74 protein-coding genes are annotated in these 82,036 nt (G+C 67.1%); 54 read left to right on the top strand and 20 right to left on the bottom strand.

Features of this window, described 5'->3' with window-relative positions; translation table 11 throughout:
- Positions 1–105: 105 nt before the first annotated feature.
- Positions 106–510 (bottom strand): hypothetical protein, encoded by a 405-nt coding sequence (locus N5J29_RS13670; RefSeq protein ID WP_053519825.1) that lies wholly within the window; start codon positions 508–510, stop codon positions 106–108.
- A 169-nt stretch (positions 511–679) separates the two neighbouring features.
- On the opposite strand from N5J29_RS13670, the gene N5J29_RS13665 reads away from it, so the two are divergent.
- Positions 680–2,710 (top strand): M3 family metallopeptidase, encoded by a 2,031-nt coding sequence (locus N5J29_RS13665; protein ID WP_164150646.1) that lies wholly within the window; start codon positions 680–682, stop codon positions 2,708–2,710.
- Positions 2,711–2,767: 57 nt separating this feature from the next.
- Here the strand turns inward: N5J29_RS13665 and N5J29_RS13660 are convergent, their stop codons facing one another.
- Together N5J29_RS13660 and N5J29_RS13655 are read right to left on the bottom strand one after the other, a co-directional pair.
- Positions 2,768–3,571, bottom strand: coding sequence for an SDR family oxidoreductase (locus tag N5J29_RS13660; RefSeq protein WP_164150647.1), 804 nt, complete (start codon positions 3,569–3,571; stop codon positions 2,768–2,770).
- Positions 3,568–4,134, bottom strand: a complete 567-nt coding sequence (locus N5J29_RS13655; RefSeq protein ID WP_164150708.1) for a DUF1415 domain-containing protein — start codon at positions 4,132–4,134, stop codon at positions 3,568–3,570. The genes N5J29_RS13660 and N5J29_RS13655 overlap by 4 nt, the downstream gene beginning before the upstream one ends.
- 193 nt (positions 4,135–4,327) lie before the next feature.
- On the opposite strand from N5J29_RS13655, the gene N5J29_RS13650 reads away from it, so the two are divergent.
- From N5J29_RS13650 to N5J29_RS13640, 3 genes are all read left to right on the top strand, one after another.
- Positions 4,328–5,794: a benzaldehyde dehydrogenase gene (locus N5J29_RS13650; protein WP_053519822.1), complete on the top strand. Its 1,467-nt coding sequence runs from the start codon at positions 4,328–4,330 to the stop codon at positions 5,792–5,794.
- A 17-nt stretch (positions 5,795–5,811) separates the two neighbouring features.
- Positions 5,812–6,939: an NAD(P)-dependent alcohol dehydrogenase gene (locus N5J29_RS13645; RefSeq protein ID WP_164150649.1), complete on the top strand. Its 1,128-nt coding sequence runs from the start codon at positions 5,812–5,814 to the stop codon at positions 6,937–6,939.
- Positions 6,940–7,055: 116 nt separating this feature from the next.
- On the top strand, positions 7,056–8,153 hold the full coding sequence (locus tag N5J29_RS13640; RefSeq protein ID WP_164150651.1) for a helix-turn-helix domain-containing protein: 1,098 nt from the start codon (positions 7,056–7,058) through the stop codon (positions 8,151–8,153).
- A 35-nt stretch (positions 8,154–8,188) separates the two neighbouring features.
- Here N5J29_RS13640 and N5J29_RS13635 read toward each other — a convergent pair whose 3' ends face one another.
- A complete protein-coding gene (locus N5J29_RS13635) occupies positions 8,189–8,671 on the bottom strand; it encodes a YajQ family cyclic di-GMP-binding protein (protein ID WP_164150653.1) in 483 nt (160 codons plus the stop codon).
- A gap of 119 nt (positions 8,672–8,790) precedes the next feature.
- Between N5J29_RS13635 and N5J29_RS13630 the strand changes: the two genes are divergently transcribed.
- From N5J29_RS13630 to N5J29_RS13620, 3 genes are all read left to right on the top strand, one after another.
- Positions 8,791–9,687 (top strand): DMT family transporter, encoded by an 897-nt coding sequence (locus N5J29_RS13630; RefSeq protein ID WP_065175182.1) that lies wholly within the window; start codon positions 8,791–8,793, stop codon positions 9,685–9,687.
- Between the two features lie 207 nt (positions 9,688–9,894).
- Positions 9,895–10,902: a methionine ABC transporter ATP-binding protein gene (locus N5J29_RS13625; RefSeq protein WP_053519817.1), complete on the top strand. Its 1,008-nt coding sequence runs from the start codon at positions 9,895–9,897 to the stop codon at positions 10,900–10,902.
- Positions 10,899–11,588, top strand: coding sequence for a methionine ABC transporter permease (locus N5J29_RS13620; RefSeq protein WP_053519816.1), 690 nt, complete (start codon positions 10,899–10,901; stop codon positions 11,586–11,588). The genes N5J29_RS13625 and N5J29_RS13620 overlap by 4 nt, the downstream gene beginning before the upstream one ends.
- 84 nt (positions 11,589–11,672) lie before the next feature.
- Here N5J29_RS13620 and N5J29_RS13615 read toward each other — a convergent pair whose 3' ends face one another.
- Positions 11,673–12,275, bottom strand: coding sequence for a lipocalin family protein (locus N5J29_RS13615; protein WP_053519815.1), 603 nt, complete (start codon positions 12,273–12,275; stop codon positions 11,673–11,675).
- A 128-nt stretch (positions 12,276–12,403) separates the two neighbouring features.
- On the opposite strand from N5J29_RS13615, the gene N5J29_RS13610 reads away from it, so the two are divergent.
- Together N5J29_RS13610 and N5J29_RS13605 are read left to right on the top strand one after the other, a co-directional pair.
- On the top strand, positions 12,404–12,724 hold the full coding sequence (locus N5J29_RS13610; RefSeq protein WP_164150655.1) for a hypothetical protein: 321 nt from the start codon (positions 12,404–12,406) through the stop codon (positions 12,722–12,724).
- Positions 12,725–12,793: 69 nt separating this feature from the next.
- Positions 12,794–14,890, top strand: a complete 2,097-nt coding sequence (locus N5J29_RS13605; RefSeq protein ID WP_164150656.1) for a prolyl oligopeptidase family serine peptidase — start codon at positions 12,794–12,796, stop codon at positions 14,888–14,890.
- A 74-nt stretch (positions 14,891–14,964) separates the two neighbouring features.
- Here the strand turns inward: N5J29_RS13605 and N5J29_RS13600 are convergent, their stop codons facing one another.
- A complete protein-coding gene (locus tag N5J29_RS13600) occupies positions 14,965–16,149 on the bottom strand; it encodes a pyridoxal phosphate-dependent aminotransferase (RefSeq protein ID WP_164150658.1) in 1,185 nt (394 codons plus the stop codon).
- Positions 16,150–16,301: 152 nt separating this feature from the next.
- Here N5J29_RS13600 and N5J29_RS13595 point away from each other — a divergent pair, with 152 nt between their 5' ends.
- From N5J29_RS13595 to hslU, 8 genes are all read left to right on the top strand, one after another.
- Positions 16,302–18,413: a S9 family peptidase gene (locus tag N5J29_RS13595; protein ID WP_065175180.1), complete on the top strand. Its 2,112-nt coding sequence runs from the start codon at positions 16,302–16,304 to the stop codon at positions 18,411–18,413.
- Between the two features lie 54 nt (positions 18,414–18,467).
- On the top strand, positions 18,468–18,890 hold the full coding sequence (locus N5J29_RS13590) for a YbaN family protein (protein WP_053520181.1): 423 nt from the start codon (positions 18,468–18,470) through the stop codon (positions 18,888–18,890).
- A gap of 84 nt (positions 18,891–18,974) precedes the next feature.
- Positions 18,975–19,220, top strand: coding sequence for a lipoprotein (locus N5J29_RS13585; protein ID WP_053520180.1), 246 nt, complete (start codon positions 18,975–18,977; stop codon positions 19,218–19,220).
- The gene (gene dapF, locus N5J29_RS13580; RefSeq protein WP_065175178.1) at positions 19,213–20,064 is read left to right on the top strand and encodes a diaminopimelate epimerase; all 852 of its coding nucleotides are present in this window, start codon (positions 19,213–19,215) and stop codon (positions 20,062–20,064) included. Before N5J29_RS13585 ends, dapF begins: the two co-directional genes overlap by 8 nt.
- Entirely contained in the window at positions 20,061–20,735 is a 675-nt protein-coding gene (locus N5J29_RS13575; protein ID WP_065175177.1) for a DUF484 family protein, read from the top strand. Before dapF ends, N5J29_RS13575 begins: the two co-directional genes overlap by 4 nt.
- Positions 20,736–20,751: 16 nt before the next feature.
- Entirely contained in the window at positions 20,752–21,624 is an 873-nt protein-coding gene (xerC, locus tag N5J29_RS13570; RefSeq protein WP_164150660.1) for a tyrosine recombinase XerC, read from the top strand.
- A 153-nt stretch (positions 21,625–21,777) separates the two neighbouring features.
- A complete protein-coding gene (hslV, locus tag N5J29_RS13565; RefSeq protein ID WP_164150661.1) occupies positions 21,778–22,329 on the top strand; it encodes an ATP-dependent protease subunit HslV in 552 nt (183 codons plus the stop codon).
- An 88-nt stretch (positions 22,330–22,417) separates the two neighbouring features.
- Positions 22,418–23,791 carry an ATP-dependent protease ATPase subunit HslU gene (hslU, locus tag N5J29_RS13560; RefSeq protein ID WP_164150663.1) on the top strand — a complete coding sequence of 458 codons (1,374 nt, stop codon included), beginning with the start codon at positions 22,418–22,420 and terminating at the stop codon, positions 23,789–23,791.
- A gap of 56 nt (positions 23,792–23,847) precedes the next feature.
- On the opposite strand, the gene N5J29_RS13555 is transcribed toward hslU, so the two are convergent.
- Positions 23,848–24,507 carry a TetR family transcriptional regulator gene (locus tag N5J29_RS13555; RefSeq protein ID WP_164150665.1) on the bottom strand — a complete coding sequence of 220 codons (660 nt, stop codon included), beginning with the start codon at positions 24,505–24,507 and terminating at the stop codon, positions 23,848–23,850.
- A 221-nt stretch (positions 24,508–24,728) separates the two neighbouring features.
- On the opposite strand from N5J29_RS13555, the gene smeD reads away from it, so the two are divergent.
- From smeD to smeF, 3 genes are all read left to right on the top strand, one after another.
- Positions 24,729–25,910 carry a multidrug efflux RND transporter periplasmic adaptor subunit SmeD gene (smeD, locus tag N5J29_RS13550; protein ID WP_164150667.1) on the top strand — a complete coding sequence of 394 codons (1,182 nt, stop codon included), beginning with the start codon at positions 24,729–24,731 and terminating at the stop codon, positions 25,908–25,910.
- 12 nt (positions 25,911–25,922) lie between these two features.
- Complete coding sequence (smeE, locus tag N5J29_RS13545) at positions 25,923–29,045, top strand: multidrug efflux RND transporter permease subunit SmeE (protein ID WP_053520172.1); 3,123 nt, start codon at positions 25,923–25,925, stop codon at positions 29,043–29,045.
- Between the two features lie 97 nt (positions 29,046–29,142).
- Entirely contained in the window at positions 29,143–30,528 is a 1,386-nt protein-coding gene (gene smeF / locus N5J29_RS13540) for a multidrug efflux RND transporter outer membrane subunit SmeF (RefSeq protein WP_164150669.1), read from the top strand.
- Positions 30,529–30,706: 178 nt separating this feature from the next.
- Here the strand turns inward: smeF and N5J29_RS13535 are convergent, their stop codons facing one another.
- The 4 genes from N5J29_RS13535 to N5J29_RS13520 form a co-directional block, all read right to left on the bottom strand.
- Positions 30,707–31,129: a low affinity iron permease family protein gene (locus tag N5J29_RS13535; RefSeq protein WP_053520445.1), complete on the bottom strand. Its 423-nt coding sequence runs from the start codon at positions 31,127–31,129 to the stop codon at positions 30,707–30,709.
- A gap of 69 nt (positions 31,130–31,198) precedes the next feature.
- A complete protein-coding gene (locus N5J29_RS13530) occupies positions 31,199–31,525 on the bottom strand; it encodes a hypothetical protein (protein ID WP_065175172.1) in 327 nt (108 codons plus the stop codon).
- A 74-nt stretch (positions 31,526–31,599) separates the two neighbouring features.
- Positions 31,600–31,860 (bottom strand): hypothetical protein, encoded by a 261-nt coding sequence (locus N5J29_RS13525; protein ID WP_164150671.1) that lies wholly within the window; start codon positions 31,858–31,860, stop codon positions 31,600–31,602.
- 197 nt (positions 31,861–32,057) lie between these two features.
- Positions 32,058–32,510: a nucleoside deaminase gene (locus N5J29_RS13520; protein ID WP_197571616.1), complete on the bottom strand. Its 453-nt coding sequence runs from the start codon at positions 32,508–32,510 to the stop codon at positions 32,058–32,060.
- Between the two features lie 80 nt (positions 32,511–32,590).
- On the opposite strand from N5J29_RS13520, the gene ubiE reads away from it, so the two are divergent.
- The 4 genes from ubiE to N5J29_RS13500 all read left to right on the top strand — a co-directional run bounded on the left by ubiE (position 32,591) and on the right by N5J29_RS13500 (position 36,972).
- Positions 32,591–33,352, top strand: a complete 762-nt coding sequence (gene ubiE / locus N5J29_RS13515; protein ID WP_053520441.1) for a bifunctional demethylmenaquinone methyltransferase/2-methoxy-6-polyprenyl-1,4-benzoquinol methylase UbiE — start codon at positions 32,591–32,593, stop codon at positions 33,350–33,352.
- Between the two features lie 247 nt (positions 33,353–33,599).
- Positions 33,600–35,528 carry a M1 family metallopeptidase gene (locus N5J29_RS13510; RefSeq protein ID WP_111186200.1) on the top strand — a complete coding sequence of 643 codons (1,929 nt, stop codon included), beginning with the start codon at positions 33,600–33,602 and terminating at the stop codon, positions 35,526–35,528.
- A gap of 92 nt (positions 35,529–35,620) precedes the next feature.
- Positions 35,621–36,352: a hypothetical protein gene (locus N5J29_RS13505; RefSeq protein WP_164150675.1), complete on the top strand. Its 732-nt coding sequence runs from the start codon at positions 35,621–35,623 to the stop codon at positions 36,350–36,352.
- Positions 36,352–36,972 carry an HAD family hydrolase gene (locus N5J29_RS13500; RefSeq protein ID WP_164150710.1) on the top strand — a complete coding sequence of 207 codons (621 nt, stop codon included), beginning with the start codon at positions 36,352–36,354 and terminating at the stop codon, positions 36,970–36,972. Before N5J29_RS13505 ends, N5J29_RS13500 begins: the two co-directional genes overlap by 1 nt.
- Positions 36,973–37,160: 188 nt before the next feature.
- Here N5J29_RS13500 and N5J29_RS13495 read toward each other — a convergent pair whose 3' ends face one another.
- Positions 37,161–38,099, bottom strand: coding sequence for a carbohydrate kinase family protein (locus N5J29_RS13495; protein ID WP_128989981.1), 939 nt, complete (start codon positions 38,097–38,099; stop codon positions 37,161–37,163).
- Between the two features lie 283 nt (positions 38,100–38,382).
- On the opposite strand from N5J29_RS13495, the gene N5J29_RS13490 reads away from it, so the two are divergent.
- The 9 genes from N5J29_RS13490 to N5J29_RS13450 all read left to right on the top strand — a co-directional run bounded on the left by N5J29_RS13490 (position 38,383) and on the right by N5J29_RS13450 (position 48,541).
- The gene (locus tag N5J29_RS13490) at positions 38,383–39,429 is read left to right on the top strand and encodes a rod shape-determining protein (protein ID WP_005411077.1); all 1,047 of its coding nucleotides are present in this window, start codon (positions 38,383–38,385) and stop codon (positions 39,427–39,429) included.
- A gap of 121 nt (positions 39,430–39,550) precedes the next feature.
- Positions 39,551–40,618, top strand: coding sequence for a rod shape-determining protein MreC (gene mreC, locus N5J29_RS13485; RefSeq protein ID WP_164150677.1), 1,068 nt, complete (start codon positions 39,551–39,553; stop codon positions 40,616–40,618).
- Positions 40,615–41,100, top strand: a complete 486-nt coding sequence (mreD, locus tag N5J29_RS13480) for a rod shape-determining protein MreD (RefSeq protein WP_053519639.1) — start codon at positions 40,615–40,617, stop codon at positions 41,098–41,100. Before mreC ends, mreD begins: the two co-directional genes overlap by 4 nt.
- Before the next feature lie 3 nt (positions 41,101–41,103).
- Positions 41,104–43,182, top strand: a complete 2,079-nt coding sequence (gene mrdA / locus N5J29_RS13475; RefSeq protein ID WP_164150679.1) for a penicillin-binding protein 2 — start codon at positions 41,104–41,106, stop codon at positions 43,180–43,182.
- On the top strand, positions 43,179–44,291 hold the full coding sequence (gene rodA / locus N5J29_RS13470; protein ID WP_279924446.1) for a rod shape-determining protein RodA: 1,113 nt from the start codon (positions 43,179–43,181) through the stop codon (positions 44,289–44,291). Before mrdA ends, rodA begins: the two co-directional genes overlap by 4 nt.
- Before the next feature lie 105 nt (positions 44,292–44,396).
- Complete coding sequence (locus N5J29_RS13465) at positions 44,397–44,585, top strand: hypothetical protein (RefSeq protein WP_154582383.1); 189 nt, start codon at positions 44,397–44,399, stop codon at positions 44,583–44,585.
- 235 nt (positions 44,586–44,820) lie between these two features.
- Positions 44,821–45,966 carry a lytic murein transglycosylase B gene (mltB, locus tag N5J29_RS13460; RefSeq protein WP_065175164.1) on the top strand — a complete coding sequence of 382 codons (1,146 nt, stop codon included), beginning with the start codon at positions 44,821–44,823 and terminating at the stop codon, positions 45,964–45,966.
- Positions 45,963–47,225 (top strand): septal ring lytic transglycosylase RlpA family protein, encoded by a 1,263-nt coding sequence (locus N5J29_RS13455; RefSeq protein ID WP_164150683.1) that lies wholly within the window; start codon positions 45,963–45,965, stop codon positions 47,223–47,225. Before mltB ends, N5J29_RS13455 begins: the two co-directional genes overlap by 4 nt.
- Positions 47,226–47,323: 98 nt before the next feature.
- Positions 47,324–48,541: a D-alanyl-D-alanine carboxypeptidase family protein gene (locus N5J29_RS13450; RefSeq protein WP_164150685.1), complete on the top strand. Its 1,218-nt coding sequence runs from the start codon at positions 47,324–47,326 to the stop codon at positions 48,539–48,541.
- Positions 48,542–48,636: 95 nt separating this feature from the next.
- On the opposite strand, the gene N5J29_RS13445 is transcribed toward N5J29_RS13450, so the two are convergent.
- Positions 48,637–49,695: a lipid A deacylase LpxR family protein gene (locus tag N5J29_RS13445; protein WP_181452106.1), complete on the bottom strand. Its 1,059-nt coding sequence runs from the start codon at positions 49,693–49,695 to the stop codon at positions 48,637–48,639.
- A 274-nt stretch (positions 49,696–49,969) separates the two neighbouring features.
- Between N5J29_RS13445 and N5J29_RS13440 the strand changes: the two genes are divergently transcribed.
- From N5J29_RS13440 to gnd, 7 genes are all read left to right on the top strand, one after another.
- Positions 49,970–50,248 carry a YbeD family protein gene (locus tag N5J29_RS13440; protein WP_053519645.1) on the top strand — a complete coding sequence of 93 codons (279 nt, stop codon included), beginning with the start codon at positions 49,970–49,972 and terminating at the stop codon, positions 50,246–50,248.
- The gene (gene lipB / locus N5J29_RS13435; RefSeq protein WP_053519632.1) at positions 50,236–50,946 is read left to right on the top strand and encodes a lipoyl(octanoyl) transferase LipB; all 711 of its coding nucleotides are present in this window, start codon (positions 50,236–50,238) and stop codon (positions 50,944–50,946) included. The genes N5J29_RS13440 and lipB overlap by 13 nt, the downstream gene beginning before the upstream one ends.
- Before the next feature lie 18 nt (positions 50,947–50,964).
- Positions 50,965–51,975 carry a lipoyl synthase gene (gene lipA, locus N5J29_RS13430; RefSeq protein WP_065175161.1) on the top strand — a complete coding sequence of 337 codons (1,011 nt, stop codon included), beginning with the start codon at positions 50,965–50,967 and terminating at the stop codon, positions 51,973–51,975.
- Positions 51,976–52,244: 269 nt separating this feature from the next.
- Entirely contained in the window at positions 52,245–54,422 is a 2,178-nt protein-coding gene (locus N5J29_RS13425; RefSeq protein WP_053519630.1) for a carboxy terminal-processing peptidase, read from the top strand.
- A gap of 194 nt (positions 54,423–54,616) precedes the next feature.
- Positions 54,617–55,219 (top strand): DUF2242 domain-containing protein, encoded by a 603-nt coding sequence (locus N5J29_RS13420; RefSeq protein WP_053519316.1) that lies wholly within the window; start codon positions 54,617–54,619, stop codon positions 55,217–55,219.
- Between the two features lie 17 nt (positions 55,220–55,236).
- On the top strand, positions 55,237–56,475 hold the full coding sequence (locus N5J29_RS13415; RefSeq protein WP_164150712.1) for a hypothetical protein: 1,239 nt from the start codon (positions 55,237–55,239) through the stop codon (positions 56,473–56,475).
- Positions 56,476–56,485: 10 nt separating this feature from the next.
- Positions 56,486–57,391 (top strand): phosphogluconate dehydrogenase (NAD(+)-dependent, decarboxylating), encoded by a 906-nt coding sequence (gnd, locus tag N5J29_RS13410; protein ID WP_053519312.1) that lies wholly within the window; start codon positions 56,486–56,488, stop codon positions 57,389–57,391.
- A 56-nt stretch (positions 57,392–57,447) separates the two neighbouring features.
- Here gnd and N5J29_RS13405 read toward each other — a convergent pair whose 3' ends face one another.
- Entirely contained in the window at positions 57,448–58,491 is a 1,044-nt protein-coding gene (locus N5J29_RS13405; protein ID WP_128989995.1) for an oxidoreductase, read from the bottom strand.
- 172 nt (positions 58,492–58,663) lie between these two features.
- Between N5J29_RS13405 and N5J29_RS13400 the strand changes: the two genes are divergently transcribed.
- The 4 genes from N5J29_RS13400 to N5J29_RS13385 all read left to right on the top strand — a co-directional run bounded on the left by N5J29_RS13400 (position 58,664) and on the right by N5J29_RS13385 (position 63,029).
- The gene (locus tag N5J29_RS13400; RefSeq protein WP_111186190.1) at positions 58,664–59,050 is read left to right on the top strand and encodes a BON domain-containing protein; all 387 of its coding nucleotides are present in this window, start codon (positions 58,664–58,666) and stop codon (positions 59,048–59,050) included.
- A 208-nt stretch (positions 59,051–59,258) separates the two neighbouring features.
- Entirely contained in the window at positions 59,259–61,076 is a 1,818-nt protein-coding gene (locus N5J29_RS13395) for an ATP-binding protein (protein WP_053519305.1), read from the top strand.
- Positions 61,073–61,513, top strand: coding sequence for a response regulator (locus N5J29_RS13390; protein ID WP_053519303.1), 441 nt, complete (start codon positions 61,073–61,075; stop codon positions 61,511–61,513). The genes N5J29_RS13395 and N5J29_RS13390 overlap by 4 nt, the downstream gene beginning before the upstream one ends.
- Before the next feature lie 4 nt (positions 61,514–61,517).
- The gene (locus tag N5J29_RS13385) at positions 61,518–63,029 is read left to right on the top strand and encodes an ATP-binding protein (RefSeq protein ID WP_164150687.1); all 1,512 of its coding nucleotides are present in this window, start codon (positions 61,518–61,520) and stop codon (positions 63,027–63,029) included.
- A gap of 32 nt (positions 63,030–63,061) precedes the next feature.
- Here the strand turns inward: N5J29_RS13385 and N5J29_RS13380 are convergent, their stop codons facing one another.
- Positions 63,062–63,811: a 20S proteasome subunit A/B gene (locus N5J29_RS13380; protein ID WP_053519299.1), complete on the bottom strand. Its 750-nt coding sequence runs from the start codon at positions 63,809–63,811 to the stop codon at positions 63,062–63,064.
- A 90-nt stretch (positions 63,812–63,901) separates the two neighbouring features.
- Here N5J29_RS13380 and folK point away from each other — a divergent pair, with 90 nt between their 5' ends.
- Positions 63,902–64,387 (top strand): 2-amino-4-hydroxy-6-hydroxymethyldihydropteridine diphosphokinase, encoded by a 486-nt coding sequence (gene folK, locus N5J29_RS13375; RefSeq protein ID WP_197571829.1) that lies wholly within the window; start codon positions 63,902–63,904, stop codon positions 64,385–64,387.
- Between the two features lie 55 nt (positions 64,388–64,442).
- Here folK and N5J29_RS13370 read toward each other — a convergent pair whose 3' ends face one another.
- Positions 64,443–65,180 carry a pteridine reductase gene (locus N5J29_RS13370; protein WP_164150690.1) on the bottom strand — a complete coding sequence of 246 codons (738 nt, stop codon included), beginning with the start codon at positions 65,178–65,180 and terminating at the stop codon, positions 64,443–64,445.
- 59 nt (positions 65,181–65,239) lie between these two features.
- Between N5J29_RS13370 and N5J29_RS13365 the strand changes: the two genes are divergently transcribed.
- Positions 65,240–66,424, top strand: coding sequence for an SAM-dependent methyltransferase (locus N5J29_RS13365; RefSeq protein ID WP_128990003.1), 1,185 nt, complete (start codon positions 65,240–65,242; stop codon positions 66,422–66,424).
- A gap of 14 nt (positions 66,425–66,438) precedes the next feature.
- Positions 66,439–66,813 (top strand): hypothetical protein, encoded by a 375-nt coding sequence (locus tag N5J29_RS13360; RefSeq protein ID WP_065175153.1) that lies wholly within the window; start codon positions 66,439–66,441, stop codon positions 66,811–66,813.
- A gap of 56 nt (positions 66,814–66,869) precedes the next feature.
- Here the strand turns inward: N5J29_RS13360 and N5J29_RS13355 are convergent, their stop codons facing one another.
- The 3 genes from N5J29_RS13355 to N5J29_RS13345 form a co-directional block, all read right to left on the bottom strand.
- A complete protein-coding gene (locus N5J29_RS13355; protein WP_164150692.1) occupies positions 66,870–69,227 on the bottom strand; it encodes a family 20 glycosylhydrolase in 2,358 nt (785 codons plus the stop codon).
- 111 nt (positions 69,228–69,338) lie between these two features.
- Positions 69,339–71,999 carry a TonB-dependent receptor gene (locus tag N5J29_RS13350; protein WP_164150694.1) on the bottom strand — a complete coding sequence of 887 codons (2,661 nt, stop codon included), beginning with the start codon at positions 71,997–71,999 and terminating at the stop codon, positions 69,339–69,341.
- A 143-nt stretch (positions 72,000–72,142) separates the two neighbouring features.
- Positions 72,143–73,159, bottom strand: a complete 1,017-nt coding sequence (locus N5J29_RS13345) for a glucokinase family protein (RefSeq protein ID WP_053519284.1) — start codon at positions 73,157–73,159, stop codon at positions 72,143–72,145.
- A gap of 375 nt (positions 73,160–73,534) precedes the next feature.
- Between N5J29_RS13345 and N5J29_RS13340 the strand changes: the two genes are divergently transcribed.
- Genes N5J29_RS13340 through N5J29_RS13320 form a run of 5 tightly spaced genes read left to right on the top strand, consistent with a single transcriptional unit; the run spans position 73,535 to position 79,179 of the window.
- Complete coding sequence (locus tag N5J29_RS13340; protein WP_164150696.1) at positions 73,535–74,821, top strand: sugar MFS transporter; 1,287 nt, start codon at positions 73,535–73,537, stop codon at positions 74,819–74,821.
- Positions 74,822–74,860: 39 nt separating this feature from the next.
- Positions 74,861–75,928, top strand: a complete 1,068-nt coding sequence (locus N5J29_RS13335) for a LacI family DNA-binding transcriptional regulator (RefSeq protein WP_049466708.1) — start codon at positions 74,861–74,863, stop codon at positions 75,926–75,928.
- 7 nt (positions 75,929–75,935) lie between these two features.
- Positions 75,936–76,964, top strand: coding sequence for an SIS domain-containing protein (locus N5J29_RS13330; protein ID WP_053519280.1), 1,029 nt, complete (start codon positions 75,936–75,938; stop codon positions 76,962–76,964).
- Entirely contained in the window at positions 76,964–78,112 is a 1,149-nt protein-coding gene (gene nagA / locus N5J29_RS13325) for an N-acetylglucosamine-6-phosphate deacetylase (RefSeq protein WP_164150697.1), read from the top strand. Before N5J29_RS13330 ends, nagA begins: the two co-directional genes overlap by 1 nt.
- The gene (locus N5J29_RS13320; protein ID WP_164150699.1) at positions 78,112–79,179 is read left to right on the top strand and encodes a heparan-alpha-glucosaminide N-acetyltransferase domain-containing protein; all 1,068 of its coding nucleotides are present in this window, start codon (positions 78,112–78,114) and stop codon (positions 79,177–79,179) included. Before nagA ends, N5J29_RS13320 begins: the two co-directional genes overlap by 1 nt.
- Positions 79,180–79,227: 48 nt before the next feature.
- On the opposite strand, the gene N5J29_RS13315 is transcribed toward N5J29_RS13320, so the two are convergent.
- Positions 79,228–79,665, bottom strand: a complete 438-nt coding sequence (locus N5J29_RS13315; RefSeq protein WP_197623379.1) for a hypothetical protein — start codon at positions 79,663–79,665, stop codon at positions 79,228–79,230.
- 448 nt (positions 79,666–80,113) lie between these two features.
- Here N5J29_RS13315 and N5J29_RS13310 point away from each other — a divergent pair, with 448 nt between their 5' ends.
- Together N5J29_RS13310 and N5J29_RS13305 are read left to right on the top strand one after the other, a co-directional pair.
- Positions 80,114–81,157 (top strand): S41 family peptidase, encoded by a 1,044-nt coding sequence (locus N5J29_RS13310; protein ID WP_164153039.1) that lies wholly within the window; start codon positions 80,114–80,116, stop codon positions 81,155–81,157.
- Positions 81,158–81,263: 106 nt separating this feature from the next.
- Positions 81,264–81,698: an SseB family protein gene (locus tag N5J29_RS13305; protein WP_005411035.1), complete on the top strand. Its 435-nt coding sequence runs from the start codon at positions 81,264–81,266 to the stop codon at positions 81,696–81,698.
- The last annotated feature ends 338 nt before the right edge of the window (positions 81,699–82,036 follow it).

Raw genomic sequence — 82,036 nt, 5'->3', positions numbered from 1 at the left:
ATCCCGGTAGCGCCGGGCCATGCCCGGCGAGCGCAGCGGCGTATCAGAGCCCGTCGATCCCGGTAGCGCCGGGCCACGCCCGGCGAGCGCAGCGGCGCATCCCGATCAGTACCCCGCCGCAGTGAACGCGTCGAGCACCACATCGCGCAGCGCATCAGGCAGCGCCTCGATGTCCATCGCGCGATCATCCAGGTGCAGCCGTGGGTCCAGGCTGCTGATGCGGTCCTGGGCCAGCGCCTGCAGCCACAGCAGCACGCAGATCACGAACTCGCGCTCGTGCCCCGGGTGCAGGTGGCGGGCACCGCGTTCGATCACCTCGAACGGGTACCACTCCTGCTCATCGTTGAGGATGCCGCCCTGCTGCATGAGCACCTGCAGCTCCTGCAGATGGCGCCGGGCATCATCGCCGGGATCGCACAATGTGGCGATCCAGGACAACTCCTCCGCGCTGGCAGACAGCGCCAGCGACCGGACCGGCAACGCGGTTGCAACCTGAGCCAGACCTTCCATGTGGGGCCTCTATCGGCATGTTCCGCTGCGGACTCCCCCGCAGCCAGAGCTTCCGCGCGACCCCGTAAGGCCGACGTGAATGATCGGCGCGCCCCCCTTGTCTGCGGCTCCGGCCAGCGCCATATCGACTGGGCTGCCCGCTCCTCGGGCCCGTAACTGGAGATCTGCCGTGACCGCTGCCAACCCCCTGCTCGATTTCTCCGGCCTGCCGCGCTTCGAGGCGATCCGCCCCGAGCACGTGGCGCCGGCGCTGGACGTGCTGCTGGCCGAGGCCGAGGCCGCCGTCAACGCAGCCGAGCAGGTGCAGCCGGTCCGCTGGGACACCTTCGTGGTCCCGCTGGACGATGCCACCGAGCGGCTGTGGCGCGCCTGGGGCCTGGTCGGCCACCTGCAGGGCGTGGTCAACACGCCGGAACTGCGCGAGGCCTACAACAGCAACCTGCCGCGGGTGACCCGCTTCGCCAGTGCGCTGGGCCAGAACCTGGCGCTGTACCGCCAGTACCAGGCATTGGCCACCGGCCCGGAGGCGGGGTCGTTCGATGAGGCCCGGCGCAAGGTGCTGGACAATACGCTGCGCGACTTCCGCCTGGGGGGCGCGGAGCTGGCGCCGGACGCCCAGCAGCGGTTCGCCGCGATCAAGGAAGAACTGTCGGCGCTGTCCGCGAAGTTCTCGCAGAATGTGCTGGACGCCACCGATGCGTGGTCGTTGATCGTGGAAGACGAAGCACGCCTTGCCGGCGTGCCGGACGACGTGAAGGCTGCCGCGCGTGCGGCAGCGGCGAACGATGGCAGGGACGGTTGGAAGTTGACGCTGCAGATGCCGTGTTACCTGCCGATACAGACCTGGGCCGAAGATCGTGACCTGCGCGAGATCCTGTACCGGGCCAGCGCGCAGCGCGCTTCCGAATTCGGCGATGACGCGTTGGACAACAGCGGCAACATCGACCGCATCCTGGCCCTGCGGGCTGAACTGGCCGCACTGCTCGGCTTTGATTCCTACGCCGACTACTCGGTGGCCACCAAGATGGCGCAGGACCCGGCCGAAGTGCTGGGCTTCCTGCGTGACCTGGCGTCGCGCGCCAAGCCGTTCGCGGCCAGGGACCGTGCCGAACTGGAGCAGTTCGCGCGTGACCACCTGGGCATCGACAGCCTGCAGGCCTGGGACCTGGCGTTCGCGGCCGACCGCCTGAAGCAGGCGCGCTACAGCTATTCCGAGCAGGAGGTGAAACAGTACTTCACCGAGCCGAAGGTGCTGGGTGGATTGTTCTCGGTGATCGAGCAGCTGTATGGACTGCGCGTGCAGGAGGACAGCGCGCCGGTCTGGCACGAGGACGTACGCTTCTTCCGCCTGGTCGATGCGCAGGACGCGCTGGTAGGCCAGTTCTACCTGGATCTGTACGCCCGTGAGGGCAAGCGCGGCGGTGCGTGGATGGACGATTGCCGCAACCGGCGCGAGCGTGCCGATGGCAGCGTGCAGACGCCGCTGGTGTACCTGGTGTGCAACTTCGGTCGCGGCGCCAACGGCAGGCCTGCTACGTTCAGCCACAATGAAGTGACCACGCTGTTCCATGAAATGGGCCATGGCCTGCACCAGCTGCTGACCCGGATTGGTGAGCTGGGCGTGGCCGGCATCAATGGCGTGGAATGGGATGCGGTGGAGCTCCCCAGCCAGTTCATGGAGAACTTCTGCTGGGAATGGGACCACCTGCAGCGCATGACTGCGCACCTGGAGACGGGTGAACCGCTGCCACGTGCGCTGTATGAGCGCATGCTGGCCGCGCGCAATTTCCACAGCGGCATGGCGACTGTCCGCCAGCTGGAGTTCGGTCTGTTCGACATGCTGCTGCACAGCCAGTTCGAGCCCACGCAGGACAGTGTGCTGGCACTGCTGGAGCGCGTGCGCGGCGAAGTGGCGGTGAATCATCCGCCAGCCTGGAACCGCTTCCCGCATCAGTTCAGCCACATCTTCGCCGGTGGCTATGCGGCCGGCTACTACAGTTACAAATGGGCCGAGGTGCTCAGTGCCGATGCCTATGCGGCGTTCGAGGAAGCACCGCAGGCGTTGGCCGCGACCGGTGCACGTTTCCGCGACGAGATCCTCTCGCGCGGGGGCAGCCGTCCAGCGGCCGAGAACTTCAAGGCCTTCCGTGGCCGTGCGCCGCAGATCGATGCGCTGCTGCGCCATTCGGGCATGGCCTGATCCCACGTCGGCTGTGAGGGGTGCCCCCCATGGCGGGCACCCCTCGACGGGCATCGGTCACTCGGCGTAGATCATCCTGCGGGTCATGCCGCCGTCGACGATGAAATCCTGGCCGGTGGTGAATCCGGACAGCGGCGACAACAGGTACACCGCCAGCGCGCCGATGTCTTCCGGGCGGCCGACGCGGCCGACCGGATGCTGTGCGTGGTCGATGGCCGAATACTCGGGCGCATGGCGCCGGGGGGGCGCCTGCCACTCGCTGGTGCCGATCCAGCCCGGACTGATGCTGTTCACCCGTACAGCCGGTCCGGCGCTGATTGCCAGCGCGTGGGTGAATGCCACCAGTCCGCCCTTGGCCGCGGCATAGGCTTCGCTATGGGCTTCGGACTGCCGGGCGCGGGTCGAGGCGATGTTGATGATGGCGCCGGCGCCACCGGATGACAGTGCCGGCAGGGCATGCCGGCTGCACAGGAAAGCGCCATGCAGCGATGACAGGCGGCGCTGCCATTCGTCCCACGCCATGTCCTGCAGTGGCGTACCGTGCGCACCGGCGATGCCGGCATTGTTGACCAGGCCATCGATGCCGCCAAACCGCTGCACCGCCGTGGCGATGAACGCGCGCACGCTGGCTTCGTCGGTGATGTCCAGGGGCTGGAACGCCGCATCGTCATCGCGATGCCATTCGGCCAGGCAGGCGTGGCCGGCTTCCGTATCCAGATCACCGATCAGCACGCGGCCGCCGGCACCGAGCACGGCCTGGGCGATGCCGCGGCCGATGCCATTGGCGCCACCGGTGACCAGCACCACCTTGCCCGCCAGCGGCGCGGCAGGCCAGGCAGCGATCGGCGGAACCGCGCTCATGACAGGTCTTCGCCACGCAGGCGGCGATGCCAGCCGTCCACGCCGATGCGGTCCAGCGTCTGGATGTTGCGCTCGACGATCACGTCCGGATCGGGGAAGGCGTCCACCGCGCGTGCCACGCTGTCCTCGCGCAGCAGGTGCAGCGTGGGATAGGGCGCGCGGTTGGTGTAATTGCTGGCGTCGTTGGCGGCCACGCCTTCGAACTGGTAGTCCGGATGGAAGCTGGCCACCTGCAGGATGCCCTGCAGATCGAGCGCCTCGATCGCCGCGTCGGCGTTGTCGAGGAAGTCGTTGTAGTCCAGGAAATCCGTCAGCACCTGCGGGTGCACGATCAGGGTGGTGTCGATCTGCTCGGCCGGCGTGTCCCGCAGCAGCACCAGTTCCTCGGCCAGCTGTTCGACCAGTGCTTCGGGGGTGGTGGCATCACTGAGCACGAAGCGGACCTGGTCCTTCACATATACGGCCTTGGCGAACGGACACAGGTTCAGGCCGATGACGATGCGCTCCAGCCACAGGCGGGTGGCGGCGATCGGGTCGTCGGTGGGCAGGGCGGTATCGGTCATGGCGGGCACATCGGCGGGCGAGGTCGCCATTGTAGGCAGTGTGCCGCCGCTGCGCTGTTCACTGTGCAGGAACTGGACAGTCGCCATGCTGCAAATCCCCGCCGATTCAAGCCTTTGCAGGCCACCGGCAGATGGCCGATTGCCTGCTGCGGGCGGTAGGCGTGGAATGGACGCACGACACAGGAGGACACCCATGACTGCATCTTCTCCGTGGCTGCCGGACGCCCTTTGGGCCGGCGCCCTCTTCGACGGCCGGTGGCAGGCGGCCGCGCAACGGCAGCCGGTGATCGAGCCGGCCACCGGTAACACGCTCGGCCAGATCGGCCTGGCCGACCCGGCGCAGGTGGCGCGCTCGGCGGCGGCCGCTGCGCAGGCGCAGCAGGCGTGGGCGGCGGCTCCGTACGAACAGCGCGCTGAAGTGCTGCGCAAAGCGGCACGCCTGGCCGAAGAACACATCGACACCCTGGTCGAATGGCTGGTACGCGAAAGCGGCTCCACCCGCCTGAAGGCAGGTTTTGAGGCCAAGGTGACCATCAAGGCACTGCACGAGGCTGCGGCGCTGCCGTCGCGCAGCACCGGCGAGATTCTGCCTTCCGAGCCGGGCCGACTGAATCTGGCGCGGCGCCGACCGCTGGGTGTGGTGGGGGTCATCTCGCCTTTCAACTTCCCGCTGTATCTGGCCATGCGCGCGGTGGCGCCGGCCATCGCGCTGGGCAACGCGGTGGTACTCAAACCTGACCCGCGCACAGCGGTGTGCGGCGGGGCGGTGATCGCACGCCTGTTCGAGCAGGCCGGCCTGCCGGCAGGCGTTCTGCACATGCTGCCCGGTGATGGCGCGGCCGGCGCTGCGCTGACCAGCGATCCGCACGTGGCGATGATCCAGTTCACCGGCTCCACCGCCGCCGGGCGCAAGGTCGGAGAAGCGGCGGGCAAGCATCTGAAGAAGGTCTCGTTGGAGCTGGGCGGCAAGAACTCGTTGATCATCCTCGATGATGCCGACCTCGACCTGGCGGTGGCCAACACCGCGTGGGGGGTCTACCTGCATCAGGGCCAGATCTGCATGGCGACCGGCCGCGTGCTGGTGCAGCGGAAGATCCACTCCGCGTTCCTGCAGAAGCTGGTGGCCAAGGCCAATTCATTGAAGGTGGGCGATCCGGCGCGCGAAGACGTGGCGATCGGTCCGCTGATCAATGCCGGCCAGCGCGACCACGCCACGCGCGTGGTCGAGCAGGCAGTGCAGGCCGGTGCCTCGCTGGAGGCCGGAGGTACCCATCGCGATCTGTTCTTCGCGCCGACCGTGCTTGGCAACGTCGCTGCTGACAATCCGGCGTTCAACGAAGAAATCTTCGCGCCGGTGGCGGTGGTGGTGCCGTTCGACGATGACGACGATGCAGTGCGCCTGGCCAACGACAGCGAGTACGGCCTGTCGATGGCCATCGTTTCCAGCAATGTCGGCCGCGCACTGAAGCTCGGTGAGCGCCTGCGCACCGGACTGCTGCACATAAACGATCAGACCGTGAACGACGAGGTGATCAATCCCTTTGGCGGTGTCGGAGCATCCGGCAATGGCACCAGTATCGGCGGCCCCGCCAACTGGGAGGAGTTCACGCAGTGGCAGTGGTTGACCGTCAAGGGCGAGGCGCCCGCTTATCCGATCTGATCGAAGGAGCCATCACGATGAACGACAATACGGCAACACGCGAGATCACCGCCGCAGTGGTCCGCGGCAAGGAACAACCCTTCGTCATCGAGCAGGCCCGGCTGCGCGGCCCGCAGGAGGATGAGGTCCTGGTGAAGGTGGTAGCCACCGGCCTGTGCCACACCGACCTGATCGTGCGCGATCAGTACTACCCGGTGCCGTTGCCCGCGGTGCTGGGTCACGAAGGCGCCGGCGTCGTGGAGGCGGTCGGCCCCAACGTAAAGGAACTGAAAGCAGGGGATCACGTGGTGCTGACCTATGGCGCCTGCGGCCACTGCAATCCGTGCCGGGGCGGTCATGGCGCCTACTGCAGGGATTTCTTCGCGCTGAACTTTGGTGGCGATGATGGCCACGGCCATACCGCCATCACCGATGCGCAGGGTCAGCCGTTGCACGACCATTTCTTCGCGCAGTCTTCGTTTGCCACCTATGCGCTGGCGCGCGAGATCAATGCGATCAAAGTGCCCGACGATGCGCCTCTGGAACTGCTGGGCCCGCTGGGCTGCGGCATCCAGACCGGTGCCGGCGCGGTACTCAATTCGCTGAAGGTACGCTCGGGCAGCAGTTTTGCCAGCTACGGTGCCGGCGCAGTCGGTCTGAGTGCGGTGATGGCGGCCAAGGTGGCCGGTGCCACGACCATCATCGCCATCGATGTGGTGCCGTCGCGGCTGGCACTCGCGCTGGAGCTGGGCGCCACCCACGTGGTCAACAGCCGCGAGACCGATGTGGTCGAGGCCGTGCGCGCCATCACCGGCGGTGGCGCCGATTTCGCGCTGGAATCGACCGGTCGCCCTGAAGTGCTCTCTGCCGGTATCGAGGCCTTGGCGGGCTTGGGCATGATGGGCGTGGTCGGTGCACCAAAGCTGGGCACGACCGCCAGTTTCGACGTGAACAACCTGCTGCTGGGTGGCCGCAGCATCCGTGGCATCGTGGAAGGCGACAGTGTGCCGCAGGTGTTCATTCCGCAGCTGGTCACGCTGTTCCAGCAGGGCCGCTTCCCGTTCGACAGGCTGGTGAAGTTCTACCCGCTGGAGCAGATCAACCAGGCGGCCGAGGACAGCACCCGGGGCATCACCCTGAAGCCGATCCTGCGCATCGCGGCGTGATCTGAGGGCAGGGCTGCAGGGCTTCGCCCTGCACCTGCCGGATGGGCGGCAACCGCAGGCAAACACCTCATCGGAGCGTAACGTGGCGTTGCCGCTGGCCGGTGTACGCTGCGCCCATGATCGCAACCTCCGTCGGGCAACAGCAGCTGGTAGCGGTACGCGCGGCCTTTGCCGAGGGCGATGCGCGCTCATTGAACGTGTTGCCGCAGCCGTTGCAGCAGTCGTGGATGCGCTCGCGCGCGGCTGGCCTGCAGCCCGGGCAGGAACCGGTCTACCTGCCGCTGCAGAGCGATGGCCGGCATCTGCCACAGCGCGACGACCGTCGCCTGGCACGCTGCGTGCAACCGGAGCTGGAACAGCTGTGGGCCGCTTTCGGCGGACGTGGCTGGACGATGTTCTGCGCCAACCGCGAGGGCATGGTGATCGCGCAGCAGGCGCATGGCCTGGAAGACTCGCCCCTGCTGCGGCCGATCCAGGTCGGGCGGCGGCTGGGCGAAAGCGAGATCGGCACCACCGCGCCGGCGGTCAGCCTGGCCGACGACCTGCCAGCGCTGGTGCGCGGCAATGAACATTACCTGCAGCGTTTCGCTCCGGTGTTCTGCCTCAGTGAACCCCTGCACGATCTCGACGGGCGGGTATGCGGAGTGATCGATATCACCGGGCTGGGTGAGCGCGATCCTTCGCTGCTGCAGGGCTATTTCCGGCAGGCCGCACTGGCCAGCGAGAATCGCCTGTTCCACACGCTTGCCGATGTGCACCTGCTGGCGCTGCAGCATGATCCGCGCTGGCTGGCGTCACCCTTGCAGGGGCTGCTGGCGGTGCAGGAGGATGGCCAGCTGCGCGCCGCCAACCGTGTAGCCCGGCGTCTGTTGGGCCTGCCGCGGCGCGGGCCACTGCCGTTGCTGGATATTGCAGCGGTGTTTGCCGACGCCAGTGCCGCACAGCGGCGGCGCCTGCTGCAGCCGGGGGCGCCGCATCGGGTCCGGTTGGGCGAGGGCAGTGCGGTCTACCTGCAGCATCTACAGGCGCCGCGCAAGGTCGCTGGCAACAGCGTGCGACGGTCTTCACCGGCGACGATGGCGGCGCCGGCGCTGCGCGATCAGCAGCGTGAAGCGGCGCGCCGGGCGGCGCAGGCGGCGGACGGCAATCTCAGTCTGGCCGCACGCCAGCTGGGCATCTCGCGCACCACGCTGTACAAGCTGCTGCGTGATTGATCGAGCGCGGTGCCGGGCCACGCCCGGCGGAGCCGTCAGTCGCGGAAATTGTTGAACTGCAGCGGCAGCTCGAACTTGCCGGCCTTCAGTACTGCGATCGCGTCCTGCAGATCGTCGCGCTTCTTGCCCTGCACGCGCAGCTTGTCGCCATTGATCTGGCTTTCCACCTTCAGCTTGGCGTCCTTCAGTGCGGCGGCGATCTTCTTGGCCAACTTCTGCTCGATGCCCTGCTTGACGGTGATCTTCTGCCGCGCCTGCGCCAGATTGGTCTCGATGTCGCCGAACTCCAGGCTCAGCACGTCGATGCCGCGCGCTGCCAGACGCGCACGCAGGATGTCGTTCATCTGCTTGAGCTGGAACTCGGTCGGCGCGAACTGGTTGATGACATCGCCATCACGCTCGAACTTGGCGTCCACGCCCTTGAAATCGAAGCGGGTGCTCAGTTCGCGGTTGGCCTGGTCGATGGCGTTGGTCAGCTCGTGGGTGTCGACTTCGGAGACGACGTCGAAGGAAGGCATGGGCGATGCTCCACAGAATTCAGTGCGGACATTCTATCGCGCCGGCCAGCCTGCCCGCTTTCCGTGGCGCTGGGCATCGCTGCAACGGCATCCCGCCGCCGGCTCGGCGATAATGGGCCATGAACGTGCAACGCTCCCCCTCGCGCGCGGTGGCCTGGATGGTCGCCGCGGTCGCCTGCTTCTCCCTGATGGACGCCGGCATGAAGCAGCTGGCGGCCAGCTATCCCACCCTGCAGGTGACCTTCCTGCGCGGCGCGGCGTCGTTGCCGTTCGTGCTGGTCTGGGTGCTGGTCAGCGCGGGCCCGCGTTCGCTGGTGCCACGTCGCTGGGGCCTGCATCTGCTGCGTGGCGCGCTGGGCATGGCGATGATCGGCTGCTTCGTGTTCGCGTTGCGCGATCTGCCACTGTCCACCGCCTACACCATCTACTTCGTCGCGCCGCTGCTGATCGCGGCCCTGTCGGTGCCGCTGCTGGGCGAACGGGTCGGACCGCGTCGCTGGGTGGCCATCGGCATCGGCCTGGTCGGCGTGCTGGTGGTGCTGCGGCCCGGCGTGGATGGGTTCATCTCGGTGCCGGGCCTGATGGTGCTGGCCGCGGCCACCGCCTACGCCGTTGCCGCGATCACGGTCAGCCTGCTGACCCGTACCGACACCTCGCAGTCGATGGTGGTCTGGTTCCTGGTCATCATGGCGATCGGCGCGGGCCTGCTGGCGATTCCCGGCTGGAGGCCGCTGCTGCTGGCGCACGCGCCGCTGATCGCGGGCATGGGGCTGGCCGGTGCGCTGGGTCAGATCGCCCTGACCAAGGCCTTCCAGCTGGGCGAGGCATCCATGATCGCGCCCCTGGAGTACAGCGGCCTGGTCTGGGTGATCGGATGGGATCTGGCTTTCTGGGGGCAGTTGCCGGACGGCTACACCTGGGTGGGGGCGGCGATCATCGTGGCGTCGGGCCTGTACCTGCTGCACCGCGAGCGGGTGAACCGCCAGCAGCCGCCGAAGCCGCTGGATCATCCCTGAACCGGTTTGGCCGGGGAGCGGGGTCAGAGCCCCTGCGGGGATCCGACCCCGGGGTCAGATCCCACAGGGGCTCTGACCCCGGAACCCGGCCGGAGTAGGTGTCTTAGAACCAAAAGGAATAACATTCTGGCCCATGGCGCAGGCGCGCGACCGCCGGCGCTGGTAGGCTGCACGCCCCCTTCTGTCGCCTGCCGGTGAGCCGCTCCCGTGATCGAGTTCCAGCGCCTGCACAAATCCTATGCCGTTGCCGGCCGCGCGGTCAGCGCGCTGCAACCGCTGGACCTGACCATCGAGGCCGGCGAGGTCTTCGGCATCATCGGTCATTCCGGTGCCGGCAAATCGACGCTGATCCGCATGATCAACCGCCTGGAAGAGCCTTCCGGTGGCCGATTGCTGATCGGAGGCGAGGACATCACCACGCTGGATGCCGACGGCCTGCGCTCGCTGCGCCGGCGAATCGGCATGATCTTCCAGCACTTCAACCTGCTGTCCTCGCGCACGGTGGCGGGCAACGTCGCCTTCCCGCTGGAGCTGGCCGGTACACCGAAGGCGGAGATCGACAGCCGGGTGGCCGAACTGCTGCAGACCGTCGGCCTGCAGGCACACGCACAGAAGTACCCGGCGCAGCTGTCCGGAGGCCAGAAGCAGCGCGTGGGCATCGCCCGTGCCCTGGCCACCCGCCCGCAGATCCTGCTGTGCGACGAGGCCACCAGTGCTCTCGACCCGCAGACCACCGCGTCGGTGCTGGCGCTGCTGTCGAAGATCAACCGCGAGCTGGGCCTGACCATCGTGCTGATCACCCACGAGATGGATGTGATCCGCCGCGTCTGCGACCGGGTGGCGGTGCTCGATGCCGGCCAGCTGGTGGAGACCGGTCCGGTCACCCAGGTGTTCCTGCATCCGCAGCATCCCACCACCCGCCGTTTCGTCAGCGAATCGGAGCATGTGGACGAAGGAACGCTGCACCGTGATTTCGACGCCGTGAGTGGGCGCATCGTGCGCTTGACCTTCCTCGGTGGCGATACCTACGAACCCCTGCTGGGCAGCATCGCGCGCCAGACCGGGGTCGATTACAACATCCTGTCCGGGCGTATCGACCGGATCAAGGACACACCGTATGGCCAACTGGTCGTGGCCCTGGTCGGTGGCGATCACGCCGCCGCGCAGGCCGCGTTCGTGGCCGCTGGCGTGCATGTCGAGGAACTGCGTCGATGATCATTGCTGCTGCGGACGGATTCTTCCGCCACCTGGACGCCGGCAAGTGGGCCGATATCGGCCAGGCCACCATCGACACCCTGCTGATGCTGGCCGGTTCGCTGCCCTTGACCCTGGCCATCGGGCTGCCGCTGGGCGTGCTGCTGTACCTGTTCGGTGCGCCGCAGATGAAGCGTCGTCCGTTCGCCTATGGCGTGCTGGCGCTGGTGGTCAACCTGCTGCGCTCGGTGCCCTTCATCATCCTGATGATCGTGCTGATTCCGGTGACGCTGTTCATGATGGGGACGTCGCTGGGTGTTCGCGGTGCGATCGTGCCCCTGGTGATCGGCGCCGCACCGTTCTATGCGCGGCTTGTGGAAACCGCGCTGCGCGAAGTGGACCGTGGGGTGATCGAGGCGACCCAGGCGATGGGCGCAACCACCTGGCAGCTGGTCACCCGTGTACTGCTGCCGGAAGCGCGGCCGGGCCTGATCGCAGGTGCCACGGTCACCACCGTTGCGCTGATCGGCTTCACCGCCATGGGCGGTGCGATCGGCTCGGGCGGCCTGGGCGATCTGGCGTTCCGTGATGGCTACCAGCGTTCGCACACCGACGTCGCCCTGGTGACCGTGGTGCTGCTGCTGGTGCTGGTGCAGCTGCTGCAGATGCTCGGCGACCGGTTGGTCGCACATTACACCCGCAGGTAACCGGCACGTCCGCCGGGCATGGCCCGGCGCTACCCTGCCACGCGGACGTTCCAGTAGCGCCGGGCCATGCCCGGCGGCGTCGTCTCACCGCGCGTTGGGCACTTCATAGCCCAGTTTGCCGACCTGGTCCGGGCGCTGCGGCACCCGCTTGAGCTTGTCGGTATTCACTCCGTACTCGTCGCGCAGGCGCTCGGCCAGCTCCTTGTACAGCGTCTTGTCCATGTCAGGCCGACGGGCAAAGATCCACGCCATCTCGCGGCCCGGATAGCCGATCAGTGCCCAGGAGTAATCCGGCGCCACTTCCAGAACGCGCGAATGGGTCGGCACCACGCGGTAGAACCAGGTCCGCCAGCCATGGTTGCCGCTGTCCGGGTCGACGCTGGCACGGGCGCGGATCTCCTGTTGCGGTTCGCTGAAGCCGTTGCGGTAGCGGTAGGTGATGGCAACCTTGTGATCGTCGCGCAGCGCGTACTCGTTGACGCTGGCAACGTGACCGCGCTCGACGAAGTTCGGCACGCGGCCGATCACGTACCAGGTGCCCATGAAACGTTGCAGGTCGATCGGCGCGTTCGGATCGGGGGCGCGGGGCGCCGCGGCACGCGGCGACGGCGGATCGCTGGCAGCCAGCGCCGGGCCCGCCAGGGACAGGGCCAGCAGCACGGCGCAGAGCGGGCGGATCGAAGTCATGCGGGAGCGGGCTCCAGTGGGCTTGCACGCGCATGGTCGACTGTGTGCACGCGGTCCGTCAATGGTGTCGCAGCGTATGAGAAGGCCCTTGCCCAAGCTGTGTTGCATTGTCCACCGGAGAAACCCGCATGAGCGCACGCCTCACACGCCGCCCCTCGACTGAACGCGTCAGCGAACGCGCCGATCCGCGCCTGCTGCGGGATGTACAGCACCTGGCACTGGCCGGCGTCGCACTGGTCCTGGTGTGGCCGGCCGCCCGTGGCAGCAGTGCCTGGCTGGGTTGGCTGCCCCTGTGGCTGATCGGCATGCCGCTGGTGGCCTGGTGGGCGTTGCTGCGCTGCCCATTGCCGTCGCTGCGGCGGCGGTCGTCGCGTCGTACCGGTGGACAGGCGCGCCGCAGCAGGGCAGCCGGCGCGCGCGTCCGGCGCGGCGCAACGGCGGCGGCCTGACCTTCGACACGGGGGGCGGTGTCCGGATCCGTGCTAGCGTTCCACGGCTTATGACTGCCTGGAGCTGCAATGTCACGACTCGCTTCCGCCTGCCTGCTGGCTGGCATGATGACCGCTGCCTCGGTGGGGACCGCCGTGGCTGCTGAAGATACCGACCGTTACGCCTGGCTGGAGGACGTCACCGGCGACAAGCCGCTGTCCTGGGTCAAGGAACAGAACGCCAAGGCCGAGGCGCGCCTGGCGCAGACTCCGGCCTTCAGGCAGATGGAGGCCAGCATCCGTGAGGTGCTCGATTCGGATGCCAAGATTCCCGGCGTGCAGAAGATCGGCGACTACTACTACAACTTCTGGAAGGACAAGCAGCACGAACGTGGCCTGTGGCGGCGCACCACCCTGGCCGAGTACCGCAAGGCCTCGCCGCAGTGGGAAACCGTGCTTGACCTGGACGCACTGAACAAGGCCGAGGGCGAGAACTGGGTCTGGCACGGCGCCGACTGCCTGCGCCCGGACTACAGCCGCTGCCTGATCGCGCTGTCACGCGGCGGCGCGGATGCCGATGTCACCCGCGAGTTCGATCTGTCGACGAAGCGCTGGATCGAGGATGGCTTCTTCCGTCCCGAGTCGAAGGGCGGCCTGAACTGGATCGATCGCGATACCGTGTTCGTCTACACCGATTTCGGTGCCGGCACCATGACCACCTCCGGCTACCCGCGCGTGGCCAAGCTGTGGAAGCGTGGGACGCCGATGTCGTCGGCCAGCGTGGTGTACGAAGGCAAGCCGGAGGACATGTACATCGCGGCGATGCACGATGACACCCCGGGCTTCGAGCGCAACCTGGTCAGCCGCACGCTGGCGTTCTACAACAATGAGGTCTACCTGCGCGGCGACGATGGCACGCTGACCAAGATCGATGCGCCGAACTCCGCCGAGAAGGGCCTGCACAAGCAGTGGCTGACCCTGGAGCTGCGCGACGCCTGGACCGTGGGCGGCAGGACCTACGCATCCGGCTCGCTGCTGGCGACCCGGCTCGATGACTTCCTGGCCGGCAAGCGTGACTTCGAGGTCCTGTTCACCCCGACCGCGACCACCTCGCTGGCCGGTGCGACCTGGACCAAGAACCACCTCGTCCTGAACGTGCTGGACGATGTGAAGAATCGCCTGTCCGTGCTGACCCCGGGCGCCAATGGCTGGCAGAAGAGCGCGTTTGTCGGCGCGCCGGCATTCGGCACTCTGGCCGTGGGCGCAGTGGACAGCGACGACAGCGATGCGGTCTGGCTGACCGCCACCGACTATCTGACGCCGACCACCCTGGCTTTGGCCGAGATCGGCAAGGCACCGGAAACGCTGAAGACCATGCCGGCCTTCTTCAATGCCGAGGGCAAGGTGATCGAGCAGCACTTCGCCACCAGCAAGGATGGCACCCGTGTGCCGTACTTCGTGGTGCATGCCAAGGACATGAAGCTGGACGGCTCCAATCCGACCCTGCTGTACGGCTACGGCGGTTTCGAGATTTCGCTGACACCCAGCTATTCCGGTGGCATGGGCCGCGCCTGGCTGGAGAAGGGCGGTGTGTACGTGGTCGCCAACATCCGTGGTGGCGGTGAGTACGGCCCACGCTGGCACCAGGCGGCGCTGAAGCAGAATCGTCACAAGGCCTACGAGGACATGGCCGCGGTGGCACAGGATCTGGTCAAGCGCAGGATCACCAGTGCCAGGCACCTGGGCGTGCAGGGCGGCAGCAACGGCGGCCTGCTGACCGGCAACATGCTGACGCAGTACCCGGAACTGTTCGGTGCGGTGGTGGTGCAGGTTCCGCTGCTGGACATGAAGCGCTACAGCCACCTGCTGGCCGGCGCGTCGTGGATGGCCGAGTACGGCAACCCCGATACCAGCGACTGGGAGTTCATCAAGACCTTCTCGCCGTACCACCTGTTCGACGCGAAGAAGAACTACCCGCCGGTGCTGTTCACCACCTCCACCCGCGATGACCGCGTGCACCCGGCCCATGCCCGCAAGATGGCGGCGAAGATGATCGATGCCGGCAAGGATGTGACCTACTACGAGAACATCGAAGGTGGTCATGGCGGCGCAGCCAACAACGCGCAGGCCGCGCACATGGCGGCCCTGGCCTACAGCTTCCTGTGGGAGCGCCTGGGCGGTAAATGACGAAATGAAAAACGCCGCCCCCGGGCGGCGTTTTTCATGGGCGGCGCTGCGCGCTCGCCGGGCATGGCCCGGCGCTAGCGGAAATGTTGCAGCCCGCGCGCGATGCGCTCCACCGCTTCCTGCAGCCGCGGTATTTCCTGGGTATAGGCCAGGCGCACATGCTGGTTGGCGCGGTGGAAGCCGAAATCCAGGCCCGGGGTGAAGGCCACATGCTCGGTTTCGAGGAAGTGCGCGCAGAACGCCTGGGCATCATCGGTGAACGCACTGACATCGGCATACAGATAAAACGCGCCCTGCGGCTCCACCTCGATGCGGAAGCCCAGCTCGCGCAGCGCCGGCAACAGGAAATCGCGACGCTGGCGGAAGGCCTCCCGTCGCTGTTCGAAGATCGCCATCGATTCATCGGTGAAACAGGCCAGGGCTGCATGCTGGGCGATGCTCGACGCACTGATGTACAGGTTCTGCGCCAGCTTCTCCAGTTCGGGCACCGCTGCGGGCGGCGCCACCAGCCAGCCCAGGCGCCAGCCGGTCATGCCGAAGTACTTCGAGAAACTGTTCAGCACGAACGCGCTGTCATCGACCTGCAATACGCTGGCGGCGTCCACGCCGTAGGTCAGGCCGTGATAGATCTCGTCCACCACCAGGTGCCCGCCGCGTGCGTGCAGTGCGCGTGACAGCGCCGCAAGTTCATCGGCCGACAGCACCGTGCCGGTGGGGTTGGCCGGCGAGGCGACGAGTGCGCCGACGCTGTCCGTGTTCCAGTGCTGTTGCACCAGCGAGGGTGTGAGCTGGTAGGCGGTCTGTGGACCGACCGGGACCAGCTGTGCGGCACCTTCCACCAGGCGCAGGAAATGCCGGTTGCAGGGATAGCCGGGATCGGCCAGCAGCCAGTGCCAGCCCGGGTCGACCAGCAGGCTGCTGGCCAGCAGCAGCGCGCCGGAGCCGCCAGGAGTGACCAGGATGCGTTCCGGATCCACATCCAGCCGGTAACGGCTGCGATAGAAACCGCTGATCGCCTGGCGCAGCGCAGGCAGGCCGCGTGCGGCGGTGTAGCGCGTGTGCCCGGCGGCCAGGGCCGCCTGGCCGGCACGCACCACCGGCCCGGCCGTGGTGAAGTCCGGTTCGCCGATCTCCAGGTGGATGACATCGTGGCCGGCCTGTTCCAGCGCCTGCGCGCGGGCCAGCAGGGACATCACGTGGAACGGAGCGATTTCATGGCTGCGCCGGCTGTAGACCGGCGGGTGGGGCAGGGTACTCATGCGCCCATGGTACGCCGACCGCTGCCGGCGGGTCCGCACCGTGACGACCTGCAGGGTTGTGGTGCCGACGGGATTGGGGTCAGATCGCTGTTCGGGGAAGGGAACCGATCCCGTCGAAGACCATTGCATTGAAGCGCCTGGAGCCTTATCTCATGAAGTCCACCCTCTGCCTGTTGCTCGCCAGCCTGATGACCAGCACCGCTACCGCCGCCCCCCTGCCTGTTCCGCCGGACGCCGCCCGGCATCCGCACGAGGTCAAGGCCCCGTTCGGCGCGACCCGCAACGACGACTATTACTGGCTGCGTGACGACAAGCGCGCGAACAAGGACATGCTGGCCTACCTGCAGGCCGAGAACGCCTATGCCGACCAGGTGCTGGCGCCATTGAAGCCGCTGGAAGACGCGCTGTACAAGGAAATCGTCGGCCGCATCAAGCAGGATGATTCCAGCGTGCCGGCGCGCGAGCGCGGCTACTGGTACTACAGCCGCTTCGAGACCGGGCAGGACTACCCGATCCACGCACGCCGCAAGGGCAGCATGGATGCCGCCGAAGAAGTGCTGCTGGATGTCAACGCAATGGCCGCCGGCAAGGGCTACTTCAATGTCGGCTCGATGGAAGTCAGCCAGGACAACCAGCTGCTGGCCTGGGCCGACGATGACGTGGGCCGTCGCCAGTACACGATCCGCTTCAAGGACCTGCGGACCGGGCAGGTGCTGCCCGACGTGATCACCGGCAGTTCCGGCGACCTGGTCTGGGCCGACGACAACCGCACCGTGCTGTACGTCGAGAACGATCCGGAAACGCTGCTGACCGTGCGCGTGAAGAAGCACGTGCTGGGCACCCCGGCCAGCGCCGACACCGTCGTCTACGAAGAGAAGGACGACAGCTTCTACATGGGCATCGGCCGCACCCGCGACGACCGCTTCATCACCATCGGCGTGCACAGTACCGTGTCGTCGGAAGAGCGCTACGCGCCGGCCAGCGACCCGACCACGTTCACCGTGCTGGCGCCACGCCAGCGCGACGTGGAGTACGACGCCGACCACTACGATGGCCGCTGGGTGATACGTACCAACGACAGTGCAAAGAACTTCAAACTGGTCACCGCACCGACCGATGCCACCTCGCGTGCGCAGTGGAAGGACTGGATCGCGCATGACGATGCGGTGTTCATCGAAGGCTTCGAGCTGTTTGATGGCTTCACCGCCATTGCCGAGCGTTCCGAAGGCCTGGAGCGCATCCGCCTGCTGTTCAAGGATGGCCGCAGCGACTACGTGAAGGCCGATGAGCCGGCGTACTCGATGGGCCTGGGCGACAACACCGAGGCCGATACGCCATGGCTGCGCTACGTCTACACCTCGATGACCACCCCGACCACCGTGTTCGAGCTGAACACCGCCACCGGCGAGCGCCGCCAGCTGAAGGTGCAGCCGGTGATCGGCTATGACGCATCGAAGTACGAAACCGAACGCGTCTGGATCACCGCGCGCGATGGCGTGAAGGTGCCGGTGTCGCTGGTCTACCGCAAGGGCTACCAGAAGGACGGCAAGGGCGCGCTGTTCCAGTACGCCTACGGCAGCTACGGCATGTCGATGGACCCGTACTTCAACCAGACGGCAGTGAGCCTGCTCGATCGCGGCGTGGTGTATGCCATCGCCCACATCCGCGGTGGCCAGGAGATGGGCCGCGACTGGTACGAGAACGGCAAGCTGCTGCACAAGCAGAACACCTTCAACGACTTCATCGACGTTACCCGTGGACTGGTGGCGCAGGGCTGGGCGGCGAAGGATCGCGTGGCCGCGTCCGGTGGCAGTGCCGGTGGCCTGCTGATGGGGGCGGTGGCCAACCAGGCGCCGCAGGACTACCGGGTGATGGTGGCGCAGGTGCCGTTCGTGGACGTGGTCACCACCATGCTGGATCCGACCATCCCGCTGACCACCAACGAGTACGACGAGTGGGGCAACCCGGAGCAGAAGCAGTACTACGACTACATGCTCTCGTACTCGCCCTACGACAATGTCAGGAAGCAGGATTATCCGGCGCTGTTCGTCGGTACCGGCCTGTGGGATTCGCAGGTGCAGTACTGGGAACCGGCCAAGTGGGTGGCCAGGCTGCGCGACGACAACACTGGCCATTACCCGATCCTGTTCCGCACCAACATGGAGGCCGGCCATGGCGGCAAGTCGGGTCGCTTCCAGCGTTACCGCGAGCTGTCCGAATCGTATGCCTTCGTGCTGCAGCAGTTGGGTATCGCAGCACCGTGATTGCGGCGGGGTGCCGGGCGTTGCCGGGCACCCCGAACCGTTATCCTTGCGAGCATGAGCCTGCCTGAACCGCCTGCCGCCCAGGACGCAGCCCCGACCCGCCGGCCGGTGCGTTTCCGCTGGGCATGGTGGCTGCTCGCCTATGTCAGTCTCGGCACCGGCATTGTCGGCATCTTCGTGCCGGGGCTGCCGACAACCGTATTCATCCTGATCTCGGCATGGGCCGCCTCGCGCGGCTCCGAGCGGCTGCATGCCTGGCTGCTGCAGCATCCGCGCTTCGGGCCGGCCATCAGCAACTGGCAGGCGCATGGCGCGGTCAGCCGCTACGGCAAATGGATGGCCACGATCACCATGGCGGTCTGCGCCGGGATCATGCTGTGGTGCGTGCCGATCGCCTGGGTGAAATGGTTTTCCATCGGCAGCATGACCGTGGTGGCGATCTGGCTGTGGACGCGGCCGCTGCCGCCGCAGGACTGACCCTTCCGCCGGGCATGGCCCGGCGCTGCCATGGGGGCCGTACCCTCCACCAACCGCTCAGCCGGCAGTGGCTATACTCGGGGCATGAAGATTCCCCATCGAAACGCCATCCTGATTCCGCTGGCAGCGGCCTCGCTGCTGTTCCTGTCCGCCTGCGGCAACAAGGGCCCGCTGGTGCTGCCGCAGAAGCCGGTGCCGGTGGAAGAGACCGTCGAGCCGGCCACCGATGCCGACGGCGAAGCCACCCCGCCTGCCACCCAGGACACGGGTGACGGCAGTCCGTCGGTGACCCCGGACCCGGTGAAGAAGGTGGACGACGGGAATGAGTAAGACCGGTTCCACCGCGCTGCGTTTCAGCAAGATGCACGGCGCGGGTAACGATTTCGTAGTGATCGACCTGCGCGACGGCACCGCGCCGCCCACGCCACAGCTGGCCGCGCGCCTGGCCGACCGCCACACCGGCGTGGGCTGCGACCAGATCCTGACCATCGAGGCCCCGCGCGTCGAAGGCTCGGTCGCCTCGTACCGGATCTGGAACGCCGATGGCTCCAATTCCGAGCAGTGCGGCAACGGCGCGCGCTGCATCGCGGCCTGGCTGGTGCGCGAGGGCAGTGCCCAGGGCGATGCATTCGTCATCGACAGCCCACTGGCCAGCCATGCGGTGCAGGTGCTGGGCCAGGGCCAGTATGCGGTGACCATGGGCGTACCCGCATTCGAACCTGCCAGCGTGCCGCTGGTCGGCTTTGCCCACCCGCGCGAGGAGTATCTGCTGCCGCTGCAGGGCGAGAGCGTGCGGTTTGCTGCGGTGTCGATGGGCAATCCGCATGCCGTGATCGAGGTGGGCCTGATCGATGCGGCGCCGGTCGAGCGCGTCGGCGCGCTGCTGCAGCAGCATGCCTCGTTCCCGAAGTCGGTGAACGTGGGTTTCACCCAGGTCATCGCGCCGGACCACGCGCGGTTGCGCGTGTTCGAGCGGGGCGTCGGCGAGACCCTCGCCTGCGGCAGCGGCGCCTGTGCAGCCGCAGTCACCCTCATGCAGCGCGGTCGCCTGCAGCGCGATGCACGCATCAGCCTGCCCGGCGGCGAACTGCGCATCCAGTGGCCGGGCGAGGGGCAGCCCGTGGTGATGGCCGGCCCCACCGCATTCGTCTTCGAAGGGGAGTGGATCGCATGACTGAGACCGTCGACAAGCTCGGGGCCCATGAAGTCGCTGCCTGGTTGCGGCGCCATCCGGCCTTCCTCAAGCAGTTTCCGGACCTGGCGCTGACCCTGGTGGTGCCGCGCGATGACGGCCCGACCGCATCGCTGGCCAGCTACCAGCTGGAGCTGCTGCGGGAAAAGAACCGCGAGCTGGCGCGACGGTTGGCCGATCTGGGCGCGACCGCCCAGGTCAACGAACGGCTGGCGGTGCGCACCCACCAGCTGACGCTGGCACTGATGAAGCAGGGCAGTGCCGCCGATACCCTGCGTGCGATGGCCGCCTCGCTGCAGGAGGATTTCGCGGGTGATCTGGTGCGGCTGGTCGTGCACGTGCCGGTGGCCGGGCTGGAACAGGCCGAATGGCTGCAGGTCATCGCGGCCGACGATCCACGCCTGGGTCCCTTCCGTGATTGCCTGAAGGACGGTGAGCCGATCTGCGGCCGCCTGCAGCCGGAAAAGAACGCGGTGCTGTATGGCGCGCGCAGTGAGGAGGTGCAGACCACCGCCCTGCTGCCGCTGCCGGGTGTCGGCCTGATCGCGGTCGGCAGCCATGACCCGAACCGCTTCTACCCGGGCATGGGCACGCTGTTCCTGCGCATGATGGGCGAGGCCCTGGCCACCGGCCTCAAGCGCTTCCAGGACTGAGCGGAGCGCGGCGGCGATGAGCGCGGTCATGGCGTTCCTGCAGCACCTGCAGGTGGAACGGCGGATGTCGGCGCATACGCTGGACGCCTACCGTCGCGACCTGGATGCGCTGGCGGCATGGGCCGAGCCGCGGGGCGTGCCGGTGGAGGCGCTGGATGCTGACGCCGTGCGACAGTTCGTCGCCGATGAACATCGCCGGGGCCTGTCGGCCAAGAGCCTGCAGCGGCGGCTGTCTGCCTGCCGCAGCTTTTATGCGTGGCTGCTCAGGCATGGCCGCATCGAGGTCAGTCCAGCGGCCACGCTGAAGGCACCGCGAGCGCCGCGCAGGCTGCCGCAGGTGCTCGACGCCGATGAAGCAGTGCAACTGGTCGAACTGGAACCGGAAGGCGAGCTGGGGCGACGCGACCGCGCGCTGCTGGAGCTGTTCTATTCCTCCGGCCTGCGCCTGAGCGAGGTCTGCGCATTGACCTGGCGTGACCTGGATTTTGCCAGCGGACTGGTCAACGTGAAGGGCAAAGGCAACCGCCAGCGCCGGGTACCGTTCGGCAAGCCGGCGCGCGAGGCACTGCTCGCCTGGCGCAGCGAAAGCGGCGGCGCCCCGGCCACCCCGGTGTTTCCGGGCCGCAACGGGCCGATCAGCCAGCGCGCGGTACAGATCCGCATCCGCCAGCTGGCGCAGCGGCAAGGGCTGTTCAAGCACGTGCATCCGCACATGCTGCGGCACAGCTTCGCCAGCCACATCCTCGAATCGTCCGGCGACCTGCGCGGCGTGCAGGAACTGCTGGGGCACGCCGACATCGCCACCACGCAGATCTACACCCATCTGGATTTCCAGCACCTGGCCAAGGTCTACGACGCTGCGCATCCGCGCGCCAAGCGCCGCCGGTAGCGCCAAGTCATGCCCTGATGCGGTGGTAGCGCCGGGCCATGCCCGGCGGATGCAGCGGCCGCTGGCGCCCGAGCCCTGAACGGCAGCCATCCGCGCAGGCTTGATCGGCCCCGGCGCTGTCCCCATGTCCCGGGAACAGCTATCGGAGGCCGCATGGACCCCAGTCAGAACCCCAACGTTTTCCACGCCACCACCATCGCCTGCGTGCGTCGCGGCGAGCATGTGGCCATTGCCGGCGACGGCCAGGTCACGCTCGGCCACACCGTGATGAAGGGCAATGCGCGCAAGGTGCGCCGGCTGGGTCGCGATGGCCAGGTGCTGGCCGGTTTCGCCGGCGCGGCCGCCGATGCCTTCACCCTGTTCGAGCTGTTCGAGGCCAAGCTGGAAAAGCACGGCCAGCTGCAGCGTGCCGCCGTCGAGCTGGCCAAGGACTGGCGCACCGAGCGTCGCCTGGGCAAGCTGGAAGCACTGTTGGCCGTGGCCGACAAGGAAACCTCGCTGATCATCAGCGGTACCGGCGACGTGATCGAGCCGGAAGACGGCATCATCGCCATCGGTTCCGGCGGTTCCTACGCGCTGTCGGCGGCCCGCGCGCTGATGGCGCACACGGCGCTGGATGCGCGCACCATCGCCAGTGAAGCGATCAACATCGCGGGCGACATCTGCATCTACACCAACCGCAACGTGGTGGTCGAGGAGCTGTGACGCTCCCTGATCCGCCGGGCATGGCCCGGCGCTACCGGCCGGGCCGTCTGGTTCCGGTGTCATCGACAACGCATTCGTGAGCCCATCCATGTCGAAGATCGAAGTTTCCTCCGCCACCATGACGCCGCGCGAGATCGTGCAGGAGCTGGACCGGCACATCGTTGGCCAGCATGACGCCAAGCGCGCCGTGGCCATCGCCCTGCGCAACCGCTGGCGCCGCATGCAGCTGCCGGCCGAGCTGCGCAACGAGGTCATGCCGAAGAACATCCTGATGATCGGCCCGACCGGCGTCGGCAAGACCGAGATCGCGCGTCGCCTGGCCACGCTGGCCAATGCGCCGTTCGTGAAGGTCGAAGCGACCCGTTTCACCGAGGTCGGCTACGTCGGCAAGGACGTCGAACAGATCATCCGCGATCTGGCCGATACCGCGGTCAAGCTGTACCGCGAGCAGGCCAAGGTGCGCGTGCGCACCCAGGCCGAAGAACGTGCCGAAGACCGCATTCTCGATGCGCTGCTGCCACGCCGCAGCGGCGGCATCGGTTTCGACCCGGAAGTGGCGCGCAACGAGCCGTCGGCACAGGACAACGAAACCCGCATCAAGTTCCGCAAGATGCTGCGCAATGGTGAGCTGAACGAGCGCGAGATTGAACTGGATCTGGCCGCCAACGTCAGCATGGACATCATGACGCCGCCGGGCATGGAGGAGATGGGCCAGCAGCTGAAGTCCATGTTCGCCAATCTCGGCGGTGGTGCCAAGGCGCACAAGCGCACCTTGACCATCAAGGCGGCACGCCCGCTGCTGCTGGAGGAAGAAGCCGGCAAGCTGGTCAACGAGGACGATATCCGCACCGCGGCGATCGAAGCCTGCGAGCAGCATGGCATCGTCTTCATCGACGAGATCGACAAGGTTGCCAAGCGCGGTGACAACGTGGGTGGTGGCGACGTCTCGCGTGAAGGCGTGCAGCGCGATCTGCTGCCGCTGGTGGAAGGCTCGAACGTGTCGACCAAGTACGGCACGATCAAGACCGACCATATCCTGTTCATCGCTTCCGGTGCCTTCCACCTGGCCAAGCCGAGCGATTTGATTCCGGAGCTGCAGGGTCGTTTCCCGATCCGCGTGGAACTGGGCGCGCTGAGCAAGGGTGATTTCGTGCGCATCCTGACCGAGCCGAAGGCGGCGCTGACCAAGCAGTACGAAGCGCTGCTGGCCACCGAAGGCGTCAAGGTCAGCTTCACTGCCGACGCCATCGACCGCCTGGCCGAGATCGCCTTCCAGGTGAACGAGCGCCAGGAGAACATCGGTGCCCGCCGCCTGCATACGGTACTGGAGCGCCTGCTGGATTCGCTCAGCTACGAAGCGCCTGACCGCGATGGCGAGACCCTGGCCATCGACAGCGCTTACGTCGATGCGCATCTGGGTGAACTGGTGCAGGATCCGGACCTGAGCCGCTACATCCTGTAACGCAGAAGGCCGCCGAAAGGCGGCCTTCTTGTTTGAGGGATCCGACCCCTGTGCGCTCAGGCCTCCGGCAACGGCGCAGGTACGGTGCCCGGCTCGAACACGCCTTCCTTCACGTAGGCGGCCAGGGTCATGTCCAGCGCGAGCATGCCGTCGCGCTGGAGATCCATCAGATCCGGCTCGACCATCGCGCCATGCAGCACCCCCAGCACGGTCGCGTGCAGCATGCGCGCGGCGATCTTCGGGTCGGCGCCTTCGCGCAGCTGGCCCAGCGCCTGCGCGCGTCGCAGCGCACGCTCCATCCGGTCCAGCGCGTCGCGGAAACCGGCCTGCTGGAGTTCGGTCAGCACCTTGGTGTCGGCCGAAGCATCGCTGCGCACCATGATCTCCATGGTCTTGCGCAGGCGCTCGTCTTCGGACAGCTCGATGAAGGAATGGATCATCACCGCGCGCAGATCATGCACCGGCGTATCGCGCTGCTCGGTGGAGGTGCGCTCCAGTTCCTGCATGAAAGGCAGGTGCACCCGTTCGATGATCGCGGCCAGCACCTCGCCCTTGTTCTTGAAGTGCCAGTACACGGCGCCGCGGGTATAGCCGGCGCGGGCACCGATCATCTCCAGCGTGGTACGGGCCACGCCATGTTCATGGAAGCAGGCTTCGGCGGCGTCAAGGATGCCTTCCCGGGTTGCCTGGGTGTCCTCTTTGGTCTTGCGGGCCATGGGTACGAGTACGGGTGAAACGTGGCTGAATTGTACCTGTTTACAAACAAACAAGCATGTATGTATATTTCACCTCCATCGTTCCCGTCGTGTGCGTGGCTGTCCTGTTCCGGCACCCATGCCTGCCCGGGTGGGCGTTGTACGTGAGGCCTCAACCCTTTCCCGGGAGGTGTCCGCCGTATCAGTGCCTGCTGAGATTCTTCCTTCCAAGAGCCTTCCCCATGTTGCTGAGCCGAATCCGACCCTTTGCGCTGTCGCTGGCCATCGCCACGACCGTGGCCGCCTGTGGCGGCGAACCCCAGGCCCCCGAACAGGGGCCCGGCCAGGTCAGCGTGGTCACGCTGAAGTCCGAGACCGTGGGCCTGACCCGCGAGTTGCCGGGCCGGACCAATGCCTTCCTGGTGGCCGAAATCCGTCCGCAGGTCAGCGGCATCGTGGCCAAGCGCCTGTTTACCGAGGGCGGCATGGTCAAGGCCGGCGAGCCGTTGTACCAGCTGGATGACGCCAGCTACCGCGCCCAGGCCAACAGTGCCCGCGCACAGCTGGCCCGCGCCGAAGCCACGGCCAACGCCGCGCGCCTGAGTGCCAAGCGCATCACCGAGCTGGCCAAGGTCGATGCGGTCAGCCAGCAGGATCTGGAAAACGCCGTAGCCGCGCAGAAGCAGGCCGAGGCCGATGTCGGCGCCGCCCGGGCTTCGCTGGATTCGGCCAACGTCACGCTGGGCTACGCCCGCATCACCGCGCCCATCAGCGGCCGCATCGGCAAGTCCAGCGTCACCCAGGGTGCGCTGGTGAACGCCGGCCAGGCCGACGCGCTGGCCACGGTGCAGCAGCTGGATCCGATCTATGTCGACCTCACCCAGTCCTCGGCCGAGCTGCTGCAGCTGCGCCGCGAGCTGGCCGCCGGCCGCCTGCAGGACAACCAGCAGACGCCGGTCAGCATCCTGCTGGAAGACGGCAGCGCTTTCGAGCACAAGGGCACGCTGGAGTTCTCCGAAGTCAGCGTCGATCCAGCCACCGGCAGCTTCGGCCTGCGGGTCAAGGTGGAAAACCCCGATGGCCTGCTGATGCCGGGCATGTACGTGCGCGCAGTGATCGGTGGCGGCGTGCGCAGCGACGCGGTGCTGGTGCCGATGCAGGGCATCGCCCGCGATGCCAAGGGTGACACCACGGCGATGGTGGTCGGCAAGGACAGCAAGGTCGAAGTCCGCCCGGTCAAGGTCAGCCGCACCATCGGCGACAAGTGGCTGGTCGAGGATGGGTTGAAGCCCGGCGACAAGGTCATCGTCGAAGGCCTGCAGAAGATCGGCCCCGGCATGCCGGTCAACGCCACCGAAAAGGGCGCCGCACCGGCCAAGCCGGCCGCTGCCCCGCCTGCGGCTCCGGCCGGCGACGCGAAGTAAGCGGAGAATTCCATGGCACGCTTTTTCATCGATCGACCCATCTTCGCGTGGGTCATCGCCATCATCATCATGCTCGCCGGCGGCCTGGCCCTGTTCAAGCTGCCGGTCTCGATGTATCCCAACGTCGCTCCGCCGGCGGTGGAAATCAGCGCCACCTACCCGGGTGCCTCGGCCAAAGTGGTCGAAGACTCGGTGACGCAGATCATCGAGCAGAACATGAAGGGGCTTGATGGCCTGATCTACTTCTCCTCCAACAGCTCGGCCAACGGCCAGGCGACCATCACCCTGACCTTCGAGAGCGGTACCAATCCGGACATCGCGCAGGTGCAGGTGCAGAACAAGCTGCAGCTGGCCATGCCGCTGCTGCCGCAGGAAGTGCAGCGGCAGGGCATCAACGTGGCCAAGTCCAGCTCGGGCTTCCTGAACGTGATCGCCTTCGTCTCCGAAGACGGCAGCATGGATGCCAACGACATCGCCGATTACGTCGGCTCCAATGTCGTCGATCGCCTGAGCCGAGTCCCGGGCGTGGGCAACATCCAGGTCTTCGGCGGCAAGTACGCCATGCGCATCTGGCTGGACCCGAACAAGCTGCATACCTATGGCCTGTCGGTGCCGGAAGTGACCGCAGCGATCCAGGCACAGAACGCACAGGTGGCGATCGGCCAGCTGGGCGGCGCGCCCTCGGTCAAGGGCCAGCAGCTCAACGCCACGATCAATGCGCAGTCGCGCCTGCAGACGCCGGAGCAGTTCCGCAACATCGTCGTGCGCGGCGCGCAGGACGGTGCCGAACTGCGCCTGGGTGATGTCGCCCGCGTCGAGCTGGGCGCGGAGTCCTACGACTTCGTCACCCGCTACAACGGCCAGCCGGCCAGCGGCCTGGCCGTCACCCTGGCCACCGGCGCCAATGCGCTCGACACCGCCGCCGGCGTGGATGCTGCGCTGGACGACCTGAAGAACTTCTTCCCGGCCGGCCTGAAGGCCGAGATTCCGTACGACACCACGCCGTTCGTACGCGTGTCGATCAAGGGCGTCGTGCAGACCCTGATCGAAGCGATCGTGCTGGTGTTCGTGGTGATGTACCTGTTCCTGCAGAACTTCCGCGCCACCCTGATCCCGACCATCGCCGTGCCGGTGGTGCTGCTGGGCACGTTCGGCGTACTGGCGATGCTCGGCTTCTCGGTGAACATGCTGACCATGTTCGCGATGGTGCTGGCGATCGGCCTGCTGGTGGACGACGCCATCGTGGTGGTGGAGAACGTCGAGCGCATCATGTCCGAGGAGGGCCTGTCGCCGCTGGAGGCCACCCGCAAGTCGATGGGCCAGATCACCGGTGCACTGGTCGGCATCGGCCTGGTGCTGTCGGCCGTCTTCGTGCCGATGGCCTTCATGAGTGGCTCCACTGGCGTGATCTACCGGCAGTTCTCGGCAACGATCGTTTCGGCGATGGCGCTGTCGGTGCTGGTCGCGATCGTACTGACCCCGGCGCTGTGCGCCACCCTGCTCAAGCCGCTGAAGAAGGGCGAGCATCATGTCGCCCACCGCGGCCTGGCCGGTCGCTTCTTCAACGGCTTCAACCGGGGTTTCGACCGCACCAGCGAAAGCTACCAGCGTGGTGTACGCGGCATCCTGAACCGTCCGTGGCGTTTCATGGGCATCGTCGCCGCGCTGTTCGTACTGATGGCGGTTCTGTTCGTGCGCCTGCCCAGCTCGTTCCTGCCCAATGAAGACCAGGGCGTGCTGATGGCGCTGGTGCAGGCCCCGGTCGGCGCCACCCAGGAACGTACCCTGGAATCGATCGCGGCACTGGAGAATCACTTCCTGGAGAACGAGAAGGCGGCGGTCGAGTCGGTGTTCTCGGTGCAGGGCTTCAGCTTCGCCGGCATGGGCCAGAACGCGGGCATGGCCTTCGTCAAGCTGAAGGACTGGAGCGAGCGTGACGCCGACAACGGCGTGATGCCGATCACCGGCCGCGCCATGGCTGCGCTGGGTGGGATCAAGGACGCCTTCATCTTCGCCTTCCCGCCGCCGGCGATCCCGGAGCTGGGTACCGCTTCGGGCTACACCTTCTTCCTGAAGGACAACAGCGGCCAGGGCCACGATGCACTGGTGGCCGCGCGTGACCAGCTGCTCGGCCTGGCGGCCGGCAGCAAGAAGCTGGCCAACGTCCGCCCGAACGGCCAGGAAGACACGCCGCAGTTCCGCATCGACATTGATGTGGCCAAGGCAACGTCGCTGGGGCTGTCGATCGCCCAGGTCAATACCACCCTGGCCACCGCATGGGGCAGCGCCTACATCGATGATTTCGTCGATCGTGGCCGCGTCAAGCGCGTGTTCGTGCAGGCCGACCAGCCGTTCCGCATGGTACCGGAGGACTTCGATCTCTGGTCGGTGAAGAACGACAAGGGCGAGATGGTTCCGTTCAGCGCCTTCGCCAGCAAGCACTGGGACTACGGCTCGCCGCGCCTGGAGCGCTACAACGGCGTGTCGGCAATGGAAATCCAGGGCGAACCGGCCCCGGGAGTCGCCTCCGGTGACGCCATGGCCGAGATCGAGCAGCTGGCCAAGCAGCTGCCGGCGGGCTTCGGCATCGAGTGGACCGCGATGTCCTACCAGGAACGCCAGGCCGGCTCGCAGACCCCGCTGCTGTACACGCTGTCGCTGATGATCGTGTTCCTGTGCCTGGCCGCGATGTACGAAAGCTGGAGTGTTCCGACCGCCGTGCTGCTGGCCGCCCCGCTGGGTATCCTCGGCGCGGTGCTGGCCAACACCTTCAAGGGCCTGGAGCGCGACATCTACTTCCAGGTGGCAATGCTGACCACGGTGGGCCTGACCAGCAAGAACGCGATCCTGATCGTCGAGTTCGCCAAGGAAAACCTGGAGAAGGGGGCCGGCCTGATCGAATCGATCATGCATGCCGTGCGCGATCGCCTGCGTCCCATCGTGATGACCTCGCTTGCGTTCGGCATGGGCGTGGTGCCGCTGGCGATCTCCACCGGTGCCGGTTCCGGCGCCAAGCAGGCCATCGGCATCGGCGTGCTGGGCGGCATGATCGTCGGCACCGCGCTGGGCGTGTTCTTCGTGCCGCTGTTCTTCGTGGTGGTGCAGCGCGTGTTCAAACGCAGGACCGCCGAGTGATGGAATCCGGCAGCGCCGGGCCATGCCCGGCGGATGCCTTACCGCGTAGCTGCCGGGAACGGCCCGGCGCTACCACCGTGACCCCCAAGGTGTCGCCATGAAATTCTCTTCTCTTGCTGTATCCCTGGCCGCCGTGCTCACGGTCGCCGGGTGCTCCACCCTCGCGCCGAAGGACACGGCCGTTGCCCCGGCGATTCCTGCGCAGTGGCCGGCAGAGGCCACGCAGGGCCAGGTTGCCGATGTGGCCACGCTGGGCTGGCGTGACTTCTTCACCGATCCACGCCTGCAGCAGGTGATCGGCCAGGCGCTGGACAACAACCGCGACCTGCGTGTGGCCGTGCTCAATGTCGAGCGCGCACGCGGCCAGTACCGGGTGCAGCGCGCCGACCGGGTGCCGGGTGTGGCCATCACCGGGCAGATGGAGCGCACAGGTACGGATGCGGGAGTCACCGAGCAGTTCACTGCCGGCGTCGGCGTGGCCGAATTCGAGCTGGACCTGTTCGGCCGCGTGCGCAACCTCAGCGAGGCAGCCCTGCAGCAGTACTTCGCCATCGCCGCCAACCGCCGTAATGCACAGCTGAGCCTGGTGGCCGAGACGGCAACGGCGTGGCTGACCTACGGCGCCGACAGCCAGCAGCTGAAGATCGCCGAAGCGACACTGAAGACCTATGAGGATTCGCTGCGCCTGGCAGAAGCACGCCATGAACGTGGCGGCAGTTCAGCACTTGAACTGACCCAGACCCGCACCCTGGTCGAAACCGCGCGCACCGATGCCGCACGCCTGCGCGGCCAGCTCGCGCAGGACCGCAATGCCCTGGCGCTGCTGGCCGGTGGCCAGGTCGACCCGGCTCTGCTGCCGGATGGCATCGAGCCGCAGTTGCTGGCACTGGCCCCACCACCGGCCGGCCTGCCCAGCGACGTGCTGCTGCTGCGCCCGGACATCATGGCGGCCGAACACCAGTTGCTGGCCGCCAACGCCAACATCGGCGCTGCCCGCGCAGCGTTCTTCCCGAGCATTTCGCTGACAGGCAGCATCGGCAGCGGATCGAATGAACTGTCGAACCTCTTCGACAGCGGCACGCGCGTGTGGAGCTTCCTGCCGAAGATCACCCTGCCGATCTTCCAGGGCGGCCGTTTGCGTGCCAATCTCGACATCGCCAATGCAGATCGTGATATCGCATTGGCGCAGTACGAGAAGGCGATCCAGAACGGCTTCCGCGAAGCGGCGGATGCGCTGGCGATGAACGTAAGCCTGGATGAGCAGGTCAGCGCCCAGCAGCGTCTGGTCGACGCGGCCGAGCAGGCCAACCGGCTGTCGCAGGCACGCTATGACGCCGGCCTGGACAGCTTCGTCAGCCTGCTCGACGCGCGTCGTACGGCCTACAGCGCGCAGCAGACGCGGCTGCAGGCGCAACTGGCCCAGCAGGCCAACCGCATCACCCTGTACAAGGTGCTGGGCGGCGGCTGGCACGAACGCAGCTGACGGGACGCGCCGGGCATGGCCCGGCGTGGATTCCGGTAGCGCCGGGTCATACCCGGCGGCTTTTCGGTCAGACATTCGCAAAGTCTGACGCAGGCCACACCTGTCGGTGAGATCCCGGTAGCGCCGGGTCATACCCGGCGGCGCTTCGATCAGGCGTTCGCAGGTCGTCGCGTCAGGGCTACACCGCTTCGTCATCACGGCGCACCGTGTGGCAGGCCCGCACACGGGCCAGGGCGTCGCCGGCTTCGCGTGCCATCCGCTCATACTCGGCGCGGATCTCTTCCAGCCGCTGTTCATCCAGTTCTTCCAGATCCAGCAGCTCGTTGTTGGCTTCCGCGGTGGCCCGGATCAGTTCGTCCAGCTTGATCTGCATCGCCGCCGTATCGGCGTTCTGCGTGTGCTGGATCAGGAAGACCATCAGGAAGGTGATGATGGTGGTGCCGGTGTTGATGACCAGCTGCCAGGTGTCGTTGAAACCGAACACCGGGCCGGAGATGCCCCACACCACCACGATGGCTACTGCACCCAGAAAGGTCCACGGAGAGCCGGTGGCGGCCGCGGCCTTCTTGGCGATGGTATTGAACAGGTTTCTTGCTTTCATCGTCGTCGTCCCGCTGGGGTGACGTGATGATCGGCGCGTGGCCGTGCAGCCCGCGTGCAGCAGGCCTGCTCAGGCGCGCAGCCGCGGTGCGTCCTGCAGGCGCACGCGGCTGGCCTGGTAGACGTGCTGCCAGCAGCGGTCGACGAACTCGCGGGCCTGTGCTTCGCTCAGCCGCGGCATGATCTGCAGCGCATACTGGGTCTGGAACATCTCGTCACGCTGCTCGTTGCTGGCGCGCGGCTGGGTGATCAGCGAATCGCAGGCGAACTTGATCCAGGGTACGTAGGAACCGAACGAATTATGAGGCAGCGCACCGTCGGCATGCTGGCGGCGCCAGTGCTCGAGTTCCGCATCGACGTCGATGACCGGGGGAATGGCAGGGACTTCAGTGTGCATGTCGATCCAATCGGTTGAGGTGGACGTGGAGTGGGGGGAATCGCAGTGTTGCCTGATCACCGGTGGAAGCGGTGTCATCGCAATGTGGAAACAGCGTTGCTATTGCCGATCAGTTGGGCGTGCTCGACCACGCCGAGGTCTTCAGCGATGTCCGCCATCGCGTTGCACAGGCGGACGTGGTCGCGTGGATGGTCGCGCACCAGTTCCAGCTGCATGCTCTGATAAGCGGTCCAGAACAGGGCACCGCGCCGATGCAACCGATATTGGCCCCGCAGGCGGGCGCGGATTCCGTCAAGGATCAGATTGGGCGTGGGGCTTGCAGCGTGCGCGCACATGGCTGGCTCCGCCGGGGTAGGGGGCCCCGGTAACCCCACCGTAGGCGTGCCGGAGCGGTGGGGTGTTACCGCGGCGTGTGCATGCGTGCCGACGGAGTGCGCAGCGCGTCACATCGAACGCCGCAGACGCTGACTGCACAAGGGCCTGCCGCGGATGAAGCATTCATTAAACGCGGGCTGGGGTCAGTCCACGGCACTCATTCGCCGATGTCTTCGTTCCAGATCTCGGGATATTGCGCAATGAAGCTCCCGAGCAGGTCGACGCATTCCTGGCTGTCGAGGTCGATCACATTGACGCCGTTTTCGCGCAGCCAGTCGATGCCGCCCTGGAACGTGCGGGACTCGCCGACCACCACGGTGCCGATGTTGAACTGGCGCACCAGTCCCGAGCAGTACCAGCACGGGGCCAGGGTGGTCACCATGATCGTGTCGCGGTAGCGACGCTGGCGCCCGGCCTTGCGGAAGGCGTCGGTCTCGCCGTGCACGGAGGGATCGCCTTCCTGCACCCGGCGGTTGTGGCCGCAGCCGAGCAGGCGACCGTCGTTGTGGTACAGCGCCGCGCCGATCGGCACGCCGCCCTCGGCCAGGCCCTGGCGGGCTTCGGCGATGGCGGTCTGCAGCAGGGCCTGGTAATCAGGTGTGGTGATCATGCGGGGCTCCGGAAGGTCATGGGCTGCCATGATAAGGCGCCGTTCCCCCGCAGCGGCCCTGGCGGTGCGATAATCGGGGCATGAGCGAATCCCCCTACAAATCCGGTACCACCCATTTCGGGTTCCGCGACGTCGCCGCCAAGGACAAGCAGAAGCTGGTCGGGCAGGTGTTCACCTCGGTCGCGCGCAACTACGACCTGATGAACGACCTGATGAGCCTGGGCGTGCACCGGGCGTGGAAGCGTTACTACGTGGCGACCGCGCAGGTGAAGCCCGGTGACCGCGTGCTTGACCTCGCGGGGGGCACTGGCGACATTGCCGCCCTGCTGAAGGAGCGCGTCGGCGCCGAAGGTTCGGTGGTTCTGGGCGACATCAATGCCGGCATGCTGTCGGTGGGCCGTGATCGCCTCACCAACCGCGGCCTGGTGCTGGGCCTGGACTACGTCCAGTGCAATGCCGAGGCCCTGCCGTTCCCGGACAACAGCTTCGACCTGGTCACCATCGCCTTCGGCCTGCGCAACGTGACCGACAAGGATGCCGGCCTGCGCGAGATGTACCGCGTGCTCAAGGTCGGTGGCCAGGCGCGTGTGCTGGAGTTCTCCGAGGTCACCGCCGACTGGTTCAAGCCGATCTACGACTTCCACTCGTTCAAGATCCTGCCGAAGCTGGGCAAGCTGTTCGCCAATGATTCGGACAGCTACCAGTACCTGGCCGAGAGCATCCGCAAGCATCCGCCGCAGGACGAGCTGAAGGCCATGATGGGCGAGGCCGGTTTCGAGCGCTGCCACTACAAGAACCTGACCGGCGGCATCGTGTCGATCCACTCCGGCTACAAGCTGTAAGCCTTGCTCTTGGTGGGTGCCAACCTTGGTTGGCACTCGGCCGCTGCGGTCATCCGCTCTGGTAGGTGCCGACCTTGGTCGGCACGGGCCTGCCACATGCGTTGATGGATCCGTGCCAACCAAGGTTGGCACCTACCCAGGGCGCCGCCGCAGGATCGGCCTTGGCCGCCTTACCCCGCACCGCGCAACGCCTGCGGGGCCGGAGGGAGGTACCATTGGGGTTTGCTCCCCGTAACGGTCCCGATTCATGCGCAATCCGCTGATGCTCCTTCCGTTGGCCGTGGCCCTGGCCGCTGGCTGCTCCCAGGAGGCGGCCGCGCCCGCCGCCGCCCCGACTGCCGAAAAGGCCCCCGCCGCTCCCGTGAACGCCGAGAACCGCAGCCACGACGAAAGCTCGTACGCCGAGCCGGACAAGGTCGTCATCAAGGACATCGCGCTGGACCTGAAGCTGGACTTCGACCAGAAGCAGATCGGCGGTACCGCGACCTACACCCTGGAATGGAAGCAGAAGGACGCCACGCAGCTGGTGCTCGACACCCGCGAGCTGACCGTGTCCAAGGTCGAAGCCGTTGCCGCTGACGGCGCGCGCAGCCCGCTGAAGTTCGAGCTGGCGGCGGCCGACAAGGTGTTCGGCAGCAAGCTGACCATCGAGGCCCCGCAGCAGCCGGCCAAGGTCGAGGTGACCTACCACACCGCGCCGACCGCCTCGGGCCTGCAGTGGCTGGCGCCGTCGATGACCGAAGGCAAGAAGCTGCCCTTCATGTTCAGCCAGTCGCAGGCCATCCATGCCCGTTCCTGGGTGCCGCTGCAGGACACCCCGAGCGTGCGCTTCACCTACAGCGCGCACGTGGTCTCGCGCCCGGACGTCATGGTGCTGATGAGCGCCGACAACGACCCCAAGGCCGCGCGTGATGGTGACTACACCTTCAAGATGCCGCAGCCGATCCCGTCCTACCTGCTGGCGATCGCCGCCGGCGACCTGGTGTTCGAGCCGATCTCCGGCCGCTCCGGCGTCTGGGCCGAACCGACCATGGTCGGCAAGGCGGCCAAGGAATTCGAGGACACCGAGAAGATGATCGGTGCCGCCGAGAAGCTGTACGGCGAGTACCGCTGGGGCCGTTACGACATGCTGGTGCTGCCGCCGTCGTTCCCGTTCGGCGGCATGGAGAACCCGCGCCTGACCTTCGCCACCCCGACCGTGATCGTCGGCGACAAATCGCTGGTTTCGCTGGTCGCCCACGAACTGGCGCACAGCTGGTCGGGCAACCTGGTGACCAACGCCAGCTGGAAGGACATCTGGCTCAACGAGGGCTTCACCACCTACGTCCAGGGCCGCATCACCGAAGCGCTGTACGGCAAGGAGATGGCCGAAATGGAGCGGCAGATCGACCAGACCGATCTGCTGGCGGAAGTGAAGGACATGAGCCCCGCCGACCAGGCGCTGGCGCTGCCGCCGCTGAACGAGCGTGACCCCGATGAAGCCCTGAGCCAGGTGGCCTACGTCAAGGGTTCCTGGTTCCTGGAGTTCCTGGAACAGCGTTTCGGCCGCGAGACCTTCGATCCGTTCCTGCGCGGCTGGTTCGATGACCACGCCTTCCAGAGCGCGAATACCGACCAGTTCGTCGAGTACCTGAAGAAGAACCTGCTGCCGAAGAACCCGTCGGCAGTGACGGAAGCCGAACTGAAGGCATGGCTGGACGAGCCGGGCATCCCGGCGTTCGCGGCCAAGGCGCAGTCGCGCAACTTCAGCAGCGTCGATACCGCGCGCATCGCCTTCACCAGCGCCGGCACCGTGCCCAGCAGCCAGGTCATCGCTGACTGGAGCACCCAGGAGTGGGTGCGCTTCATCGACGGCCTGGGCACGACCCAGCCGCTGGACACGCTGGCCACGCTGGACAAGGCCTTCCACTTCACGGGCACGCCGAATGGCGAGATCGCCATGCGCTGGTATCCGCTGGCCATCCGCAGCGGCTACGAGCCGGCCAATGAGGCCGCGGCGGCATTCATCGAGCGTGTCGGCCGTCGCAAGCTGATCCTGCCGATCTACGCCGAACTGGTGAAGACGCCGAAGGGGCTGGAGCTGGCCAAGCAGGCCTTCGAGAAGGCCAAGCCGGGCTACCATCCGATCACCACTGCCTCGGTGCAGGACATGCTGGCCAAGGCCGAAGCCAAGTAAGAACAAGCGCCGGGCACTGCCCGGCGCTTTTTTTGTAGAGTCGAGCCATGCGCGACTTTGCAAGCATGCGAAAAACACGAAGGACCTCTGCCATGAAACGACTGATCCTGCTCACCGCCTGCACCCTGGCCCTGGCCGCCTGCAGCAATCCCGAAGAAGAGCGCAAGGCGCAGGAAGCCGCCGCGGCCGCCGTTCAGGCGCAGAAGGAAGCCAAGGCCGAGGACGTGGCCAGGCAGTACGACATGGCCGTCGCCGCGCAGGACTGGGAGCGCGCGCGACTGCATGGCGCCGCGCTGCTGGATGAGTACAAGGACACGGCCGCCGCCGAGCGCATCGCCGCAGGCTTCGAAGAGGTCAAGGCCAAGGGCGATGCCGCGCGCGACCTGCGCCGCATGCAGGCGCTGTGGCAGTACAACCAGATACCGGTCGGCAACAAGGGCAACCAGGTGTCGGCGCAGATCTACAGCAAGGAACGGGTGGACGTGGATGGCAGCGGCGCCAAGCCGGTGCAGCTGGTGTTCCGCGATCACCCGGAGTGGAAGCGGCACGCCTACCTGGTGCTGCAGGCCGGCGATTTCCGCTGCCCGCAGTGTACGGTGAAGGTGACCGTGGACGACGGCAAGCCGGTGTCGATGGCCGCCTGGCGGCCGCAGACCGATGAGGCGATTGCGCTGTTCATCACCGATCAGAAGGCGCTGTGGAAGCTGGCGCGCAAGGGCAAGTCGATCAGCATCGAGTTCCCGGTCAAGGCCGGCGGCACCCGCACGGCGGTGTTCGAGACCGGGGGCGTGGACGCAAGCCGCATGCCGTCGTGGTGGCAGTGATGCCGGGCGCGGCCACGGCCGCGCACGCGCTGCCCGCGATCCGCCACTGGGTGTTCGACATGGACGGCACGCTGACCGTCGCCGTGCATGATTTTGCCGCGATCCGCCGCGCATTGGAGATCGCCGCCGAGGAAGACATCCTCGACCATATCGCGGCGCTGCCTGACGCATCGGCTCAGGCCAAGCGTGAGTGGTTGCTGGACCACGAGCGCGGGCTGGCCGAGGAGGCGTTGCCGGCACCGGGCGCGGTGAAGCTGCTGCGCGCGCTGGCGGCGGCTGGCTGCCGGCTGGGCATCCTGACCCGCAACGACCATGCGCTGGCGAAGCTGACGCTGGAGGCGATCGGGGTCGGGGAACTGTTCGACGATGCCGACATCATCGGCCGCGAAGAAGCGGTGCCCAAGCCCTCGCCGGATGGCCTGCAGCAGCACCTGCGGCGTTGGGGCATTGCCGCCGCGCAGGCGGTGATGGTGGGTGACCACGCCTATGATCTGGACTGCGGCCGTGCCGCCGGCACCCATACCGTGCTGGTCAACCTGCCTGACAACCCGTGGCCGGGCCGCGCGGATTGGCACTTCGCCGATTGCCGCGCCCTGTTGGCAGCGTGGCAGGGCGCATGACCGTGTAGAGCCGAGCCCACGCTCGGCTGCTCTGCGGTCAGATCGCGCTGGCGCGCGCAGGCCGAGCATGGGCTCGGCTCTACAGACAGCAGGCAACGTGTCGGTCGGAAGTTCCGGTGGTGCCGGCCGCTGGCCGGCAGTGTCGACTCAGGTCGACACCCACCGAGCAGATGCGCGGGCAGTTCGGCTTACGCGTTCAGCGCGTAGCCAAACTGCTGCTTGAACTGCTCGTTGAACTCATCGAAGGTGAAGCGCTGGTTCTGGGTGCCCGGGTGCTCGACCTTCAGTGCGCCCATCAGGTTGCCCATGCGGCCGATGGTCAGCCAGTCGTAGCCTTTCTGGATGCCGTAGATCAGGCCGGCGCGGAAGGCATCGCCGCAGCCGGTTGGATCGACCACACGGCGCTCGTGCGCCGGCGGGATGTCGTAGCTCTTGTCCGGCGTGTGGATGACCGCGCCCTTCGGGCCGCGGGTGGTGATGTAGGCCTGCACGCGGCTGACGATTTCCTTCTCGTCCCAGCCGGTGCGTTCCTGCAGCAGGTTCGACTCGTAGTCGTTGACCACCACGTAGTCGGCCTGCTCGATGAACTGGCGCAGCTCCGGTCCGTTGAACAGCGGCATGGCCTGGCCCGGGTCGAAGATGAACGGGATGCCGTCCTCGTGGAACTCCAGCGCGTTCTGGATCATGCCTTCGCGGCCGTCCGGGCCGACCAGGCCCAGGGTCACGCCCGGCACGCCACGCACGTGGTTCTCGTAGGAGCGCATCATCGCGCCCGGGTGGAAGGCGGTGATCTGGTTGTTGTCGTGGTCGGTGGTGATGAAGGCCTGCGGGGTGAACAGCTCATCGATCACGCGCACGCGCGACAGGTCGATGCCCAGGCCATCGAAGTACTCGCGGTACGGGCCGAAGTCCGAGCCGACCGTGCCCATCGGGATCGGGTGGCCGCCCAGTAGATGCAGGTTGTAGGCGATGTTGCCGGCGCAGCCGCCGAACTCGCGGCGCATCCGCGGGACCAGGAACGACACGTTCAGGATGTGCACCTTGTCCGGCAGGATGTGATTCTTGAACTGGTCCGGAAACACCATGATGGTGTCGAAGGCAAGAGAACCACAGATCAGAGCGGACATCGATGTAAGCCTATGCGGTGAATTTTGGGGTGGGCCTGCCCGCTTCGACGGGCAAGCAAACGGCGCCCTTGGGCGCCCGACGGCGCAAAGGTTACCCGCTGGTGCCGCTCAGGGCCAGAAGCGGGTGATGCCGGATCAGGCCCAAAGCCTGTGAAGACGCGGGTTCAGCTGGATTTTTCCTTGCTCGGCGGCAGGCGGGTTGCTAGGCTTGTCGGCCTCGATTTCTGCCCATTTTTTCGCCATCCCGCGGCGGGCACGACACCCCTCAGGACTCCTTCCTCAGATGTTCAAGAAACTCCGTGGCATGTTCTCCAATGACCTGTCCATCGACCTGGGCACGGCCAACACCCTCATCTACGTGCGCGGGCAGGGGATCGTGCTGAATGAGCCTTCGGTCGTGGCCGTGCGCCAGGACCGTGCCATCGGTGGCACCCGCTCGGTGGCAGCCGTCGGTGCCGAGGCCAAGCAGATGCTGGGCCGTACCCCGGGCCACATCACCACCATCCGCCCGATGAAGGATGGCGTCATCGCCGACTTCACCTATACCGAGGCGATGCTCAAGCACTTCATCAAGAAGGTGCACAAGTCCCGCGTGCTGCGCCCGAGTCCGCGCGTGCTGGTCTGTGTGCCGGCCGGCTCGACCCAGGTCGAGCGTCGTGCGATCAAGGAATCGGCCGAGGAAGCCGGTGCCCGCGACGTGTACCTGATCGAAGAGCCGATGGCCGCTGCGATCGGCGCCGGCATGCCGGTCACCGAAGCCCGTGGCTCGATGGTCATCGATATCGGCGGTGGCACCACCGAAGTGGCGGTCATCTCCCTCAACGGCATCGTCTATTCGGCCTCCGTCCGCATCGGTGGCGACCGCTTCGACGAGTCGATCACCAACTACGTGCGCCGCAACCACGGCATGCTGATCGGTGAAGCCACGGCCGAGCGCATCAAGGTGGAGCTGGGCTGTGCCTACCCGCAGGCAGAGGTGCAGGAGCTGGAGATTTCCGGCCGCAACCTCGCCGAGGGCGTGCCGAAGATGATCAAGATCAGCTCCAACGAAGTGCTCGAAGCCCTGCACGAACCCCTGTCGGGCATCGTCAGCGCGGTCAAGCTGGCCCTGGAGCAGACGCCGCCGGAACTGTGCGCCGACGTCGCCGAGCGCGGCATCGTGCTGACCGGTGGTGGCGCCCTGCTGCGCGACCTGGATCGCCTGATCTCCGAGGAGACCGGCCTGCACGTGCAGGTGGCCGACGATCCGCTGACCTGCGTGGCCCGCGGCGGTGGTCGTGCGCTGGAGCTGGTCGACATGCACGGCAACGAGTTCTTTGCGCCGGAATAAGCCGTCCCGGCCGTTCCTGCCCGCAGCGCCCCTCCGGGGTGCGGCCCGTCGCGTTGGCGGGCCGGCACCGGCGGGGCGTCCGCGTGTTTCCCCTCCGCCTTCTGCCAGTTGAATCATTGCCGTGCCGCCCTACGCCGGTCCTCCCGTTGCTTCCCGATCCGGTGATGCCGCCAGCCCGCTGCGGCTGCTGGCCTATCTCGCGCTGGCCATCACCCTGATCGTCCTCGACGACCAGGCCGGCTGGCTGGCGCGCCTGCGTGAACAGGCCAACACCCTGGTGCAGCCGGTCTGGGCCCTGGCAGGCCTGCCGGGCAAGCTGGGCAGCCAGGTCAAGGACAACGCGGCCAGCCACAGCCAGCTGGTCAGCGAGAACCGCGAGCTGCGCAACCAGCTGCTGCTGGCCAACGCCCGCCTGACCCGTCTGCAGACCGCTGCGCTGGACAATGCCCAGCTGCGCGAACTGTTGAACGTGGCCGAGCGCAGCGGACTGGACGTGCAGTTGGCGCCGATCCTCGATATCGACCTGGATCCGGTGAAACAGCGTCTGGTACTCGATGCAGGCAGCCGCGAGGGAGTGCATGTCGGCCAGGCGGTGATCGACGCCGGTGGGCTGATGGGCCAGGTGATCAGCGTTACCGGCGGCACCTCCACCGTGCTGCTGCTGACCGACCCCGACCATGCCGTGCCGGTGACCGTGGCCCGCAACGGTGTCCGCCTGATCGTCTACGGTCGCGGCGATACGCTGGAACTGCGCGACATCCCGCTCAGTGCCGGGGTGGAAGTGGGCGATGAGATCGTCACCTCCGGTCTCGGTGGCCGTTTCCCGGCCGGTTTCCCGGTCGGCACCATCACCGCGCTGCGCCCGGATGACACCCATGCCTTCCTGGTCGGTGAGCTGAAGCCGGCCGCACAGCTCGACCGCGGCCGCGATGTGCTGCTGCTGCGCCCGGGCGCAGCGATCCGCATCCCGCCGGAAGTACGCCTGCAGCTGGAGGACACCGCGCCGGGCGGGCCAGCCAATGCGGCTACCGTGCCGGTCCCGGCACTTCCGGCAGCAGCACCGTCAGCAGCACCGGCAGACACCCGCGCAGGGCAGCCGTCGGCGCCGGCCGTCACTCCGGCGTCTTCGACCGCCCCGGATCCGCAGCCGGCAACCGGACCGGCCGCCGCCGCAGAGGTCCAGCGATGAGCCGCCTGCGCGACAATCCCTGGGTGCTGCCGGCCAGCCTGGTGGTGGCCCTGCTGCTGGGCCTGCTGCCGTTGCCGGCTCTGCTGCAGCCGCTGCGCCCGTACTGGCTGGCGCTGGTGCTGGCGTACTGGGTGATCGAAACGCCCGAGCGCGTTGGTCTCGGCATCGCATTCGCCAGTGGCGTTGTCGCCGACCTGCTGTATGGCGGGGTGCTGGGTGAACAAGCGCTGCGCCTGGTGATGCTGGCCTTCATCCTGCAGCGCTTCCGCGCCCGCATCCGCTTCTTCCCGATGTCCCAGCAGATGCTCGCCATTGGTGGCCTGCTGTTCAACGACCGCATCGTCAGCGCGCTGGTGCACATCGTGGTGGATGAGCCGACGCTGCCGTGGTCGTACTGGTGGGCGCCGCTGCTGGGCATGGGCCTGTGGCCGCTGGTATTCGTGCTGCTGGACGCGGTGCGTTTCGGCAAACGCGGGCGTTGAGCCATGATTCCGCGCCGCCAGGTCAAGAACCCGCACGCCGAAGCCGAGCAGTTCCGCCGTCGTGCGGCGCTGGGTTTCCTGGGGGTGCTGGTCTGCCTGCTTGGGCTGGGGGGCTGGTACTTCAAGCTGCAGGTGCTGGACCACGACATCTACGCCACCCGTTCGGAAGCCAACCGCATCAAGCCGCGGCCGGTGGTGCCGGGGCGCGGCATGATCTACGACCGCAACGGCCGCCTGCTGGCCGAGAACGTGCCGGCTTTCCGCCTGGACGTGACCCCGGACAAGGTCAAGGACATGGATGCCACGCTGGAAGGACTGGCAAAGATCATCGAGATCAGTCCGGAAGAGCTGGAGGCGTTCAACAAGTCGCGCAAGGCGCGCCGGAAGTTCCTGCCGGTCACGCTCAAGCTGCGCATGACCGACGATGAGATGGCACGCTTCGCCGTCGATCGCTGGCGCTTCCCGGGTGTCGAGCTGGAGCCCTACCTGACCCGTCGTTATCCGTACGGCGATCTGTTCGCGCATATCATCGGCTACGTCGGTCGTGTCGATGACAAGGATCTGGAGATCCTTGGCGAGGGCAATGCCGCGTTGACCCACATCGGCAAGTCGGGCCTGGAGCGCTATTACGAGCAGCAGCTGCGCGGCAAGGTCGGTTACGAGCAGGTGGAGACCAACGTGCAGGGCCGTGCGATCCGCACCATCGGCCGCGTTGCCGCGCAGTCCGGTGTCGACCTGCGCCTGTCGATCGACGCCGACCTGCAGCGGGCGATGGTTGCCGCCTTCGGCGACCAGGAAGGCTCGGCGGTCGCGATGGACCCGCGCACGGGCGAGGTCCTGGCGATGGTCAGCCTGCCGTCGTACGACCCGAACCTGTTCGTCAACGGCATCTCCCACGCCGATTTCAAAGCGTTGAACGACAATCCATCGCGCCCGCAGTTCAACCGCCTTGTACTGGGCGGCGTGGCCCCCGGCTCGACGCTCAAGCCGCTGATCGCACTGGCCGGTCTGGACGCCGGTGTGCGCCGCCCGGAAGACAAGATCCTGTCCACCGGCATGTTCTACCTGCCCGGCACCAGCCGCGGCTGGGGCGATGCCAACCGTGGCGGCCATGGCTGGACCGACCTGCGCAAGTCGATCTCAAATTCGGTCAATACCTATTACTACCGGCTGGCGCTGGACCTGAGCATCGAGCGTTTCGACCATTACATGGACTATTACGGTTTCGGCCAGCCGACCGGCATCGACCTGACCGGCGAGATCGGCGGCATCCTGCCGTCACCGGCGTACAAGCGGAAGACCCGCAAGGAAGCGTGGTACCCCGGCGATACGGTCAACATCAGCATCGGCCAGGGCGACTGGAAGGTCACCCCGCTGCAGCTGGCGCGGGGCGTCAGCGGTCTGGCCAGCGGGCAGCTGCGCACGCCGCACCTGGTCATCCAGCAGCGCGAAGGGTTCGACAGCGAGTGGACCGGGGTGCCGGCACGCGACAGCAAGCCGGTCAGCCCCAATCCGAACAACGTGCAGGCCGTGCGCGAAGGCATGATGGCGACCATGCAGCCCGGCGGCAGCGGCTGGCGGGTGGCGGTCGGGGCGCCGTACGTGATGGCCGGCAAGACCGGCACCGCGCAGGTGGTCAGCCGCCGTGGCACGGCAGCGGTGAATCCCAAGAGCCTGCCGATGCACCTGCGCCACCGTGCGCTGTTCGTTGGCTTCGCGCCGGCTGATCAGCCGGTGATCGCATTGGCGATCGCGGTGGAAGGCGGCGGTTACGGCGGCTCGGCAGCTGCGCCGATCGCACGCAAGGTGTTCGATGCCTGGCTGCTGGGCAAGATGCCCGATGGCATCCAGCCGCTGGACAGTGAACGCGGCACCACCGCCATCGGTGCGACCGCTTTCGACAACGAGGACGTGGGCGCCCGCCAGGCGGGGGATGCTGCCGCCGCACAGGTCGGTGAGCATCCGGTGCTGATCGGCGCTGCGGTCCCGCAGCCCCAGCCGCAGCCGGGAACACCCGCTGCGCCGGCACCGGCACTGCCTGCCGCGCCGCGTCCACCGGCGGCTGCGGAGGCGACGCGATGAAGGCCTTCCTGCGATGGGCCGGGGACATGCTGCGGCGCTTCTTCAGCACGCTGGACTGGGTGCTGTGCCTTGCCCTGGGCGCGCTGATGATGATCGGCCTGGCCACGCTGAAGAGTGCAGGCGGCGACAGCCTGGTAATGGCGCAGGGCGCCCGCTTCGCCGTGGGCATGGCCGCGCTGTGGGCCATCTCGCGGGTACCGATCCTGCGCATCCGTTCGGCGACGCCGATGATCTACGCGATCTCGATGATCCCGTTGCTGGCGGTGTTCGTGCTCGGTACCGGCAAATACGGCCGGCAGTGGCTGGACCTGAAGTTCTTCTACCTGCAGCCGGCTGAACTGCTGAAGGTGAGCCTGCCGATGATGGTGGCCTGGTACCTCCACCGGGTGCTCTTGCCACCACGCATCAATACGGTGCTGGTGTCGCTGGTCATCATCGGCGTGCCGACCGGTCTGGTGATGCTGCAGCCGGACTTCGGCACGGGCGTGCTGATCGCCGCCAGCGGCGTGTTCGTGCTGCTGCTGGCCGGGTTGCCATGGTGGTGGGTGGGGCTGGGCGTGGGCGGCGTGGCCGCGGTTGCGCCGCTGGCCTGGTTCTGGCTGCTGCGGCCCTACCAGAAGGACCGCATCATGATGTTCCTCGACCCGGAAATGGATGCGCTGGGCGCGGGCTGGAACATCATCCAGTCGAAGATCGCGATCGGTTCCGGCGGGTTCGACGGCAAGGGCTGGGGCGAAGGCTCGCAGTCGCACCTGAACTTCATTCCCGAGCAGACCACCGACTTTGCATTCTCGGTGTTGAGCGAGGAATTCGGCTGGATCGGCGTGGCCGTCGTGCTGGCGCTGTACCTGGTGGTGATCGGGCGCTGCCTGTGGATTGCCAGCCAGTCGCGCGACTCCTATTCGCGGCTGCTGGCCGGTGCCACCGGCCTGGCGTTCTTCGTCTACGTGCTGGTCAATGGCGGAATGATCTCGGGTCTGTTGCCGGTGGTGGGCGTACCGATGCCGTTGATCAGCTATGGCGGTACGTCGGCCGTCTCGCTGCTGGCCGGCTTCGGGCTGGTGATGGCGGTGCGCAGCCACAATCCCGTGCACGGCGGCTACGGCTAGCACCTCCGGGAGCGCGCGGCCGACGCGGGTTGCTGCACCTCTGCGGTTTCGGGCAAGGCCGGGGCCGTCCAACGCTTGCGCAACGCCCTTCATGGAAGCGTTCCCATGACGACGCGCAACAGCAGGTCCGCTGACCAAAGCCCTAAAAAAACGTTATCTAGTTCACACTTTTACGCTGCGTTGATTTTGATCAATGGACTTGTCGCAATCGGCCTGCACAATGGCGGCCCGTTCGGCACGGCGCGCCGTCTATCGTTGCAGCGCGAGGGGGCGTCGGGCGGGAAGCAGTACTGATCCAACGGATACAGGGCGCGCGGGGTACTGCCACTGGGGAGCGGCAGCCGCGCGCGTATCGACCGGATCCGGTCGCCGGTTGCGTCTGCGGGGATGGGGACGCAACCGGCAACCTCTCAACTGAATACGATGGATCGCTCACATCGTTTTCACAATTTCGACTGCTTGCAAGCAAATCGTTGTGATTCATGGTGTTAGGGGTTTTAATTCATCCATGACCTGCTAACCTGCGACGATGATTCGACGCACTCTGGCCTGCATGCTTACCCTCGGCCTGGTCGCCTGCGCGACCCAGCCGACATCTCCACCGTCTTCACCGCAGGCCAGCAGTACGCCGCGCCATCCGGCCACCAAGCCCAAGGGACCGGCCGAGGCCGCGCCGGAAGCCACCGCCGCCACCGCGCCGCCGGTCGATCTCACGCCGGTTCCGTTCGAGACTGCGCGCGCCACCTTCATCGCCGATACCGCCAAGCGTTACGGACTCCAGCCCGACGAGATCCGGCGCGTGCTCGACCAGGCGCAGGTGCGCCAGCCGATCATCGCCGCGATGTCGCGCCCTGCCGAACGGGTCAAACCCTGGAACGAATACCGGCCGATGTTCATCAGCAAGGCGCGCATCGAGGGGGGCCGTGCCTTCCTGGCCGAACACCGCGCCGAGCTGGATCGCGTGCAGCAGCGCACCGGTGTTCCGGCCGAGGTGATCGTGGCGATCATCGGCGTGGAGACCAGCTATGGCAGGAATGCCGGCAACCACCGCGTGCTCGATGCGCTGTACACGCTGGCCTTCTACTACCCGCGCAGCGGCGATCCGGAGAAGCTGGAACGCGAGGTGCGCCGCGAGCTGTTCTTCCGTGATGAACTGGCCAAGCTGTTTGAACTGGGCCGCGAGGAGAAACTCGACATCACCACGCTCAAGGGCAGCTATGCCGGTGCGATGGGCATGGGCCAGTTCATGCCGTCCAGCTACCTGGACTATGCCGTGGATGGCAACGGCGACGGTCGCCGTGACCTGTTCAACAGCTACGACGACGTGTTTTCCTCCATTGCCAACTACTTCGTGAAGAAGGGAGGCTGGGTCCGGGGCGGGCAGGTGGCCGTGCCGGCGACACTCGCTCCGGGGCGCGAGGAATTCAATCCGACCGAGTGGGCACCGACCTGGTCGCTGGCCGATCTGGCCCAGCGTGGCTATCAGCCTGCCGCACCGGTACAGCCGGGTGCGACGGCCACTCCGGTCACGCTCGAGGGCAGCACCGGCAAGCAGTACTGGCTGGGCTTCCAGAACTACTACGCGATCACCCGCTACAACCTCTCGAAGATGTATGCGATGGCCGTGTTCCAGTTGTCGCAGGCCATCGCCGGACAGGAGCTGCCCCCGGCATGAACATCAGATGGCTGGTCCCTGGATTGATCGTCCTCGCGCTGGCCGCCTGCAGCAGCGCGCCGAAGAAGCCGGCCACCGCCGGCCATGGTGGAACGCCTTCCGGTACGGTGGTGCAGGGCAGGGGCACGCGCCCGGCGCATTGTCCGGAGGGATCGCCCTATGCGGCGGCCAAGGAAGACCCGAACACGCGGGGCAACTACACCGCCGGCGGCCTGTACCGGCCGGGCGTGAAAGACAGCACGCCGACCTACATTCCGAACGTGGCCTGCATTCCCGAGCCGGAAGTGACGGCTGAAACACGTTCGGCCATCGGCAACAAGTCGCCGTACGTGGTGCTGGGCAAGTCGTACAAGGTGCTCGACGATACCCGCGATTATGTCGAGCGCGGTACGGCGTCGTACTACGGCGCCAAATTCCATGGCCGCCTGACCTCGAACCGGGAGGTCTACGACATGTACCAGTTCACCGCTGCGCACAAGACGCTGCCGCTGCCCAGCTTCGCCCGCGTGACCAATCTGGACAACGGCGAGTCGGTGATCGTGCGGGTCAATGACCGGGGCCCGTTCCACGATGGCCGCGTGGTCGATCTGAGCTATGCCGCTGCGGTACGCCTGGGCATCACCCAGCGCGGAACCGGCAATGTGGAGGTGCGCGCGCTGCAGCCGGGTGAGGGCAATCTGCTGGCGCAGAAGCCGTCGCGCCGCGAGCGCCGGGCGGCCGAAGCCGCCGCCGCTGCCGGTGCGGCGACGACGATGGCGAGCACTGTCGCCACGCGCCCGACGGCCGACAGCGACATCGACCGCCTGGTCAAACGCCTGCCTGCCGATGCGGTGCCGACGCGGGGCCAGCCGGCCACCACGCAGGCGGTGGCCAGCACGCCGCCGGACGTGGCGGTCAGCAGCCTGCCGCCGAGTGCAGTGGGCGTCCGCACTGCGGCACCTGCCGCTGCGCCGGCGAGAGTCGCCGCCACGGCGCCGCGCGCTTCCGCGGCACCGGCCAGCAGCCCCACGCTGTCGCAGCAGGTGGTGGGTGCGGTGATGGTGCAGGTGGCCAGCTTCTCCAACCGTGACAATGCCAATCGTGCGATGGGCCAGCTCAATGCGGCCGGCATCGTCGGCGCGACCATCAGCGACATCGCCGCCGGTGGCCGCACGCTCTTCCGTCTGCGCGTACCCGCCAGCGACCATGCCAGTGCCGCGGAACTTGTCGGCCGCATCGCCGGTCTGGGCCTTGGATCGCCGCAGATCGTCAAGGATTGATCCCGCCCGGGTCGGTGCTGCCGGCCCGGGCCCCCCCGGCCTACAATGGCCATTCTGTTCCCCCTCCATTCCCGGCCGTCCCTGGAGCCCGCTGTCCAATGAATTTCCGTTCCGCCGCCACCGCCCTGGCCGCCACCCTGGTGGTGGGCCTGGCTTCTGCCCAGACGCCGCTGCCGACCCCGGCCGCACCCGCACCTGCCGCCGCTGCGGCTCCGGCCACCGTGGCCACGCCACCGGCCCCGGTGCCGAGCGTGTCCAAGGCCTGGATCCTGATGGACTACGCCACCGGCCAGGTGCTGGCGGGCGAGAACGTCCATGAGCAGCTGGCGCCGGCCAGCATCACCAAGGTGATGACGTCCTACGTGATCGCCGCAGAGGTCAAGAACGGCAAGGTCCGTGCGGATGACCAGGTGATGATGAGCGAGCGCGCCTGGCGCGAAGGCGGTGCGGGTACCGACGGCAGCTACAGCGGCTTCCCGGTGAACCAAACCGCGCGCCTGGAAGACATGGAAAAGGGCATGGCCATCCAGTCCGGCAACGATGCCGCCATCGCCCTGGCCGAGCACGTGGCGGGCAGCGAGGAAGCCTTCGCCTCGCTGATGAACAGCTACGCCGCCAAGATCGGCATGAAGAACTCGCACTTCGTCAACGCCCACGGCCTGACCGCCGCGGGCCACCACAGCACCGCCTATGACCTGGCGCTGCTGGGCCGGGCGATGGTGCGTGATTACCCGGAAACCTACGCGTACAACAAGATCAAGGAATTCCAGGTCGGCAACATCAAGCAGCCCAACCGCAACCTGCTGTTGTGGCGCGACGGCAGTGTCGATGGCATCAAGACCGGGCACACTTCCGAGGCGGGCTACTGCCTGATGAGTTCGGCGCAGCGCGGCGACCAGCGCCTGATCGCGGTGGTGCTGGGTGGCGCCTCCGAGAAGCAGCGCGCCGATGACAGCCTGGCGCTGTTGAACTGGGGCTTCCGCTTCTTCGAAACGCACCGCCTGTATGAGCCGGGCAAGGCCGTCGCCGAGCACAAGGTGTGGAAGGGCACCAGTGACAAGGTGCAGCTGGGCGTGGCGCAGCCGATGCTGGTCAGCGTGCCGCGTGGCCGCTACAACGATCTGAAGCCGAGCATCGATGTGCCCAAGACCCTGGAAGCGCCGTTCACGGCCGGCCAGCAGATCGGCACGGTGAAGGTGAGCCTGGATGGCAAGGTGGTGGCCGAAGCGCCGCTGGTGGCGGTGGCTGCCGTCGAGCAGGCCGGCTTCTTCAAGCGCCTGTGGGACAGCTTCTGGATGTGGTGGGAATCGGAATGATGCGCAGCGCCGTGCGCTGACATGAAAAGGAAAAGGCCGGCGCATGCCGGCCTTTTCCGTTGCAGCCAATGTGCGGACCAGATGTCCGCACTGTTCTAGAGCGAACGGCTGATGGTGAAGCTGCCGAACACCGGTGCCTCGCGCTGGCCGTTGAACTCGCGGGTGCTGTGGTAGCGCGCCGCCGCGAACTTCCAGCGACCGCGCATCACCGCGATTCCGTAGCCGCCGTAGGCCACGATGTGGCGCTTGTCGACGCTGTGGCTGTTGCGGAAGGTGTTGCCATCCAGGGTGATGTCGCGGATCACCCAGGCAGCATCGCTGGTGGCGAACAGGTGCCATGACCAGCCGCTCGGCCTGCCACTGCGGGTCGGCGCGGTGTTCTCGCCGGCAGGACGCAGCGGCGTGCTGCCGAAGTCATCCGGCAGCTTCCAGCCGAAGCGCACCTCGCCACCGATGTTGGCCTTGGTCGCCAGGTTGCCGACCGAGCCGCCGTAGTGGCTGATCGCGTCCCAGCCCCAGCCGCCCGCGTTGACGCTGGCATCGCCCGGCCAACGACGCATCCGCTCATGGGTCAGCATCACCAGCGGCTCGTTGTGCAGCTGGTTGTCCCAGCCCTGGAATTTCTCGTCGCCCAGCACCTCATGCACAGCGTTCTGCACCTGCTTGCCCTGGGCCCACGGACCGACAACGCCCAGCGTCAGCTGGGTGGTCTGCAGCCGATCACCACTGCGCGCGTTGTAGCCGAAGCTGGCGATCAGCACGCCCGCGTAGGGGCGGTCATCCTTGATCAGGTCCTTCCGGGTGAAGTCGGTCGGGGTGAAGATGCCCTGGGCGATGCTGAAGATCATGTTCTGCTGTTCGAACCGGCCCGGGTGCAGGCGCTCCAGATAGCCGTTGACCCAGCGCGCCAGGCGCGGCAGGCAGGGATCGTCGGTGTAATCGACGAGGTTCGGTGATACGAAGGTCAGTTCGGCGCCGTTGGTATACCCCTGGTCCTGGTGGCGGCCGCCGAACAGGTCGTTGTCAACGCGGAAATTGATCTGCGGCGGGTGCTCACGCATGGCATCGGGGCCGCATTGTTCGGCGGCCTGCGCGGCAAGGGGGAGGGCGGCGGCCAGGAGGCCGGACAGCCCGAGGGCTGCGACGCTACGCATGGATGGAATGCTCATGGGGAAAGGGGTGGTCGTCTGTCGTTATATGCAACGACACGGTACCCCGGCCCGCGTGACGGTACGAGCGCGTCCCGGTCACTTGTCTGTTCCGAAAACGACATTGTCTCGTGACGACAACCGGCGCCGGGGCGTGCCGCGCCCCCGCGCAGCAGGAAGCTGAATGGGAATTCAGGTGCAACGCAGCGGCCTGCCGGTGTCCGTGTTGACCTGGATGAATACTCTTGGGTTTGTTGCCCTGCGGCCCGATAATGGGTCCATGGAAATCAAGTCCGACAACCCCGACCACGGCTTCCAGTTCCCCGGCCAGTTCGAGCTCAGCGCCATGGGCCCGGCCAACCGCGGCCTGGAGCATGAGCTTCCCCGACTGCTGCAGGCCGAAGGCCTGGACGTCGTGAACGAGCGCATCAGCTGGAAGCATTCGTCCAATGGCAAGTACGTGTCGGTCCGGCTGGTGTTCAAGGCCGAGACCCGCGAACAGTACGACGCCGCCCATCGGGCGCTGCGCGATCACCCGGAAGTGAAGTGGACGCTGTAGCCGACAGCTGCCCGGCCGACGCCGCTCCGGAAAACCGCCCGCCGCGTCCGGCGCTGGTGCGCGACCTTGGCCGCCAGGCCTATGAGCCGGTCTGGCGGGCGATGCAGCGCTTCACCGATCAGCGCGCTGACGAGACGACCGACGAGCTGTGGGTGGTGGAGCATGATCCGGTGTTCACCCTCGGCCAGGCCGGCAAGGACGAGCATGTGCTGGCCCCGGGGGCGATCCCGGTGCTGCACGTGGACCGCGGCGGCCAGGTCACCTACCACGGGCCGGGCCAGATCGTGATCTACCCGCTGCTGCGCCTGCCGCGCCTGGGCATCGGCGTGCGCGACTACGTGTGCCGCATCGAGCAGGCCATCATCGATACGTTGGCCGAATGGAACATCGGTGCCGAACGCCGCGAAGGTGCCCCGGGCGTCTACGTTGGCAATGCCAAGATTGCCGCGCTGGGCATCCGCGTGCGCCGTGGCTGCACCTTCCATGGCCTGGCCTTCAACGTGGCCATGGACCTGGAACCCTTCCACCGCATCAACCCCTGTGGTTATCAGGGGCTGCAGGTGACCTCGGTGGTAGACTTGGGCGGGCCGTCCGGGATGGATGCCGTCAAGACGGTGCTGCTGGAACAGCTGGCCCGCCAGTTCGGCCTGCGGCTGCAGCACGTGCCCGAACTGCCTGATCTCTCTGCGGCCGCGTGACCGCTCCCCGGAACTGCCATGACTGAAACCACTGCCCGCACCATTCCCCTGCAGATCGTGCAGGGCGACATTCCGACCGCCGCACCGTTGCAGGCCGGCGTCAAGCAGCTGGGCGGGGACAAGATCAACCGTTCGCCGGTTCAGTTCGCCGATGCACCGGTGCTGCGCAAGCCCTCCTGGATCCGCGTGCGCATTCCCTCGGGCAATGCGGTCCAGAACCTGAAGGCCAAGCTGCGCGAGAACCGCCTGGTGACGGTCTGCGAGGAAGCCAGCTGCCCGAACATCCATGAGTGCTTCGGCCACGGTACGGCGACCTTCATGATCCTGGGCGAGGTCTGCACCCGCCGCTGCTCGTTCTGCGACGTCGCCCACGGCCGGCCCAAGCCGCCGGATGCCAACGAACCGGCCAGCCTCGGCCAGACGGTGGCCGACATGGGCCTGAAGTATGTGGTGGTGACCAGTGTCGACCGCGATGACCTGCGCGACGGCGGTGCCCAGCACTTCGTCGACTGCATCACCGCCATCCGTGAGAAGTCGCCGGGTACCCGCATCGAAGTGCTGACCCCGGACTTCCGCGGCAAGGGCCGCATGGAGCGCGCGCTGGACATCCTCGCGCAGAACCCGCCGGACGTGTTCAACCACAACATCGAGACCGTGCCGGACCTGTACCGCAACGTGCGCCCGGGCGCGGACTACCAGTGGTCGCTGACGCTGCTGAAGAACTTCAAGGCCCAGCACCCGCAGGTGCCGACCAAGAGCGGCATCATGCTGGGTCTGGGCGAGGACTTCGAGCAGATCAAGGCGACGATGCGTGACCTGCGTGCCCACGACGTGGACATGATCACCATCGGCCAGTACCTGCAGCCGACCGCGCACCACCACCCGGTGCTGAAGTACTGGACGCCCGAGGATTACAAGGCGCTGGAAGACTACGGCTATGAGCTGGGCTTCAGCCACGTCGCCTCCGGCCCCATGGTGCGCTCTTCGTACCACGCCGACGTGCAGGCCAAGGGCGCCGGAGTTTCCTGACCGGTAGCGCCGGGCCATGCCCGGCGGTTCTTTCCCGCTGCGCTCGCCGGGCATGGCCCGGCGCTACCGATGGGCGTGCCTACCACCGTGGTGGGCGCGGACCGTTGGTCCGCACGCCTTCGCCTGCATTCACAATTTGCTACACCGGCCCCGCTAGGCTGGTTTTCCACCGGATGTGGACGGGTGACAAACCCGGCAACTTTCGGCACTGTCGTGATGTCTGAACACCACGCAGTCTCCCCCTTGGCAAGGCGCCTTCGAGCACGTTCATGAAATTCAAAGCCCCCGCATTCCTGATGGCCCTGGCGCTGGTAGCGCCGCTGGCGCTGTCGGCCAAGGCCGATTCGCCGGCGCTGCCGGCTGCGGCGACCGCCGATCAGGTGACCACCTCCAAGCTGGTGTACGGCCTGTTGTCCGACAGCCGGTACGCCTACCGTCCGCGTGCGCTCGATGAAGCCACTTCCAAGGATGTGTTCAAGCGTTACCTGGAGACCCTGGACGGCGGCAAGCAGTACTTCACCCAGGCCGATGTGGCGCGCTTCGCACCCTTCGAGGCGAACATCGCCAATGCCATCCGTGGCGGTGAACTTGAGCCGGCCTTCCAGGTCTTCGCGGTGTACAAGCAGCGCGTAGGCGAGCGCGTGGCCTACGCACGCAAGCTGCTCAGGCAGGAGCCGGACTTCACCACCGACGAGCGCTTTGAGTACGACCGCAAGAAGGTGCCGTGGGCGGCCAGCAATGCCGAGCTGGATGAACTGTGGCGCAAGTCGGTCAAGAATGACTGGCTGCGCCTGAAGCTGGCCGGCAAGAAGCCGGACGACATCCGCAAGACGCTCGACAAGCGCTACGCGACGCTGGAGAAGTCGGTCAACGAGCTGAAGGGCGAGGATGTCTTCCAGTTCTTCCTCAACGCCTACACCAGTGCGGTCGATCCGCACACCGACTACTTCACTCCGCGTACCGCCGAGAACTTCAACCAGGCGATGTCGCTGTCGCTGGAAGGCATCGGTGCGCAGCTGCAGCGGCAGGACGACATGGTGGTGATCCGCGAGATCATCGCCGGCGGACCGGCCTCCGTGGATGGCACCCTGAAGCCGGGTGACCGCATCGTCGGCGTCGGCCAGGGCAAGTCCGGCGTGGTCGAGGATGTGATCGGCTGGCGCATCGACGACGTCGTGGCCAAGATCCGCGGTGCCAAGGATACCCAGGTCAAGCTGGAGTTCATCCCGGCCGAGGAGGGCGCCGATGGCAAGCATCACACCCTGGTCCTGACCCGGCAGAAGGTGCGCCTGGCCGAGCAGGCCGCCAAGGGTGAAACCATGACCATTCCGGCCGCCAATGGCGAGCCGGCGCGGAAGATCGGTGTGATCAAGCTGCCGACCTTCTACCAGGACTTCGAGGGCCGCCGCCGCAATGCCGCCGATTATGCGTCGGCCACCCGCGATGTGGCCAAGCTGCTGGCGGGCTTCAAGAACGACAAGCTCGACGGCGTCGTGCTGGACCTGCGCAACAACGGTGGTGGCTCGCTGGACGAGGCGATCGAACTGACCGGGCTGTTCATCGAACAGGGCCCCGTGGTGCAGGTGCGTGAATCGGGCGGCCGCATCACCGTCAACAGCGACCGCAATCAGGGCGTGGCGTGGGACGGCCCGCTGGCCGTGCTGGTCAACCGTGGTTCGGCCTCGGCGTCGGAAATCTTCGCCGGTGCCATCCAGGACTACGGCCGCGGCCTGGTGATCGGCGAGACCACCTTCGGCAAGGGCACCGTGCAGAACATCGTCGACCTTGATCGCTGGCCGAGCGGCGAAACGCAGCGCTTCGGCCAGGTCAAGCTGACCATCGCCCAGTTCTTCCGCATCAGCGGCAGCAGCACCCAGCACAAGGGCGTGGTGCCGGACCTGGCGTTCCCCGCCAGCGTCGATGCCACCGAGTTCGGCGAAAGCACCTACGACAATGCCCTGCCGTGGACCCGCATCGCCGCGGTGCCGCATACGCAGTACGGGAACTTCGCGCCGCTGCTGCCGAAGCTGGAAACCCGCCACGAGGCACGCATCGCCACCGACAAGGAATTCGTGTGGTGGAACGAGGATGTCGAGCAGTTCCGTGCCGAAGCGGCGAAGAAGTATGTCTCGCTCAATGAAGCGACGCGTCGTGCCGAGCGGGAACGCCAGGACACCCAGCGCAAGGAGCGCCAGATCATGCGCAAGGAGCTGGGCCTGGCCCTGGATCCGCTGGCCGATGACAGCAGCGATGACGGCCTGACCGGCAACGAGCGCGATATCGTCAAGGATGCCGCCCGTGAGAAGGCCGCCGAGAAGCGACCGGACCCGCTGCTGCGTGAATCCGCTGCGATCCTGGCCGATGCGGTGAATCTGCTGGCCAATGATCGCCCGCTGTCGGCGCAGGTGCTGCCGCAGTCCACCGGGGCCGGTCGCTGGGCCGACTGAGCCACGCGTGACATGAAGTACCCCACGGGGCCGGCAATGCCGGCCCCGTCTGCGTTGACGGGCAGCGCCGGGTCATGCCCGGCGCTGCCGGTGCATGAACCGGGAGCAACAGCGTGTGCCGCCAGCGGTGCTGTCGACCTGCCGCACACGGGGGCGGGACTACCCTGGCAGCTACCTTTCTCGCAGGAGTTCCCATGCGGGTCTCCCCTCTGTGCAGCGTTGCCGTCGGTATTGCCAGTGCCCTGATCCTGTCGGCCTGCGGTGGCCGCGCCGCCGACAGCACCGTGCTGCGCGAGTCCTTCGATTCCGGCGACACCTTCTCCCGGACGGTCGACAGCCGCCCGGCCGATGCCTGTGAAGCGGCGCGACGGGCCCTGCTCAGCCAGGGCTATGCGATCGCCCGCGTCGATGACGCGCAGGTGGAGGGGAGCAAGAACTTCCAGCCCCGCGAGGACGATCACGAGCAACTGGTACTCCGCATCTCCTGCGCGCCGCGTGGCAGCCAGTCGCTGGTGTTCGTCAGCGCGGTGCAGGACCGCTATGCGTTGAAGAAGAGCCCGACCTCGGCCAGCGTGGGCGTGGGCGCGCTGGGTTCGGTGTCGCTGCCGTTCGGCAGCAATGACGATTCCCTGGTGAAGGTCGCCAGCAGCACCATCACCGATGCCGACTTCTACCGCCGGTTCTTCCAGCGCCTGCAGCAGTACCTGCCGGCCGCCCCCGGTGAGGCGCCGCCGGTTCCGGAACGGTTGCCCGCTCCCCCCGTATCGGAGCCGGCGGCGGCGACGGATCAGGGTTGAGCGTGCGGCGTGGGCTGATGGTCATGGCCCTGCTGCTGGCTTCGCCGGCAGGCAGCGCGGCGGCGGCCGCGGACTGCACGCAGGGCCTGCTGCAGCGGCTGGGCTGGCGGTTTGAAGTGGCTGCGGTCAGTGCGCCGCAGATCCAGGGTGGCCCGGTGTGCACCCGGGCATCGCTGGCCGAGGCGCAGGCCGCAGGTGATCTGCGTGTGCGATGGCCGCAGACGCTGGATGGGGCGCTGCGCGAGGCGCTGCTGCAGCAGCTGCTGGAGGATCCTGCCACGGTCTGTGCCTATGCCTTCGAACTGGGCGCGGCGACCCGGCGGGCCGCCACGTCGCTGCAGGGCAACCCGCAGTTCCGCTTCTCCGGCGCACAGCTGGGCTGGATCGGCTTCGGGATGCAGGGCGCACGGGCGCAGGGGTGGCAACGCGTGCGCAGCTTCGGCCGCGGCTACGTTCCCGTGGATGGCAACAGCCGCGCGCTGCAGGCGTTCTACGGCGGTGCGGTGCGTGCCGAATGCGGTGTCGGCCGCCAGGTCGCGCAGCTGGCAACGCAGCGTGAGCTGTATGGCGATGCTGCGTTCGACGCGGAGTTCACCGCAGGCGAACTGTCGATCGGCACCTTCATCGCGCTGCACGGCACCGACAGTGTCCTGCTCGGTGCGCATGCGGGCGACTTCCTTGCCGACGGCAAAGCCGTGCGCACCTCGGCGAGGGGACGTCAGGCCTTCGCGGGCCTGCCCGGCTTCATCGAACACGTGTACGACAAGAGCACGCTGGACGATCTGAGCAACCAGGCCGAGAACTTCGTCGTTGTCGACGTCGGGCCGGATGCGGCACAGGCGCTTGCCCGCCACGGAGGCCTGGCCTGGTACGACCAGCGCAACGCCGAGCTGTGGCAACTGGCGCAGGGGCTGCCGCGGGTGGGGCGGCGCTATTTCGAGCGGCTCCTGTTCGAACGCGACCCCGGACTGCGGGCGCGCCTTCCAGCGCGCTACCACGCCCGCCTGGCACGCATGGACCAGGTGCTGGACGATCCGTTCTACCAGCAGTTCGTGATCTACGTGCATCCGCGCGGTATACGTCCTATCGGCTACCACATCGCCCGGCTGCTCGACCGCAATCCACGAACGCCGTTTTCGATCGACCTGGCGGTGCACAATCTGCATACCACGCTCTACCGGCGTTGGCGCGAGGCGCAGCTGCGCCACTGTGCGTCAACCGGCAGGCCAGGCAGCCTGACCCTAGACCCCAACTGAAGGTGAAACAATGGATATTGCAATGATCGGCCTTGGCCGCATGGGCGCCAACATGGCCCAGCGCCTGCATCGCGGCGGCCACCGCGTGGTCGGCTACGACCCGGGCGAAGGCGCCCGCCAGCGCGCCGCGGAGGCCGGCATCGAAGTAGTCGATTCGCTGGCCGCCGCGGTCGCCGCGCTGCCGGTGCCGCGCGTGCTGTGGTTGATGGTGCCGGCGGGCGAAACGGTCGACCAGACGCTCGGCCAGCTGACCCCGCACCTGGCCGAGGGTGACATCGTCATTGACGGCGGAAACTCCAATTACCAGGACTCGATCCGCCGCGCCAAGGCGCTGGCCGAGGACGACCTGGGCTACGTCGACTGCGGCACCAGCGGCGGCATCTGGGGCCTGCAGGAGGGCTACAGCCTGATGGTCGGCGGTGAGGCGAAGGTGGTGGAGCAGGTTGCGCCGCTGCTGCGCACACTGGCGCCGGCGGAGGATCGGGGTTGGGCACGCGTCGGTCCTCCCGGTGCGGGCCATTTCACCAAGATGGTCCACAACGGCATCGAGTACGGAATGATGCAGGCCTACGCCGAAGGCTTCGCACTGATGGAACGCAAGCAGGACATGGAGCTGGACCTGGCGCAGGTTGCCGAGGTCTGGCGCCATGGCAGCGTGGTGCGTTCGTGGTTGCTGGACCTGAGTGCCGAGGCGCTCAAGCGCAATCCGTCGCTGGATGGCATCGCCCCCTACGTGGAGGATTCCGGTGAAGGCCGCTGGACCGTGGCCGAAGCGATCGCGCTGGATGTGCCGGCGCCGGTGATCACGCTCTCGCTGCTGGAACGCCTGCGGTCGCGCGAGTCGAATTCGTTCACTGACCGCCTGCTGGCGGCGATGCGCAACGAGTTCGGTGGGCATGCGATCAAGAAGTCGTAAGCGCCAGGAACGGAGCCCTTCGGCGCTGCCGTGGGGTTCCGGGCCGCGGACCGCGATCAGTTCAGTGCGATGCGCCGGGCCTCGTAAGCGCTGTCCCTGCCAGCCTGCAGCAAGCGCATTACCTGCAGCGCCTGCAATGGGCTGACCGTGGGTTCACCGTCACCCTGCATCGCCGCAGCGAACTGGGCATACAGGCGGCGATAGTCGCCCGGCAGGTTGTCGACCGTGCTGCGTTGCACGTTGTCCTCGGCATCGCAGTACACCCGCTCGCCGTGACGCGGGTCGATGCCCCAGCCCGGCGCGCCCGGCGCAACGCCGCGGCGCAGCTGTGCTTCCTGTACGTCCAGGCCCTGCTTGATCCAGCTGGCGCGGCTGCCGTGCACGGCGAACCGGGGCGTCGGTGCCGCCACCAGCGAACCGGCATGGAGGATCGCGCGGTGCCTCGGGTAATGCAGCACCGCATGGAAGTAATCGATGCCGCTGCCGCCTTCGCGCTGCACCGCCAGGTCCGCGTCGATCGCCTGCGGCCAGCCGAACAGCACCAGCATCTGATCCAGCAGATGCGGTGCAAGGTCATACCACAGGCCACTGCCAGGCCCCTCCTGCTCCCGCCAGCGCTCGCGCACGTGCGGGCGGTAGCGATCGAAATGCGCATGGCATTCGGCGACTTCGCCGAGCGCACCTTCGGCCAGCAAGGCCTGCAACGTCAGGAAATCGGCGTCGAAACGGCGATTCTGGAACACCGTGACGATGCGGTCTGCATCGCGCGCCGCCGCCAGCACGGCTTCGGCTTCGGCCACGTCCAGTGCGAAGGGTTTGTCCACCAGCACATGCTTGCCTGCGGCCAGCGCTGCCATCGCCAATGGTGCGTGCTGGTCATTCGGCGTGGCAATCACCACCGCGTCCACCGCCGGATCGTCGAATACGTCCTGGGGTGCCGCGCGCACGTGTACATCGCTGAACGTGCGCAGCAGCAGGTCGCGCTGCGAACTGACCACGCTGTGCAGGGTCAGTCCCGGGGTGTGCTGGATCAGCGGCGCGTGGAAAACGCGGCCGGCAAGGCCGTACCCGATCAGGGCCAGTTGCAGGTCAGGGCGCATGGCAGTGCTCCGCGCAGATCAGGCATGCAGGGTAAACGACGGGGGCCAGGATCCAAAGCTGAACGGTTGCGTTGAAAACCGGCGCGATTCACGGCGGCGTGACCGTAGCGCCACGCCTGCTGCACGGCGCTGCGGCCACACTGGCCCCACATTCCGCAGGAGGTAACACACGATGAACAACCCGACCCGTACGCTGATTGCTTCGGCCCTCACCCTGGGCCTGGCGCTGTCCTCCTCGGCTGCATTCGCCAAGGATCCGTCAGCCAAGAGTCCGCCTGCCACCGACCATTCGGCGATGACCCACGCTGATCGCCACGACTCCAACGAGCCGGTGACCGACACCTGGATCACCACCAAGGTGAAGGCCGACCTGCTGGCCAGCAGCAATGTGCCGGGCACCGAGGTCAAGGTGGAAACCGTGAATGGCGTCGTCAGCCTCAGCGGCACGGTGGCGACCCAGGCCGAGCATGACAAGGCCGTCACTACGGCCAAGGGCATCAAGGGCGTCACCCGCGTTGATGCCAGCGCGCTGAAGGTCAACGCGGCGGCCAAGCGCTGATCCCGTGCGCCGCCCCGCCGGGGCGCCGCAGTACAGCTGCATGACGGTGGAGCCGGGCCAGCCCCGGCTCCACCCATGATGTTTTCTGGAGCGTTCAGCTGCCAAGGCCAGACGTTCCAGAGGTGTGACCGCCTGCGCTATATTGCCGGTTCCGCCGCAGCTGGGCCTGTCCGGGCCCATCCCTCTGCGGCCGTGCTGATGAGGAACTATGGCGCTGGTGTTCAGTGACGACATCTGGGATCGCTGGCGATTGCCGGCCTTGGCGCTGGCCGCCGCCGCGATCATCGTCGTGCCGTGGTTGACCCAGCGCAAGCTTCAGCGTGAGAACGAAGAAGCCATGGCCTGGGTGACGCATACGCAGGCGGTTGGCGTGGCGCTCCAACAGTTGCAGGCCGATGTGCGCGATGTCGAGTCGGCGGCGTTGACGCTGTCCAAGGGCGTGGACGCGCCCGGTCTGCGCGAGCGCATGGCCAAGGCCAACGAGATTCCCGGCCGACTCGCAGAGCTGGGCCGGATGACACGCGATAATCCTGAGCAGCTGATCCGCATCGGTCGCATCGAGTCCATGCTGGAAGGGCGGCTGGCGGTGGCGCGCGCGCTGGCCAAGGCCGAACCGAACAGTGACCAGCGCGCGCTGGTACAGGACCTGAGCACCCGTTACCCGATCCGCAGCGTGGTTGAAGAGCTGCAGAACAGCGAGCAGGCGCTGCTGGCCGAGCGGGCCGAACAGGCTGCGCGGCAGCGCAGGCAGACCGAATTCGTCTCGTGGAGCTCGCTGGTGGTACAGCTGGCGCTGCTCGGCCTGGTGCTCTGGCTGCTGCAGCGGCAGATCGGTCGCCGCCTGCAGGCCGAACGGCAGTCGCTGCGCTCGGCCGCGCGCGCTGCCTCAGTACTGCAGACCGTGCGTGAGCCGATCGTGCTGCTCGACCGCGAGCTGCGCGTGCAGCTGCACAATCCGGCCTTTGCCGAGTTGTACGGCCTGCAGGACGAACGTGCCGATGGCCTGTTGCTGGATGACGTCGGCGACGGCGCCTGGCGGGACGCCGTCGTGCGCCAGCGCCTGGTCGATGTGCTGCTGCGCGGGCGCGAGCTGTGGGACTTCGAGCACGAACAGCGCACCTCCGAGGGCGTGGTGCGCTACATGCTGCTCAACGCGCGGCGCATGCCGCTGCCGGATACCGACGATGAAGTGGTGTTGCTGACCGTCAGCGATGTCACCGTGCAGCGCGCCGTGCAGTCGCGTGTGGAGGAACTGAACCGCCAGCTGGAAGGCAAGGTGGCGCAGGTCTCGGAGGTCAATCGCGAGCTGGAAGCATTCAGCTATTCGGTGTCGCATGACCTGCGCGCGCCGCTGCGCCACGTTGCCGGCTTCTCCGACAAGCTGTCGCGCCACCTGGGCGAGAGCGCCGACGAGAAGAGCCTGCATTACCTTGGGGTGATCTCCAGCTCGGCGCGGCGCATGGCGACGCTGATCGACGATCTGCTGGTCTATTCGCGGCTGGGGCGCGCAGCGATGCGCCAGCAGGCAGTGGACATGCAGTCGCTGGTGTCCGATACCCGCGCGATGCTCGATTCCAACCTGCAGGCCGAGGCTGAAAGCAGTGGCCAGGTCCATCACGTCGAATGGAACATCGCACCGCTGCCGATCGTGGTGGCCGATGAGAACATGATGCGCCAGGTGTGGCTGAACCTGCTCGGCAACGCGGTCAAGTATTCCAGCAACCGCGAACCGGCGAAGATCCGCGTGGATTACCAGCCGCAGCCTGATGGCGGCCATCAGTTCACGGTCAGCGACAATGGTGCAGGCTTTGACATGGCCTATGCCGGAAAGCTGTTCGGCGTGTTCCAGCGCCTGCACAAGGCCAGTGATTACCCCGGTACCGGCATCGGCCTGGCCAGCGTACGCCGCGTGCTGACCCGTCATGGAGGCCGGGTCTGGGCCGAAGCCGAGCCGGACGCCGGCGCAACCTTCCACTTCTACCTGCCTCCCGCGCTCGACGCGGACAAACAAGGTCCCTCCGCATGACGACTCTGCGCACCATCCTTCTTGCCGAAGACAGCCCGGCCGATGCCGAGATGGCGATCGACGCCCTGCAGGAAGCCCGCCTGGCCAATCCCATCGTGCACGTCGAGGACGGCGTGGAGGTCATGGACTACCTGCTGCGGCGCGGTACCTTCGCCAGCCGCGAGGAGGGCCTGCCGGCGGTGCTGCTGCTGGACATCAAGATGCCGCGCATGGACGGCCTGGAAGTGCTGCGGCAGATCCGTGAGCACGAGGAGCTCAAGCGCCTTCCCGTGGTGATCCTGTCGTCCTCGCGCGAAGAGAGCGATCTGGCCCGCAGCTGGGACATGGGCGTGAACGCCTACGTGGTCAAGCCGGTGGACGTGGACCAGTTCTTCGGTGCCGTGCAGACCCTGGGCAAGTTCTGGGCACTGATCAACCAGGCACCGGAACTCGAGTAAGCCCATGCCCCTGACCGGTCCCTCCCTCGGGGCACTGCGCATCCTGCTGGTGGAGGATTCGCCTGAAGACGCCGAGCTGATGTCCGAACAGATGCTGGATGCGGGCCTGGAAGCCCGCTTCGAGCGCGTTGAGAGCGAGGCGGAACTGCGCCAGGCGCTGGCCTCCTTCCAGCCGGATATCGTGCTGTCCGACCTGAGCATGCCTGGTTTCTCCGGCGACGATGCCTTGCGCATCGTGCGCGAGACGGCGCCGGATGTTCCCTTCATCTTCGTCTCGGGCACGATGGGTGAGGAGAATGCAGTGGCGGCGCTGCAGAAGGGCGCCAACGACTACATCATCAAGCACCAGCCGGCGCGCCTGCCGTCGGCGGTGGCCCGTGCGATCCGCGAGGCGCGCAGCGCGGTGGAGCGTTCGCGCGTGGAGACCGAGCTGATGCGCGCGCAACGGCTGGAAAGCCTTTCGCTGCTCGCCGCTGGCCTCAGCCACGACCTGCGCAACATCCTGCAGCCGCTGCTGATCATGCCGGACCTGCTGAAGGCGCGCACCGATGATCCGCAGCTGCACCACCTTGCGGATGTGATCGCCGAGTGCGGCCGCCGCGGTCATGAAATGGCGGAATCGATGTTGTCGTTCGTCCGTGGCTCGCGCAAGCCCAGCGAACGCGTGCAGATCGACGGCCTGTTCGACGCGGTGGCGCTGCTGCTGCGCAGCAACGTGCCCGATGCGGTGCGCCTGCACCTGCAGGTGGAAGACGAGGGCCTTGCGGTCGATGCGAACTACACCGAGCTGCAGCAGGTGCTGTTGAACCTGGCACTCAATGCAATCCAGGCGATGCCCAGCGGCGGCCGCCTGAGCCTGACCGCAAGCCATGCCGGCGAGCGCGACGGTGTGGACTGGATGCGCATCGCCGTGGCCGACGAAGGCATCGGCATGGATGCCGATACGCTCTCGCATCTGTTCAATCCCTTCTTCACCACCAAGGCGGACGGTACCGGCCTGGGCCTGATTTCCTGCAAGCGCATCGTCGAAGGTGCTGGCGGCAGCATCACGGTCACCAGCCAGCCGGGGCAGGGCACCTGTTTCGAGCTGCGCCTGCCGATGCGTGACACCATCGAGAGCGGCGAGCCGATCGAGCAGCTGGTGGCACTCGGCAGTGGCCAGTCGATCCTGGTGGTCGATGGCGAAGCCACGCGCCTGTCGCTGCTGGGCAACGCGCTGTCCAGCCAGGGATATCAGCTGCAGCTGGCTTCCGATGGACCGGCGGCGTTGCGCTGGATGCAGCAGGAGGCGATGCCGGCGCTGGTGATCGCCGACGCCGGCTCCAAACTGCTGCCGGCCAGCCAGCTGCTGGGCGAAATGGCCGGACTGGGTTACCGGGGGCCGGCGCTGGTGCTGGAAGACGCGTCAGTGGACGTTCCGGCCGATGCATTCCCTGATGGCATCGAGGTGCATGTGCTGCGCAAGCCGTTGCAGATGCAGCAGGTGTTTCGCGCTGTGGCAGAGGCACTGGGCTGAATCTGCGTCGCCGGGCATGGCCCGGCGGCAGGTCACGCCGGCCGTTCCGGGGTCTCCCACGGGAAGCGTGGCAGGCTGTCCACGGCCTGTTCCAGCCGCCGTGACCAGTTCTGGTGGATGTCCGCGTACAGGGGCGAGTCCGCGCCCAGCCGCAGCTGCTGGGCGATCCGCAGCTCGCCGTCGCGCAGCAATGCCAGATCGATCGGCAGGCCGACCGAGAGGTTGGAACGGATGGTCGAATCCAGCGACACGATCGCCGTGCGCGCGGCGTCCTCAAGGCGCGTGGCCGGGCTGAGGATGCGGTCGAGGATCGGCTTGCCATACTTGGACTCGCCGATCTGCAGGTAGGGGGTCTCCGGCGAGGCGGCGATGGCATTGCCCAGCGGGTAGATCATGTACAGGCCGGGGCGTTCGCCGGCGACCTGGCCGCCGAAGATCAGCGTGGCCTGGGTGTTGACGCCGTCATGGCCGTGCTCGCTGTGGCCGCCGTGCACCTGGCTGTCCACCAGCAGGCGACCGACATAGGCCGCCGCTTCGAACAGATGGGTCATGTCGCGCAGGTTGGGCGTGCGCCGCTCGCCGGCGTCCCGGGTCAGGCGCGAGACCAGCAACTGGGTGGTGGCCAGGTTGCCAGCCGCCATCAACACGTAGGCCGCCTGGCCGGGATACTCGAACACGTGCAGCTTGCGGTGCACGCGCACATCGTCCAGCGAGGCATTGGTCCGGGTGTCGGCGGCGAAGACCAGGCCCTGGTCCACCTCGATTCCAACGCAATAGGTCATGTCGGTGCCCTATCATGTGCGTCCCGGATTGTAGGCAGGCCGCCGTGACGACGGCATGCCCACGCCCCCCAGACCCGTCACCTGAACCGCATGACCACCGTGCTCCTCAGCCTGGGCAGCAACGTCCAGCCCCGCCGCCATCTCCACGCCGCGGTGGCGGCCCTGCGCGAGCGCTTCGGCGCGTTGCAGGTGTCTCCGGCCTACCGCACGGCCGCGGTAGGCTTCGATGGCCCGGCCTTCCTCAACAATGGCGTGCTGATCCAGACCGATCTGCCGCTGCAGGCGCTGGATGATTGGCTGCACGCGCTGGAAGACGCCCACGGTCGTGATCGCACTGGTCCGCGCTTCTCCGACCGCACCCTGGACATCGACGTGGTGTTCTACGGCAACCACATCGTGGAAGGCCCGGGCCATCTGCGCATTCCGCGCCCCGAGCTGAAGCACGCCTTCGTGCTGAAGCCGCTGGCGGACATCGCGCCGGACTTCATCGACCCGGTCAGCGGCCTGGCCCTGGCGGCGCTGTGGCGTGCACACGCTCAGTTTGGCGAGGCATTCGAGGTGGTTGACCTGGAATGAGGGCCGCTGCGCTCGCCTACGTAGATCGGTAGCGCCGGGCCATGCCCGGCGGACTTCAACTCACCGTGCGTCCGCCATCCACGCGCAGGGTGTGGCCGGTGACGAAGCTGGCGTCGGCCACCAGCCAGTACACCGCCTCGGCGATCTCCTCGACCGTGCCGGTGCGTGCCAGCGGCGTGCGCGCCAGCAGGGCCTCGCGGGCGAAATCGTCCTTTCCCTGCTCGGGCCACAGGATCGCACCGGGGGCGACCGCATTGACCCGCACTTTCGGCGCCAGTTCCAGCGCCAGTGACCGGGTGGCCATCTCCAGTGCGGCCTTGGCCATGGTGTAGGCCACATGGTCGCGCATCGGGTCGGTGCCGTGCAGATCGGTCAGATTGACGATGCAGCCCTGCTGGCGGCGCAGGTACGGCGCGGCCGCCTGTGACAGCAGCAGCGGTGCACGCGCATTGACCGCGTACAGCTCATCCATCGCTTCGGCGGTCACCTGGCCGAGCGGGGTGGGGAAGAAGTTGGACGCGTTGTTGACCAGCGCATCGAGGCGGCCGAAGTGGGCCACGGCCTGCTCGACCAGGTCGGGCAGGGCGCCGGCATCGCGCAGGTCGGCCTGCAGGGCCAGCACACTGCCCGGACGGACGTTGTCCAGGTCGAAGGCGGCCTGCTGCAGCTCGGCGCTGGACGTGTTGGCATGCAGCACCACCGACCAGCCACAGGCGTGGAACTGGCGTGCGATGGCGGCGCCGATCCGGCGCGCGCTGCCGGTGATCAGGGCCACGGGGGCGGTGTCGCTCATCGAGGGTCCTCCAAGGCTCGGCTATCCTGTGCACCATTGTCACCGCATTCGAAGACGCCATGCAGCCTACCTTCCCTCTGCCCGATGCCGACGCCCTGGCCCACAGCGACCAGCTGGCCGCCGCACTGCGCGCTGAAATCCTCGCCCAGGGGGGCGCGATGCCGTTTTCCCGCTTCATGGAACTGTGCCTGTACGCACCCGGGTGGGGCTATTACAGCGCCGGTTCCAGCAAGTTCGGTGGCGGTGGTGACTTCACCACCGCGCCCGAGCTGGGTGGCCTGTTCGCCGGCAGCGTGGCCAATGCGCTGGCGCCGGTGTTCGCCCAGCTCGGTGCGCAGTCGCGGATGCTGGAGCTGGGCGGCGGCACCGGTGCCTTCGCCGAAGCCGTGCTGCTGCGGCTGGCCGAGCTGGATGCGGTGCCTTCGCGTTATGCCATCCTTGAACCCAGTGCCGACCTGCGCCAGCGCCAGCAGCAGCGCCTGCAACAGGCGCTGCCGGCAGAGCTGGCCACGCGCGTGGACTGGATCGAGCGTCCGTTCGAAGAGGACTGGGAAGGTGTGGTGTTCGCCAACGAGGTGATCGACGCACTTCCGACCCCGCGCTTCCTGATCAGGGACGGCGAGGTCTACGAGGAAACCGTGGAGCTGGACGCGGAGGGCAACTTCATCCGTGGCGCGCAGCCGGCCGATATTCTGCTCAACGGCGCCGTGCGCCACATCGAACGCTATCTCGAAAGGCCCTTCGCCGACGGATACCGCTCGGAGGTGCTGCCGCAGCTGCCGTACTGGCTGCAGGCAGTGGCTGGCGGCCTGCAACGTGGCGCGATGCTGTTCATCGACTACGGCTACAGCCGCAGCGAGTTCTACCAGCACGATCGCGACGACGGCACGGTGCGCGCCTTCTACCGCCACCACGTGCATAACGACGTGCATCGCTGGCCGGGCCTGCAGGACATCACGGCCTCGGTGGACTTCACCGCGATGGCCGAAGCGGGCCTGCACGGTGGCTTCGAGCTGGCGGGGTACTGCAGCCAGGCCAGCTTCCTGATCGGCAATGGCCTGGACCAGGTGCTGAGCCTGGCCGAGGAGCGTACCGATGAGGTGGGGCGCATCCAGCTGCGCGACCAGGTGAAGAAGCTGACCCTGCCGACCGGCATGGGCGAGCGCTTCCAGGCGATCGGCCTGCAGCGTGGAATCGACTTCGAGCCGGCGTTCGCGCTGGGCGATCTGAGCTGGCGCCTGTGAGCGCGACGGCGCGCATGATCAAGCCTCTGCGGCGGCCGCGGCTATGGACTGCGCTGTGGGTGCTGGCCGTGCTGTTCGTGATCGTGGTCTGCCTGATTCCCCCGCCACCGATTCCCGTGCCGGAGAACGGCGACAAGGTCGAGCATTTCCTGGCGTACTTCATTCTGTCCGGCAGTGCCGTGCAGCTGTTCCGGCAAGGACGTCCGCTGCTGTGGGTCGGGCTGGGCCTGGTGCTGATGGGAATCGGGATCGAGTTCGCACAGGGGGCGCTGACACGCGACCGCATGGCCGACCCGATGGACGCCCTCGCCAACACGGTTGGCGTTCTTGCCGGATTGGGCCTCGCGCTGACCCCGCTGCGCGACCTCCTGCTGCGCTGGCGGGGCTGACACGCCTTCCCTGGTTGAAGTGGAACCGGGCATGGCCCGGCTCCACAGCCTTCCGGTTACTTCTGCAGCGTCACTTCGTCCAGCACCCACATCGCCGGGCGGGTATCACCGGTGAAGTTGATGCACAGGTCGTCGGTGCCATGCGTGCCCTTCGGCAGCGTCGCACGCAGGCTCACGAAGCCATCGGCATCGGGCGTGGCCGGCAGCGGGACTTCGGCCAGCACCTTGCCCGTGCAGCTGCCCCGGCGGATCAGCATCTCGCCGTGCGCGCGCCTGGCCTTCTCGAAGCGACGGTTCGGCTCGTCATGCGCCAGCTGGAAGTAGTAGGGGATGCGACCGGCGCGCACCTCCACGCTGCCGATGCCGTCCAGCTGCGCCTGTGGCCAGCGCCAGCAGGGCTGGAAGATGTCCACGTTGAAGACCGCGCGTGCGCCCTCGCGCGGGCCATCGTCTTCCAGGCGCAGTACCAGGCCCTTGTTGCCAACGCAGCTGAGCAGTTCGTCGCTGCGGCGGGCGAGCAGCGATTGCGGAGTGAACGCGGCTACGGTGGGCTCTGCGGCCAGCATCCGGCCCCGGTAGAACGCTGCGGCCTGTACCGTGGCGGGCACCTTCGCGGTCAGCGGCTGCTGGTACAGCGGCGACTGCGCGGTCACCGGCTGGCCATCGGTGCTGTAGCGCACCTCGTAGCCCAGCGGGTTGGCCAGCGACACCGTCACCGTGCCTGCGGCGCGATCATCGTGGTACTCCACGCCCACTTCGAACGGCGTCTGTGCATAGGCCAGTCCCCATGCGCGGTAGCGCTGCAGCTGTGACGGCAGGCGTGCCAGGAAGTCGCGGAAGTCACGCTTCCCGGGCGGGCTCCAGCCGGTCTCGGCCACCGCCGCCAGGCGTGGGAACAGGTTGTGCTGCAGCCGCGCATAGCTGCGGGTGTGCTCGGTGAACATGTTCGCCTGCAGGCCGAGGATGTGTCCGCGCTTGTCGGCGGGCAGTTCGTCCGGCACCGGCTCGAAGTTGTAGAGCTTGCCGAGGTTGACCTGCGTGGGGCGGCCCGGCGTTTCATTGGGCGAGGCGGTCTGCAGGTAGTCCAGGTACAGGTAGCCGACCGGCGACATGATCACGTCATGGCCGGCGCTGGCAGCGGCCAGGCCGCCTTCGGTACCGCGCCAGGACATCACCGTAGCCTGGGGGGGCAGGCCGCCCTCGAGAATTTCGTCCCAGCCGATCAGGCGCCGGTCGTGTTCCTCCAGGAATGTCTCCAGGCGCTTGATGATGTGGCTCTGCATGGCCATCTCATCCTTGATGCCCAGCTCGCGCATGCGCTGCTGAATCTGCGCGGACGCCTCCCACTGGTCCTTTACGGCCTCGTCGCCACCCACGTGCACGTACTTCGCCGGGAACAGTGCGATCACCTCCTCCAGCACGTTCTCGAGGAAGGTCACGGTGCTGTCTTCCACGTTGAAGAGGTTGGGGAACACGCCCCATTCGCTGATCGGCTTCAGCGGCGTGCTGATCGAGCCCAGCTCCGGATAGGCGGCGATCGCGGCCGTGGCATGGCCCGGCACGTCGATTTCCGGAATCACCTGGATGTGCAGCTTGGCTGCATAGGCAATCACTTCACGGATCTGCTCCTGCGTGTAGAAACCGCAATACGGGTACTCCTGTCTGGTCACCGGATCGATGCCGCCATCGCCGGCCGGCAGGCGGCAGCTGCCGACCTCGGTCAGCTTCGGGTAGCGCTTGATCTCCATGCGCCAGCCCTGGTCATCCGTCAGGTGCCAATGGAAGGTGTTGAGCTTGTGCGCGGACATCGCATCAAGCACGCGCTTGATCTCGTCCAGGCTCTGGAAATGCCGTGCCGAGTCGAGCATGAAGCCCCGCCAGGGGAAACGCGGCGCATCCTGGATCTGCACGGCCGGCAGCGCGCCCTGGCTGCCGCCGGTGGCCAGCTGGGCCAGCGTGGTTGCGCCGTAGAACAGGCCGGTCTCGTTGCCGGCCTGCACCAGCACGCCCTGCGCGGTGCTGTCCAGCGTGTAGCTCTCGCCGCTGTCGCGGAAGGTGGGAATGATCTGGAAGCGGATGCCGCCTGCCTTGGCCGCAGCCTTGCCGGTAGCCAGCGCCAGGCGCGGGCCGCCGCTGCGCGCCAGCAGGTCGGCGAATTGGGTGGCGACCCGCTGTGCGGCCTCGCCGTCTGCGTACAGCGCGGTCGTGGCGGACACAGTGATGCCACTGCCCTGGCCGGGCTGCACGCTGGCGGGGGCAGGAATCAGCATCAGGCTGTTGGCGCGCAGCTGCGGGCCAGGAGCTTCAGCGGCGGGCACCGGATCGGCGGCGAAGGCCGGCAGGGCCGGCAGCAGGGCAAACAGGCTGCCCAGCAGCAGTGCGCCGTGCATCCTGGCGCGGAAGGGCTTGACCATCGGAACGACTCCTTGGAACGGTGCAATGAACGCTATACATGAAAAACCCCGGGCCCGGAATGACCCAGGCCCGGCGTGCATGCACGACTCGGCGATGACGCGGCCGATGGATCAGTACTTGAAGCGGAAGTTGAGGTAGTACTGGCGGCCGTTGCTGTAGAACGACGTCGGAATGGCCGCGGTCTGGTAGTACTTGTAGGTCGGGTTGTTGAGGTTCAGCGCATCCAGGCTGATGCTCAGCCAGTCGGTGGCCTTGTAGCTCAACGAGGCCGACAGCGTGCCGAAATCATCCTGGTAGTAAGGGTTGGTGCCCGACAGGCTGATCAGGAACGACGAGCGGTGCGTGTAGCTGACGCGTGCTCCGAAACGCTCGTTCTCGAAGTAGGCCCCCACGTTGTAGGTGTTCTTCGAGGTACCCAGCAGGTTGTGCGAACCGTCGGACCAGGTGTGGGCCGTGGTGCCGTTGGCGTAGGTGTAGTTGGCGTTGATGCCGAAGTACTCGCCGATCGGCTGCTCATAGGCCACTTCCACGCCGGTGACCTTGCCGTCGGCATTGATCGGGGTGGAGATCTGGTAGGTCTCGAGCTGGTTGGTCAGTTCGCTGTACAGCTGGCGCGAGACCACGTCGAAGGCGATGTAGTCCTTCATGTCCATGTGGTACGCACCGACCGACAGCAGGCCGCGCGGCATGAAGTACCACTCCAGGTTGGCGTCGAAGTTCGTGGACAGGGTCGGCTTCAGGTTCGGGTTGCCACCGCCGCCGGTCTTGTTCAGGTCCGAACCCCACGACGAAGCGCCCAGGGCCGAGTAATCCGGCAGGGTCTGGGTCTGCGACGCGGCCACGCGCAGCACCAGCCTGTCGTCCAGGTCGAGCTTGATGTTGGCGCTGGGCAGGACGCGGTTGCGCTTGTTCTGGAAGGCGGTGCGCTCCCACATGCCGAACAGGCTGCTCACATCGGCATCGGCGGCATTGCTGACCGCGTTGTAGGTGTCGATGTCCTGCTTGATGTTGACGTAGCGCAGGCCGACGTTGCCGCTCCACCAGTCGCCGCTGAAGTTGGCCTGCACGTAGCCGGCGAAGTTCTTCTCCTTCACCTTCCACTCGGCACCGTAGTTGTGGCGGCCGGTGGGGCCATCGTTGCCGGCCAGCCAGGTGGAGTTGTTGATGATCGCGTTCTTCAGTGCATCCGGCGTGTAGTACCAGATGTTGCGCGGGAAGGTGCCGCCGACATCACCGGCGAAGCCGCTGGGATAGTTGGCGGTGGCGCTGCCCTGCAGTGCGGACCAGATGTCACCCGGGGTCGCACCTTCCGGCGAGAGCGCTTCGCGTTCGTGGTCGGCGAAGCGCACGCCGAAGTCCACGGAGTTCAGCACGCCGGTGCCGAAATACTGGCTGAAGTCCAGCGTGGCCCAGTCTTCCTTGTCTTCGGCGCGGACCAGCTGGTTGCCCCATGTGCCGAAACTGGTGACGCCGCTGGGGCTGATGTCGCCGCCGATGTTCCAGTCCACCGGCGAACCGGCGCCGTGCGTTGCCCAGCTGGCACCGCCGCCCTGGCCGAGCGTGACTTCAGCAATGAACTGGCGCGGGGTTTCACCGGTGCCCTTGGTGGTACCGGCCTGGAACTTCATGTCCAGGGTGTCGTTGATCTGCCAGTCGGCGTCGAACGTGACGTAGTTGGTCTTGGCCGTGGCTTCACGGTAGATCATGTCGTAGACACCGTAGTTGGTGCCCGGGACGCCCGCGTAGGTGGCATTGCTCAGCACGCCGTCGGTCACGGTGTAGCCCGGGTTCGGCGCCTGCGACTTGGCGAAGTTGCCGCCCCACAGCATGAAATTGCGGTTGTAGTTGTTGGCTTCCAGCTTGGAGGAGAAGCCGCTCAGCGACAGGTTCAGCGTATCGGTCGGCTTGAACTGGATGGTCACCAGCCCGCCCTTGCGTTCGCGGGTCTGTTCGAACAGGGTCGAACCCAGCAGGCCGGGGACGGCCACGCCGATCAGGTCCGGATTGGTGAGGGCCACCGGATCATCGGCGCCGATCCGGGTGAAACCGCCCGGGATTTCCTGCGCCTCGCGGCGGAGCTCGCGCTTCTGGTAGAAGGCCTGCAGCATCACGCCGAAGTTGTTGGCGTCATTCTTGTAGTTGAACAGCGCCGAGTACTGCGGGTCGGTCGACTTGGCCTGGTCCGAACGGACCGCACCTACCGAGGCTTCCGCACTGAAGGGCTTGGCGAACTCCAGCGGCTTGCGCGTGATGATGTTGACGGTACCGGTGGTGCCGCCATCCTGCAGCTTGGCCTGCGAGGACTTGTTCACTTCCACCGAGCTCACCAGCTCGGAGGGCAGCAGCGAGTAGCTGACGCTGCGGCCGACGTTGTTGCCCTGGCTGAGCACGAACCAGTCGGCCGAGCCGACGGTGTGGCCGTTGATCAGGGTCTGGGTCAGGCTCGGGCTGGTGCCACGCAGGCTGACGCGGTCGGCTTCATCGAAGCCGCCTTCGTCGGCGCTGGACGAACTGATGTTGACGCCGGGCAGGCGCTGCAGGGTGTCGGCCACATTGTGCGCCGGCAGCTTGCCGACGTCTTCGGCGGTCACCACTTCCACGCGCGCGTTGGCTTCGCGCTTGGTATCCAGCGACTTCTCCATCGAGCCACGGATGCCGGTGACGGTCACGGTGTCCAGGTCGGTTGCGGTCGGCGCAGCCTGCTGGGCATGTGCGCTGAAAGCGAGGCAGCTGACGATGGCGGCCGAAAGCAGGGTCTTGCGGGTGTTCATGATGTCTCTCCTCATCACTCGATTGGGTGCCGGCGGCGGTGTTCGGTTGCGGTTGCGTTGACGTGCGCGGGGCGGCGGCGATGTCCCGTGCATTGGCGTGCCACGTACTGCGTGCTGCGATTGCGTTGAAGCCTGTTGCGGTGTCAGGCGGCCGACTGCTGCAGGTACCAGCTGGCAGCACCGACCACGCCCAGCTGGCCGTGCTCGACCACCTTCACCGGGATGCGTGCCAGTGCTTCGCCCATCGGCCCCTTCTGCAGGTAGCGCTCGACGAAGGTGCTGGTGCGCAGGTACTCGCGGATCTGCGGCAGGATGCCGCCGGCCAGATAGACGCCCCCATGGGCGCCGTAGAACAGGGCCATGTCGCCGATGGTGCTGCCGAGCAGGCCGCAGAACACATCCAGCGCCTTGCGTGCGTGCGCATCAGTGCCGGCCATCGCCGCGGCGGTGACCGCGTCCGGACTGGCCAGGGTGGGCTGCTGTCCCTGCAGGGCGCACACCGCGCGGTACAGGTTCATCAGGCCGGGGCCGGAGATTGCGTGCTCGATCGACACGTGAGCGCGCTCGCGCTGCATGTGGCGGACGATGGCCATTTCCAGTTCGGTGCTGGCGGCCAGCGTCGGTTGCCCGGCTTCGGTAGCCAGCACGACCGGGCCATGGGCGGTCGGGATCCACAGTGCCGCACCCAGGCCCGTACCCGGACCGACCACCAGGGTCGGTCCGCGCGGGGCGCTTTCCGGCCCACACAGGTGCAGGACGCCGCTGGCGTCGACCTGTGCCGCGGCATAGGCCACCGCTTCGAAGTCGTTGACGATGTGGACCTGCTGTACGCCGACGTCGGCCTCGATCTGCCGCGCGGACAGCGGCCAGGGCACGTTGGCAGTGATGACCGTCCCGTCTTCGCGCGCATAACCGGCCGTGGCCACCACGCAATGCGCCGGGCGCGGGCCGTCGCCCAGGAAGTCGGACAGGATCGCACTCAGGCCGGCGTGGTCGGCATTGCGATACTTGCGGTATTCCAGCACCTGCACCGGATGGGCGGCATCGCCGCTGGCCTGGACCCGGGCGACACGCACATGGGTGCCGCCGACGTCGGCGGCCAGGAACGAGGGCGCGACGCGGGACAGGACATGGGCCGGGGCGGGATGGCTGGCGGTCACGCGGGCTCCTGCTGAAGAGGGGGCCGGATCCGAGGGTGAGGCCGGCTGTTGGGCGGAGTCTGTAACCCCGCTGACAACGATGTCAACGAGTTCGTGACACTTTCGTTGCTGCGGCGCAACGAATGGGGCGTGCGGTAAACGTTTCCATGGCGTGAACAGCGCCTTCACGCCGGAGCCCTTGCTGCACGGGGCTCAACGGCTCCAGCGCATTCAGCACGCGACCGCACGCGGCGGTTGCGCGATGCAGCATGGCCCGCGCTGCCCCGCGCAGGGAAGTTGACAAACCGCCGTTGTCCATCGAAAGAATGTGACAACGTTGTTCCCAGCCACTCTCCGACGCCGCGTTCTGCGACCGTCGCCGCAGGAGCCCTCCTGATGTCCGCCGTCCCCGCTGCAAGCGCGCGCCCGAACGTGGCCACCTCCATCGCCATCGTCGGCGTCCTGTTCTTCCTGATCGGCTTCTTCACCTGGCTCAACGGCCCGCTGATCACCTTCGTCAAGCTGGCCTTCGAGCTCAGCGAGGTCGGCGCCTTCCTGGTGCTGATGGTGTTCTACCTGTCCTATTTTTTCCTGGCCCTGCCGTCGTCGTGGATCCTGCGCCGCACCGGCATGAAGAAGGGCCTCAGCCTGAGCCTGCTGGTGATGGCCGGCGGCGCGGCACTCTTCGGTGAATTCGCGACGCAGCGCTGGTACCCCGGCGCGCTGGGCGGGCTGTTCGTGATCGGCAGCGGCCTGGCCCTGCTGCAGACGGCGATCAATCCCTACATCTCCATCCTCGGCCCGATCGAGACCGCAGCGCGTCGCATCGCGCTGATGGGCATCTGCAACAAGATCGCCGGCATGCTGGCACCGGTGCTGATCGGCACCCTGGTGCTGCATGGCATCGGTGATCTGGACAAGCAGGTGCAGGCGGCCGACGCGGTCACCAAGGCGGCCCTGCTCAATGAGTTCGCCGCCAAGATCCATGCGCCGTACCTGGCGATGGCCGGCCTGCTGGTGCTGCTGGCCGTCGCCGTACTGTTCTCGCCGCTGCCGGAGATCAAGTCCTCTGAGGCCAACGCCACCCCGACGGCCGCCGGCGCGGCCGAGCGCAGCAGCATCTTCCAGTTCCCCCACCTGTGGCTGGGCGTGCTCTGCCTGTTCGTGTATGTCGGCGTGGAAGTGATGGCCGGTGATGCCATCGGTACCTATGGCCACGGCTTCGACCTGCCGCTGGACCAGACCAAGATGTTCACCTCGTTGACCCTGGCGGCGATGCTGGCTGGCTACGTGGTGGGCCTGCTGCTGATTCCCCGGGTGGTTTCGCAGTCGCGCTACCTGACCGTTTCGGCGGTACTGGGCGTGGTGTTCTGCCTCGGTGCTTGGGCCACCCACGGCTACGTTTCGGTGGCCTTCGTGGCCCTGCTGGGCTTTGCCAACGCAATGATGTGGCCGGCCATCTTCCCGCTGGCGATCCGTGGCCTGGGCCGTTTCACCGAGACCGGCTCGGCGCTGCTGGTGATGGGTATCGCCGGTGGCGCGATCATTCCGCAGTTGTTCGCCGTGCTCAAGCAGCACATCGATTTCCAGCTGGTGTTCGTGCTGCTGATGGTGCCGTGCTACCTGTACATCCTGTTCTACTCGGTCATCGGCCACCGCGCCGGCCTGCCGCAGGAGCGCTGATAGGCGATGATGGACGGCAGCCAACCCCAGGGAAAACCCATGCGCAGAGCGACCATCAAGGACGTCGCGGAGAAGGCCAAGGTCTCTCTGAAGACCGTCTCGCGGGTGATCAACAACGAGCCCTCCGTGATGCAGGCCACCCGTGCGCGGGTGCTGCGGGCGATCGCCGAGCTCGACTACGAGCCCGATCCGTCCGCGCGCAACCTGCGCAGCGGGACCACTTTCGTGATCGGGCTGGTCTACGACAACCCCAACCCGTACCACATCATCGGCGTGCAGAACGGCGTGCTGGCCGCGTGCCGGGAGACCGGCTTCGGCCTGCAGATCCACCCCTGCGACTCGAGCTCGCCCCTGTTGGCCGATGAACTGGCCGACTGGGTACAGCGCTCGCGCCTGGCCGGCCTGGTGCTGACCGCACCGATGTCCGAGCGCCGCGATCTGGTGCAGGCGCTGACCGCACGTGGCATCAAGCTGGTGCGCATCATCGCGGCGACCGAGGACCCGGCGGACGGAGCCTGCGTGTTCGTCGACGACCGCGAAGCGGCCTATGAGATCACCGAGCATCTGATCCAGCTGGGCCATCAGCGCATCGGCTTCCTGTGGGGTGGCAGCTCGCACCGCTCTTCCGGCGAACGCTATGCCGGCTACGAAGCGGCGCTGAAGGACTACGGCATGACCGTGGACAAGCATCTTGTGGTGCAGGGCGACTACACCTTCGACGACGGTTTCCGGGGCGCGCGCCGCCTGCTGGCGCTGCGCGAACCGCCCACCGCCATCTTCGGTTCCAACGATGAAATCGCTGCGGGCGTGCTGGCCGCTGCCAAATCGGCGGGAATGAACGTGCCCTACGACCTGTCCATTGCCGGCTTCGAGGACAGCCCGTTCTCGCGCCAGTCCTGGCCGCCGTTGACCACCGCCAAGCAGGCCACCGAGGACATCGCACGCCACGCCGCGCGCCTGCTGATCGCGCAGCTGCGCAGCGATGCCTATGACGACGCGCCTGCACCGCTGCACAACCAGGGCTTCGTGCCGCAGCTGGTAGTGCGCGGGTCGACTGCGCCGATGCGTCCCGCCGGCGCCCGCCCACTCCCTTCCGATCCTGCCTGAGCCCGCCATGTCGCTGTCCGACCCCACCTCCACCCTGATGTTCGCCGAAGCCGCTGAAGCGGCCGACGTCGTCGCCCGCCAGTTCTCGCGCAACCACGCCACGATGGAGACGCTGGCTGCCAGCCTGCGCGCCGCGCCACCCCCGTTCGTGGTCACCTGCGCGCGCGGCAGCTCCGATCATGCCGCCACCTACGGCAAGTACCTGCTGGAAACCCAGCTGGGCCTGGTGGTCGCCTCCGCCTCGCCGTCGGTGGGCTCGGTGTATGCCGCGCCGCTGCAGCTGCGCGGTGCACTGTTCATCGTCATCTCGCAGTCGGGCAAGAGTCCGGATCTGCTGCGCAATGCCGAAGCGGCCAAGGCCGCCGGCGCGCGCGTGGTCGCACTGGTCAATGTCGAGGATTCGCCGTTGGCGCAGCTGGCCGACACGGTGATTCCGCTGCATGCGGGCCCGGAGAAGAGCGTGGCCGCGACCAAGAGCTACCTGGCGTCGCTTGCGGCACTGCTGCAGCTGGCCACGTACTGGAAGCAGGACAGTGGCCTGCGCGCTGCGCTGGAGCTGCTGCCTGATGCGTTGCGCGAGGCATGGCAGTGCGATTGGACGGCGCTGGCCGATGGCCTGGTGGACGCCACCAACCTGTTCGTGCTCGGGCGTGGGCTTGGGCTTGGCGCGGCGCAGGAAGCGGCGCTGAAGTTCAAGGAAACCTGCAGTCTGCATGCCGAGGCCTACAGCTCGGCCGAGGTCAAGCATGGCCCGATGGCGCTGGTCGGCCGCGGCTTCCCGGTGCTGGCTTTCGCCCAGCCCGATGAGACCGGCGCGGGCACACGTGCCGTGGTGGAGGAGTTCTCAGCGCGTGGTGCGCAGGTATGGATGGCCGGCGCCGCAGGCAACCTGCCGGTGGCTGCCGCGCCGCATCCGTTGTGCGCTCCGCTGCTCACCGTGCAGAGTTTCTACCGTGCGATCAATGCGCTGGCGCTGCGCCGCGGGTTCAACCCGGACCTGCCGCCGCATCTGAACAAGGTCACGGAGACCGTGTGATGGCAACCGTGCTGCGCAATGCCCGCATCCTGGTCGGGGATGATTTCCGCGATGACCTGGCAGTGCTCATCGAGGACGGGAAGATCAGCGCGCTGCTCCCCGACGCCGCGCCGCAGGTGGGCCAGGCGGCCGAGCAGGTCGATCTCGGCGGCGGCTGGCTGCTGCCGGGTTTCATCGACGTGCAGGTCAATGGCGGTGGCGGCGCGCTGTTCAACAACACGCCGGACGTGGCGGCCCTGCGCACCATCGCGCAGGCGCACCGCCGTTTCGGCACCACCGCGATGCTGCCGACGCTGATCAGTGATGACGTGGCGGTGATGCGCGAAGCGATCGCCGCCTTGCGCGAAGCCATCGCTCAAGGCGTACCCGGTGTCATCGGCATCCATCTGGAAGGGCCGTACATCGCCCCGGCTCGGAAGGGCACCCACGACGCCAGCAAGTTCCGCGTGCCCGATGCGGAGGAGATCGCGCTGGCCGCCTCGCTGGACAATGGCGTGACCCTGCTCACCCTTGCGCCGGAACGGGTACCGCTGGAGTCGATCCGCGCACTGGTGGAGCGCGGGGTGATCGTCGCGGCTGGACATACCGCTGGAACGTACGAAGAGATCCGCGCCGGCCTGGATGCCGGTGTGCGCGGCTTCACCCATCTGTACAACGCGATGTCGCCGCTGCAGGGCCGGGAGCCGGGTGCGGTGGGTGCCGCGCTGGAAGATCGCGACAGCTGGATCGGCATCATCGTCGACGGCGTGCACGTGCATCCGGCCAGCCTGCGGGTAGCGCTGGCAGCCAAGCCACGCGGCCGCCTGCTGCTGGTGACCGATGCGATGCCGCCGGTCGGCGCCGATGATCCCAGCTATGTGCTGTATGGCGAGACCATCACTGCCGTCGATGGGGTGGTGCGCAACGCAGCTGGCGCGCTGGCCGGCTCGGCACTGGACATGGCCACGGCCGTGCGCAACACCGTGCAGCTGCTCGGCCAGCCGCTTGCCGAAGCGGCGCGCATGGCCTCGACCTATCCGGCGCAGTTCCTCAATGTGGACGACCGGCTGGGCCACATCGCCGAGGGTTACCAGGCCGACCTGGTGCTGCTGGACGATGCCCTGCAGGTGCGGGGCACCTGGATTGCCGGACAGTACGAGGCCGCCTGATGAGTGCTGCGCCGTCAGCGCGCCTGGGCTCGATCGACGCCCTGCGCGGCATCACCGTGGCGGCGATGCTGCTGGTCAACAACCCGGGCGACTGGAGTGCGGTGTTCGCACCGCTGCGTCATTCGGACTGGCATGGCTGCACGCCCACCGATCTGGTGTTCCCGTTCTTCCTGTTCCTGGTCGGCGTGTCGATGGCCTTCAGCGTGGCACCGCGTGCGCTCGATGCGTCGGTGCGACCCACACTGGCGCGTGGCGTGCTGGAGCGCGCGCTGCGCATCCTGGTAGCCGGCGCGTTGTTGCATCTGCTGATCTGGTGGGCGCTGGATACGCATCACTTCCGCATCTGGGGCGTGCTGCAACGCATCGCGGTGTGTGCGGCGCTGGTTGGCCTGCTGGCGGTGTATGCGCGGCTGCACGTGCAGGTCGGAGTGCTTGTCGGGCTGCTGGTGGGCTATACCGTGCTGCTGCTCGGCCTCGGTGATCTGTCGCCATGGACCAACCCGGCCAGCCGTCTGGATACCGCGCTGTTCGCCCCGTGGATCTACCAGTGGCACGCCGATACCGGGCTTGGGCATGACCCGGAAGGGCTGCTGAGCACGCTGGGCGCGCTGGCCAGCACCACCCTGGGCCTGCTGGCCGGCGCACTGCTGCGCAGCGGTCGCGCCGTGGCGCTGGCAGGAGTGGGCGCCGCAACGGCAGTGCTCGGCCTGCTGCTTGCCATTGTGCTGCCGTTGAACAAGCAGCTGTGGACGCCCAGCTACGTGCTGTGGACCGGAGGTCTTGCGGCGCTGGCCCTGTGGCTGGCGCATGTGCTGATCGACCAGAAGGGCTGGCCCGCGTGGGGCCGTCGTTTCGGCGTCAACGCGATCACCGCGTACCTGGGGGCCTCGGTGATGTCGGTGGCATTGTTGGCAACCGGCGCCTGGGGCTGGGTCTGGCAGCAGCTGGCGGCGGCGATGCCGGGTGCGCTGGAGCTGGCGTCGATGCTGCAGGCCCTGGCCTTCGTCACCCTGTGGTGGGGCGTCGCGTGGTGGCTGGACCGGCGCAGGATCTATCTCAAGATCTGACAGCGCCGGGGTATGGACGCACCTGCGGTGGAGCAGGGCCAGCTCGGCTCATTGCTGGCCGGGGACTGCCGCTGCGGGCTCCACCAGCGCCCCCGCGTGATCGGCCAGCACCTGTACCGCGTGCAGCAGCCCTTCTTCCACCTGCGGCGGGCAGTGCGCTCGGGCATCGTCCATCTCCCGTGCCGCCTGCGCGGCCAGCAGCAGTCCTGCGCAGGAAGACACTGCGGCCAGGCAGCGCGTAGCGCCGGCCAGGTCACGCGCCCTCGCTTCCGTGATCCGCGTTTCGGGCCAAGGTTGGCCGTTGGCACCGTCGCCGCGCGCGATGCTGCGTAACCGGGCGAAGAATGCAGGCCGCGGCACGTTCTCGTGGGCTGCGGCCAGCGCATCTTCCAGGATGTCGGCGGCAGCGGCGGGCAGCCGCAGCCCAGGCAGGGCATCACCCAGCAGCGCGTGCAGGCGGGGATGGGTGGGATGGGGCAGGGTCATGGTGGCAATCTCACAGGCAAGGCCACCTGCGGGGCGCAGGGTGGCGGGCGGTGCGGGTTGGCGTGCCGGTGAAGCTTTTCAACGGAGAAAAAGCCGGCGGATCCGGAGATCCCCACGCACCGCCCGCCGCAGAACGACGGAGGGTGCACTATTCGGGCCCGCGATGTTGTCGCAGGCCCGCCGTTGAAAAGCTTCATTCGGGACGCCAATCCCGGCCAGCACAGGGGCGCTCGCAGATGCCACCGTCGCGCGGTCCACAGCGCGATGACATGGGCAAAGTTGCAATGTGTGTGTTCGTATCGGCTGCCTTCCTCGCGCCCGGAGCGCTGTGTCGGCATCGCGCAATGCCTGCGCTGCCAGCCAGTCCAGATGCGACAACCTGCGCGATGGCCGTGCCGATCATCAACCCGCTATGCTGGGCGCCTGACTCAACGGCAAGGAACGTCGTATGCAGATCTGCAACGGAGTGCGGCGCGCGGGTGCGACGGTGGTCGTGCTTTGGGCTGCGCAGACGATGGCCGCAACGGCCTCGGCATCCGCGGTTGAACTGCCCTCACCGGAGGCGCAGGTGCAGATGCTGCAGCTGCTGGAGGCACGTGCGCTGTACCGCGACCGTGTCGATTGGGCCGGTGTACGCGCGACGCTGGCCGCCGCAACCGATGATGCTGGCCGGCGCCAGTTGCTGGATGACGCCGCTACCCGCAGCACGGGCGGCCATGGCCGCTGGATTCCGCCCAGCCTGCAACGCCAGCGTTCCGGGCGTGCGCAACGCTTGAAGGCCGGCCAGGATGCGGCATCGCCAATGCCGTGGCAGGCCGATGCGCGCGTCGGTGTGCTGCGGGTGAGCCCATTCCTGGACGATCCTCAGGCGGGCGAGAAGGCACGGTATGACGCTCGCAGAACCTACGCGCTGGCGCTGCAGCACCGCATCGTGGCCCTGGATGACGGCACGCGGTGCGGCTGGGTGGTCGATCTGTCCGGCAATGGCGGCGGCAACATGTGGCCCATGCTGCTGGGCCTGCTGCCGTTGTTGCAGGGCACCCCGGATAAGGAAGGGGCCGTGATCGGCGGCTTCCGCAGCGCCGAAGGGCAACGGCCGTGGCGGCAACGCGACGGAGAGGTCCTGGATGGCGCGAATTCGCGGCTTCGCTCGCGCCAGGCGGCCTATGTGCTGCGCGGCGGTTCCGCACCGGTTGCGGTGGTGTTCGGCCCCCGTACCGCCAGTTCGGGCGAGGCCGTGGCGCTGGCCTTCCGCGGCCAGCCCGGCAGCCGCAGTTTCGGCCAGCCCAGTGCAGGCTATTCCACCGGCAATCAACCCGTGCCCCTGGTGGATGGCAGCATGCTGCTGCTGACCGTGAATGTCATGACCGACCGCCAGGGGCAGGGTGACGGTCGCCAGCTGCAGCCGGATCAGCCCACCGCCCCCGGAGCGTCCGGTCTGCAGGCCGCGCAGGACTGGCTGCTGGCCCAGCCCGCCTGCTCGGGGCGTTGATCTGCACGCAGGAAAGCGAGCCGCGGAAGGGTCCGCTGACACCGGTTCATCGCTCGAGGGCTCGGCCTGTTAAAGTCTCTCCTGCAATCACGTAGCGGAAGCGACCATGGACCACGACACCCCGTTCGAACCCCTCAACGACCTCGAGGTGCGCCTGCTGCAGGCCCAGGATGGCACGCTGACCGCGTCGCAGTTCCTCGATGGGCTGCTGACCTCGACGGCGTTCGTGCTGCTGGACAAGGCCATCGGCGAAGACGGCGCATGGGATGAGAGCATCTCGCCCCTGGTGCTGACCAGCGAGAGTGGCGAGCCGATGTTCGCGGTGTTCACCGCCCCCGAGCGTGCCGGCCTGTGGCACGAACAGCTGCCGCAGTTCGCGCATGCCATGCCGATCGCGGTGCATGCGCTGCTGGCCGGAATCGGCGACGGTGTCGGCCTGGTGCTGAACCCCGGCCTGGACGTGGGCATGGAGATGATTCCCGATGCCGTGGCGCAGTTGAAGCAGCGCGCTGCTGCGATCACGCGGGGCATGGCGCACTGACCACACCGGTGCCGGTGGTGGATCCGGATGCGCTCACATGTGGTGTCGCATAAGGACCGGGATTGCCGCTGAGAAGTGATTCGACGATCACTTTGAGGTTTTCATCGACAGAGAATTGGCATTGCTGTGCGTGAGTCTCGGCGCTGGCATGTCTGCGTTGTCGTCTTTGACTCTTTCTTCTGTGCCCTGCAGCCGAACAGTCTGGCCCGTTTCAAGCCGGACGCGCGTTGCTCATGGAAGGACTTCCGCATCACCTCCGTCATGCGACGTTGCTCGCGGCGCTTGCAGCGCCGCGAAGCGACGATCGCTTTCTCAGGTTGCACACCCCCTGCGGCACT

Origin of the sequence: Stenotrophomonas sp. GD03680 (genome assembly GCF_029844625.1) — a bacterium.
Lineage (GTDB): Bacteria > Pseudomonadota > Gammaproteobacteria > Xanthomonadales > Xanthomonadaceae > Stenotrophomonas > Stenotrophomonas maltophilia_P.
Note: the sequence above shows the minus strand (reverse complement) of the source record. Positions and strands in the feature narration are given on the sequence as shown.

What these genes read in the sequence shown, in the direction of transcription:
- N5J29_RS13645 (WP_164150649.1), top strand. Translation starts at nt 5,812, where the DNA reads ATGAACGACAATACGGCAACACGCGAGATCACCGCCGCAGTGGTCCGC.
- N5J29_RS13575 (WP_065175177.1), top strand. Translation starts at nt 20,061, where the DNA reads ATGACTGAGACCGTCGACAAGCTCGGGGCCCATGAAGTCGCTGCCTGG.
- ubiE (WP_053520441.1), top strand. Translation starts at nt 32,591, where the DNA reads ATGAGCGAATCCCCCTACAAATCCGGTACCACCCATTTCGGGTTCCGC.
- mrdA (WP_164150679.1), top strand. Translation starts at nt 41,104, where the DNA reads ATGATTCCGCGCCGCCAGGTCAAGAACCCGCACGCCGAAGCCGAGCAG.
- N5J29_RS13585 (WP_053520180.1), top strand. Translation starts at nt 18,975, where the DNA reads ATGAAGATTCCCCATCGAAACGCCATCCTGATTCCGCTGGCAGCGGCC.
- N5J29_RS13335 (WP_049466708.1), top strand. Translation starts at nt 74,861, where the DNA reads ATGCGCAGAGCGACCATCAAGGACGTCGCGGAGAAGGCCAAGGTCTCT.
- N5J29_RS13395 (WP_053519305.1), top strand. Translation starts at nt 59,259, where the DNA reads ATGGCGCTGGTGTTCAGTGACGACATCTGGGATCGCTGGCGATTGCCG.
- N5J29_RS13600 (WP_164150658.1), bottom strand. Translation starts at nt 16,149, where the DNA reads ATGAGTACCCTGCCCCACCCGCCGGTCTACAGCCGGCGCAGCCATGAA.
- N5J29_RS13330 (WP_053519280.1), top strand. Translation starts at nt 75,936, where the DNA reads ATGTCGCTGTCCGACCCCACCTCCACCCTGATGTTCGCCGAAGCCGCT.
- N5J29_RS13445 (WP_181452106.1), bottom strand. Translation starts at nt 49,695, where the DNA reads ATGCGTAGCGTCGCAGCCCTCGGGCTGTCCGGCCTCCTGGCCGCCGCC.
- smeD (WP_164150667.1), top strand. Translation starts at nt 24,729, where the DNA reads ATGTTGCTGAGCCGAATCCGACCCTTTGCGCTGTCGCTGGCCATCGCC.
- N5J29_RS13500 (WP_164150710.1), top strand. Translation starts at nt 36,352, where the DNA reads ATGCCGGGCGCGGCCACGGCCGCGCACGCGCTGCCCGCGATCCGCCAC.
- N5J29_RS13505 (WP_164150675.1), top strand. Translation starts at nt 35,621, where the DNA reads ATGAAACGACTGATCCTGCTCACCGCCTGCACCCTGGCCCTGGCCGCC.
- smeF (WP_164150669.1), top strand. Translation starts at nt 29,143, where the DNA reads ATGAAATTCTCTTCTCTTGCTGTATCCCTGGCCGCCGTGCTCACGGTC.
- N5J29_RS13635 (WP_164150653.1), bottom strand. Translation starts at nt 8,671, where the DNA reads ATGCCTTCCTTCGACGTCGTCTCCGAAGTCGACACCCACGAGCTGACC.
- rodA (WP_279924446.1), top strand. Translation starts at nt 43,179, where the DNA reads ATGAAGGCCTTCCTGCGATGGGCCGGGGACATGCTGCGGCGCTTCTTC.
- N5J29_RS13630 (WP_065175182.1), top strand. Translation starts at nt 8,791, where the DNA reads ATGAACGTGCAACGCTCCCCCTCGCGCGCGGTGGCCTGGATGGTCGCC.
- folK (WP_197571829.1), top strand. Translation starts at nt 63,902, where the DNA reads ATGACCACCGTGCTCCTCAGCCTGGGCAGCAACGTCCAGCCCCGCCGC.
- N5J29_RS13640 (WP_164150651.1), top strand. Translation starts at nt 7,056, where the DNA reads ATGATCGCAACCTCCGTCGGGCAACAGCAGCTGGTAGCGGTACGCGCG.
- N5J29_RS13530 (WP_065175172.1), bottom strand. Translation starts at nt 31,525, where the DNA reads ATGCACACTGAAGTCCCTGCCATTCCCCCGGTCATCGACGTCGATGCG.
- N5J29_RS13340 (WP_164150696.1), top strand. Translation starts at nt 73,535, where the DNA reads ATGTCCGCCGTCCCCGCTGCAAGCGCGCGCCCGAACGTGGCCACCTCC.
- N5J29_RS13510 (WP_111186200.1), top strand. Translation starts at nt 33,600, where the DNA reads ATGCGCAATCCGCTGATGCTCCTTCCGTTGGCCGTGGCCCTGGCCGCT.
- N5J29_RS13310 (WP_164153039.1), top strand. Translation starts at nt 80,114, where the DNA reads ATGCAGATCTGCAACGGAGTGCGGCGCGCGGGTGCGACGGTGGTCGTG.
- N5J29_RS13490 (WP_005411077.1), top strand. Translation starts at nt 38,383, where the DNA reads ATGTTCAAGAAACTCCGTGGCATGTTCTCCAATGACCTGTCCATCGAC.
- smeE (WP_053520172.1), top strand. Translation starts at nt 25,923, where the DNA reads ATGGCACGCTTTTTCATCGATCGACCCATCTTCGCGTGGGTCATCGCC.
- dapF (WP_065175178.1), top strand. Translation starts at nt 19,213, where the DNA reads ATGAGTAAGACCGGTTCCACCGCGCTGCGTTTCAGCAAGATGCACGGC.
- N5J29_RS13360 (WP_065175153.1), top strand. Translation starts at nt 66,439, where the DNA reads ATGATCAAGCCTCTGCGGCGGCCGCGGCTATGGACTGCGCTGTGGGTG.
- N5J29_RS13320 (WP_164150699.1), top strand. Translation starts at nt 78,112, where the DNA reads ATGAGTGCTGCGCCGTCAGCGCGCCTGGGCTCGATCGACGCCCTGCGC.
- N5J29_RS13450 (WP_164150685.1), top strand. Translation starts at nt 47,324, where the DNA reads ATGAATTTCCGTTCCGCCGCCACCGCCCTGGCCGCCACCCTGGTGGTG.
- N5J29_RS13535 (WP_053520445.1), bottom strand. Translation starts at nt 31,129, where the DNA reads ATGAAAGCAAGAAACCTGTTCAATACCATCGCCAAGAAGGCCGCGGCC.
- N5J29_RS13605 (WP_164150656.1), top strand. Translation starts at nt 12,794, where the DNA reads ATGTCACGACTCGCTTCCGCCTGCCTGCTGGCTGGCATGATGACCGCT.
- N5J29_RS13380 (WP_053519299.1), bottom strand. Translation starts at nt 63,811, where the DNA reads ATGACCTATTGCGTTGGAATCGAGGTGGACCAGGGCCTGGTCTTCGCC.
- N5J29_RS13555 (WP_164150665.1), bottom strand. Translation starts at nt 24,507, where the DNA reads ATGGCCCGCAAGACCAAAGAGGACACCCAGGCAACCCGGGAAGGCATC.
- N5J29_RS13355 (WP_164150692.1), bottom strand. Translation starts at nt 69,227, where the DNA reads ATGGTCAAGCCCTTCCGCGCCAGGATGCACGGCGCACTGCTGCTGGGC.
- N5J29_RS13350 (WP_164150694.1), bottom strand. Translation starts at nt 71,999, where the DNA reads ATGAACACCCGCAAGACCCTGCTTTCGGCCGCCATCGTCAGCTGCCTC.
- N5J29_RS13305 (WP_005411035.1), top strand. Translation starts at nt 81,264, where the DNA reads ATGGACCACGACACCCCGTTCGAACCCCTCAACGACCTCGAGGTGCGC.
- xerC (WP_164150660.1), top strand. Translation starts at nt 20,752, where the DNA reads ATGAGCGCGGTCATGGCGTTCCTGCAGCACCTGCAGGTGGAACGGCGG.
- N5J29_RS13620 (WP_053519816.1), top strand. Translation starts at nt 10,899, where the DNA reads ATGATCATTGCTGCTGCGGACGGATTCTTCCGCCACCTGGACGCCGGC.
- N5J29_RS13370 (WP_164150690.1), bottom strand. Translation starts at nt 65,180, where the DNA reads ATGAGCGACACCGCCCCCGTGGCCCTGATCACCGGCAGCGCGCGCCGG.
- mreD (WP_053519639.1), top strand. Translation starts at nt 40,615, where the DNA reads ATGAGCCGCCTGCGCGACAATCCCTGGGTGCTGCCGGCCAGCCTGGTG.
- hslU (WP_164150663.1), top strand. Translation starts at nt 22,418, where the DNA reads ATGTCGAAGATCGAAGTTTCCTCCGCCACCATGACGCCGCGCGAGATC.
- N5J29_RS13420 (WP_053519316.1), top strand. Translation starts at nt 54,617, where the DNA reads ATGCGGGTCTCCCCTCTGTGCAGCGTTGCCGTCGGTATTGCCAGTGCC.
- hslV (WP_164150661.1), top strand. Translation starts at nt 21,778, where the DNA reads ATGGACCCCAGTCAGAACCCCAACGTTTTCCACGCCACCACCATCGCC.
- N5J29_RS13590 (WP_053520181.1), top strand. Translation starts at nt 18,468, where the DNA reads ATGAGCCTGCCTGAACCGCCTGCCGCCCAGGACGCAGCCCCGACCCGC.
- gnd (WP_053519312.1), top strand. Translation starts at nt 56,486, where the DNA reads ATGGATATTGCAATGATCGGCCTTGGCCGCATGGGCGCCAACATGGCC.
- lipA (WP_065175161.1), top strand. Translation starts at nt 50,965, where the DNA reads ATGACTGAAACCACTGCCCGCACCATTCCCCTGCAGATCGTGCAGGGC.
- N5J29_RS13400 (WP_111186190.1), top strand. Translation starts at nt 58,664, where the DNA reads ATGAACAACCCGACCCGTACGCTGATTGCTTCGGCCCTCACCCTGGGC.
- N5J29_RS13425 (WP_053519630.1), top strand. Translation starts at nt 52,245, where the DNA reads ATGAAATTCAAAGCCCCCGCATTCCTGATGGCCCTGGCGCTGGTAGCG.
- N5J29_RS13315 (WP_197623379.1), bottom strand. Translation starts at nt 79,665, where the DNA reads ATGACCCTGCCCCATCCCACCCATCCCCGCCTGCACGCGCTGCTGGGT.
- mltB (WP_065175164.1), top strand. Translation starts at nt 44,821, where the DNA reads ATGATTCGACGCACTCTGGCCTGCATGCTTACCCTCGGCCTGGTCGCC.
- N5J29_RS13660 (WP_164150647.1), bottom strand. Translation starts at nt 3,571, where the DNA reads ATGAGCGCGGTTCCGCCGATCGCTGCCTGGCCTGCCGCGCCGCTGGCG.
- N5J29_RS13365 (WP_128990003.1), top strand. Translation starts at nt 65,240, where the DNA reads ATGCAGCCTACCTTCCCTCTGCCCGATGCCGACGCCCTGGCCCACAGC.
- N5J29_RS13670 (WP_053519825.1), bottom strand. Translation starts at nt 510, where the DNA reads ATGGAAGGTCTGGCTCAGGTTGCAACCGCGTTGCCGGTCCGGTCGCTG.
- N5J29_RS13390 (WP_053519303.1), top strand. Translation starts at nt 61,073, where the DNA reads ATGACGACTCTGCGCACCATCCTTCTTGCCGAAGACAGCCCGGCCGAT.
- N5J29_RS13595 (WP_065175180.1), top strand. Translation starts at nt 16,302, where the DNA reads ATGAAGTCCACCCTCTGCCTGTTGCTCGCCAGCCTGATGACCAGCACC.
- N5J29_RS13615 (WP_053519815.1), bottom strand. Translation starts at nt 12,275, where the DNA reads ATGACTTCGATCCGCCCGCTCTGCGCCGTGCTGCTGGCCCTGTCCCTG.
- N5J29_RS13525 (WP_164150671.1), bottom strand. Translation starts at nt 31,860, where the DNA reads ATGTGCGCGCACGCTGCAAGCCCCACGCCCAATCTGATCCTTGACGGA.
- nagA (WP_164150697.1), top strand. Translation starts at nt 76,964, where the DNA reads ATGGCAACCGTGCTGCGCAATGCCCGCATCCTGGTCGGGGATGATTTC.
- N5J29_RS13440 (WP_053519645.1), top strand. Translation starts at nt 49,970, where the DNA reads ATGGAAATCAAGTCCGACAACCCCGACCACGGCTTCCAGTTCCCCGGC.
- N5J29_RS13655 (WP_164150708.1), bottom strand. Translation starts at nt 4,134, where the DNA reads ATGACCGATACCGCCCTGCCCACCGACGACCCGATCGCCGCCACCCGC.
- N5J29_RS13650 (WP_053519822.1), top strand. Translation starts at nt 4,328, where the DNA reads ATGACTGCATCTTCTCCGTGGCTGCCGGACGCCCTTTGGGCCGGCGCC.
- N5J29_RS13455 (WP_164150683.1), top strand. Translation starts at nt 45,963, where the DNA reads ATGAACATCAGATGGCTGGTCCCTGGATTGATCGTCCTCGCGCTGGCC.
- N5J29_RS13415 (WP_164150712.1), top strand. Translation starts at nt 55,237, where the DNA reads ATGGTCATGGCCCTGCTGCTGGCTTCGCCGGCAGGCAGCGCGGCGGCG.
- N5J29_RS13610 (WP_164150655.1), top strand. Translation starts at nt 12,404, where the DNA reads ATGAGCGCACGCCTCACACGCCGCCCCTCGACTGAACGCGTCAGCGAA.
- N5J29_RS13405 (WP_128989995.1), bottom strand. Translation starts at nt 58,491, where the DNA reads ATGCGCCCTGACCTGCAACTGGCCCTGATCGGGTACGGCCTTGCCGGC.
- N5J29_RS13520 (WP_197571616.1), bottom strand. Translation starts at nt 32,510, where the DNA reads ATGATCACCACACCTGATTACCAGGCCCTGCTGCAGACCGCCATCGCC.
- N5J29_RS13465 (WP_154582383.1), top strand. Translation starts at nt 44,397, where the DNA reads ATGACGACGCGCAACAGCAGGTCCGCTGACCAAAGCCCTAAAAAAACG.
- N5J29_RS13385 (WP_164150687.1), top strand. Translation starts at nt 61,518, where the DNA reads ATGCCCCTGACCGGTCCCTCCCTCGGGGCACTGCGCATCCTGCTGGTG.
- N5J29_RS13495 (WP_128989981.1), bottom strand. Translation starts at nt 38,099, where the DNA reads ATGTCCGCTCTGATCTGTGGTTCTCTTGCCTTCGACACCATCATGGTG.